Annotated in this window: 100 protein-coding genes and 1 tRNA gene (2 of these 101 cut by a window edge); 51 read left to right on the top strand and 50 right to left on the bottom strand. The window is 71.4% G+C overall.

Features of this window, described 5'->3' with window-relative positions:
• On the bottom strand, positions 1-524 hold the 5' portion of the coding sequence (locus B0I28_RS12675) for a GntR family transcriptional regulator (protein WP_181245770.1). The gene continues 217 nt to the left of window position 1, outside the view; 524 of the gene's 741 nt are visible here — the first part of the coding sequence; its start codon is at positions 522-524; its stop codon lies off the left edge, out of view.
• 346 nt (positions 525-870) lie between these two features.
• On the opposite strand from B0I28_RS12675, the gene B0I28_RS12670 reads away from it, so the two are divergent.
• Genes B0I28_RS12670 through B0I28_RS12660 form a run of 3 tightly spaced genes read left to right on the top strand, consistent with a single transcriptional unit; the run spans position 871 to position 1865 of the window.
• A complete protein-coding gene (locus tag B0I28_RS12670) occupies positions 871-1206 on the top strand; it encodes a hypothetical protein (RefSeq protein ID WP_106364188.1) in 336 nt (111 codons plus the stop codon).
• Complete coding sequence (locus B0I28_RS12665; protein WP_106364187.1) at positions 1203-1493, top strand: hypothetical protein; 291 nt, start codon at positions 1203-1205, stop codon at positions 1491-1493. The genes B0I28_RS12670 and B0I28_RS12665 overlap by 4 nt, the downstream gene beginning before the upstream one ends.
• A gap of 42 nt (positions 1494-1535) precedes the next feature.
• Complete coding sequence (locus B0I28_RS12660) at positions 1536-1865, top strand: nucleoside triphosphate pyrophosphohydrolase family protein (RefSeq protein ID WP_106364186.1); 330 nt, start codon at positions 1536-1538, stop codon at positions 1863-1865.
• Here B0I28_RS12660 and B0I28_RS12655 read toward each other — a convergent pair whose 3' ends face one another.
• Positions 1866-2651: a DeoR/GlpR family DNA-binding transcription regulator gene (locus B0I28_RS12655; RefSeq protein ID WP_106364185.1), complete on the bottom strand. Its 786-nt coding sequence runs from the start codon at positions 2649-2651 to the stop codon at positions 1866-1868.
• Positions 2652-2839: 188 nt separating this feature from the next.
• Between B0I28_RS12655 and B0I28_RS12650 the strand changes: the two genes are divergently transcribed.
• Positions 2840-3958, top strand: a complete 1119-nt coding sequence (locus B0I28_RS12650; RefSeq protein WP_106364376.1) for an amidohydrolase family protein — start codon at positions 2840-2842, stop codon at positions 3956-3958.
• A gap of 59 nt (positions 3959-4017) precedes the next feature.
• On the opposite strand, the gene B0I28_RS27255 is transcribed toward B0I28_RS12650, so the two are convergent.
• Entirely contained in the window at positions 4018-4644 is a 627-nt protein-coding gene (locus B0I28_RS27255; RefSeq protein ID WP_106364184.1) for a DUF4190 domain-containing protein, read from the bottom strand.
• 506 nt (positions 4645-5150) lie between these two features.
• Between B0I28_RS27255 and B0I28_RS12640 the strand changes: the two genes are divergently transcribed.
• The gene (locus tag B0I28_RS12640; protein WP_106364183.1) at positions 5151-6020 is read left to right on the top strand and encodes an RDD family protein; all 870 of its coding nucleotides are present in this window, start codon (positions 5151-5153) and stop codon (positions 6018-6020) included.
• Positions 6017-7072, top strand: coding sequence for a histidinol-phosphate transaminase (locus tag B0I28_RS12635; RefSeq protein ID WP_106364182.1), 1056 nt, complete (start codon positions 6017-6019; stop codon positions 7070-7072). The genes B0I28_RS12640 and B0I28_RS12635 overlap by 4 nt, the downstream gene beginning before the upstream one ends.
• A 42-nt stretch (positions 7073-7114) precedes the next feature.
• Here the strand turns inward: B0I28_RS12635 and B0I28_RS12630 are convergent, their stop codons facing one another.
• A complete protein-coding gene (locus B0I28_RS12630) occupies positions 7115-7456 on the bottom strand; it encodes a helix-turn-helix domain-containing protein (RefSeq protein ID WP_219926732.1) in 342 nt (113 codons plus the stop codon).
• A 217-nt stretch (positions 7457-7673) separates the two neighbouring features.
• On the opposite strand from B0I28_RS12630, the gene B0I28_RS12625 reads away from it, so the two are divergent.
• From B0I28_RS12625 to pknB, 7 genes are all read left to right on the top strand, one after another.
• On the top strand, positions 7674-8408 hold the full coding sequence (locus B0I28_RS12625; protein WP_106364180.1) for an FhaA domain-containing protein: 735 nt from the start codon (positions 7674-7676) through the stop codon (positions 8406-8408).
• 187 nt (positions 8409-8595) lie between these two features.
• Entirely contained in the window at positions 8596-9078 is a 483-nt protein-coding gene (locus B0I28_RS12620; RefSeq protein ID WP_106364179.1) for an FHA domain-containing protein FhaB/FipA, read from the top strand.
• A gap of 70 nt (positions 9079-9148) precedes the next feature.
• A complete protein-coding gene (locus B0I28_RS12615; protein ID WP_106364178.1) occupies positions 9149-10429 on the top strand; it encodes a PP2C family protein-serine/threonine phosphatase in 1281 nt (426 codons plus the stop codon).
• 78 nt (positions 10430-10507) lie between these two features.
• Positions 10508-12430: an FtsW/RodA/SpoVE family cell cycle protein gene (locus B0I28_RS28280; protein ID WP_106364177.1), complete on the top strand. Its 1923-nt coding sequence runs from the start codon at positions 10508-10510 to the stop codon at positions 12428-12430.
• On the top strand, positions 12427-13905 hold the full coding sequence (locus B0I28_RS12605; protein ID WP_106364176.1) for a penicillin-binding transpeptidase domain-containing protein: 1479 nt from the start codon (positions 12427-12429) through the stop codon (positions 13903-13905). The genes B0I28_RS28280 and B0I28_RS12605 overlap by 4 nt, the downstream gene beginning before the upstream one ends.
• A 192-nt stretch (positions 13906-14097) precedes the next feature.
• The gene (locus tag B0I28_RS12600; RefSeq protein WP_146148072.1) at positions 14098-15381 is read left to right on the top strand and encodes a serine/threonine-protein kinase; all 1284 of its coding nucleotides are present in this window, start codon (positions 14098-14100) and stop codon (positions 15379-15381) included.
• 70 nt (positions 15382-15451) lie between these two features.
• Positions 15452-17356: a Stk1 family PASTA domain-containing Ser/Thr kinase gene (gene pknB / locus B0I28_RS12595; protein ID WP_106364174.1), complete on the top strand. Its 1905-nt coding sequence runs from the start codon at positions 15452-15454 to the stop codon at positions 17354-17356.
• 237 nt (positions 17357-17593) lie between these two features.
• On the opposite strand, the gene B0I28_RS12590 is transcribed toward pknB, so the two are convergent.
• The 6 genes from B0I28_RS12590 to B0I28_RS12565 are packed head-to-tail and all read right to left on the bottom strand — an operon-like array spanning position 17594 to position 23691.
• Entirely contained in the window at positions 17594-19378 is a 1785-nt protein-coding gene (locus B0I28_RS12590; protein WP_106364173.1) for an ABC transporter substrate-binding protein, read from the bottom strand.
• Positions 19375-19563, bottom strand: coding sequence for a hypothetical protein (locus tag B0I28_RS12585; RefSeq protein ID WP_106364172.1), 189 nt, complete (start codon positions 19561-19563; stop codon positions 19375-19377). Before B0I28_RS12585 ends, B0I28_RS12590 begins: the two co-directional genes overlap by 4 nt.
• Positions 19551-20639 carry an ABC transporter ATP-binding protein gene (locus B0I28_RS12580; RefSeq protein WP_106364171.1) on the bottom strand — a complete coding sequence of 363 codons (1089 nt, stop codon included), beginning with the start codon at positions 20637-20639 and terminating at the stop codon, positions 19551-19553. Before B0I28_RS12580 ends, B0I28_RS12585 begins: the two co-directional genes overlap by 13 nt.
• Positions 20632-21681 carry an ABC transporter ATP-binding protein gene (locus B0I28_RS12575; RefSeq protein WP_106364170.1) on the bottom strand — a complete coding sequence of 350 codons (1050 nt, stop codon included), beginning with the start codon at positions 21679-21681 and terminating at the stop codon, positions 20632-20634. The genes B0I28_RS12580 and B0I28_RS12575 overlap by 8 nt, the downstream gene beginning before the upstream one ends.
• 4 nt (positions 21682-21685) lie before the next feature.
• Positions 21686-22564: an ABC transporter permease gene (locus B0I28_RS12570; RefSeq protein WP_106364375.1), complete on the bottom strand. Its 879-nt coding sequence runs from the start codon at positions 22562-22564 to the stop codon at positions 21686-21688.
• Positions 22565-22596: 32 nt separating this feature from the next.
• A complete protein-coding gene (locus B0I28_RS12565; RefSeq protein WP_106364169.1) occupies positions 22597-23691 on the bottom strand; it encodes an ABC transporter permease in 1095 nt (364 codons plus the stop codon).
• Positions 23692-23978: 287 nt separating this feature from the next.
• Here B0I28_RS12565 and B0I28_RS12560 point away from each other — a divergent pair, with 287 nt between their 5' ends.
• From B0I28_RS12560 to B0I28_RS12530, 7 genes are all read left to right on the top strand, one after another.
• Positions 23979-25202, top strand: coding sequence for an NADP-dependent isocitrate dehydrogenase (locus B0I28_RS12560; protein ID WP_106364168.1), 1224 nt, complete (start codon positions 23979-23981; stop codon positions 25200-25202).
• Between the two features lie 206 nt (positions 25203-25408).
• On the top strand, positions 25409-26170 hold the full coding sequence (locus B0I28_RS12555) for a phosphocholine cytidylyltransferase family protein (RefSeq protein ID WP_106364167.1): 762 nt from the start codon (positions 25409-25411) through the stop codon (positions 26168-26170).
• The gene (locus tag B0I28_RS12550; protein ID WP_106364166.1) at positions 26170-27225 is read left to right on the top strand and encodes an iron-containing alcohol dehydrogenase family protein; all 1056 of its coding nucleotides are present in this window, start codon (positions 26170-26172) and stop codon (positions 27223-27225) included. The genes B0I28_RS12555 and B0I28_RS12550 overlap by 1 nt, the downstream gene beginning before the upstream one ends.
• On the top strand, positions 27212-28870 hold the full coding sequence (locus B0I28_RS28275; protein ID WP_281260929.1) for an ABC transporter permease: 1659 nt from the start codon (positions 27212-27214) through the stop codon (positions 28868-28870). The genes B0I28_RS12550 and B0I28_RS28275 overlap by 14 nt, the downstream gene beginning before the upstream one ends.
• Positions 28871-28996: 126 nt before the next feature.
• The gene (locus B0I28_RS12540; RefSeq protein ID WP_146148071.1) at positions 28997-31114 is read left to right on the top strand and encodes an acyltransferase family protein; all 2118 of its coding nucleotides are present in this window, start codon (positions 28997-28999) and stop codon (positions 31112-31114) included.
• Between the two features lie 205 nt (positions 31115-31319).
• Positions 31320-33629 carry an acyltransferase family protein gene (locus B0I28_RS12535; RefSeq protein ID WP_106364164.1) on the top strand — a complete coding sequence of 770 codons (2310 nt, stop codon included), beginning with the start codon at positions 31320-31322 and terminating at the stop codon, positions 33627-33629.
• A gap of 121 nt (positions 33630-33750) precedes the next feature.
• Positions 33751-34356 carry a hypothetical protein gene (locus B0I28_RS12530; protein WP_106364163.1) on the top strand — a complete coding sequence of 202 codons (606 nt, stop codon included), beginning with the start codon at positions 33751-33753 and terminating at the stop codon, positions 34354-34356.
• Between the two features lie 21 nt (positions 34357-34377).
• Here B0I28_RS12530 and B0I28_RS27250 read toward each other — a convergent pair whose 3' ends face one another.
• The 10 genes from B0I28_RS27250 to glnII form a co-directional block, all read right to left on the bottom strand.
• Positions 34378-35859 carry a glycosyltransferase family protein gene (locus B0I28_RS27250; RefSeq protein WP_181245769.1) on the bottom strand — a complete coding sequence of 494 codons (1482 nt, stop codon included), beginning with the start codon at positions 35857-35859 and terminating at the stop codon, positions 34378-34380.
• 11 nt (positions 35860-35870) lie between these two features.
• Complete coding sequence (locus tag B0I28_RS28270) at positions 35871-37925, bottom strand: glycosyltransferase family 2 protein (protein WP_146148069.1); 2055 nt, start codon at positions 37923-37925, stop codon at positions 35871-35873.
• Positions 37926-38052: 127 nt separating this feature from the next.
• A complete protein-coding gene (locus B0I28_RS12515; RefSeq protein ID WP_106364160.1) occupies positions 38053-39597 on the bottom strand; it encodes a glycosyltransferase family protein in 1545 nt (514 codons plus the stop codon).
• Complete coding sequence (locus B0I28_RS27245) at positions 39594-41228, bottom strand: glycosyltransferase family protein (RefSeq protein ID WP_181245768.1); 1635 nt, start codon at positions 41226-41228, stop codon at positions 39594-39596. The genes B0I28_RS12515 and B0I28_RS27245 overlap by 4 nt, the downstream gene beginning before the upstream one ends.
• Complete coding sequence (locus B0I28_RS12505; RefSeq protein WP_106364159.1) at positions 41225-43159, bottom strand: glycosyltransferase family 2 protein; 1935 nt, start codon at positions 43157-43159, stop codon at positions 41225-41227. Before B0I28_RS12505 ends, B0I28_RS27245 begins: the two co-directional genes overlap by 4 nt.
• Positions 43160-43348: 189 nt before the next feature.
• Positions 43349-44434 carry a class I SAM-dependent methyltransferase gene (locus tag B0I28_RS12500; protein ID WP_106364158.1) on the bottom strand — a complete coding sequence of 362 codons (1086 nt, stop codon included), beginning with the start codon at positions 44432-44434 and terminating at the stop codon, positions 43349-43351.
• A 145-nt stretch (positions 44435-44579) separates the two neighbouring features.
• A complete protein-coding gene (locus B0I28_RS12495) occupies positions 44580-45326 on the bottom strand; it encodes a DUF6270 domain-containing protein (RefSeq protein WP_106364157.1) in 747 nt (248 codons plus the stop codon).
• 119 nt (positions 45327-45445) lie between these two features.
• The gene (locus tag B0I28_RS12490; RefSeq protein ID WP_106364156.1) at positions 45446-46183 is read right to left on the bottom strand and encodes a DUF6270 domain-containing protein; all 738 of its coding nucleotides are present in this window, start codon (positions 46181-46183) and stop codon (positions 45446-45448) included.
• Positions 46184-46350: 167 nt separating this feature from the next.
• On the bottom strand, positions 46351-48024 hold the full coding sequence (locus tag B0I28_RS12485; RefSeq protein ID WP_106364155.1) for an asparagine synthase-related protein: 1674 nt from the start codon (positions 48022-48024) through the stop codon (positions 46351-46353).
• A 140-nt stretch (positions 48025-48164) separates the two neighbouring features.
• Positions 48165-49178, bottom strand: coding sequence for a glutamine synthetase (glnII, locus tag B0I28_RS12480; protein ID WP_106364154.1), 1014 nt, complete (start codon positions 49176-49178; stop codon positions 48165-48167).
• A gap of 429 nt (positions 49179-49607) precedes the next feature.
• On the opposite strand from glnII, the gene B0I28_RS12475 reads away from it, so the two are divergent.
• The 5 genes from B0I28_RS12475 (at position 49608) to B0I28_RS12455 (ending at position 52642) form a co-directional block, all read left to right on the top strand.
• Positions 49608-50450 (top strand): hypothetical protein, encoded by an 843-nt coding sequence (locus B0I28_RS12475; RefSeq protein WP_146148068.1) that lies wholly within the window; start codon positions 49608-49610, stop codon positions 50448-50450.
• Positions 50451-50644: 194 nt separating this feature from the next.
• Positions 50645-51010 carry a hypothetical protein gene (locus tag B0I28_RS12470; protein ID WP_106364152.1) on the top strand — a complete coding sequence of 122 codons (366 nt, stop codon included), beginning with the start codon at positions 50645-50647 and terminating at the stop codon, positions 51008-51010.
• Positions 51011-51093: 83 nt separating this feature from the next.
• Positions 51094-51471, top strand: a complete 378-nt coding sequence (locus B0I28_RS12465) for a hypothetical protein (RefSeq protein WP_106364151.1) — start codon at positions 51094-51096, stop codon at positions 51469-51471.
• A gap of 68 nt (positions 51472-51539) precedes the next feature.
• Positions 51540-52094: a hypothetical protein gene (locus tag B0I28_RS12460; RefSeq protein ID WP_106364150.1), complete on the top strand. Its 555-nt coding sequence runs from the start codon at positions 51540-51542 to the stop codon at positions 52092-52094.
• A gap of 44 nt (positions 52095-52138) precedes the next feature.
• A complete protein-coding gene (locus B0I28_RS12455; RefSeq protein WP_146148067.1) occupies positions 52139-52642 on the top strand; it encodes a hypothetical protein in 504 nt (167 codons plus the stop codon).
• Positions 52643-52714: 72 nt separating this feature from the next.
• Here the strand turns inward: B0I28_RS12455 and B0I28_RS12450 are convergent, their stop codons facing one another.
• Positions 52715-54976: a glycosyl hydrolase family 95 catalytic domain-containing protein gene (locus B0I28_RS12450; RefSeq protein WP_106364148.1), complete on the bottom strand. Its 2262-nt coding sequence runs from the start codon at positions 54974-54976 to the stop codon at positions 52715-52717.
• Positions 54977-55154: 178 nt separating this feature from the next.
• Here B0I28_RS12450 and B0I28_RS12445 point away from each other — a divergent pair, with 178 nt between their 5' ends.
• The 3 genes from B0I28_RS12445 to B0I28_RS12435 all read left to right on the top strand — a co-directional run bounded on the left by B0I28_RS12445 (position 55155) and on the right by B0I28_RS12435 (position 58862).
• Positions 55155-55838 carry an LPXTG cell wall anchor domain-containing protein gene (locus tag B0I28_RS12445; RefSeq protein WP_106364147.1) on the top strand — a complete coding sequence of 228 codons (684 nt, stop codon included), beginning with the start codon at positions 55155-55157 and terminating at the stop codon, positions 55836-55838.
• A gap of 234 nt (positions 55839-56072) precedes the next feature.
• The gene (locus B0I28_RS12440; RefSeq protein WP_106364146.1) at positions 56073-57065 is read left to right on the top strand and encodes an LPXTG cell wall anchor domain-containing protein; all 993 of its coding nucleotides are present in this window, start codon (positions 56073-56075) and stop codon (positions 57063-57065) included.
• Between the two features lie 429 nt (positions 57066-57494).
• The gene (locus B0I28_RS12435) at positions 57495-58862 is read left to right on the top strand and encodes an NCS2 family permease (protein ID WP_106364145.1); all 1368 of its coding nucleotides are present in this window, start codon (positions 57495-57497) and stop codon (positions 58860-58862) included.
• A gap of 61 nt (positions 58863-58923) precedes the next feature.
• Here the strand turns inward: B0I28_RS12435 and B0I28_RS12430 are convergent, their stop codons facing one another.
• Together B0I28_RS12430 and B0I28_RS12425 are read right to left on the bottom strand one after the other, a co-directional pair.
• A complete protein-coding gene (locus B0I28_RS12430) occupies positions 58924-60105 on the bottom strand; it encodes an ABC transporter permease (protein WP_106364144.1) in 1182 nt (393 codons plus the stop codon).
• Positions 60102-60971, bottom strand: a complete 870-nt coding sequence (locus B0I28_RS12425) for an ABC transporter ATP-binding protein (RefSeq protein ID WP_106364143.1) — start codon at positions 60969-60971, stop codon at positions 60102-60104. The genes B0I28_RS12430 and B0I28_RS12425 overlap by 4 nt, the downstream gene beginning before the upstream one ends.
• Before the next feature lie 624 nt (positions 60972-61595).
• Between B0I28_RS12425 and B0I28_RS12415 the strand changes: the two genes are divergently transcribed.
• From B0I28_RS12415 to B0I28_RS12405, 3 genes are all read left to right on the top strand, one after another.
• On the top strand, positions 61596-62609 hold the full coding sequence (locus B0I28_RS12415; RefSeq protein WP_106364141.1) for a hypothetical protein: 1014 nt from the start codon (positions 61596-61598) through the stop codon (positions 62607-62609).
• On the top strand, positions 62606-62875 hold the full coding sequence (locus B0I28_RS12410; RefSeq protein ID WP_106364140.1) for a hypothetical protein: 270 nt from the start codon (positions 62606-62608) through the stop codon (positions 62873-62875). The genes B0I28_RS12415 and B0I28_RS12410 overlap by 4 nt, the downstream gene beginning before the upstream one ends.
• Positions 62876-62980: 105 nt before the next feature.
• Entirely contained in the window at positions 62981-66421 is a 3441-nt protein-coding gene (locus tag B0I28_RS12405; RefSeq protein WP_106364139.1) for a leucine-rich repeat domain-containing protein, read from the top strand.
• 2 nt (positions 66422-66423) lie between these two features.
• Here the strand turns inward: B0I28_RS12405 and B0I28_RS12400 are convergent, their stop codons facing one another.
• The 3 genes from B0I28_RS12400 to B0I28_RS12390 are packed head-to-tail and all read right to left on the bottom strand — an operon-like array spanning position 66424 to position 67918.
• Complete coding sequence (locus tag B0I28_RS12400) at positions 66424-67101, bottom strand: hypothetical protein (RefSeq protein WP_106364138.1); 678 nt, start codon at positions 67099-67101, stop codon at positions 66424-66426.
• Entirely contained in the window at positions 67091-67588 is a 498-nt protein-coding gene (locus tag B0I28_RS12395; RefSeq protein ID WP_106364137.1) for a WXG100-like domain-containing protein, read from the bottom strand. The genes B0I28_RS12400 and B0I28_RS12395 overlap by 11 nt, the downstream gene beginning before the upstream one ends.
• Before the next feature lie 15 nt (positions 67589-67603).
• Positions 67604-67918, bottom strand: a complete 315-nt coding sequence (locus B0I28_RS12390; protein ID WP_106364136.1) for a WXG100 family type VII secretion target — start codon at positions 67916-67918, stop codon at positions 67604-67606.
• A gap of 192 nt (positions 67919-68110) precedes the next feature.
• Between B0I28_RS12390 and B0I28_RS12385 the strand changes: the two genes are divergently transcribed.
• Positions 68111-69331 carry an NAD(P)/FAD-dependent oxidoreductase gene (locus B0I28_RS12385; RefSeq protein ID WP_106364135.1) on the top strand — a complete coding sequence of 407 codons (1221 nt, stop codon included), beginning with the start codon at positions 68111-68113 and terminating at the stop codon, positions 69329-69331.
• Here the strand turns inward: B0I28_RS12385 and B0I28_RS12380 are convergent.
• From B0I28_RS12380 to B0I28_RS12350, 7 genes are all read right to left on the bottom strand, one after another.
• A complete protein-coding gene (locus B0I28_RS12380) occupies positions 69320-70840 on the bottom strand; it encodes a PH domain-containing protein (protein ID WP_219926729.1) in 1521 nt (506 codons plus the stop codon). The two genes, B0I28_RS12385 and B0I28_RS12380, sit on opposite strands and share 12 nt — an antisense overlap.
• The gene (locus B0I28_RS12375; protein ID WP_106364134.1) at positions 70837-71334 is read right to left on the bottom strand and encodes a PH domain-containing protein; all 498 of its coding nucleotides are present in this window, start codon (positions 71332-71334) and stop codon (positions 70837-70839) included. Before B0I28_RS12375 ends, B0I28_RS12380 begins: the two co-directional genes overlap by 4 nt.
• A 135-nt stretch (positions 71335-71469) precedes the next feature.
• The gene (mgrA, locus tag B0I28_RS12370; RefSeq protein WP_106364133.1) at positions 71470-72462 is read right to left on the bottom strand and encodes an L-glyceraldehyde 3-phosphate reductase; all 993 of its coding nucleotides are present in this window, start codon (positions 72460-72462) and stop codon (positions 71470-71472) included.
• A gap of 103 nt (positions 72463-72565) precedes the next feature.
• Positions 72566-73252, bottom strand: a complete 687-nt coding sequence (locus tag B0I28_RS12365) for a response regulator transcription factor (protein ID WP_091048759.1) — start codon at positions 73250-73252, stop codon at positions 72566-72568.
• Between the two features lie 12 nt (positions 73253-73264).
• A complete protein-coding gene (locus tag B0I28_RS12360) occupies positions 73265-74506 on the bottom strand; it encodes a sensor histidine kinase (RefSeq protein WP_106364132.1) in 1242 nt (413 codons plus the stop codon).
• 89 nt (positions 74507-74595) lie between these two features.
• Positions 74596-75348, bottom strand: a complete 753-nt coding sequence (locus tag B0I28_RS12355; protein ID WP_106364131.1) for a phosphoglyceromutase — start codon at positions 75346-75348, stop codon at positions 74596-74598.
• A 120-nt stretch (positions 75349-75468) separates the two neighbouring features.
• Positions 75469-76041, bottom strand: coding sequence for a hypothetical protein (locus tag B0I28_RS12350; RefSeq protein ID WP_106364130.1), 573 nt, complete (start codon positions 76039-76041; stop codon positions 75469-75471).
• A 106-nt stretch (positions 76042-76147) separates the two neighbouring features.
• Between B0I28_RS12350 and B0I28_RS12345 the strand changes: the two genes are divergently transcribed.
• Together B0I28_RS12345 and B0I28_RS12340 are read left to right on the top strand one after the other, a co-directional pair.
• The gene (locus B0I28_RS12345; RefSeq protein ID WP_106364129.1) at positions 76148-76645 is read left to right on the top strand and encodes a TetR/AcrR family transcriptional regulator; all 498 of its coding nucleotides are present in this window, start codon (positions 76148-76150) and stop codon (positions 76643-76645) included.
• A gap of 230 nt (positions 76646-76875) precedes the next feature.
• Entirely contained in the window at positions 76876-77256 is a 381-nt protein-coding gene (locus B0I28_RS12340; protein WP_146148065.1) for a lactococcin 972 family bacteriocin, read from the top strand.
• A gap of 50 nt (positions 77257-77306) precedes the next feature.
• Here the strand turns inward: B0I28_RS12340 and B0I28_RS12335 are convergent, their stop codons facing one another.
• Together B0I28_RS12335 and mshA are read right to left on the bottom strand one after the other, a co-directional pair.
• The gene (locus B0I28_RS12335) at positions 77307-77780 is read right to left on the bottom strand and encodes a type III secretion system chaperone family protein (RefSeq protein WP_219926742.1); all 474 of its coding nucleotides are present in this window, start codon (positions 77778-77780) and stop codon (positions 77307-77309) included.
• Positions 77780-79015: a D-inositol-3-phosphate glycosyltransferase gene (mshA, locus tag B0I28_RS12330; RefSeq protein ID WP_342761209.1), complete on the bottom strand. Its 1236-nt coding sequence runs from the start codon at positions 79013-79015 to the stop codon at positions 77780-77782. The genes B0I28_RS12335 and mshA overlap by 1 nt, the downstream gene beginning before the upstream one ends.
• A 357-nt stretch (positions 79016-79372) precedes the next feature.
• Between mshA and B0I28_RS12325 the strand changes: the two genes are divergently transcribed.
• The 3 genes from B0I28_RS12325 to B0I28_RS12315 all read left to right on the top strand — a co-directional run bounded on the left by B0I28_RS12325 (position 79373) and on the right by B0I28_RS12315 (position 83441).
• Positions 79373-80044, top strand: coding sequence for a TetR/AcrR family transcriptional regulator (locus B0I28_RS12325; protein ID WP_219926728.1), 672 nt, complete (start codon positions 79373-79375; stop codon positions 80042-80044).
• Positions 80045-80151: 107 nt separating this feature from the next.
• Entirely contained in the window at positions 80152-82287 is a 2136-nt protein-coding gene (tmk, locus tag B0I28_RS12320) for a dTMP kinase (protein WP_219926727.1), read from the top strand.
• Positions 82284-83441 carry a DNA polymerase III subunit delta' gene (locus B0I28_RS12315; RefSeq protein ID WP_245888958.1) on the top strand — a complete coding sequence of 386 codons (1158 nt, stop codon included), beginning with the start codon at positions 82284-82286 and terminating at the stop codon, positions 83439-83441. The genes tmk and B0I28_RS12315 overlap by 4 nt, the downstream gene beginning before the upstream one ends.
• 3 nt (positions 83442-83444) lie before the next feature.
• Here B0I28_RS12315 and B0I28_RS12310 read toward each other — a convergent pair whose 3' ends face one another.
• On the bottom strand, positions 83445-84017 hold the full coding sequence (locus B0I28_RS12310; protein WP_106364125.1) for a hypothetical protein: 573 nt from the start codon (positions 84015-84017) through the stop codon (positions 83445-83447).
• Between the two features lie 157 nt (positions 84018-84174).
• On the opposite strand from B0I28_RS12310, the gene B0I28_RS12305 reads away from it, so the two are divergent.
• Positions 84175-84810, top strand: coding sequence for a hypothetical protein (locus tag B0I28_RS12305; protein ID WP_106364124.1), 636 nt, complete (start codon positions 84175-84177; stop codon positions 84808-84810).
• Between the two features lie 113 nt (positions 84811-84923).
• Here the strand turns inward: B0I28_RS12305 and folE are convergent, their stop codons facing one another.
• Positions 84924-85562 carry a GTP cyclohydrolase I FolE gene (gene folE / locus B0I28_RS12300; protein ID WP_106364123.1) on the bottom strand — a complete coding sequence of 213 codons (639 nt, stop codon included), beginning with the start codon at positions 85560-85562 and terminating at the stop codon, positions 84924-84926.
• 120 nt (positions 85563-85682) lie between these two features.
• Entirely contained in the window at positions 85683-87662 is a 1980-nt protein-coding gene (gene ftsH / locus B0I28_RS12295; protein ID WP_106364122.1) for an ATP-dependent zinc metalloprotease FtsH, read from the bottom strand.
• A gap of 291 nt (positions 87663-87953) precedes the next feature.
• Between ftsH and hpt the strand changes: the two genes are divergently transcribed.
• Positions 87954-88568, top strand: coding sequence for a hypoxanthine phosphoribosyltransferase (gene hpt, locus B0I28_RS12290; RefSeq protein WP_106364121.1), 615 nt, complete (start codon positions 87954-87956; stop codon positions 88566-88568).
• A gap of 429 nt (positions 88569-88997) precedes the next feature.
• Here the strand turns inward: hpt and tilS are convergent, their stop codons facing one another.
• Positions 88998-90056: a tRNA lysidine(34) synthetase TilS gene (gene tilS / locus B0I28_RS12285; protein ID WP_181245767.1), complete on the bottom strand. Its 1059-nt coding sequence runs from the start codon at positions 90054-90056 to the stop codon at positions 88998-89000.
• On the bottom strand, positions 90049-91116 hold the full coding sequence (locus tag B0I28_RS12280; RefSeq protein WP_219926726.1) for a zinc-dependent metalloprotease: 1068 nt from the start codon (positions 91114-91116) through the stop codon (positions 90049-90051). The genes tilS and B0I28_RS12280 overlap by 8 nt, the downstream gene beginning before the upstream one ends.
• A gap of 198 nt (positions 91117-91314) precedes the next feature.
• Here B0I28_RS12280 and B0I28_RS12275 point away from each other — a divergent pair, with 198 nt between their 5' ends.
• Positions 91315-93111 carry a carbohydrate-binding module family 20 domain-containing protein gene (locus B0I28_RS12275; RefSeq protein WP_106364119.1) on the top strand — a complete coding sequence of 599 codons (1797 nt, stop codon included), beginning with the start codon at positions 91315-91317 and terminating at the stop codon, positions 93109-93111.
• Between the two features lie 436 nt (positions 93112-93547).
• Here the strand turns inward: B0I28_RS12275 and dacB are convergent, their stop codons facing one another.
• Positions 93548-94999: a D-alanyl-D-alanine carboxypeptidase/D-alanyl-D-alanine endopeptidase gene (dacB, locus tag B0I28_RS12270; protein WP_106364118.1), complete on the bottom strand. Its 1452-nt coding sequence runs from the start codon at positions 94997-94999 to the stop codon at positions 93548-93550.
• Positions 95000-95054: 55 nt separating this feature from the next.
• Here dacB and B0I28_RS12265 point away from each other — a divergent pair, with 55 nt between their 5' ends.
• A complete protein-coding gene (locus B0I28_RS12265; protein WP_106364117.1) occupies positions 95055-95552 on the top strand; it encodes an inorganic diphosphatase in 498 nt (165 codons plus the stop codon).
• A 238-nt stretch (positions 95553-95790) separates the two neighbouring features.
• On the opposite strand, the gene B0I28_RS12260 is transcribed toward B0I28_RS12265, so the two are convergent.
• The gene (locus B0I28_RS12260) at positions 95791-96534 is read right to left on the bottom strand and encodes a YaaA family protein (RefSeq protein ID WP_106364116.1); all 744 of its coding nucleotides are present in this window, start codon (positions 96532-96534) and stop codon (positions 95791-95793) included.
• Positions 96535-96963: 429 nt separating this feature from the next.
• Between B0I28_RS12260 and B0I28_RS12255 the strand changes: the two genes are divergently transcribed.
• From B0I28_RS12255 to B0I28_RS12250, 3 genes are all read left to right on the top strand, one after another.
• A tRNA-Lys gene (locus B0I28_RS12255) sits at positions 96964-97038 on the top strand.
• A 236-nt stretch (positions 97039-97274) separates the two neighbouring features.
• Positions 97275-97439 (top strand): hypothetical protein, encoded by a 165-nt coding sequence (locus B0I28_RS27240; protein ID WP_181245766.1) that lies wholly within the window; start codon positions 97275-97277, stop codon positions 97437-97439.
• Positions 97440-97622: 183 nt separating this feature from the next.
• On the top strand, positions 97623-97838 hold the full coding sequence (locus B0I28_RS12250; RefSeq protein WP_106364115.1) for a hypothetical protein: 216 nt from the start codon (positions 97623-97625) through the stop codon (positions 97836-97838).
• Positions 97839-97895: 57 nt separating this feature from the next.
• Here the strand turns inward: B0I28_RS12250 and B0I28_RS12245 are convergent, their stop codons facing one another.
• The 3 genes from B0I28_RS12245 to acs form a co-directional block, all read right to left on the bottom strand.
• A complete protein-coding gene (locus tag B0I28_RS12245) occupies positions 97896-99038 on the bottom strand; it encodes an amidohydrolase (RefSeq protein WP_106364368.1) in 1143 nt (380 codons plus the stop codon).
• Between the two features lie 141 nt (positions 99039-99179).
• Positions 99180-100100 carry an alpha/beta fold hydrolase gene (locus B0I28_RS12240; RefSeq protein ID WP_106364114.1) on the bottom strand — a complete coding sequence of 307 codons (921 nt, stop codon included), beginning with the start codon at positions 100098-100100 and terminating at the stop codon, positions 99180-99182.
• Positions 100101-100211: 111 nt separating this feature from the next.
• Positions 100212-102170: an acetate--CoA ligase gene (gene acs, locus B0I28_RS12235; RefSeq protein ID WP_106364113.1), complete on the bottom strand. Its 1959-nt coding sequence runs from the start codon at positions 102168-102170 to the stop codon at positions 100212-100214.
• A 353-nt stretch (positions 102171-102523) separates the two neighbouring features.
• Between acs and B0I28_RS12230 the strand changes: the two genes are divergently transcribed.
• Positions 102524-103285: an oxidoreductase gene (locus B0I28_RS12230; RefSeq protein ID WP_106364112.1), complete on the top strand. Its 762-nt coding sequence runs from the start codon at positions 102524-102526 to the stop codon at positions 103283-103285.
• A gap of 81 nt (positions 103286-103366) precedes the next feature.
• On the opposite strand, the gene B0I28_RS12225 is transcribed toward B0I28_RS12230, so the two are convergent.
• From B0I28_RS12225 to mqnE, 3 genes are read right to left on the bottom strand one after another with little or no spacing between them, the layout of a single operon-like run.
• Entirely contained in the window at positions 103367-103606 is a 240-nt protein-coding gene (locus tag B0I28_RS12225) for a DUF4229 domain-containing protein (protein ID WP_106364111.1), read from the bottom strand.
• Positions 103603-104010 (bottom strand): hypothetical protein, encoded by a 408-nt coding sequence (locus B0I28_RS12220; RefSeq protein WP_106364110.1) that lies wholly within the window; start codon positions 104008-104010, stop codon positions 103603-103605. The genes B0I28_RS12225 and B0I28_RS12220 overlap by 4 nt, the downstream gene beginning before the upstream one ends.
• Positions 104011-104030: 20 nt before the next feature.
• Positions 104031-105206 carry an aminofutalosine synthase MqnE gene (gene mqnE, locus B0I28_RS12215; protein ID WP_106364109.1) on the bottom strand — a complete coding sequence of 392 codons (1176 nt, stop codon included), beginning with the start codon at positions 105204-105206 and terminating at the stop codon, positions 104031-104033.
• Between the two features lie 286 nt (positions 105207-105492).
• Here mqnE and B0I28_RS12210 point away from each other — a divergent pair, with 286 nt between their 5' ends.
• The 6 genes from B0I28_RS12210 to mqnC all read left to right on the top strand — a co-directional run bounded on the left by B0I28_RS12210 (position 105493) and on the right by mqnC (position 112614).
• On the top strand, positions 105493-106851 hold the full coding sequence (locus B0I28_RS12210; protein WP_146148064.1) for a C40 family peptidase: 1359 nt from the start codon (positions 105493-105495) through the stop codon (positions 106849-106851).
• Between the two features lie 108 nt (positions 106852-106959).
• On the top strand, positions 106960-109182 hold the full coding sequence (locus B0I28_RS12205) for a hypothetical protein (protein ID WP_106364107.1): 2223 nt from the start codon (positions 106960-106962) through the stop codon (positions 109180-109182).
• Between the two features lie 139 nt (positions 109183-109321).
• Positions 109322-109624, top strand: a complete 303-nt coding sequence (locus B0I28_RS12200; protein WP_106364106.1) for an HPr family phosphocarrier protein — start codon at positions 109322-109324, stop codon at positions 109622-109624.
• Between the two features lie 76 nt (positions 109625-109700).
• On the top strand, positions 109701-110552 hold the full coding sequence (locus B0I28_RS12195; protein WP_219926725.1) for a menaquinone biosynthetic enzyme MqnA/MqnD family protein: 852 nt from the start codon (positions 109701-109703) through the stop codon (positions 110550-110552).
• Between the two features lie 59 nt (positions 110553-110611).
• A complete protein-coding gene (locus tag B0I28_RS12190) occupies positions 110612-111382 on the top strand; it encodes an FAD-binding oxidoreductase (RefSeq protein ID WP_106364105.1) in 771 nt (256 codons plus the stop codon).
• An 80-nt stretch (positions 111383-111462) separates the two neighbouring features.
• The gene (gene mqnC, locus B0I28_RS12185; protein ID WP_106364104.1) at positions 111463-112614 is read left to right on the top strand and encodes a cyclic dehypoxanthinyl futalosine synthase; all 1152 of its coding nucleotides are present in this window, start codon (positions 111463-111465) and stop codon (positions 112612-112614) included.
• 51 nt (positions 112615-112665) lie between these two features.
• On the opposite strand, the gene B0I28_RS12180 is transcribed toward mqnC, so the two are convergent.
• Both B0I28_RS12180 and B0I28_RS12175 read right to left on the bottom strand, forming a co-directional pair.
• Positions 112666-113931, bottom strand: coding sequence for a trypsin-like serine peptidase (locus B0I28_RS12180; protein WP_106364103.1), 1266 nt, complete (start codon positions 113929-113931; stop codon positions 112666-112668).
• A gap of 195 nt (positions 113932-114126) precedes the next feature.
• A protein-coding gene (locus B0I28_RS12175) for a potassium channel family protein (protein ID WP_106364102.1) crosses the window boundary here: on the bottom strand, positions 114127-114838 show its 3' end. Its footprint extends 1100 nt past the window's final position; the window shows 712 of its 1812 coding nt (coding positions 1101-1812); its start codon lies beyond the right edge, outside the window — the gene reads right to left on this strand; it ends in the stop codon at positions 114127-114129.

Here is a 114838-nt window from a genome sequence, read left to right as displayed (position 1 = left end):
CGCGCGTAGACGCCGCCGGGACCGGTGTCGGTGTAGACGATCGGAGTCGAGCGGACCAGGTCGAGCAGGTAGAACGAGTCGGCCAGCTGCACCAGCCGCTCATCGACGGCGAACCGGCGGGAGCGGCGCAGCACCGGCGCATCGGTGTCGATCGCCAGTTCCGCCGCGACGGCTTCGCTCGCGAGCACTTCGCCGACGGCCACTTCCACCATCCGGGCCCGTTTGCCGGTGTCGGCATCCTGGATGGCTTGGCCTTCGCGCCATGCGGTCAACCGGGAGGGGAACGAGCGCCGGATCGGCTCGAAGGTGCGCACGAAGCTTCCCGAACCAGGCTTGGTGATGATGAAGCCGGTCTGCCGCAGCTGCGCGAGCACCCTGGCCGCAGTGCCGCGGTCGATACCGAATTCATTGCCGATCGCAGTGGCGCTCGGCAGGCGCTGACCAGGCGAGTAGGTGCCATCGAGGATTCGCTGGCGCAGCGCTTCAGCGGCGGTTGCCGCCGCAGAGCCCTGCTTGCCTTGCATGTCGATTGCTCCTCCTCGCCGATGACGCCTCAGCCTACCCAGTCGGGCGCTGATGGGTTCCAGGCGAGAGCATTTCATTTCGATGGCATCAATGATTGACTGATGCCATCGGTTGTGATTTACTTGTTCCAGCTTCACTCAGGGTCACTGATTCGCGGCGCTGACTCGCAGACCGCCTGTCTTGGTGGGGGCAGGCGGATGCCGCCGGTGATCGGCGTCCGCCCCGAAGCTCACGCCTCGGGGCGGGCGCAACTCGAACTCAATAGGGCCGCACACGGACTGCGGCCCGCCGGGAAAGCTTGGAACCTAGACCGGCGGGCCGCGCACTCCACGAGAACGGATTCTCATGGCGCTCGACAGCCTATCGCGCAGCACTGTGCCCGCTTGGGCGAAGATCGACTTGCAACTGCATCAGCCCTACCGGACCTGGCTCGGCTTCGGCCGCCTCCGCTGCGACTGGTGCGGCGAACGCTGGGGCAGGCACGGCTGCCACCCCCGCGAATCCGCCGCCCGCCACTTCCTGAACACCGCCTCGGCGGCCCAACAGGAAGCCGCTCTCCTGGCAGGCGACATCACCGCCGAGGATCTGCGCCTCAAGCGCCGATTCCGACCCAGCGGCGCACATCGCCGCAAGCCCAGTCCCTATCCGGTCCCCGCCATGAGATTCCAGGCGGCGCAATGAATCCCGGACCCGACCGGCATGACGACTGGTACCTGCTCGGCGAGTTCACTCGCGACATCGGCATGGGCGACACCATCCGATTCCTCGTGGAGCGGAACACTGAAGACCCTGCCGTGCACGGGATCAGCTGCGATGAGGGCACGGGCCTCGGTCCGCGCCCCGTCGCCGTCTTCACCGAGCCCCAGACTTGCAACACCGCATGGCGGCGCGCCTGGAACGGCGATCCCATGAGTCCCGGCATCGAGGCTGAAGCCCGCGACATCGCCCGCCGCGGCTGGCCGCTGTAGCGAAGTGCTCTTCGAATATGCGCGGCGCTTACGATCGCTCGCATGGACATGGACGAGTATCAGAAGGCGGCGCTGCGGACGGCTGCGACGAGGGACAAGCCGAATGAGGTGTTCCACCTGCTGCTCGGGCTGGTGGGGGAGACCGGGGAGATCGCGGAGAAGGCGAAGAAGGTCATCCGGGACGAGGGGAGCGACTTCTCGCGGTGGGACCGGGAGGACTTGAAGAAGGAGCTGGGGGACACGCTGTGGTACCTCGCGGTGCTCGCCGACCACTTCGGCCTGTCGCTGGGGGAGGTCGCCGAGCACAACATCGCGAAGCTCGCCGACCGGCAGCGGCGCGGGGTGCTCGGCGGGAGCGGGGACGACCGGTGATCAGACGACGATGACGCGGATGCCCGCCTCCTCGAAGCCGCGGAGCTGCTCGGGCGGGGCGTTGCCGTCGGTGACGAGGGTGTGGACGCGGTCGGTGGGGCAGATGCGGGCGAAGGCGTGGCCGCCGATCTTGGAGCCGTCGGCGATGACGACGACTTTGCGGGCGCGGGCGGCCATGAGGGCGTTGATCGCGGCCTCGCCCTCGTGGTGGCTGGTCGCGCCGAGCTTCATGTCGATGGCGTCGACGCCGAGGAACGCGATGTCGAGGGTGATCTCGCGCAGGATCGGGGCCGCGAGCGGGCCGATCAGCTCGTAGGACTGGGGCCGCACGACGCCGCCGACGACCACCACTTTGAGGTGCGGACGCACGATGAGCTCGTTGGCGATGTTGAGCGCGTTCGTGACGATCGTCAGCCCGGTCGAGCCGGGCGTGGCGACCAGGTCGGTGCGCATGGCGAGGGACCGGGCGACCTCGGTGATCGTGGTGCCGCCGTTGAGGGCGATGACCTGGCCGGGGCTGACCAGGCCCGCCGCGGCGGTGCCGATGCGGTGCTTCTCCTCCACGTGCCGGGCGGTCTTGTAGCGCAGCGGAAGGTCGTAGGAGATGCCGCCCGCGACGGCGCCCCCGCGCGTGCGGGTGATCATCTGCTGCTGCGAGAGCTGGTCGAAGTCGCGCCGGATCGTCGCCTGCGAGACGCCGAGCCGCTCGGCCGCCTCCTCCACGGTGATGCGTCCGGTCTCTGCGAGGATCTCCAGCAGGGTGTTCCACCGGGCGTAGCGGTCCACGTCGCTCCTTGGAAGTACTGGGCTGGGACAGCGGCGGGCCGCCGCTGCCTGCACGATAGTGTTCGAAGTATGCTCTGGGGCGCTCGGGCCGTGCTCATGCGGTGCTCGTGCGCTCACGATCATTGTGCCGCACCGGGGTGGGCCGACACACGCCGGATCGATTGGAAGGAGCGCCGGTGGACGGCGTCATGCTGCCGGCCGTGGGCCGGATCGTCACCCCCGACGGCGTGGTCAACGGGACCCTCGTCGTCGAAGGCGACCGCTTCGAAGGGATCCTGGAGCGGGACGGCGAGCCCACGGGCTGGGTCCTCCCCGGCTTCGTCGACGCCCACTGCCACGGCGGCGGCGGGTACTCGCTCGCGAACGGCGACGCCGACTCCGCGCGCGCCGCGGCCGCGTTCCACGCCTCCCGCGGCACCACGACCCTCGTCGCGTCCCTGGTCTCGCAGACCCACGGGTTCCTCCTGGACGCCACGAAGGCCCTGACCCCGCTCGTCGCCGAAGGCGTCCTCGCCGGGGTCCACTACGAGGGCCCCTACATCTCCGCCTCCAAGTGCGGCGCCCACGCCAAGGAGGTCCTGCGCGACCCCGACATCGCGGAGCTGACCGAGCTCATCGAGGCCGCGCGTCTCGACGACGGCGCCAGCGCCGTCAAGATGGTCACGATCGCGCCCGAGCTCGAAGGGGCCCTGGAGGCCATCGAGTTCCTCGACGGCCTCGGCGTCGTCCCCGCGATCGGCCACACCGACGCCTCCTACGAGGAGACCGTCGCCGGGATCGACGCGGGCGCGCAGGCCGCCACGCACCTGTTCAACGCCATGCGCGCGTTCAACCACCGCGACCCCGGCCCGATCCCAGCGCTCATGAACGACGAGCGGATCCTCTCAGAGGTCATCGCCGACCCCGTGCACCTGCACCCGGGGGCGATGCGGTTCGCGTTCGACCTGTCGCTGCCGGCGTGGACGCTCCTGGTGTCCGACGCGATGGACGCCGCCGGGCTCGCCGACGGCCACTACGTGCTCGGCCGCCACGAGGTCGAGGTCAAGGACGGCACGGCCACCGTCGCCGGGACCGACATCATCGCGGGCTCGACGATCACGCTCCTGGACGCGTTCCGCAACGCGGTCCGCCTGGGCGGGCAGTCCGTCGAGGCAGCCTCGCAGATGGCGTCGGCGACGCCCGCGGAGCTGCTGGGCCTGCGCGAGGTCGGCGCGATCGAGACCGGGAAGTACGCCGACGCGGTCGTCCTCGACGACGACCTGAACCTGGTGTCGGTCATGCGCCGCGGCGCCTGGCTCCAGGTCTGACGAAGACAGAGGAAAGGGCCGGGAGCGATCCGCTCCCGGCCCTTTCCTCTGCGCTGCAACTACATCGGCGCCGTGTTGTACATCGAGGTGCTGGCGCTGCCGAAGATCACGATCCAGATCAGGCAGAACGTGAAGAACGAGACGATGCCGAGCACGAGCCCCGCGATCGCGAACTTCTTGTTCGTCGCCTGCCCCTTGTTCGCCCGCGACCAGCCGATCGCCCCGAACACGATCGCCAGCACGCCCAGCGGCCACACGAACCAGTTGACGCCCGGCACGAACGACAGCACGACTGCGATGATCCCGCAGACCAGCGCCGCCTTCCCGAGCCCGTTGCGCGGCTGGCCGCCGATCGCGCCCTCCGCGTTGTAGGCGGGCGGAGGCGGTGGCGGCGGCGGGACCGAGCCGCCGCCGGAGTACGGCGTGTACCCGGCACCGGGCGGCGGCGGCGCGGGCGGGATCCCGGCGGGGCCGGGCGGCGGCGGGGCGGGCGGCAGGTTCGGGTCCGGAGCGGGCGGGACGCCGGACGGGTCCGAGCCGGGGGAGGGCGGCCGCGGGTCGCCGTCGGTGTTGCCGGTGAACGGCTCCTGGCCGGGCGAGCCCTCGGCGTTCGGGCTCCAGTACCCCCCGTCGTCCTTGGGCCGCTCGGGTTCGGGCGGGTCGGAGGCCGGCGGGTAGGTGGTCATGGTGCCCTCCTCGGCTCGGATGCGCGCGCGGCGCCGATGCCCCGCAAGGTAACGCAAACCTCACTCGTCGTGTGCCGAATCAGGGGAACCGGCCGGGGGCCTCGTCGATTCGAGAACTCCGTTCGGATTTTTTGGGGTTAGGGGTTTACTACCCGTCAGTAGACGAGTAGAAATGAGTTACGGATCCGGAAGGACTTCCCGGGGACACGGTCTCCAGAGATCGGAAGGATTCGTGCACCGCCGCCGAGCACCCACGTGCGACCTGAGCCGTCGGGAGGCACAGCGGGTCCAGCGCCTAGGAGCAGGACGCCGCTATAAAAGACTTCACGCTTGGTAACTCGGTCGGAAGTGCTGAAAGTTGCGTGCGGCCCAGTCGAGGCTATTGACCGACTGGGCCGTGTCGTTTGCCCGCCAAGCGGTCCCGCCCCTCTCCGGTGTCCCTTTCCCAGCGACCTGTGTCCGAACTGACTGGGAACCTTCAGCCGCGGCTGCAAGAATGGGCCACGATGACCACGATCGAACCCGGCTGGTACGCCGACCCCGCCGACCCGTCCACCCAGCGCTACTGGGACGGCTCCGCCTGGGTCGGGAAGCCGATCCCCGCGGGCGCAGAGCCGCCCGCCGAACCCGAACCGGTCGACCCCGAGCCGGAGCCCCTCCCACCGACGATCCACGATGGACCCCGCGAGCGCGGCGTCCAGGAGCTCCCGCCGGACCCGCGCTTCGGCTCGGGCCCGCCGCCGAAGGTGATCCAGCGGACGCCCGGCGCGGTCCAGCCGCCAGGGACGATCCCCATCCGGTCCCTCGGCGTCACCGTCGGCTGGATCTCCCGGATCGACGTCGACCGCATCCTCGAAGGCCGCGTGCTCGCCCACCCCGGGCAGCGGTTCGTCGCCCGCATCGTCGACACGATCGCCCTCATCGCGCTGAACGCGGTCGTCAACGGCTACTTCATCTACCAGTTCATGCAGACCGTCTGGCCGTACGTGCTGGAGATGGCCGCCGCCGACGACCCCAACGACGTGCAGCTGCCCGCCCGCGCCTCCGACCAGTGGTGGGTGGTCCTGCTCATCTCGCTCGGCCTGTGGTTCGCGTACGAGGTCCCCGCGACCCTCAACTCCGGGCAGACCCTCGGCAAGCGCCTCATGGGCATCAAGGTCGTCTCGCTCGCGCCCGCCGGGCTCGGCTGGGGGCGGCTGCTGCTGCGCTGGTCGTACGCGGCGCTGCCGCTGCTGTGCTTCCCGTTCGGCGCGATCCTCTGGATCATGGACGGGATATGGTGCATCCGAGACCAACCCTTCCGTCAATGCCTCCACGACAAGTCGCCGGGAACGGCCGTCGTCGAGGCGGGACCCCAAAAGGAGCCCGCAGCATGACCGAACCGATCCGCGACGACCTCGCGGCGATTCCCCGCTACGTCCCCGGCAAGGCGCTCCCCGACGCGCTCAAGCTCTCCAGCAACGAGGTCCCGTACGGGCCGCTCCCCGGGGTCGCCGACGCGATCGCGGACGCGGCCGCGGATGTGCACCGCTACCCCGACATGGGCGTGACGCTGCTGCGCGGCGAGCTGTCGAAGCGCCTCGGCGTCGACGCCGAGCGGATCGCCACCGGCACCGGATCGGTGGCCCTCATCGGCCACCTCCTCCAGTCGATCGCGAGCCCGGGGAGCGAGGTCGTCTACTCGTGGCGGTCCTTCGAGGCGTATCCCATCGCCGCGACTGTGGCGGGGCTGAAGTCCGTCCAGGTGCCGAACACCGCCGAGCACGGGCACGACGTGGACGCGATGATCGCGGCCGTCGGGCCGAACACGCGGGCGGTCATCCTGTGCACCCCGAACAACCCGACCGGGCCGGCGCTGAGCGCCGAGGAGATCGACCGGGTCTTCGCGGCGGTGCCGGAATCGGTGCTCGTCGTGCTCGACGAGGCGTACCGGGAGTTCGTGACCGACCCGTCGCTGCCGGACGGCATCGAGCGGTACGGGGACCGGCCGAACGCGGTCGTGTTCCGCACGTTCTCGAAGGCGTGGGGCCTCGCGGGCCTGCGCATCGGCTACATGATCGCGCGGCCCGACGTCGCGGACGCGGTGCGGCGGTGCGTGATCCCGTTCGCGGTCAACGGACCCGGCCAGGCGGCGGCGCTCGCGGCGTTGGCGGCCGAGGACGAGATGCGGCGCCGGGTCGCGCTGGTGACCTCCGAGCGCAAGCGGGTCGTCACGGCCGCAAGGGAACTGGTGCCCGACGTGCCGGAGACGCAGGCGAACTTCTTCTGGCTGCCGCTGGGGGAGCGCGCGGTCGAGTTCGCGGCGCACTGCGAGGCGCGCGGCATCCTGGTGCGGCCCTTCGCGGGCGACGGGGTGCGGGTGACCGTCGGCCTGCCCGAGGACAACGACGCGATCCTTGAGGCGCTGCGGTCGTTCGTCAAAGAGTGACGTGCGCTGATCCGGGCGCCCCACCGGCGCCCGGAGCCGGTCCTACTTGGCGGTGCGCTCGTTCTGGTCGCAGAAGGCCTCGTACATCTCGGTGAGGGTCTGCTTCTGGCGGGCGGTGAGCTCGCGGTCGGTGGCGATCGCCAGGGGCGTCGCGGAGCCGCCGTCCTCGCCGCTGCCGACGGAGGCGCGGAGGTACATGATCGGGGTGGTCATGCGCAGCGCCAGCGCGAGCTGGCGGAGGACCGCGCCGGAGGGGCGGCGGACGCCGCGCTCGCCCTGGAGGTAGGGGTTCGAGACCCCGGCGGAGTCGGAGAGCTCGCGGAACGAGACGTGGGCGCGTTTGCGCACGTCCCGGACGAATGAGCTGAAGTCGCGATCTGTCACCCGCGTCACCATACGCGCCTCGTCCCGCCGCCGCCACCGACCCCTGCCTGACCTTCCCGACATTCGGTACTACCGGCCGACACGGGCCTCACCCGATCAGACGATATGAAAGCGACTCGCGAGGCGGTTGCGTCTCAACCCCTCGCCGTCGCGTGAAGGCAGCCGATACCATCGGAAGTCGACGCGTAGTGCGTCCTCGCAACGCCATGACGAGGACATGACGAGGAGGGGAGAACCGGTGAGCGTTCTGCAACGCTTGGAAAAACAACTGGAGGGCCTGTTCGAGGGCACCTTCAACAAGATGTTCAAGGGCGTTGTGCACCCGGTCGAGATCGCCAGCGCCATGCAGCGCGAGGCGGAGACCCACAAGGCGGTCCTCGCCGGTGGCCGCGTGCTGGTGCCGAACCGATACGTCATCGACCTCTCGCCGCCGGACCACGACCGGCTCGCGCCGTACGCGGCCGCGCTGGCGCAGGAGCTCGCCCAGTCGCAGGCCGAGTTCATCGGCGAGAACGGCTGGACCGTCTACGGCGACGTGATCGTCGAGATCGAGCGCGGCGAGGGCCTGGACACGGGCATGTTCCGCGTGACCGCCGAGGTCGCGGCGCTGAACGAGGGCGTCGACCAGCCGGTGTCGGGCGGCGGCTACGGCCCCGCGCACCCGCAGGCCCCGACGGGCCCGGTGCTGGTGACCGCCGACGGCCGCCAGTTCACGGTCGCCCACGGCGCCACGGTGATCGGCCGCGGCGAGCAGGCGCAGATCCGCCTCCCCGACGTGGGGATCTCGCGGCGCCATGTCCGGGTGGACTTCGACGGCCGCCAGGTGTCGGTCACCGACCTCGGCTCGACGAACGGCACCCTGGTGAACGGCCAGCGGATCGCCACCGTCTCCATGCAGCCCGGCGACGTCATCCAGATCGGGACGACCTCCCTCACCCTCCAGGCGGGGTAGTCCGCGCACGAACGGCCCGCCCCGATCCGCATGGATCGGGGCGCCGTCGTTTCCGGATATCGAGAAGCCCACGGGCCCATATAGGTAGCGGTGGGATGACCGGGCGCCTTCGGCGGCTCGCCTGCTGGGGCGCGCGCCGGTGGGCTACCGTGTCTGAGACCGTTCGTTCATCCGCTGGGAGCACCGAATGCCTGAGATAGTCCAGACCGTCGCCCGGTTCGGTTTCCTGGTGCTGCTGTGGCTGTTCGTGTTCGCGGCGGCCCGGACGATCACGCGGGACCTCCTCGCCCAGCGCCGCCCGGCCGCGGCCGGGCCGGGCGCGGGCCCGGTGTCGGCGCCGCCGGCCCCGGGGCGCGGCGCGGCCCCGCAGCAGGCGCAGGCCGCCCAGTGGCTGGTGGTGACGACCGGGGAGCTCCAGGGCCGCCGGTTCGTGCTGTCGGGGCAGCCGATCTCGATCGGGCGGGCGGCCGACTCGACGATCGTCATCCGGGACGACTTCGCGTCGAACCGGCACGCGCGCGTGCGGCCCCTGGACGGCCAGTGGGTGGTCGAGGACATGGGCTCCACGAACGGCACCTACCTCGGCCGCGCTAGAGTCACTGCACCCACGCCGGTCCCGCTCGGGGTGCCCATCCGGATCGGGCGCTCCTCCTTCGAGCTGCGCCCCTGAGACCCGAGCGAATGACGCGGCGATGTCGGCATCGATCAGCGGGCGTGCCCCGCGCTACGGCGGTTGATACATGAGTTTGCACCTGCGATACGCGGCCGTCTCCGACCGCGGTGTGGTGAGGCAAGGCAACCAGGACTCGGTGTTCGCCGGGTCCCACTTCATCGCGGTGGCCGACGGCATGGGCGGCATGGCCGCCGGTGACCTCGCCTCCGCGATCGTCATCAACACCGTGGCCCGGCTGGACGTCCCTCCGCCGCCGGACTCGGTGGTCGACGAGCTCGCGGACGCCGTCGCGGACGCCAACCGCGCGATCCGCCGCTGCGTCGCCGACGACCCGCAGAAGGAGGGCATGGGCACCACGCTCACGGCCCTGTGGTTCGACGGCGAGTGGTTCAACCTGGTGCACATCGGCGACTCGCGGGCGTACCGGCTCCGCGAGGGCGGGTTCGAGCAGGTCACCGTCGACGACACGTACGTGCAGATGCTCGTCGACGAAGGCCGCATCACCGCCGAGGAGGCCGAGCGGCACCCGCAGCGCTCGCTGCTGCTGCGCGCGCTGGGCGCCTCCGAGGTCGAGCCCGCGTTCCAGACCATCAAGGGCGTCGCCGGGGACCGGCTGCTGCTGTGCTCGGACGGCCTCTCCGGGCCCGTCTCGGACGCGGACATCGCGCGGACCCTCCAGAGCGCGGCCACGCCGCAGGAGGCCGCCGAGACGCTCGTGCAGCAGGCCCTCGACGCGGGCGCCCCCGACAACGTCACGGTGCTCATCGCCGACGTCGTCGAGGAGGACCCGGGCGAGCAGCGCCAGATCATCGGCGGCGCGGCCGCCGACCAGCGCCTCGCCGAGTCCGACACCGCGGTGCTGCGGGCCGTCAAGGACGACGGCGACGCGGGCGGCGACGAGACCGTCAACCTGCGCGCCGACGGCGCCGAGCCGTCCGAGGACGGGAAGAAGGCGAAGAAGCGCGGCCGGGTGTGGCGGACGGTCCTGTCCTGCCTGATCGTGCTGGTCCTCGCGGCCGGCGCGGGCGCGTGGTGGGCGCGCACGCAGTACTTCATCGGGGTCTCGGACGCGGGCAACATAAGCGTCTACCGGGGCCTCCCTTTTGAGGTCGCCGGGCTGCGCGCGGCCTGGCTGGACATCGAGTCCGAGCGGCCCGCCTCCGAGGCGACCGACGCGGTCGAGGCGGACCTGGAGGACGGCATCCGCGTCGGCGACCAGGCCGCCGCGGAGGAGGAGCTCGCCGAGCTGACCGACCCGTCCGCGTCCAATGCGAACCTCGACCCGCTGTGCTCCGTTTCGGACACTGAGGCGGTGCCGACCGCTTCGAAGGACTGCCGCGACGACTGAGCGCCACCGTTGTACGCTCACAGCGCAGACGGACCGGCGCGGGGGCGCCCTGATCACTTCGAGACGCTAGGGGAACCGATGGCCCAGCCCATGTCGGCCACCGCCCGGCCGGTGGCGCCGTCGGAGACGCCGCTGACGCCGCTGTCGGGAATGCCCAAGCGCATCGGCCGCGAGATCGTCATGCTCCTCATGGGCGGCATCGGGATCTTCTGCTTCCAGCTCACGATCGACCTGGCGCTCAACGTCGGGGAGACCACCTCGGTCACGTTCACGCTGCCGCTGCTCATCTTCGCGGTGTCCATGTGCGCGTGGACGGCCGTGAAGTTCCTCGCCCCCTACGCCGACCCGCTGTTCGTGCCGGTCGCCGCGTTCCTCACCGGCATCGGCATCGTCTACATCCGCCGCATCGACCGCACCGCGATCACCGACAACGCGCTCCCGCAGGACGCGGGCGTGTTCGGCGGCCAGGGCGGGCGCCAGCTCATGTACTACATGGCCGCGGTCGTGCTCATGACCGTGCTGCTCGCGGTGGTCCGCAACCACCGGATGCTCCGCGGCTACGCGTACATCCTCCTGTTCGCGGGCATCGCGCTCGCGGCGCTGCCGGGCTTCCTGCCCGCGTCCATCTCGGAGTCGGGCGGCTCGAAGAACTGGATCCGCTTCGGGTCGTTCTCGGTGCAGCCCAGCGAGTTCGCGAAGCTGATGCTGCTGATCTTCTTCGCGGTGTACCTGGTGCGCAAGCGCGACATGCTGTCGGTGGCGGGGAAGAAGATCCTCGGCCTCCAGCTGCCGCGCATGAAGGACCTGGGCCCCATCGTGATCGTGTGGGCCGCGAGCCTCCTCATGCTCATCTTCGAACGCGACCTCGGCACCTCGCTGCTGCTGTTCGCGATCTTCCTCTCGATGCTGTACATGGCGACGCGGCGCGCGTCGTGGATCCTCATCGGCCTCACCATGTTCATCGGCGGCTGCATCGCGATCTACCCGTTCTTCTCGCACCTCCAAGTGCGCGTTGCCATCTGGCTCGACCCGTGGAAGTACGTCGACGACCCGGTCACCTCCTCGTACCAGCTCGTGCAGGGCCTGGTCGCCCTCAACTCGGGCGGGCTCCTCGGGAACGGGCCCGGCTCGGGCAACCCGAACCGCATCCCCGCCTCCGAGTCGGACTTCATCCTCGCCGCGATCGGCGAGGAGGTCGGCCTCATCGGGCTCGTCGCGATCCTCCTGCTGTACGCGGTGCTCGTGGAGCGCGGCTTCAAGACCGGCATCATGTCGCGGGACCTGTTCGGGAAGCTCCTCGCCGGGGGCCTGGCGTTCCTGGTGGCGTTCCAGCTGTTCGTCGTGTTCGGCGGCGTCACCGGGCTCATCCCCATGACCGGCCAGACCACCACGTTCCTCGCCGCGGGCGGCTCCTCGCTCGTCGGCTCCTGGCTGCTCGTGGGCCTGCTGCTGCGCGTCTCCGACGACGCGCGCAAGCCCTGGCAGGCGTCCTACGGCCTCATGAAGACCGAGGCCCCGCCGGAGTTCCTCGCCGAGCAGGCCGCCAAGCGCGCCGCCGAGGAGGCCGAGAAGGCGGCCGCCGCGGGCGTCATGGACTCCGGCCCGATCCCCGGCGGCGACCAGCCCACCGAGCTCATCATCCCCGGGCACCTCCCCGGCTCCGGCGGGCCCGGACCCGGCGGCACCGTGGAGGAGGACGTCGTCTCCCCGACCCGCCAGGGCCCGTCCTCGCCGCCGGGAGCGACCGGGCCGTACTCGCCGCCGCCCGGCCCCGGCAGCCCGACGGCCCCGTACTCGCCGCCCGCGGGCCCAGGCTCGCCGCAGGGGCCCGGCACGCAGCCGTACCGGCCGCAGACCCCGCCCCCGCCGCCCGGCTCCGCCTACGGCCCGCCCGGGAGCGACCCGCAGCGGCCCCCGACGCGCCCCGCCCCCCAGACCCCGCCCCCGCCGCCGCCTTCGGCGTTCGACCCGCGAACCGAGAACAAGGAGGGCGGCCGATGAACCCGGCCCTGCGCCGCACCGGCGTCCTCGCGCTCATCCTGCTGGGCGCCCTCATCGCCCAGGTCACCTGGGTGGGCTTCTTCCACCACGACGACTACCAGGGCCAGCTCGACGCCCGCGCGCTCGTCTCCGAGTACTCGGTGCCGCGCGGCCAGATCCTCGCGGGCGACACCGTCATCGCCCAGTCGGTCGAGACCGACGGCGACTTCTACGTCTACGAGCGCCAGTACCCCGAGGGCGACGCGTTCGCGAACATCACCGGCTACAAGTCGTTCATCTACGGCGCCACGAACCTCGAAGAGGCCGAGAACTCGATCCTCAACGGCTCCAGCTCGCTCCTCGCCTTCGACGACTTCTGGGCCACCGTGAAGAAGGACCAGAAGCCCGGCGGGAACGTCGTCACCACGATCGACCCGGCGCTCCAGCAGGCCGCGTACGACGCGCTCGCCGACTCCGGCGTCAAGGGCGGCGCCGTCGTGATCGACCCGCAGACCGGGCAGATCCTCGCGCAGGCGTCCTACCCCGGCTGGAACCCCACCGACGTGTCCTCCAACGACGGCGACACCGCCACCGCGGCCTGGGCCGACCTCATCGCCGAGGAGGGCGAAGGCGGGGACAACCCGGCGCTCGACCGCACCCGCTCGAACTTCTACCCGCCCGGGTCGACGTTCAAGACGATCGTGGCCGCGGCCCTCATCGAGGACATGGGCGCCGACGCCGACACGATGGTCCCCGCCGGCAACGAGTACACGGCCCCGAACACCGACCACACCATCACCAACTCCTCCGACCAGTGCCCGAACCAGGAGTACACGCTCGCGGAGGCGTTCGCGAAGTCGTGCAACACCACGTTCGCGCGGCTGTGCGTCGAGGAGCTCTCCTCCGACCAGATCGCCGACATGGCCGCGAACTTCGGGTTCGGCGAGGCGTTCCAGACGCCGCTGACCTCGGTCGCGTCGGAGACCGGCGACCTCTCCGAGGACGCGTTCCGCGCCCAGGCGTGCATCGGCCAGCAGGACGTGAAGGAGACGGTCCTCCAGAACGCGATCATCGCCGCCACGATCGCCAACGGCGGCGAGCGCATGGAGCCGCAGATCATCGCGGCCCTCACCGACTCCAAGGGCGAGACCGTCCAGAACGGCCCCGAGGACTCGGCCGGGCGCGCCATCGACGGCGACACCGCCGAGGAGCTCCAGAAGATCATGGAGGGCGTGGTCGACAACGGCACCGGCTCCAGCGCGGCGATCGACGGCTACACCGTCGGCGGGAAGACCGGCACCGCCGAGCAGTCCGCGTCGAGCGAGAACACCCTGCCCGACCACGGCTGGTTCCACGGCTGGGCGATGGACAAGGACGGCGAGCCCGCGGTGGCCGTCTGCGTGTTCCTCGACTCCTACGGCAGCGGCGCCTCCGCGAAGGCCGCCGAGATCTCCGGAAACCTGATGGAGCAAGTACTGGAAGGCAACGGAGAGTAGGGAATACGAGAAGGACACAGTTTCCTCAAGATCCCCGGAAACGGCAACCCCGCGGGCCGCCCGGACGTGGATTCTCGGAGACGGTTCGACGGCGACCGGATAACGAGCGCCCAGGTACCGGGCGACCTGCCAGTAGACTGAAGCGTCGATCCCCCCGGAGTCGATTCCGTTCCACAGAAATGAGGAGACGCCGTGTTGAGCCCCGAAATGCTCCTCGGGCAGCGCTATCGCCTGCGCGAACGCATTGCCGTGGGCGGCATGGGCGAGGTCTGGCGGGCCGAGGACACCGTCCTCGAACGCACCGTGGCCGTGAAGGCCATGCTGCCGTCCCTGCTCAGCGAGCCGGGCTTCACCCAGCGCTTCACCGCCGAGGCGAAGACCGTCGCGGCGCTCACCCACCCCCACATCGTCAACGTCCACGACTTCGGCAACGCCGACCTGCCCAGCGGCGAGACCACCGCCTACCTCGTCATGGAGTTCGTCGAGGGCAAGTCCCTCGCCGACCTCATCGCCGAGCGCGGCCGCATCGACGCCCGCGAGCTCATGCCGATCATCGCGGCCACCGCCGAAGCCCTCCACCACGCCCACGTCCACGGCGTCATCCACCGCGACATCAAGCCCGGGAACATCCTGGTGCGCGACCGCGACGGGCGCGCCGTCCTCACCGACTTCGGGATCGCCCGCTCCGGCGCCTCCGGGGACCTCACCCAGACCGGCGCGGTCATGGGCACCGCCTCCTACATCGCGCCCGAGCAGGCCGAAGGCACCGGCGTCCTGCCCGCCTCCGACATGTACTCGCTCGGCGTGGTCGCCTTCCACGGCCTCACCGGGCACCGGCCCTTCCAGGCCGAGAACCCGATCGAGCTGGCGCTGCACCACGTGCGCACCCCCGCGCCGCCGCTCCCGCAGGACATCCCGCCGGGCGTGCGCGCGTTCGTCGAGCGCTCCATGTCCAAGGACCCGCACCGGCGGTTCGCCACCGGCGACGAGATGGCCGCGTCCGCGCGCGTCGCGGTCGACGCGCCTCCGGCGACCTCCGTCATGCCTCCCGTCGGCCAGCTGCCCCGGCGCGCCGGCGTGGTCGCCATGGCCGGCCCGCCCGCGGGCGTCGCCGAGTCCGCCCCCCAGTTCCCGCCGCCCGGCCCCCCGACGACCCCTCCGGGGATCAACCTGGGAGCCCCGCAGCCCTCCGGGGCGTCCAATCCCGGACCGAACAAGACGCTGCTCGGCGTGATCGTGGGCCTGGTGGCCCTGGTCCTGGTGGGCGGTATGGTGTGGCTGGTGCTGTCCATGAACGACCAGAAGGACCCCGGCGGCGGCGAGGACCCGTCGACCAGCACCTCCTCCGACGCGGAGCAGTCCGACGACGAGTCGGACCAGAGCCCCGACGACGAGACCACCCCCGACGACGAGACGACCACCAAGGGCGGCGGCCTCGGCGACTGCCTCCCCGGGGCCAACTGCAACGACCGATAGCGGGCTTCCGGGCCTCTCGCTGCCACTAGAATCAATCCGCGATGAACGGAACACGAGGACGTAAAACGCGATGACGACAGAGCCCCGCCTGCTCGGCGGCAGATACGAGATCGGCGAGGTCATCGGCTACGGGGGGATGGCTGAAGTCCACCGTGGCCGCGACCTGCGACTCGGCCGCGACGTGGCGGTGAAGCTGCTCCGGGCCGACCTGTCGCGCGACGAGTCGTTCCTCATCCGGTTCCGCCGCGAAGCCCAGAACTCCGCGTCCCTGAACCACCCCAACATCGTCGCGGTCTTCGACACCGGCGAAGAGGCCGGCATCCCCTACATGGTGATGGAGTTCGTCAACGGCCGCACCCTGAAGGAGGTCCTCCTCGCGGAGGGCCGCTTCGACCCGGCCGCGGCCTGCGAGGTCGTCGCCGACATGTGCTCGGCCCTGGACTTCTCCCACAAGCACCACATCATCCACCGGGACGTCAAGCCCGGCAACGTGATGCTCTCCGAGACCAGCCAGGTCAAGGTCATGGACTTCGGCATCGCGCGGGCGCTCGCGTCCGGCCAGGCCACCATGACGCAGACCAGCGCCGTCATCGGCACCGCCCAGTACCTCTCGCCCGAGCAGGCGCGCGGCGAGACCGTCGACGCCCGCTCCGACGTGTACGCGGTCGGCTGCGTCCTCTACGAACTCCTCGTGGGTCACCCGCCGTTCACCGGCGACAACCCCGTGTCCGTGGCCTACCAGCACGTGCGCGAGGAGGCCCGCCCGCCCTCGGAGCTCAACCCCGCGATCCCGGCGTCCGTCGACGCCGTGATCATGAAGGCCCTCGCGAAGAACCCCGAGAACCGGTACCACTCCGCGGGCGAGATGCGCGAGGACCTCATCCGCGCCGCCCGCGGCCAGGAGGTCATGGCCCCCGCCGTGATGGCCGCCGCCGACCGCACCGCGATCATCGACCCCGACGCGACCGCCCCGATCCGCCAGCTCCCCACCTCCAAGAGCAAGCGCCGCCCGTGGCTCATCGCCCTCGGCGTGGTCCTCGCGCTCGTCGCGGTCACCGCCGCGGCCTGGGGGATCATGCAGGCGATGAACCAGGCGGCCATGGCGACCGTGCCGGAGGTGATAGGCCTGTCCGAGCAGGAGGCCTCGGACGCGATCACCGCCGAAGAGCTCGAAGTGAAGGTCGAGTACGACACGGCGACGGACCCGAACGACACGGCCATCGGCAAGGTGACCGACCAGTCGCCGTCCCCCAACGACGAGGTCGACCAGGGCACCACGGTCACCATCACGGTCCTCCAGGCGCCCGCGGACGTGGAGGTCGCCAACGTCGTCGGCGACCAGTTCGAGGACGCGAAGGCCGAGCTCGAAGGCGACAACCTCGTGGTCGAGAAGACCGAGATCGAGGACACCGCCCCCGCGGGCGAAGTCCTCAGCCAGGACCCCGCGGCCGGTGATGCGGTCCCGCCGGGCACCACTGTGACGCTCACCGTCTCGGCCGGCGGCCAGGCCACCGTTCCGGACGTGCGCGGCATGGTCGTCGACACCGCCATCGAGACGCTCCAGAACGCGGGCTTCGACTACGCGGTCGAGTACGGCACCGGCGGCACGACCGTCGGCGTCGTCTACCAGCAGGACCCGAGCAGCGGCTCCACCGAGTCCAGCGGCAAGACCATCACCATCACCGCCCAGGGCGTGGTGGTCACCTGGGACGCCACCACGACGCCTCAGGCGCTCATGGACACGCTCAACGGCCTCGGGCTCTCCGCGACCATCGAGGGCGACGCCACCCTGGAGACCATCGAGTCGGTCTCCGGCGAGGACGGCCAGCTCACCAGCGGCACCGCCGTCGCCCCCGGCTCCGCGATCACCATCGTCCCGGCCGCGGACGACGGCGGCGGAGGCGGCGACGACACCACGACCAGCGAGGGAGAGTGCCCGCCACTCGACCCGACCTGCAACGAAGGCGACGGCTAGACCAGAACACTGAGGGGCCCGGTGCGAACGCACCGGGCCCCTCGTGGTTTCGTGGGAGGACGAGACGGAAGGGCCCCGGCCTGTTCGACCGGGGCCCTTCGCTTCCCTCGTACGCCGCGCTGAACCCGCCTCGGTGCTGCGCGGCCCGCGGCGGGGTCCGGTGGGACCCCGCCGCCGAGTCCTGCCCCCGGGACGAGCAGCGTCCCCGGGGGCCGGTCTTATCTCCTGGACAGGGCCCTAGACGGGCTCGATGCCGCCTTCGAGGATGCGGACCATGATCGGGTTGTCGAAGTAGATGTCGTTGAGGGCGTAGTCGCCCGCGTCGATCTTCTTCACCCGCTCGCCCTCGATGGCGTACGAGACGCGCTGGTTCAGGAACAGCGGCAGGCGCGGCAGGGTCTCGTTGAAGACGATGCCGAGCGTCTTGTTCGCCTCGGCCTGCTCCTCCTCGGTGCCCTTCTGCGACGCCAGGTACAGGTCGTCCACGTTGACCGTGCCCAGGGAGGTCGTCGCGACCTCCGCGGTGTTCAGGCCCATGCCCGGCTGGTCCGCGGTCTGCGAGTTGTCCGTGAACCAGGTCATCTGCCACGAGCCGTAGACGTAGGGCACGAACGGGTTCGCCCACTGGCGCACCGCGATGTCGAAGTCGCCCGCGCCCCAGATGCCCCACGGGTTGTCCGCGGGCACGTTCTCGTAGGACACGGCCAGGCCGAACTCGGTCAGCTGCGACGCCGCCTGCTCGCCGGTGAGCGAGAAGTCGGTCCAGCCCTCGACGCCGATGATGGTGTACTCGGCGAGCGACCCGTCCGGCTTGTGCCAGCCGTCGGACTCCTTCGCCCAGCCCGCCTCGGTCAGCAGGGTCTCGGCCTTGGCGTGGTCGGTCGTGTAGTACTCCAGCTCGACGTCGTCGAACAGGCCCTCGGCGTGCGGGTCCGGAAGGCCCGAGTAGGTCGAGGGGATGTAGTAGCCGCCCGCGCCCTTCGCGATCTCGCCGATGACCTCGGTGTCGAACACGTACATGAGCGCCTTGCGCACCTTGGCGTCCGCGAACTCGGGGAACCGGCCCTCGTTGAGCATCAGGCCGATGCCGTCGTAGCCGGGGGTCGAGATCTCCTTGAGGCCCTCGACGCCCGCGATCGTGGAGCGGTCGGTCGCGCCGAGCACCTGCGTCGAGTAGTCCACCGCGGACGACAGCAGGAACTGCACCGAAGCGGCGTTGTCGCCCTTCTGGACCTCGATCGTGGAGAACTTCACCTGGTCGGCGAAGAGGCCGTCCTCGTGGACCGTGAGCGTGATGACGGTCTCGCCGATCTGGTCGAACTTGTAGGCGCCGCAGGAGATGAAGTCCTCGTCGAGGAAGTCCTCGGCCGCGATCTTCTCGGCCAGCGCGACCTGGCCCGGCCCGCCCTGGACCTCGCCGGCCTCGACCAGGCCCTGCGCCTCGTCCATCCACTCGCCGTAGCGCGCGTACGGCAGCACCTGCGCCTTGAGCGCGCCGTGCTCGACGCCGGTGAACGCCTCCGAGTACGTCACCGTGACGGTGGTGTCGTCGTCGGCGGTGGCCGACACGAGCTGGTCCCAGCCGATGGTGCCCTGCGCGGCGTTCAGCTTCTGGAGGTAGATGGTCCCGACGACGTCCTTCGCGGTCACGGCGTTGCCGTCGGTCCACTTGATCCCCGAGCGCAGCTTGATCGTCAAAGTGGTGGCGTCCAGGGTCACCGACTCGGCGAGCTGCGGGGTCCACTCCAGCGTGTCCCAGTTCAGGATCGCGCAGCGCGGGATGAACAGCTCCGCCACGGGGGCGGCGGTCAGCAGCACGCCGGTGTTCAGGGCCGCGTTGTAGTGCTCGACCGAGACGTCGAAGGGGTACACGTACACGAACTTGCCGCTCGCGCCGTCGCCGCCGTCGCCGCTGTCGGCCTGGCAGGCGCCGAGCACGGAAGTGGTCGCAACGGCGCCCGCGCCGAGGCCGACCGCCTGCATGAGGTTGCGTCGGCTGAGCTCGAATCGCTGAGAGGTCATCGCCGGTTCCTTTCAATGTAGAGGGCGATAGAAGTGATGAGGATGAGGAACAGACCGAGTCCGACGGTCAGCGCGCTGACGGAGGACTCCGCGGTTCCGCTTGGGGTGAGGAGCAGGAGGAGCAGGGCGGCCAGGGTCAGCAGGACCCCGAACGCCAGCCCCGCGCGGGCGATCAGGCCGACCATGCCGCTCCCGGTGACTTGTTTGGATCGAGGACGAGCGTCCGGTCGTCGCGGCTCTGCGCATGTTGGACGCTTTCCCGCCGCTGGTCCCGTGCCACGATGTGGCACGCGACCCGGCGGCGGCCGCCGGCCGCGCCCGTGCCTTCGAGCGCGGGCTCGGTGCTGTCGCACACGCCCGGTTCGAAAGCGGGGCACCGGGGGTGGAAGGCGCACCCGGCGGGGAGGTCGGTGAGGGACGGGATCTCCGCGGAGCGGAGCTGCTCGGAGGAGCGGTTGGCCCTGGCGAGGTCGGGGTCCGGCTCGCACACGGCGCCGATGAGCGCCTTCGTGTACGGGTGCTGCGGGTTCCCGATGACCTCCGGGGTCGGGCCGTGCTCGACGACCTTCCCCAGGTACATCACCGCGATCTCCCCGTCCCACGCGAAGTACTTCGCGACGGCGAGGTCGTGGGTGATGAACAGGAAGCCCACGTCGAGGTCGTCGCGGAGCCGCCCGAGGGTGTTCAGGAGGCTCACGCGGATCGAGACGTCCAGCATCGAGGTCGACTCGTCGCAGATGAGCAGCTCGGGGTTCATGGCGAGCGACCGCGCGACGTTGACGCGCTGGCGCTGGCCGCCGGAGAGCTGGTGCGGGTAGGAGTCGAGGTAGGACTCGGGCGGCGTCAGGTCGACGAGCGTGAGCAGCTCGGCGGCCTTCGCGCGGGCCTCGGTGCGGTTCTTCACCAGGCCGTGGCGCTTGAGCCCGGCGGTGAGGGTCGAGGCGACGGTGCGCGTGGGGTTGAGCGCCGCGTACGGGTCCTGGTGGATGTACTGGACGGCGCGGCGGTAGGCGGTCTTCTCGCCGGGGGTCATGTCGGTGAGGGACTTCCCGCGGAACTCGACGGCCCCGGCGGTGGGCCGGGTGATCCCGGCGGCCGCGCGGGCGGTCGTGGTCTTGCCGCAGCCGGACTCGCCGACCAGGCACAGGACCTTCCCGGCCTTCACTTCGAGGTCGACGCCGCCGACGGCGGCGACGGGGCCCTTCTTGGTGTCGAAGACCTGCTCCAGCGCGCGGAGCCTCAGCAGGGGAGCATCAGACATTGGCGTTCTCCTTCTGCTTGCGCTGGAGGCGGACCTGGTCGTGGTGGACACACGCGACGGAGTGGCCCATGGCGAGCGGCCGCTCGGCGAGGAGTTCGAGCGGGACGCGCTCGCGCTTGCACTCCTCGGTGGCGAAGGCGCAGCGCGGGTTGAACGCGCAGCCGTCGGGCATGGCCTTGAGGCTCGGCGGGTAGCCGGGGATGGACTCCAGGGCCGGGCGCTCGCCCTTGACGGGCATGACGGCGTTGATGAGCCCCGCGGTGTACGGGTGCTTCGGCGTGTAGAAGATGTCGCGGGCCGAGCCGGTCTCGATGATGCGGCCGGCGTACATGGTGGCGACGCGGTCGGCGAGCTCGGCGGCGAGGCCGAGGTCGTGGGTGATGAACACCATCGTGAACCCGAACTTCTTGCGCAGCTCGTGGAGCTGCTGCACGATCGAGCGCTGCGTGAGCAGGTCGAGCGCGGTGGTCGGCTCGTCGAGGACGAGGACCTGCGGGTCGAGGGCGATGGCGAGCGCGATGAGGGCGCGCTGCTTCATGCCGCCGGACAGCTCGTGCGGGTAGGACTGGAGGACCCGGTCGGGGTCGAGGCGCACGGTCTCCAGCAGCTCCCCGGCGCGGGCCTCGACGGCGGCCTTCGTCCAGCGCTTGCCGTTCTCGGCGTGGTCGCGGAGGGTGTCGGCGAAGTGGTCGCCGATCTTGATGACCGGGTTGAAGGCGTTCATGGCGCCCTGGAAGACCATCGCGGCCTCGCCCCAGCGGAAGCGGCGCAGCTGCTCCTTCTTCATCTTGAGGAGGTCGGCGCGGGTGCCGTCCTTGCGCCGGTAGGTGAGGGAGCCGGAGGTGATCTCGCCGAGGCCGGGGAGGAGCCGCAGCAGGCCCAGGCCGAGGGTGGTCTTGCCGCAGCCGGACTCGCCGACGAGCGCGAGGGACTGGCCCTCGTACAGGTCGAGGTCGACGCCGCTGACGGCGGTCACGGACTCCTTGCGGCCGGTCCGGTACGCGATCGCGAGGTCGCGGACGCTGAGGATCGGGTCGGTCATGGTCTCACCTTTCCCGGAGGCGCGGGTTGAGGGCCTGGTCCAGGCCGCGGCCCATCGTCACGAGCCCGATCGTGAAGAGCACGATCATGATGAGCGGGGTGACGACGAAGGGCAGGGCGACCGGGTTGAGGTAGAAGTTCTGGCTCCAGGACTGGTGGATCATCAGGCCCCAGTTCGGCGTGCCGGAGGGCATGAGGCCGAGGACGTAGAGGCCGACGATCGCGTAGATCGCCTGGTTCACCGAGATCACGAAGTTGACGAAGATGAACCCGGCCATGTTCGGGAGGATCTCGCGGAAGACGATCCGGGAGGCCCCGAGGTTCTGGAGCCTTGCGGCCTCGACGAACTCGCGCTCCTTGAGGGACATGACCTGCGCGCGGATGGACCGGAACAGGAACGCCCACATGGTGGAGCCGACGACGATCGAGATGCCCCACGGCGGGATGTCCTCGAAGAACGCGACGACCGCGAGCATGAGGAGGAACTGCGGGATCGTGACGGTGACGTCGGTGAGCTGGAGGAGCACCGCGTCGATGCGGCCGCGGAAGTACCCGGCGACCGACCCGAGGGTGACGGCGACGAACGTCGCCATGAGCGCCGCGAGCGTCCCGACCCAAATCGGCTGGGCGCCGGAGTTCACCAGGATCGTGAAGGTGTCCTTGCCCTCGTACTGCGTGCCGAGCCAGTGCTCGGCGGACGGCGAGGTCCAGATCTGGGTCGTGTCGGTGGGGTTGTGCTGGTCGATCACGAGCGGCCCGACGAAGGAGAACAGCACGATCGCGAGCACGAGGACGGTCCCGGCGAACCCGGCGGGGGAGCGGGTGAGCCCGGTCCACAGGCGCCCGAGGAACGACTCCCGGAAGTGCTTGCGGGGCTTGGTGATTGCGGCGTTCAGAGCGGGGTCGAGGGTGGTGGTCACGCGTCCTGCCCTTCGGTCTTGATGCGCGGGTCGATCCTGACGAGGAACAGGTCCACGATGAGGCTGGCGATGACCACGGAGGTCGCGAGGATGATGACGGAGGCCTGGACGACCGGGTAGTCGCGGTTCGAGATGGCCTGGATGAGCATCTGGCCCGCGCCGGGGTACTGGAGGATCTGCTCGATGACGATGGAGCCGCCGACGAGCGTGCCGAGCTGGAGCGCGACCTGCGGGATGATCGGCAGCATCGCGTTGCGGCCCACGTAGCTGCGGCTGATGCGGCCGGGCTTGAGGCCGCGGGCCTGCGCGACGGTCACGTAGTCCTCGGTGAGCACTTCGGTGGTGGCGGCCTTCATGTTGAGCATGAAGGAGCCGGTGGCGGTGAACGCGAACGCGATGATCGGCAGGATCGCGTGGAACAGCGCGTCGCCGAAGAACACCGGGTCGAACCCGGGCTCGACGCCCGCGGTGATGCGCCCGCGCATGTCGAGGAACGGCAGGACCCCGAGGACCGTGTAGCCGACGACGATGACCGCGGCGATGAGGATGTAGTTCGGGACGCCGGTGAGGAAGGACCCGACGGAGGTCATCGCGTGGTCGAACCAGGAGCCGCGGCGGTAGGCCATCGCCATGCCGACGCTGAGGCCGACGACGACCGCGAGGACCACGCCCGCGCCCACGGCGAACAGCGTCCACGGCAGGTACTCCATGACGTGCTCGAAGACGGTCTTGGAGGGGTTGGTGAGGGAGTTGCCGAGGTCGAAGGTGACCAGGCCCTTGAGGAAGTCGAGGTACTGGAGCCAGACGCTCGCGTCGGGGTCGTACGCGATGATGTTCGACGCCGTGGCGACGGCCTGCTCGTGGCTCATGCCGGCGCTGTTGAGGCGCCCCGCCATGATCTCGATGGGGTCGCCGGGCATGAAGTGCATGAGCAGGAACGTGATGGTCGCGACCAGCCAGATCACGAAGACGGACTGGCGGATGCGGCGGAACGCGTAGGAGGCCCAGATCCGGCGGAGCAGGCTGCCGGCGGTGCGGGGCGGACCGTCCGCAACGCGGGGCTGCGGCGGGGGTGCGGCGGGTGCGGTCACCTCGGCACTCCTTCGTGCACTAGTCGAGCGACGGCCCGCGTACCAGCGGTGGGACGGGGCCGAAACAAATTGGAAAGATTGTTTCTAGTTAGAGACGCTACCTGCCGTGACCCGGGGCACGCCAGTCTTGAGACGGAATCGTTATCGGAGGTTCCGGGGCTGTGACCACCGACTCGCCGGGCTGGGGTTCGGCCTTGGAAGCTTAGCCAGTACGCTCGTACTGTTAGGAGCTGCTGCTCCCCGTCCCGACCACGCGCGGCGAAGCGCAAGGAGAGGTGCCGAAACCCATGGCGAAGATCAAGGTCGCGAACCCCGTCGTCGAACTCGACGGCGACGAGATGACCCGCATCATCTGGAGCAAGATCAAGGACGAGCTGATCCACCCCTACCTGGACGTGGACCTGCGCTACTACGACCTCTCGATCGAGCACCGCGACGCCACCGACGACCAGGTGACCGTCGACGCCGCGAACGCGATCGCCGAGCACCACGTCGGCGTCAAGTGCGCGACGATCACCCCCGACGAGGCCCGCGTCGAGGAGTTCGGCCTCAAGAAGATGTGGCGCTCCCCGAACGGCACCATCCGCAACATCCTCGGCGGCACCATCTTCCGCGAGCCGATCATCATGAGCAACGTGCCGCGCCTGGTCCCGGGCTGGACCGAGCCGATCATCGTCGGCCGCCACGCCTTCGGCGACCAGTACCGCGCCACCGACTTCAAGGTCGACCGCCCCGGCACCCTCACCGTCTCGTTCACCCCCGACGACGGCACCGAGCCGATCGAGTTCGAGGTGGCCCGCTACCCGGAGGGCGGCGGCGTCGCCCTGAGCATGTACAACTTCAAGAAGTCCATCGAGGACTTCGCCCACGCCTCGTTCCGCTACGGCCTCGCCCGGAACTACCCGGTGTACATGTCCACCAAGAACACCATCCTGAAGGCCTACGACGGCATGTTCAAGGACACCTTCCAGGAGATCTTCGACAACGACTACAAGGCCGACTTCGAGGCCAAGGGCCTCACCTACGAGCACCGCCTCATCGACGACATGGTCGCCGCGGCGCTCAAGTGGGAGGGCGGCTACGTCTGGGCCTGCAAGAACTACGACGGCGACGTCCAGTCCGACATCGTCGCGCAGGGCTTCGGCTCGCTCGGCCTCATGACCTCGGTCCTCATGACCCCCGACGGGCAGACCGTCGAGGCCGAGGCCGCGCACGGCACCGTCACCCGCCACTACCGCGCCCACCAGCGCGGCGAGAAGACCTCGACCAACCCGATCGCCTCGATCTTCGCGTGGACCCGGGGCCTGGCCCACCGCGGCAAGCTCGACGGCACCCCCGAGGTCGAGGGCTTCGCGAACGCGCTGGAGCAGGTCATCATCGACACCGTCGAAGGCGGCAAGATGACCAAGGACCTGGCCCTGCTCATCGGCAAGGACGCCGAGTGGCAGACCACCGACGAGTTCCTCGACACCCTCTCGGAGAACCTGTCGAAGGCGATCGCCTCGAAATAGGGCGTAACCGGGCCCGCCCCGGACTCGTTGTAGAGGGAGCGGTCACCGTTCGCGGTGCCCGCCCCTTCCCAGTTGGAGGCCCCGGCCGACGTGTGCAGGCGCACACTCGGCAGGGGCCTCCCCCCTTTCGCGGCTTGTAAACTAGCCGGGTTGCACACCGGTTCGCGCAGATTGCGCCGCCGGTGCCCCCCGACCGAAAGGCAGACATGAGAGGCGTCATCCTCGCCGCCGGACAGGGGCAGCGCCTGCGCCCCGACACCGACCGCCTCCCGAAGACGCTCCTGCCGGTCACCGCGACCGAGACCATCCTCGACACCATCGTCCGCGGCCTCGCCGAGGTCGGCGTGACGGACATCGCGGTCACCGTCGGCCACGCCGCCGAGAAGATCCGCGAGCACGCCCCCGAGCTCGAATCGCGCTACGGCGTCACGGTCGCGATCGTCGACAACGACAGGCCGCACTGGAACAACGCCTACTCGCTGTGGACCGCCCGCGAGCGGTACGCCCAGGGCGCGATCCTCGTCAACGGCGACACCGTCCACCCCGCGAGCATCGAGCGGAACCTCCTCGCCGCCGCCGAGGACGACCCGCGCCTGCTCCTGGCCCTCGACGACCACAAGCGGCTCACCGACGAGGCGATGAAAGTGCGCATCGGCGAGCACGGCGTGGAGCTCATCCACAAGCAGCAGCCCATCGAGGCCGCCGCGGGCGAGTACATCGGCGTGAGCCTCATCCCCGCCGGGATCGCCGAGGAGCTGACCAAGGCCCTCGAAGCGACCTTCACCCGCGACTCGACCCTCTACTACGAGGACGCCTTCCAACTGCTGGCCGAAGCCGGGCGCATCGGCACGGTCTCGACCGGGCCCGTCGCCTGGACCGAGGTCGACGACCACGCCGACTGGGCCCTCGCCCGCGAGATCGCGGAGCTTGCGGAGCGATCCAGGCAGCAGAGCGCGGAGGCGCTGTAGTGCCGACGTTCGCCCGCACGGTGCTGGCCCCGATCACCGTCGAGGTCTCCGCGGGCGCCGTCGGGCGCCTCCCGGAGCTCCTCGCGGACTCCCGGATCTCCTCGGGCGGGCGCGTCGCCGTCGCGCTCGGGCCGGGCCTGGGCGAGACCATCGCCGACCAGCTCGACCACCTGCCCGACGCCACGGTCCACACCGTCGTCCCCGGCAGCCTCGACAGCGCCAAGGAGCTGACCAAGCGCCTGCGCGACGACCACCGCGTGGACGCCCTCGTCGGCATCGGCGGCGGGAAGCTCCTCGACACCGCCAAGTGGGCCGCCTCCGACCTGGGCCTGCCGATGGTCTCGGTCGCCACGAGCCTCGCCCACGACGGCCTCGCGTCCCCCACGGCCTCGCTCGAACGCGACGGCCACTCCGTCTCCTACGGGGTCCACCCGCCGCTCGCGGTCCTCGCCGACCTCGACTTCATCCGCAGGGCCCCGGCGCACCAGCTCCAGTCCGGGATCGGCGACGCCCTCACGAACCTGTCCGCGGTCGCCGACTGGCAGCTCTCGCACGAGGTGAACGGCGAGCCCGTCGACGGCCTCGCCGCCGCCATCGCGCGCACCGGCGCCGAAGCGGTGCTGCGCCACCCCGGGACGATCGCCGACGACGCGTTCCTGGCGACCCTCGCCGACGCGCTCATCCAAGGCGGCCTCGCCTCTTCGATGGCCGGATCGTCGCGGCCCTGCTCAGGCGGGTGCCACGAGATCGCGCACGCGATCGAGGAGCTGCACCCCGGCCTCGCGACGCACGGGGCCGAAGGGGCCCTCGGGGCGCTCGTGTGCACCTGGCTGCGGGGCGACGAGGCCCTGTTCGCCGAGCTCGCCGCGGCCATGAAGCGGCACGGGCTGCCGCGCACCGCGAGTGAACTCGGATTGACTTCGGCCCAGCTCGCCACAGCGGTGGCCTACGCGCCGAGGACCCGGCCAGGCCGTTATACGATTCTCGAACATCGTGAACTGGACTCGGTGGCGCTGGAGCGACACCTGACGGAGATGATGCATGAGCTCGATTAGCCCGCACCCCGACGGCGTCTCCGGCCCAGCCGGGAACCGCGACGGGAGCCCGGACTCCAACGACGCCGCAGCCCCCCAGGGCGGCCTCGGCGCCGGGCCGTCGGCCACTCCCGCGGGATACCCGCAGGGGGCCATGAGCTCCGGATCGGCAGCGTTCGCGAGCCCGCCTCCGTCGGCCGCTCCCGGCATCACCCCGCCGCCCCACCCGGGCCAGCCCGGGCAGCAGGGGCACGCCCCCGCCGCTCCGGGAGCGCCTGCGCCGCAAGGCTATGCGCCCCAGCCCGGCTTCAACCCCGCTGCGCCCCAGCACCCCGGCGCGCACCCGGCGCCCGGCCACCCGCAGGCCCCGCCGCCCGCCGCGTACGGCTCGCCGCAGCAGCCTTACGGGGCCCCGCAGGCGCCCTACCACCCGGGCCAGCCGCAGCAGTCCCCGCAGCCGCAGCACCCCGGGCAGCCCCAGCACCAGACGCCGCCCCCGCCCCACCCGGGACAGCAGCCGCCGCCCCCGCCGCCCGGTTACGGGCAGCAGCCGCCGCAGCCGTACGGCCAGCCCAACCACTTCCAGCCGCAGACGCCTCCGCCGCCCCCCGCGGTCGCGCCCCCGCCGCCGCACGTGGCCGCGGGCAGCCCGGGCCAGGTCCCGCAGGCGCCCTACGCGACCCGCGCCGAGCCGGGCCGCGACATGCCCATGGCCGGGCAGTCGCCGATCCGCCGGAACATCGACGACACCGCCGAGCTCCCCGCGTTCCTCGACTCCGCGCGCAGCGACGAGGGGCCGATCGACAACACCCGCGAGGCCGAGGCCAAGCCGCTCAAGCGGAAGTTCCCGCTGACGACCGGCTTCACCGCGCTCCTGCGCCACCGGTACGCGATGTCGGTCCTGGTCCGCCGCGACCTCGCCGTCAAGTACCAGTCCACCGTCATGGGCTACGTGTGGTCGCTCATCGAGCCGCTGGGCCTGACGCTCATCTACTGGTTCGTGTTCGACATCGTCTTCGGCGGCGGCCGCGACCTCCCGGGCAGCTCCGGGTACCTGCTGTTCATCGTCTCGGGCATCTTCGCCTACCAGTGGTTCAGCACCGCGGTCGGCCAGGGCCAGACTGCCCTCGGCGGCCAGGCCAGCCTCATCACGGTCATGAAGGTCCCCAGAGAGGTCTTCCCCGTCTCGAAGGTCTTCGCGCGCTTCGCCGAATACCTGGTCGGCTTCCCGATCCTCATCATCGTCGCGCTCCTCGACGGCGGCGTGTTCGGCCTCAACCTCCTCTGGCTCGTCCCGGCGATCCTGGTGCAGGCCATGCTGACCACGGGCATGGTGTTCGTGCTCTCGGCCGCGAACGTCCTCTTCAAGGACGTCTCCCGGTTCATGCCCCTGGTCATGCGGCTCCTGTTCTACGGCTCCGCGATCATCTACCCGGTCTCCAAGGTCGCCGAGGCCGACGCGATGAAGAACAACCCCTGGCTCTTCCAGGTGTTCTCCTCGAACCCGCTCGTCGGCATCTTCTCGATGCACCGCGGGGCGTTCAACCCCGAACTGGCGCCGAACATGTACCAGGTGGGGGTGGCCGTCGGCTTCTCCGTCTTCCTGCTGTTCTTCGGCCGCTGGATCTTCTACAAGCTCGAACCGCGCGTCCTCAAGGCGCTCTAAACGAGACGACGGCCCCGACCTCCCGGTCGGGGCCGTTTCGTTCCCCCGCCCGCCTCGCGATGTTCACTCCGGGTCCACCTGGCTCCGGGACACTGTCCCGATGCCTTCGACGTGGCGACCCGCCCGATGACGACCACCGCGGCGAGCCGCACCGACACGCTCCTGCTGCCCCGCATCGCCGCTGCACCCGACCGCTGGCCCGGCCTCGGGTTCCGCCCCGACATCCAGGGCCTGCGCGCGGTCGCGGTCGGCCTCGTCCTGCTCTCGCACGCCGGACTCCCGTGGGCCGCAGGCGGATACGTCGGCGTCGACGTGTTCTTCGTGCTCTCCGGCTTCCTCATCACCTCCCTGCTCGTCAAGGAGGTCTTCACCACCGGCCGCATCTCCATCGCCGGGTTCTACGCCCGCCGCGCCCGCCGCATCCTCCCCGCCGCCACCGCCGTCACGGCCGCGACCGCCTTGGGCGCGTGGCTGTTCTTCCCCGTGACGCGCCTCGACGCGGTGCTCCAGGACGCGCTCGCCGTCGTCGTCTACGTCGTGAACTACCGCTTCGTCGCCGAGCAGACCGAGTACCTCAACGCCGACCAGATGCCCTCGCCGTTCCAGCAGTTCTGGTCCCTCGCGGTCGAAGAGCAGTTCTACGTCGTGTGGCCGCTGCTCCTCCTGGTCCTGCTGCTGTGCACGGGAAGGCGCCCGCGCCGCCTCGTCACGGCCGCGATCATCGCCTCCGCGGTCATCTTCGCCGCGACCCTCGCGCTCTCAGTGACGGTCACGGCCGCCTCCCAACCGACCGCGTACTACGCCGCCCACACCCGCGCCTGGGAACTCGCCGCCGGAGCCCTCCTGGCCCTGACGCTCCCGTCCCTCAAGCGGACCCCGCGGGCCCTCGCCTGGGTCCTCGGCATCGGCGGCCTCGCCGCGATCCTGCTGTCGGGCTTCATGTTCACCGAGGCCACCCCCTTCCCCGGCCACGCCGCCCTCGCCCCAGTCCTCGGCACGGCCGCCGTCATCGCCGCCGGCTCGGCCTCCGGCCGCAACCCCGCCTCGGCCCTCCTGTCCACGGCCCCGTTCCAGTTCCTCGGCCGCATCTCCTACAGCCTCTACCTGTGGCACTGGCCGATCCTCATCCTCGCGCCCCTCGCCCTCGGCACCGACCCGACGCTGCGCCTCAACCTGATCCTCCTCGCCGCCACCGTCGCCGTCGCCCAGCTCTCCTACGCCTGCATCGAAGAGCCCGTCCGCAACTGGCGCCCCCTCAAACGAAACTGGGCGGGCCTCCTCATGGGCCTCACCGCCTCCGCCGCATGCGCGGCCGCGGTCCTCGCGCTCGTCCACGTCTTCCCCAAGACCCCCGACGGCGCCGAACCGGTCGACCTCGACGCGATCGAAGCGGTCGAAGACGTCTCCGCCCAGGAGCAGCGCCTCCGCGACGGCCTCGCCGTCACCGCCCTTCCCGCCGACCTCGTGCCGCCCCTCGCGGGCGCCGCGGGGGACCGGCCCGCCACCTACGACGACGGCTGCCACCTCGACTTCGAGGACGTCCGCCTTCCCGACGGCTGCTCCTACGGCGACACCGGCTCCGACACCGAAGTGATGCTCTTCGGCGACTCCCATGCGGCGCAGTGGTTCCCGGCCCTCGCCGCGCTCGCCGACCGCAACGGCTGGGAGCTGGTCTCCCGCACCAAGAGCGCCTGCACGCCCGTGTCCGTGCGCGTCGACAGCACCGTCCACGAGGGCGAGTACACCGAGTGCTGGGACTGGAAGCAGGAGGTCTTCGCGGAGATCGACGCACTGGAGCCGGAACTGGTCGTCATCGCCACCTCCGACAAGACCGGCGTCTCCGGCCTCGACGGCGAGGCGGCCGCCGAGGCGTGGAGCGCCGGGTGGACCGAGGCGCTCGCCGGGTCCGAGGCCGCGCGGCAGGTCGCCGTCCTCGCCGACACCCCCTGGGCCACCGTCGAAGCCGCCCCCGACTGCCTGGCGCTGCACCAGGGCGACGTGCAGACCTGCGTGGCCGAGAGCCCCTACGCGATCACGTACGCGGACCGCCGCGAAGCCGGGTTCGCGGCGCAGGAGGCGGCGGGCGCGACGACCGTCGACACCGAGCCGTGGTTCTGCGTCGACGGGCAGTGCCCGCTCGTGGTCGACGGCATCTCCGTCTACCGCGACGGCCACCACGTCTCCACCCCGTACGCCGCGTCCCTCGCGAACGTCCTGGGCGCGGCCCTGCCGTCGCTCCAATGAGGTTGCGGGAGCGACATTTCGGGCCGTCAGGGCCCGTGCGGCACCGCGCGGCGGGACCGCCCTCGGTACGATGTGAGCAAGGCCCGCAACCAGTTGCGTGTCCGGTTGGTCGGATTGGTCACCACCGAGTCCGCGGAAGGGCCGGATGCGCCTAGGATGGGGCGCGAACCAGCCCCGGCGATCCGCAGACGGAGACACTCGCACCATGACCTCGCCCCAGCCCCCGCAGTCCCGAGCCGCTACCGGGGGCGGCGTCAACGAGGAGACCCTCCACCTGCCCACGACCACGCCCGGCTCCGCCGCCCACCCCGCCGCGGCCACCCAGCGCACCGCCCCCAGCCCCTACCCGGTCCGGCCCCCGTTCCGCGCCCCCGCGCCGCCGCCCGCGGCCCCGGCCCCGCCGGGCATGCGCACCACCGGCGCGCACCCGCGGCCCGCGCCCGCCCCGGTCCGCCCGCCGCAGCGCTGGGAGGGCGTCGGCTTCCGCCCCGACATCCAGGGCCTGCGCGCCGTCGCCGTGGTCCTGGTGCTCCTGTCGCACGCCGGGTTCGCGTTCGCGCAGGGCGGGTACGTCGGCGTCGACGTGTTCTTCGTCGTCTCCGGCTTCCTCATCACCTCTCTGCTCGTCAAGGAGGTCTTCGACACCGGGAAGATCTCGATCGCCGGGTTCTACGCCCGCCGCGCCCGCCGCATCCTCCCCGCCGCCAGCGCCGTCACCATCGCCACGGCCCTCGGCGCGTGGCTGTGGTTCCCCGTGACCCGCCTCGAAGCGGTCATGCAGGACGCGTTCACCGTGATCGTCTACGCCGTGAACTACCGGTTCGTGGCGACCGAGACCGAGTACCTCAACGCCGACCAGATGCCCTCGCCGTTCCAGCAGTACTGGTCCCTGGCGGTCGAGGAGCAGTTCTACGTCATCTGGCCGCTGCTGCTCATCGGCCTGCTCGTGCTCGCCAAGCGCGCGCCCCGCAAGTTCGTGACCGCGGCGCTCGCCGCGTGCGCGGGGCTCTTCGCGCTCAGCCTGGTCCTGTCGGTGCTGACGACGCAGGTGTCGCAGCCGACCGCGTACTACGCGGCGCACACGCGGATCTGGGAGCTCGCCGCGGGCGCAGTCCTGGCGCTCATGCTGCCGACGCTCAAGCGCATCCCGGCGGCCCTCGCGTGGGTCCTCGGCATCGCCGGGCTCGCCGCGATCATCGCCTCGGGCGTCCTCTACGACTCGTCCACGCCGTTCCCGGGCTACACCGCGCTCCTGCCGGTCCTCGGTGCGGCGGCGCTCATCGCCGCGGGCACGGGCGCCAAGAACCCGTCCAGCTCGCTGCTGGGCACCGGCCCGTTCCAGTACGTCGGGAAGATCTCCTACAGCCTGTACCTGTGGCACTGGCCGATCCTCATCCTCATCCCGCTCGCGGTCGACGCCGAGCCGACCGTGAGCCTGAACGTGGTGCTGCTGCTCGCGACGGTGGCCGTCGCGCAGCTGTCGTTCCTGTACATCGAGGAGCCGCTGCGCCGCGCCCGGCCGCTGAAGACGAGCAACATGTGGGGCCTGGTCACCGGCGTCGCGTGCTCGCTGCTGGGCATCGGCATGGTCCTGGTCCTCACCCTCGGGTTCGGGAAGGTCCCGCCGCAGGAGGACGACGCGGTGGACCTGGAGGCCGTCGAGGAGGTCGAGGACGTCTCGCAGATCGAGGTGCGCCTCCAGGAGGGCATCGCGACCACGCAGGTCCCGGCCGACCTGGAGCCGTCGCTGACGGCCGTGGCGACCGACCAGCCGGAGATCTACGGGAACGGCTGCCACCTGGACGCGTGGACCGAGGACCTCCCCGGCGACTGCGTCTTCGGCGACACCGGCGGCGACAAGACCGTCATGCTCGTGGGCGACTCCCATGCGGCGCAGTGGTTCCCGGCGCTGGAGCCGATCGCGGAGGCGAACGGCTGGAAGCTGCTGACGCGCACCAAGAGCGCGTGCACCCCGGCGACGGTGACGGTCTCCAACAGCGACGTCGGCGGCGAGTACACCGGCTGCGCCGAGTGGCGCGACCGCGTCCTCGACGAGATCGACGAGCTCAAGCCCGCCATGGTGGTCCTCAGCGGCGAGGACGCGCCGCCGCTGGTCGACTGGGAGGACGACAGCCCCGAGCGGTGGGCGCAGGGCTGGACCGACACGCTCGCGCGGATCACCCCCTCGGCCGGGCAGACCGTGGTCCTCACCGACACCCCGCGCAGCCCGTACGGGCCGGTGCCCGACTGCGTCGCGCTGCACCAGGACGCGGTGGACGAGTGCGTCATGCAGCGCACCGAGGCCGTGGACGACTCGGGGAACCGCGAGGCCGCGTTCGCCGCCGAGCAGGAGGCGGGGGCGCAGGTCGTCGAGACCGTCGGCTGGTTCTGCTACGCGGGGGAGTGCCCGGTGGTCACCGGGAACCTGCTCGTGTACCGCGATTCGCACCACATGAGCACCCCGTACGCGCGGTCGCTGACCCAGCTGCTGGAGGAGCAGCTCCCGGCGCTGTGACCTGTGGCGCAGGCCGATCCGCGCCCTGCTCGCGGGCCTCGTCCGTGGAGGGCGCTTGGTACAGTGTGTATCGAGCCCTTCCCCGTCGGGAGCCCGAGATCCCCCTTGAGAGGAACGCCCCATGCGCAGGCTGACCGCACTCGCCGCACTCGTGCTGCTGTTCGCCGCCGGCTGCACCGGGTCGGACGACCCCGGCACCGGCGAGGACCCGGGCGGCGACGAGTCGACCGCCCCGCCCGCGCCCACCGCGCCCCTCGAACTGACGCTGGAGGCGCCGGCCGGGTTCACCGCGGCCGAGGGCGAGGACCGCGAGGTCCTCTTCGCGAACGACCACTTCACGTACACGTTCTACGTGGCGGGCGCCGAGGGCGGCTACGACCGCATCCAGGTCACCTCGTACCTGCTCAGCGAGGGCGCGGACACGTCCTCCTATGACGCGCAGGCGAACCTGGTGACCGACTACTTCGGGAAGCTGAACCAGGACATCTCCCTGGACAACTACTACCCGACCGTGGTGCACCGCCACGACGGCGTGTACCGGTTCGGCTCGGTCGACATCGACGGCGTCACCGTCAAGTGGCAGGACCACTTCGTGTTCGCGGGCCAGTACCTCATCGACATCACGTGCTCGTGGGACGCGGCCTTCGCGCAGGTCGACGCCGCGTGCGGCGAGATGACCTCGTCGTTCCCGTTCCCCGAGGACTTCACGGCCACCGCCGCCTCGTAAGGGGCCGTCGGAGGTCCGCTCCTACAGGTCGAGGCCGAGCGCGCGGAAGCGCGCCCGGTGCGCCTCGTGGCTGAACAGCCGCCGGGTGGTCTCGAAGCCCGCCTCGCGCTGCTCCAGCCACTTCGCATGGTCCCCGGTCAGCTCGGTGACGAGCGCGGCCACGTCGGCGGGCTCGGCGTAGAGGGCCCCGGATCCGAACGCGGGCTTGAACACCGGCGGCAGGACCACCGGGACGCCCGCGGCCATCGCCTCGACGGGCGCGCGCCCGAACGCCTCCAGCCACGACGAGCACGTGTAGTACACGTACACGTCGAGGCCGCGCAGGAACTCGCCCACGGCGACCTCGTCGAACCGGTGGCCCACCCAGTTGGACGGCAGCCGGCCGAGGGTCCGCCGCGGCACGTCGACGCCGCCGAGGACGCGGATCTCGAAGCCGGGACCGGCCGGGTAGCAGGCCCGCAGCTGCCCTGCGAGCTCCGGCCACTTCGACAGGTGGTCGCGGGAGTGGCGTCCGATGCGCACCACGTCCCCGACGGGCTCCTCGCCCCGGACCTCGGTGGCCTTCAGGTCGATCGAGGGGTACCAGTAGTCGGCCGAGAGGTCCACGCCGTCGAGCTCGTCGGCGTGGAAGTCGAGCAGCGCCTGGTGGACGAGCGGGCCGACGGTGACCCAGCGGTGCTCGCCGATCCAGCCGGTGAGCTTGCGGTGCACGCGGTCCACGTCCCATACGCGCTTGCGGCCCACGCCGCCCTCGTAATAGGTCATGGGCGCCTGGTTGACCACGAGCATCCGCTGTGCGGCCTCGATCTCGGGCAGGTCGTCGCGCAGCTGCGACGCGAACGGCGGGAACCGCATGAGCAGCAGGTCGGCCTTGACCTTCGCGCGGTCGCCGACGATCCGGACCCGGTCGCCGTCCACGGCGTCGAGGACCTTCCCGTTCAGCGGCCGCCCGGGGTGCATCTCGAACAGCGGGTTGTGGACCAGGCCCACGCGCATCCCCGCGGCTTTGAGCAGCGCGATCTCGTTCAGGTTCGAGGAGGTGGTGCCGCCGGGGAGGTTGAAGTTCGAGGCGATGACGACGTCGTACCGCTCCTCGGCGCCCGCACCGGTCGCGCGGGGCGTCGCGAGCGCGGCGGCCGCGGCCTTGCGGACGGTCCTCGTGTGGCCGCCGTCGGCGGCGATCGAGGCGAGCGCCGGCGACGCGGCGGACACGAAGCCCGCGTCGAGGCGCTCCTGCCACTTGCGCACGTTCGCGAGCGCGCGGGTCTCGCGCTGCGCGGCCCGCAGGCGCCGCCGCGACAGCAGTTGCAGCGGGCTCGCGACCCCGGAGTCGCGCATCCGGTTGCGCAGCAGGTAGACCACGAGCGCGGCCTCCCCGGCGAGGACCGCGGCCATCGCGGGCAGGTACACGACGGGCGGTGCGGCGAGGGCGAGCGCGGCGACCGCGAGCGTCACGGCCCCGAACACGGCCCCGGCGAGCGCGAGCCTCTTGGCGGTGCGCATGCGTGCTCCGATCATCGGCGGGCCGCCCGCCGCAGGAGGGCCTTGAACCGGGCGAACCCGGCCGAGGACAGCGCCGCGACGGCGGTGCCGCCCGACGCCGACAAGGCGATGAACGTCAGGGCTGCGGCGGCATCGGCGCCCGCGACGAACCACGAGGCGGCCGCTGCGGCCCACAGCAGGACCAGCACGGCGCCGAACGCCCCGGCGAGGACGCGGCGCGGGCCCTTCCCGTCGGGGCGGGACTCCTTGGACTCGCCGCTGCGCTTGGCGCCCTTCTGCTTCACGAGGGCCGTCTTCACGGCCGCGGTCGGCGTGATCGTCCGCTCCCACATCTCGACGCGGCCGGTCTCGGTGAACGCGAACTCGTCCGAGCGGCCCTCCCACAGGGACGGGTCGGTGACGACGAGCCGCACGGCCGCGACCTTGTCGACGGGTGCGACGAACTCGACCGGGTTCGGGCCGTGCGAGGACTCGTTGAGGAAGTCGAGGATCTCGGGGCGCAGGTGCCGCAGCTCGTCGCGCAGGCGCAGCAGCGACTCGACGTGCGCGATCCCGACGCGCTTCCCGGCGCCGGCGGCCTCGCGCACGAGATCGAGCGCCCTTTGCTGCCCGTCCTCCCAGAACCGGCAGTCGAGCACGTACAGCTCGTCGAACTCCCGCCCGTCGAGGCGGATGCCGCGGCTCAGGCTGGGCGCGTACAGCTCCCGCTCCACCTGGTCGGCCTCGATGAACCCGCTGGACTGGCCGCGGCGGATGCGCTCGCGCCAGTGCTGGTGCGCGGACTGGTACGCGGACCGGGACGGGTGCTGCCAGCCGTTGTCGATCTCGCGGGAGGTGAGCGTGTCGCCCGCGAGGCGCACGAGCGTGAACACCTCGCCCTGGAGCTTCCTGACCGCCCGGTTCCCAAACACGGCCTTGAACCGGAAGTGGAACTCGGTGTCGGCGCCCTTGCGCAGCGCGTCGAAGTAGCCCATGCGCTCGCGCACGGGCTCGGTCCGGAACATCACCGACGTCGACCGCGGCCCCTGCACCGGCCGTCCGGTGTGGACGGCCGTCAGGTCCTCGCGCACGCGGATGCAGTTCGCGAAGGTCATCACCAGCGCCGGGTCGGCGAGCATCGGCGCGACCTGCCGCTCCAGCCACCGCGGGTGCGCCCAGTCGTCGGAGTCCAGGCCCGTCGTGAAGACCCCCTTGGCCTCCATGAGCGCCCGGTTCCGCGCCTTGTACGTCCCGGAGTTCTCCGGCAGCCGGAACAGCCTGATCCGCTCGTCGAGCGCCGCCGCCCTGGCGAGGATCTCCCCGTACTCGGGCCCCGACGCGTCGTCGACGAGCAGCAGCTCCCAGTTCTGCCAGCTCTGCGCCACCACCGAGTTCACCGCCGTGAACAGCGTCTCGTCCGGCTTGAAGCACGTCATGACCACGCTGATCCGCCGCTGCGTCCGCACCGGCGCGGCCGGCCCGGCCCCGAGCCGGTCGAACCGCACCCCGTCGCCTTCGGCCACTTCCAGATCGGGCATCCCCGCGAGCACCCGGAACCGCTCCAGCCACGCCGCTTCGTCCCCGCCCCGGTCCGGATGCACCTCGTCGGCTTCGAACGCATGCCGCCACCTGGGCACCATCCCGTCGAACCGCTCCAGCACCCCCGCAGCCGACCCGGTCACCGCCAGCGCCGCCTCCGCGTACCGCACCTGGAACTCCGCGACGATCGCCCCCGGATCCAACCGCTCCGCAAGTCCGAACAGCGCATACGCGTCCCGGTACTCCCGCCGCCGCGACAGCGCGGCCGCATAACCGGCGAGCCGCGCGGCGTCGATCTCGGAGGTGTCGGCGGTCGGGTCGTCGGCGACGGCGAGGAGCGCCTCGCGGTCGTGCGCGGGGCTCACCAGGCGGGCGGCGATGCGCACGGCGAGGTCGGACCTGGTCCGGATCGTGGTCGCGTACAGCGCCTGGACCGACTGGCTCCGGGCCTCGCGGAGCAGCAGGGCCGCCGATTCCGGGTCGAGTCCGTCCAGCACGGGAACCGTGGCGGGCGCCGTGACGGGAGTGCGGGAAGCGGTGGAGGTCAAGGAATCAGCCAACCGTCGGGAAAAGGAAGCAAAGGGAGGCAGATCGGCGTTGAACCGGGCCGATCGTAACACGCACGGCGTTCGTGGAAGGTTCGCATTCCTGCCGGAGCAGTTGCGGCTGACCAGGTCACGAGGCGTCTCCTCCCGTCGGGCGCGCGCCGAGCCGGATAACGCGGCGGACGAGCGCGGCCGGTGAGAAGTCCTGCTCGACCTTCTCTTGGGCGCGCCGGACCTGCTCCTCGTACCGGCCGGGCTCGTCGACGAGCTTGCGGACCACGCTCTCGACTTCGTCGGGCTCGCAGTAGAGGGCGCCCTCGCCGAACAGCGCCTCGAATCGCGGGTCCATTATGCACGGCAGGCCGACGGCCATCGCCTCCATGGGCGAGCGGCCGAACGCCTCGACGTACTGGAGCGAGGTGAAGTAGACGTGGACGTCGAGGCCGTGCAGGAACTCCCGCACCGGCACCGAGCCGAAGGGATGGTCGATCCAGTTGTCCGGGACGGACCCGAGCATCTCGCGGGGGGTCTCGACGCCGCCGAGCGAGTGCACCTCGAACTCCGGGGAGGCCGGGTAGCAGCCGAGCACGGCCTCCGGGGTGTCCGGCCACTTCTGCGGCGCGTCGCGGGCGTGGCGGCCGATGCGGATCGGCCGGTCGCCGGGGCGCCGCTCGGGGCGGATCCAGTCGGCGACGTCGATGATCTCGTACCAGTACTCGTCGGCGATGTCGATGCCGTCGAGCTCGTGCCCGTGGTGGCGCTCAAGGGTCTCGCGCACGGCCGGGCCGATGGTGTACCAGGTGTGGTCGCCGAGCCAGCCCTGCACCGTCTCGAAGACGGTCCGCACGCTCCACTGCTCGCGCCGCCCGCCGTCCTCGTCGTAGAACGTGAACGGCGGCTGGTTCACCAGGAGCACGGTGCGGCCCGCCTCGATCTCGGGCAGCTCGTCCATGAGCCGGCCCATGATCGTGGGCAGCCGCACGATGGCGAGGTCGCAGCGGACGCTGTCCTGGGCGCTGACGAGCACCACGGCGTCGTCGTCGACGAGCTCGGCGATCTTCGGGTTGATCGGCGTCGCGACGTCCCACCGGTAGACCGGGTGGTGCAGCAGGCCGACGCGGAACCCCGCCCGGGTGAGCGCGGTGATGTCGGCGACGTTCGCCGAGGTGTTCCCGCCCGGCAGTCCGAAGTGGGACACGATCAGGACGTCCAGGGAGTGGTCGACGCGGGCGTCGTGGGCCCGCGCCTCGGCCTGGAGCCACGCGTCGAGCGTCCGCAGGGTCCGCAACCGGTGCTCGGGCCGGTTCGAGCGGTTGCGGGCGGTCCGCAGGAGCGGCTCGATCGCGGTGGCGGCGAAGCCGTTCTGGAGCCGCGCCGCCCACTTGTCGTGGTAAAGGTCCTTCTCGTCGACCGCGTCCTCCGGTGCCGCCGCGGGCGACTCGGCGGCCGCCGCGGCGGCCCGGTCGAGACTGCGGCGGACCTCGACGTTGCGGGCGCGACCCGCGACCTTCGCGAGCAGGGCCCCGATCACGGCGAGTTCGGCGAGGACGATCGCGGCGGTGACCGCGACGGCCGCGGCCAGGGGCAGCAGCAGGACCGCGGCAGCGGCGGCGACGGCCCCCGCGGCCGCGGCGGCGAGCCCCGTCCTGGAGTGGTGGTTCGTTCCGGCGCTCATCGCGTCCCGCCTTCCGAGGCAGTGGCGGCCAGGTCGGGGACGCGCACGCCGAGCGCGGCGACGCGGCGCAGCAGCGCCTCGTGGGAGAAGTGCTCGCGGACCGTCGCGAGCGACCGCTCCGACTGCTCGCGGTACCGGCCGGGCTCCATGAGCGCGCGCACGACGGCCTCGACCTCCTCGGGTTCGCAGTAGACGCCGCCGTCGCCGAACAGCGGCTCGAAGCGCGGCGGCATGACGCAGGGCAGCCCGGCGGCCATGGCCTCCATGGGGGAGCGGCCGAACGCCTCCACATAGTCCTCGGCCGTGAAGTACACCGCGACGTCGAGGCCGTGCAGGAACTCTTCGGGCGCAACGGAACCGAACGGGTGCCCGGTCCAGTTGCCGGGGAGCCGCCCCAGCACCCGCTCGGGGGCCGTGGTGCCTCCGAGGACGTGGATCTCGACGTCCTCCGCGTCCGGGTAGGTCGCGCGGAGGTCCTCGGCGATCGTCTGCCACTTGAGGGCGTGATCGCGGGAGTGGCGGCCGATGCGGATCGTCCCGTCCGCCTCGCGGGGGCCGTCGCGGCGCCACCGGTCGGGGTCGAGCGACCCGTACCAGTAGCCGTCGGCGAGGTCCACGCCCGCCATCTCGGCGCCGTGGTGGGCCTCCAGGGCCTCGCGCACCGACGGCCCGATCGCGTACCAGGTGCTGTCGCCGACCCAGGACTTCAGGTTGTCGCGGACGGTGGCGACGTCCCAGGAGAAGTGCCTGCCGACGCCGTCGGGCCCGTACGCCTCGAACGGGGTCTGGTTGATGAGCAGGACCGTCCGTGCCGGAGTGATCTCGGGGCGGTCGTCCATCAGGCGCGACAGCGACGGCGGGAACCGGACGATCATGAGGTCGCAGGTGACCTCGTCGCCCTTGCCGAGCAGGACCACGTCGCCGCCGACGAGCTCGGCGATCTTCGGGTTGATCTCGCGGCCGACGTTCCACTCGAAGACCGGCTGGTGGAGCAGGCCCACGGACAGGCCCGCGTCGCGGTACGCCTTGACCTCCTCCGCGTTCGACGCGGTGGTCCCGCCGAGGAGGTTCATGTTCGACACGAGCACGATGTCGAAGTGGCGCCGGACCGGCTCGCGCCGTTCGCGCCGCACCCGGTCCCTCCAGGAGACGATCGCGTCGAGCATCGCGAGCCGGAACGCGTACGTCCCCTTCTCGTTGTCCGCGTACTGGTACATGACCGGGAGCGCGGTCGCGGAGAAGCCCTGGTTCAGGCGGGCGGTCCAGCGCTTGAGCGGCCGCAGCTTCCGCGCGGGGAGCGGCGCGAGCACGGCGCCGGTGCGCTGCCGCGCCTTCGGCGCCTCGGCCGCCGGGGCCGGTGCCACCGACGCCTCCTTGAGCGCGGCGAGCAGCCGGGCGAGCATCACGGCCACGAGCCCGAATTCGAGCACCACGACCGCGGCGACGACCGCGAGCGCGACCGTCCGGTCGGGAACGAGGACGGCCGCGAGCACGGCCGCCGCGATGCCGGCCAGGGCCGCCGACGGTGCGGCGCCGAGTCTGCGGACGCGCCTGAGGAGGTGCTTGATCTGCTTCGCCATCTGCTTGTCCGGTCGTCGGTCGCGGGTCGTCGTTGCTCGGGGGGCGTTCATCGCCGCGCTCTTCGCATGGCGAGGGAGGCCAGCGCGACGGCGGCCGCCGCGGCAGCGGCGAGTCCGGTCGCCGCGGCGGTCAAGGCCGCTTCCGCGGAGTCCGCGGCGATCAGTGCGACCCCGGCGCCGGCGGTGAGCGCCAGGACCGCGGCGCCGACCAGGAGCGCGTCCTTGCGTCCGCGGCGGGACCCGCGACGCAGCCGCAGCGGTGCGGTCGCGACCGCCTCCTCGCGGACCGCTTCGGCTGCGGCGGTGCGCAGCTGCGGGTAGTCCGCTTGCAGGCACACCAGCAGCGGGGCCTCCGAGACGACGAGCCGGTCGGTGTGCAGCCGTTCGGGGTCGGCGAACTCGATTCCGAGTTCCGCCGCGGCGGCGAGCGCTTCCGCGGCGATGACCGTCGGCCCGACGCCTGCGTCCTCCCAGGCCGCGTAGTGGACGATCGCGACGGCGGCGCCTTCGGCGGCGGCAGCGGCCGCGCGTTCCAGCAGCGCCCGGCGGTCCTGGTCCAGGCGGCGCCAGTCCGCGGCGACGACGAGGTCGAACCGCTCCGCCTCGACACCCCGTTCGAGCAGACCGCGCGGCGCGGGGAACGGCCGCTCCGGCGGGGACGCGGGTAGGAGGGACTTGGCCTTGCTCTGCTGGATGCGCTTGTGCCACTGGCGGAATGCGCTGTTGTAGGCGAAGCGCTCGGGTGTCACCCAGGCGGCGGAGACGTCCCCGTCGGACAGCGACCCCTCGCGCTGGCGGACGATGGTGAGGAAGTCGCCGTACATGACGCGGACGCGGTGCTTGCCGAAGTGCCGCTGGATGCGGAGCTTGAACTCGGTGTCGCCGCTCTTCAGCACGGTGTCGTAGAAGCCGATGCGCTCGCGGATGAGCGCGGTGCGGTACATGATCGACGTCGACCGCGGCTCGGTCAGGCGCAGGACCGGCGAGACCGCCGGTTCGAGGTCCGCGGTGCAGCGGATGCCCTCGGCGACGGTCATGACCAGGTTCGGTTCGGCCAGGAGCGGGGCGATCTGCCGTTCGAGCCAGCGGGGGTGCGCCCAGTCGTCGGAGTCGAGGCCGGTGATGAACGCGCCCGCGGCGACGCCCATGGCGCGGTTGCGGGCCCGGTAGGTGCCGCCGTTGGTCCGCTGCCGCAGGAGCCGCACGCGCTCGTCGAGCCCGGCGGCCTCCAGCAGGACCGCGTCGTACTCCGGCTCGGAGGCGTCGTCGACCAGCAGCAGCTCGAACCGCCGCCAGGACTGGGCGAGCACGGACCGGACCGCGGTCAGCAGCTCCGGACCGGGCCGGAAGCAGGTCATGACGACCGAGACGAGCGGGCCGTCGCCGACCGCCCGGTCCTTCTTCGGCGCGAGCCGGGAGAGGAGGTTGTCCTCGGGTCCGGTGCCCGCGAGTTCGAGGTCGCGCCATCCGGCGAAGTCGAGGAACGCGGGGAGCCACCGGCCGGTGTCGGCGGGGGCGGCGGCGCGCAGGACGGCGTAGTCGACGGCCTTCCACCAGGTCGCGGGCACGCGGGCGTACGTGCCGCGGAGCCGCTCCAGTAGAGCGGTGTCGCCGTGGAGCGCGGCGAGGCGCACGTGCGCGACCTGGTCGCGCTCGGGCACGGCGTTCCCGAGCAGCTTCGCCGCCCGGCCGTACATGGCCAGCGCGGCCCGGTGGTCGCCGTCGCCGAGCGGCTGCGCCGCGAGCGCGTACGCGAGGTCGCAGTAGGCCGCGAGGTTGAGCTCAGTGGACGCCGCACGGGCGTCGAAGCCGGTGTAGTCGTCGGTGCCGCGCCGGCCCGGGCAGGCGAGCGCCGCGAGGAGCACGCGGCCGGTCCGCGAGCGGAACCGGAACGCGTTGTCGAGCACGGCGCCAGCGCCCGAACGGGCCGCGACGTGCGGCAGCGCCGACTCGACGTACTCGGCAAGGGTGGCGGAGGCCATGCTCGTCCTGATTCGATCGCAGGGGGTTCGCTTCCGACCCGGAGGCGGAGGGGCGCGGGCGGGCGGTCAGGTGAATTTTAGCGGTCCCGTTCCATCGGAGCGGTACTGGTGATGCACGGTGTGCGCTCCGCGACCACGGTATTCGCACGAAAACGCCGCACAGGTTCCAAGCGGCGCGGAACCGGGCCGTCAGAGGGCCGCTTCGCCTCCGCGCCTGAGCACGAGCGTGCCGTGGTCGTGGCCGAGCGATTCGAGCGCGAACCCCTCGAGCTCCGCCGCCCACCGCTCGCCGATGGCGCGCTCGTCGGGCCGCCGCGTGTCGTCGAGGACGACGAGGGCGTCCTTCGCGAGGCGGTCGAGGAGCAGCGGCACGGCGGGGTAGCGGGCCTCCGAACCGACCGACGCGGGCGGGCCGTCGACCAGCAGCAGGTCGAACGGCCCCTCCGGGACGGCGTCGAGGTCGTACCACGGCCAGACGGCGTCGCCGACGACGGCGTCGGCGAGGGGCGCGTCCACGACCTCGGCCCATTCGCCGAGGCCGCGCTCCTCGATCATCCGCCGAGTGGCCGCGGCGAAGCGCGGGTCGTGCTCCAGCGAGACGACGCGCCCGTGCCCGCGGGCGCGGAACGCGTACGCGAGGATCACCGTGGTCGTGCCCGAACCGCATTCGAGGACGCTGGAGCGCCCGGCCTCGGCGACCTCGCAGTAGAGGTAGCGGGCCAGGTCGGCGCCCGCGGACCAGCCGTGCATCTGGGGGAGGGCCCGGTCGGGCTCGATGTCGCGGTACAGGGCGGTGAGGTCCTCGACCTCGGCGTAGACGATCCGGTTCCACTCGCGCACGAGGCGGCGGGTCATGCGCGGGATCGACTCGACCTCCTCGCGCACGGCGCCGATCGCGTCGAGGACCCGCCCGGACCGGTCGTCCTCGCGGACGAGTCGACGCGTGTCGCCCGGGACCTGCCGGATCCGCGCGTACGTGGCGTCGATCCGGTCGGCGAGGTGCCGCCGCCCCTGCTCCTGGTCCTCCTGGAGCCGCTTGACGCGCCGCGAGAGCCCCGAGACCTTCTCGGTGAGCTGCCGGACCGCCGCCTGCTGGCGCCGCTGCTCGGCCTGGGCACGACGGGACTGCCGCCACAGCAGCGCCGCGGCCCCGCACAGGGCGGTGGAGAACAGGGCGTACCCGGCGAGCGCCGGGCCTCCGAGGAGGTACCCGGCCCCGCCCGCGGCGGCGAGCGCGACGGCTCCGGTGAGGGCGGCGCGGATCCGGAAGCTCATGTCGATGGCCTAACTCGTGCGAGAGGTGCGTGCGGGGATGTCTGCGTCCGCGGCGTCGCTTGACCGGCGTGGACGCGGGGCGCCGCCGCTCGCCGGCCGGGTGGGGTGCCGGCGTGCCGATCCTATCCAAGTCCTCGGGAGCGGCTCAGCGGTGCCGGAACGCCCTCGGGCCGTTCGGCTCCAGACAGGCGCGGACCTGCTGGGAGAGGTCGTCGTAGTAGTCGTCCACGTAATGGAACGGGGCGAGGCCCCAGCGGTGGGACGGCTCGGCGACGCGGAGCGCGGGATCGGGTTCGACCGGGACCGCGCGGTCGCCGAGTGCCGACTCCAGGACCGCGTAGGCCCGTTCGAGCCAGCGGTTCGCGGCCTTGGCGCGGGCGGCCTCCTCCAGGGTGCGGCCGCCGGTGTCGCGGAGCGCCCAGTAGGCCCGGTGGACCACGACCGGCTGCTGCGGGAGCAGCGCCGCGAGCCGGTCGCAGGCGGCGGCGAACGGGCCGGTCCCGGAGAGGTCGCGGTCCTCGGGCACCTGGACGACGCCTTTGCGCTTGGCGAGCCGGGTCCGCTTGAAGTACGAGGACGCGGTCACGATCCCCGAGCCGGTGTGGGCCAGCGGGGACCGCTCGTCGATGAGGTCGATGACCACGGGGTGGTCGAGCGCCGGCAGCGTCCGGGCCGCGGTCTTGCGGTGGTCCTCCTCGATGACCCGGCGCTGGAAGGACGAGTCCAGGGCCACGTCCCCCGGATCGATCGGGGAGGGCGCCGACACCAGGCTCTGGACCCTGGTGCGGGAGAAGAAGTGCACGGGCGGCGGCAGCGGTTCGCGGCCGAGGTCGGCCGCATCCCTCGTGACGCAGGAGCCGACCAGGGAGTAGGTCAGCGGGGTCCCCGTCATCGCGAACGGCTCCTGTCACGCATTGTCAGGCATTGCAACATTTGGGAGGAATCTACCTTCCGGTGTGCGGCAACGCGGGCACGGCTCCGCCGCGCGCCGGGCCCGCGCCTCGGCGGCGGTCAGACGCGCGCGTGCGCGGGAGCGGTGAGGAGCGCTCGGATCTGCGCGGCGAGGTAGTCGTGGTACTCGGTCACGAAGTGGAACGGCTCGTGCCCCCAGCGGTTGTACGGGTCCGGGACCCGCAGCTCCTCGGGCATGGAGACGACGGCCGCTCGCGGCCCGAGCGCGCGGATGAAGAGGTCGTACGCCGGGGCCAGCCAGGCGTTGTGGCGCTCGGACTCGGCGAGGCGCGCGACCGGGGAGCCGTCGGCCTCCCGCGTGGCCCAGAACGTGCGGTGGACGATGACCTTCTGGTCCGGCCGCAGGAGCGCCGCGAAGCGGTGGCAGGCCTCGGCGAACGGGCCGTCGGCGCGCAGCTCGGTGTCCTCCTGGACCTTGCGCTGGCCCGACCTGCCCAGGAAGTCCTTCTTGAACGCGCTGGTGGCGGTCACGATCCCGTGCCCGGTGTGGACCATCCGGAGCCGCTCGTCGCCCAGGTCCACCACGAGCGGGTGGTCGAGCCGGGGGAGCGTCTGCGCGGCGGTCTTGCGGTGCTCGTTGAGGATGACGCGCCGGTCGAAGGGGTTCTCGGTGGAGATCTCGGCGGGGTCGATCGGCGTCGGAGGCGAGACGATGCTCTGGATGCGCGTGCGCGAGAAGTACTTGACCGGCCTGCCCAGCGGGGCCCGGCCGACATCGGCGGCGTCCCGGGTGACGCAGGTGCCGAGGATCGAGTAGCGCAGTGGTTCGGGGGTCATGAGCGTATCGCTTCCTGCCACGGAAATATACGAGAGTCATTCATACAGGGCTCCGCCGACTATAACAGGCCCATCGCGCACCGACCGTGATGAACCCATCCGATCGGGCCCTATTGGTCAAAGTGGACAGATCCTGCGGTGCCGCTCGGCCCCGGTCCCCGGTCCGCTCAGTCGAAGGGCAGGTCCCCGGCCCCGTCCGCGAGGACCGCCCGGTACCGGTCGTGCCACTGCGCGAACAGGCTCGCCCAGTGGAGGACCCGCACGTGCGCCATCTTGACCCGCGACGGGTCGAGGGCCTCGGGTTCGAGCAGCCGCGCCGCCGCCTCGCGCGTGAACAGGGCCGCGGCGGCCTCCGAGGACCGGATGTGGTCGGTCGCCGCCTTGAGCGCGCTCGCCTGCGCCTGGCTGCGGCGCCGCCACCGGACTCCTTCCGGCAGCGGGTCGTTCGTCGACGGGAGCCCCGCCGAAGCGGGATGCGCGGCGGCGAGCATCCGCCGGTAGAAGCCGCCGCCCACCTTGGCCTCCAAGGGGACGCGCAGCGCCGCCTTGAGCACCTCGGGGTGCAGGAACGGGAATTCGAGCGCTACCTCGGGGCCCATGAGCCACAGCGGAGCGGGCGCGATCGACCGGGCGGTCCGGGTGCGCAGCGTCGCGAGGGTCGCCGCGGCGTGGTGCCCGGCGACTCCGGCGGCCGCGGCCGCGAGCGCCCGCTCGCTGCGCTCGGTGAAGGACCCGAGGACCTCCGGCCGCAGGAGCGCGTTGCCGCGCAGGCGGTTCCCTTCGAGCTCCTCCCAGATCAGCCGCAGGCGGCGCCCGGGGTCGCGCTCGTCGTCGATGCCGCCCGGAACGAGCAGCGCCTTGAAGAGCACGTCGCCCGCGAGCCCGTCGAGCACGGGCGAGCCGTCGCGGTGCAGCTCCCTCGCGAGCGGCATCATCCAGGTGTGCAGCGTGGTCTGGAACGCGGTGCGCTCGCGGACGGCGGTGTGGTCTTCGGCCCAGGCGTCCTCGCCGGGGATCAGCACCTGCCGCCGCACGCCGAGCGCCGCGGCGACCGGTCCCGCGTATTCGAGGTCGAGGTCGAGGCCGTCGTCGGGGCTGGTCGTCCACGCCCGCATGCGCCGTCTGCGGCGGGTCGCCAGTGCGCCGAGCAGGCGCGAGTCCCAGCCGCCGCTCAGCGCGATGACGGTCTTGCGCGTCGGGTCGACGGCCTGCGCCACGGCGTCGACCGCGTCGGCGGGCGTGAAGCCGGGGTCGGGTTCGACCCCGGTCCAGGACGGCTCGAACGATTCGAGGCGCAGGGTCCCTTCCTGCCAGGTCCACGCCTCGGCGGCGCGGAGCCGCCTGACCTCCGCGAACGGTGTGGCGTCGCCGGCGGGGCCGGTGAACGCGAGGATCGACGCCCATGCGTCCCAGTCGATGTGCAGCCCGGCCCCGCCGAGGCCGAGCAGCGGTTCGAGGCGCCCGGCGAAGTAGACGGCCCCGCCGATCCTGCGGAAGTAGACGTCCTGCATGCCGAGCGCGTCGGTGTGGACCGCGACGCGCCCGTCGTCCCCGGTCTCGACACCGGCGGACATCCGCGACTCGGAGGCCTCACGCCAGCCGCGCGGCGGCGGGCCGTCCGCGAGCGGGTTCCAGAGCAGCCCCTTGCGGCCGCCGGACCGCCACGGCCGGAGGCGGTGCGAGGCGAGCAGTGCCAGGCGGTCCCCGGCGATGGCGGTCTTCAGTGCCGACGGCGCGTCCGCGACGAGCGCGCCGAGGAGCGCGTCGTCGCGTTCGCCGAGCGCGCCGCACACGTACGGCCGGGAGCGGAATTCGAGGGCGGGGTCCGAGGAGCGGTGCATGAGGTGGTCCCGAAGAGGTGGGGCGGGCGCCGGAGTCGTTCAGGACGGGCGGGGTCGGCGGCGAATCTACCAGTCCGCGCACGGCGAAGGGCGGGGAGCCGGAGCTCCCCGCCCTTGCGAACGCCTGTTGCGGCCGGTTGCTAGACCAGGCCCTTCTTCTCCAGGGCCGAGCAGACCGTGTCGACGATCTTGCCGGTGACGAGGTAGGGGTCCATGTTCGCGTTGGGGCGGCGGTCTTCGAGGTAGCCCTTCTTGTCCTTCTCGACCTGCCAGGGGATGCGGATCGAGGCGCCGCGGTTGGAGACGCCGTAGGAGAACTGGGTGTAGTGGGCGGTCTCGTGGGCGCCGGTGAGGCGGTCGGCGATGCCGTCGCCGTAGACGGCGATGTGCTCGGCGGCCTTCTCGCCCAGGGCCTCGCACGCGGCGATGATGGGCTCGTAGTCCTCGCGCATCGCCTTGGTGGAGAAGTTGGTGTGGCAGCCCGCGCCGTTCCAGTCGCCCTTGGCGGGCTTGGGGTCGATCGTGGCGGAGACGTTCCACTCCTCGGCGGTGCGGTAGAGCAGCCAGCGGGCGAGCCACAGCGAGTCGGAGACTTCGAGGGCGGAGGCGGGGCCGACCTGGAACTCCCACTGGCCGGGCATGACCTCGGCGTTGATGCCGGAGATCGGCAGGCCCGCGGCGAGGCAGTTGTCGAGGTGCTTCTCGACGATCTCGCGGCCGAAGATCTCGTCGGCGCCGACGCCGCAGTAGTAGCCGCCCTGCGGCGCGGGGAAGCCGCCCTCGGGGAAGCCGAGCGGGCGGTCGCCCACCATGAAGGTGTACTCCTGCTCGATGCCGAACCAGGACTCCTGCGAGGCGTACTTCTCGGCGATCTCGGCGGTCGCGGCGCGGGTGTTGGAGGGGTGGGGGGTGAAGTCGATGTCGAGGACCTCGCACAGGACCAGGAGGTGGTCGCCGCCGCGGATGGGGTCCGGGACGGACTTCACCGGGCGCAGCACGCAGTCGGAGGTGTGGCCCTCCGCCTGGTTGGTGCTGGAGCCGTCGAAGCCCCAGATCCCCGGCTCTTCACCGGCTCCGAGGATCTTGGTCTTGGAACGCAGCTTGGCCGTCGGCTCGGTGCCGTCGATCCAGATGTACTCGGCTTTGATCGCCATCGGTGGGAGCCCTTCTTCATACGCGGTCCAGCCGTGAAGCTGTGCTGCCACGCTCCCAAAGGGCAATTTCCCCCTCGTTGATCACATGTAAACAGTCTGTTAAGCGGTGCTGCGGGTGAGCAAGCAGGGACTGTGAGTCCTTCTCGCCCTATTTTGGCTAGAAAATCTGATTCACCCCGTATCCACCGTTGGTCCGGTCTCGTTCTTTAGGTGCGAGCGGCCAGACCGCTCGCGCTCAGGTTCAGGACGACGGGGGAGACGATGGGACGCATCGCCGGAGGCAGCGGGGACACCCGCCGCGCCAGCGTGCTCCGGCTCCTCCTCGGCGCCGCGCTCACAGCATTCGGGTCCCTGCTTCTAGGGGCCTTCGCGATGGCGGCGTCCGCTTGGGCATCAGACGATTCCGCGTCATCACAGGGCCTAGCCGCGATGACCGACCCCCTCTCCGCAGAGGTGTCCGACATGTCGCGCCTGGCCGCGCGACTGGTCCCGCAGAACCAGCAGGGACATCGGCCGCCGGCGGTGCAGGGGGAGGTCACGGGGCTGGTGTCGGGCCTTGCCGACTCGACGGGAACGCTGGTGGACGAGACGGACGGCACCGTGCGCACGATGCTGCCGGGCGACCCCGGCTTGCTCGACCTGGACGACAAGTCCGTCGGAGACGGCACCGCCGAAGTAGTGACACCGCTGGTGGGAACCCTCGTGCAGGGAACGGCGTCCATTGCGGACCGCCCCGCCCCCGCGGTGTCCGGTGTCTATGAGACTGTCGCGCCCCCGACCGATCCGGTCGGCGACCTGGCGCGACTGGTGACCGATGGCCTGCGGTTCGGCGACGCGACGACGCCCGGGAGCGTCCTCGCCGCTGCCGCAGGACAGCCGAGCTTCACCACACTTGCGGCGAATGCAGACTCCAGCGAGGTGGCGGCGGCGCTCCAAGGAGCGCCCAGCGGCCGGCCGGCCGCCGCCTTCGAGTGCTCCGCGGCCGATGACGGCGCGCGGGGGACGGACCGGTCCGAGGTCGAAGAGGTGCACGGCACGCCGCGCACCGCCGCGAAGCCGTGGGGGTACCACGGCGCCGCGCTTCCGGACCTGAAGATCATCCCCGGTGGAGCCACTGGCTCGACCGCCGGTATCAGCGTCGACAGCGGCCACAACGCTGTCTGCGTCTCCCCGTCCGCCGGGGGGGAAGAGGTGTCACTCTCCCGCACGGTGATCGGGGAATTGGGGCGGCCGCTGGACCGCGCCGCCGAGCTGTCCGTCGCCCCAGACTAGCGCCGCCGCGCGTCGACGCGCGGGAACCGAAGTCCGCCTTCGAAACTCCCAACGGAACCCGGGACGAGATCCCGGAAACTCCGGCGCGCCGACGCGCGGCAGGCCGTCAGTCACCGCCGCCTCCTCTGAGGCGGGGAAACCACATGAAGACGCCCGAACGAACGGGCGCGCAACCCAGAAGGAAACCGCACATCATGCGCAAGGTTCTTTACGTCGCCGCCGCGGCCGCCGCCGCCACCGCCGGCATCGCCTCCCCCGCCATGGCCGGCACCAGCTCCGGTGTCGCCGCCGGCCCGGTCAGCCTCGTCAACATCGACGCCTCCTCCGCGGCGCACTGGCAGATCTGCGGCCAGAACGTCCTGACCCAGTCCTTCGGCCAGGTCTGCGACAACCGCGACCACATCGGCGAGGGCCCCCAGTCCGGCATCGACGCGGGTGACGTGTCGGTCGCCAACCTCGACGCCTCCTCCGCCGCCCACTGGCAGATCTGCGGCCAGAACGTCGGCGTCGCGCCGTCGCTCGACCAGCAGTGCCTGAACTACGACCACCTGAACGAGTAGGACTTCCCAGGCCGGGCCGCCCGGGAGGGCGGCCCGGACCCGAGGAGCACCAAGAAATCCGACAGAGAACGGGGAAAGAAACAATGCGCAAGGCTCTCACCGTCGTCGCCGCCGCCGCTGGTGCGGTCGCCGCTCTCGGCTCCGCCGGCACCGCCATGGCTCAGAGCTCGGGCGTCTGGGCGGGCCCGGTCAGCCTGGTGAACGTGGACGCGTCGAGCGCGGCCCACTGGCAGATCTGCGGGCAGAACGTGTTCGCCCAGTCGTTCGGCCAGGTCTGCGACAACCGCGACCACATCGGCTCCGGCCCCCAGTCCGGCATCCAGGCCGGCGACGTGTCGGTCGCCAACCTCGACGCTTCGGACGCGGCGCACTGGCAGATCTGCGGCCAGAACGTCGGCGTCGCGCCGTCGCTCGACCAGCAGTGCCTGAACTACGACCACATCACGCACGCGGCCGAGTAATTCGACCAATGGGGCGGGCTCCCGAGGGGGCCCGCCCCTCCGATCTCGAAACAGAAGGAAGCACATCAATGCGTAAGGTTCTCACCGCCGCAGCCGTCGGCGCCGGCGCGATCGCCGCGCTCGGCGCCGCCTCGCCCGTCATGGCCGCCGCCTCCGGCGTCATGGCCGGTCCGGTCTCGCTGGTCAACGTCGACGCCTCGGACGCCGCCCACTGGCAGATCTGCGGCCAGAACATCCTGACCACCTCGGTGGACCAGAACTGCGACAACCGCGACCACTTCGGCGACGACCAGGGCTCCGGCGTGCAGGCGGGCGACGTGTCCGCCGTGAACGTGGACGCCTCGGACGCGGCGCACTGGCAGATCTGCGGCCAGAACGTCCTGACCCAGTCGTTCGGCCAGGTCTGCGACAACCGCGACCACTTCGGCGACAACGCGGGCTCGGGCATCCAGGCCGGCGACGTCACGCTCGCCAACGCGGACGCCTCCAGCGCCGCCCACTGGCAGATCTGCGGCCAGAACGTCGGCGTCTCGCCGTCGCTCGACCAGCAGTGCCTGAACGCCGACCACGTGTCGGACAACGGCGACCACCCCGGTAAGGGCGCCGACCAGGGCGACTACTAGCCCGACCGTTTCCCCCGGTTTGGTCGAGAGACAAAGGTAGGAACATGCGTAACACCACCATGGTGGCGGTCTCGGCCGCCGCAGCCGCGGCCGCGGCCGCGTTCACGGGAGGGGCCGCACAGGCGTCCACTCCCGACTGGCTGACGCTCGCCGCCGTGGAGTCCGAGCACGACTCGGTGCTGCCCGGTGTCTGCGAGGCCGGAGAGCTCGGTCCGATCACCGGCGCGACCTGCGACACCGTTCTCGGCTCGCCTTCGGCGGACGAGATCGAGGCGACCGGCCAGTCCGTTCCGGAGCCCCCGGACACCGCGGGCATGCCGTCGGTCGCCAACATCGACCTGCGCAACTTCGCGAAGTGGCAGGTCTGCGGCGTCGCCGTCGCGGCCCCGAACCAGGGCTTCGACTGCGACAACTCGATCGACGGCCCGAAGGAGCCGGTGGGACCCGGCAGCGGGATCTCGCTGGTGAACGCCGACACGACCGGCGCGTTCCAGTGGTCGGTCTGCGGCGTGGCCGTGGGCCAGGCGAGCGTCGACACCACCTGCTAGCAGGTCAACCTTCATACCAAAGCGGCCGGAGTCCGATCGGACTCCGGCCGCTCCCCTTTGCGCTCGACAGTCCTAGACGTCGGCGGTCCACGGGACGCCGGCGTCGAGCTTCACGGCCCGGCCGAGCACGTGCACCCGGATATCCACTGAGGACACGAGCTCCACGGCGCTGGCACGGCCGCCCCGCCAGGCGAGGCGCTCGACGGTGACGCCGCCGCGGGCCCGCAGGCCCCGGACCTCCCCGTCGGGCCAGGCGGACGGCAGCGCCGGGAGCAGCTCGATCACCGGCTCGCCGTCGACGGTGCGGTGCGACTGGACGAGCATCTCCGCGATGGCCGCGGTCGTGCCGAAGTTCCCGTCGATCTGGAACGGCGGGTGCGCGCACAGGAGCGAGGAGTAGACGCCGCCGTCGGCGTACTCGACTCCCGCGCCGCGGAAGCCCACGGGCGTGAGGAACTCCCCGAGCAGGCGGTGCGCCCGGTCGCCGTCGCCGAGGCGCGCCCACAGCGCGGTCTTCCACGCGAGCGACCAGCCGGTTCCGGCGTCGCCGCGCGCTTCGAGGCTCTTGCGGGCCGCTTCCAGCAGCTCGGGGGAGTCGGCGAATGAGTCGCCGGGGAACACCCCGTACAGGTGGGAGACGTGCCGGTGGTGCGGCTCGGCCTCCTCGCGTTCGGCGGCCCATTCGAGGAGCCGCCCGTCGGCGCCGATCTTCGGGCCTGCCAAGCGCGGCAAGGCCTCCTGGATGTCCTTGACGAGCGTGAGGTCGTCGCCGTGGAGGGTCTCGGCGACGACGTCGGCGGCCTCCACGACGAACGCGAACAGCTCGCGCACGAGCGCCGCGTCCATCCCCGTGGACTCGTCGAGCGCGGAGTTTCCTGCGGGCGTGACGAACTCGTTCTCCGGGCTCGACGCCGGGTTCGTCACGAGCGTGCCGTCGCTGCCTTCGGAGAGCCGGTCGTACGCGAAGCGGGCCGCGCCCAGGACCGCGGGGAGCCGGTCGGCGAGGAACTCCTCGTCGCGGCCGAACCGCCAGTGCTCGGCGACGTGCATGGCGAGCCACAGCCCGCCCATCGGCCAGGCCTGCCAGCACGCGCGGCCGTCGACCGGGGTGGTCAGCCGCCAGTAGTCGGTGTTGTGGTGGCAGCACCAGCCGCCCGCGCCGTACAGCTTCCGCGCGGTCTCCGCGCCGGTCGCGGCGAGCCCGTCGACGAGGTCGAACAGCGGCCCGTGGAACTCCGGCAGGCCGCAGGTCTCGGCGGGCCAGTAGTTCATCTCGACGTTGATGTTCGTGGTGTAGTCGCTGTTCCACGGCGGCCTGACCTCGCTGTTCCAGATGCCCTGGAGGTTCGCGGCCTGCGTGCCGGGGCGCGAGGACCCGGCGAGGAGGTATCGGCCGAACTGGAACGCGAGCACTGCGAGTCCCTCGTCCGGCCCGCCGGAGGCCCGGCGGCGCAGCCGCTCCGCGGTGGAGGAGTGTTCCACAGGCCCCTGTGGAAGGTCGAGGGCGACGCGGTCCATGACGGCCCGGTGCGCCGCGACGTGGTCGGCGAGGAGCGCCTTCCAGCCGTTCGCGGCCGCGCGCCGCGCCTCGGACTGGGCCCGGTCCAGGGCCGCGGCCTCGTCGAAGTCGGAGTGCAGCGCGATGTAGACCTCGATCTCGCGGCAGTCGGCGAAGCGGTGCCCGGCGCTCCCGGGGACGATGCGGCCGTCGGCGCGCAGCTGCGCGTTCAGGCCGAGCCGCCGCACGCCTTCGGTGGAGGAGTAGTCGGGGCCGCCCGGCCCGTGGACCGTGGCGGGGGCGTGCCCGGTGACGCTCAGCTCGTCGTAGTCGGCGACGATGGACCCGCCCTCGTGCGGCCACTGGAAGCCCAGGTCGAGCGCGAACGGCTCGTCGGCGCTCCAGCGGATCGCGATGACGCCGTAGGCGACCGAGACGAACGCCTCCTGGCGGACGCGGCCGCGGACGGTGGTCGCGACGCCGTCGCGCAGGTCGAGCTCGCGGTGGAACGCGAGGTCGTCCTCGCCGTCGCCGGAGTGGACCGCGACGAGCGCGCCCGCGGGCTGGTACGCCTCGGTGCTCGGGCCCTGGAGCTTCGTGATGAGCTGGTCGGCGGCGTGGAACTCGCCGCGGCGCACCAGCTCGGCGGCCTCGGCGGCGATGCCCTCGACGCCGTCGGGCACGCCCTTGTTGCCCGCGCCCGACCAGAACCCGTCCTCGTTCAGCTCGATCCGGTCCCCGACGAGCATCGCCCCGACGCGGCCGTTCCCCAGAGGGAGCCCCTCGTGCCAGGCCTCCGCGGGAGTGTCATAGCTCAGCTTCAATGCTTGCGGCATGCCCTATATCCTATAGGATCCACGATCCGGGCCGGGCGCGGCGCTTGCGCCCCCGGCCGCACCCTCCGTCACCTGAACGTGATGCAACCTCGGCTCTTACATGAACGTGATTCATCTGCCCAACCCTGAATCCGGCACATTCGCTCCGATGGCAGAAGAAATTACGGAGAGCTCTACAGTGCAACTCAAGCGAACCCTTCAGACCGGCCTCGCGGCCGCCGCGGGCATCGCCGCGGCCCTCGCCTTGGCGACGCCCGCCCAGGCCGAAGAGGTCATCATCCTCATCAACCGCGGCAACATCCCGACGACCGCGGCGGACTTCGAGAACCAGTCCTGCGACAACCTGCCCGACCTGGCCCCGGACGAGGACGGCTGGGTCTTCGTGCTCCCCGCGTCCGCCGGCGCCGAAGGCAACTTCATCTCCGTCACCGCGACGTACGCCGACGAGACCGGCACCGAGCGGACCCGCACCACCGGGAACGACGGCGGCATCGTCGAAGGCAGCGGCGACAACAAGGCGTACATCATCACGCCCGCCGGCTGGACCCTCCTCGACGCCGACGCCCTGGTCAACGACCCCGACGAAGGCGCCTTCTTCAACCTCACGCACGCATGCGCCGGCACGCCCGGCGAGGAGCCGTCGAGCCCCGGTGAAGAGCCCTCGTCGCCGACCGAGGAGAGCTCCTCGCCCGGTGAGGAGTCCAGCGTCCCGGGCGAGGAGTCGACTTCCCCGACCGGCACCACCCTGCCGACCACCGGCACGCCGCTGACCATCGCGCTCGTCTCGGCCGCGGCCCTCGCCGCCGCCGGCGCCGCGCTGTTCCTGGTCCAGCGCCGCCGCCGCGAGGCCCAGGACTGGTAGGCGCGACCGCCCGTCGCGGCGTCCCCGGGGCCCGGCCCCGGGGACGCCGTCTTTTTTCGGCGATTTCGCGGTGAATTGGCAGGTCAGCCGTTCGGCCGATTTCTGAATCAGCCTCTCGAACCTGCAACGCGAGTGGCTGCGGTGACGTGGACAGTTCGCCGGCGCCTGGCCCAGGCGCACGTCGAACCCCGGCACGTTCGACACCTCCGACGACCCATCACGGAGTCCACTCCCTTGAAACTCACACGCCGCCAGAAGACCTTCGGCGCCGCGGCCGCCGCCGGTCTGGCAGGAGCCGTCGCGCTCGCCTTCGCCGTCCCCGCGCTCGCGGGCGGCACCGACTTCATCGAGATCAATCCCGGCAACGTGCCCACGACCGCCGAGGACTTCAAGTCGCAGAGCTGCGACCAGATCCCGGCCGACACCGCGGACTGGCTCGATGGCTGGGTGTTCGTGCTCCCCAACTCCGTCAACGCAGAGGGCAACTTCATCTCGATCACCGCGACGTTCGACGACGCCGACGGCGACGAGCACGTCTTCACCACGGACCACGACGGCGGGATCGTCTCCGGTTCGGGGAACAACAAGGCGTACATCATCACGCCCGCGGGCTGGACCCTCACCGCGGCCAAGGCCGAGATCAACCGCGACGGCGACGGCAAGGACTTCTTCAACCTGACCCACGCCTGCCCGGCGACCGAGGAGCCCCCGGGGGAGGAGACCCCGAGCGAGGAGCCTTCGACGGAGGCGCCGACCACGGAGGAGCCTTCGACGGAGGCGCCCACCACCGAGGAGCCCTCGACGGAGGCGCCGACCACCGACGAGCCTTCGAGCGAGGCGCCCACGACCGACGAGCCCTCGTCGGAAGTCCCCACCACCGATGAGCCGTCGAGTGAAGCGCCGACCACCGACGAACCGTCGTCGGAGGTCCCCACGACCGACGAGCCCTCGTCCGAAGCTCCCACGACCGACGAGCCGTCGAGCGAGAGCCCGACCACGGACGAGCCGTCCTCCGAGGCCCCGACCTCCGAGAGCCCGGCCGAGTCGAGCTCCGAGCCCGCCGCCACCAGCTCCGCGCCGGGCGGGGCCTCGACCACGCCGGTCTCGCAGCTCCCGACCACGGGTTCGTCGCTGACGTACTTCCTGGTCGGCGGCGGCATCGTGATCCTCGCGGGAATCGTGATCCTCGTTGTGCTGCGGCGGAAGTCCGAGCCGGACGCGGAATAGGCGCATGCGGGCGCGGTCGTGAAAAAAGCCGCGCCCGTTATCGAACCGTTATGCAACCGCACAAGACGCCGCCGCGTTTAGCAGTTGTCTCAGGGCAGGGAGCCCGGCGCGGTCGCGCCGGGGCGAGACCTCCGAACTACCGCCCGCTGCTTGACGGTGCGGTCCTTGTCGAGCCCCCGGAATCCTGCCACCGGGGGCTCGACCCTAAGTCGACGCCCCGGAGCCGTCCCCCCCTTGGCTCCGGGGCGTCGCCTTGTGCGCGGCGCGTGAAGACTGTGTAAAACTCACAACTTCGAGGCCAGCTCGCTTTTCTTTCCGTGGCGGACCCGGTACATTACCCGCAGGTTCAGCGCCTATCCATTTACCCTGGTCCCCGGGGTGCCAGCTGCCCGGCGCCCGACGACTCGCCTGCACAGGAGTGCCCGAGACATGGCAACTGAAGCCACAGAGAAGAAGGAGGCGCCCCAGCCCGGGCGCCTCGACAAGTACTTCGGGATGACCGAGAACAAGACCAACTGGAGGCGCGAGGTCCTGGCCGGGACCACGACGTTCCTGGCGATGGCCTACATTCTCGCGGTCAACCCCGGCATCCTCAGCTTCGGCCTGTCCGAAGCCGGGGTCGACGCGCCCAACCCGGGCGCCGTCTTCACCGCGACCGCGCTCGCCTCCGCGCTCGGCTGCCTCGTCATGGGCCTGTGGGCCCGCTACCCCATCGCCACCGCCCCCGGCATGGGCCTCAACGCGTTCTTCGCCTTCACCGTGGTGCTCACCCTCGGCATCCCGTGGCAGACCGCGCTCACGGGCACGCTCGTCTCGGGCGTGCTGTTCTTCATCCTCGCCGTCACCGGCGCGCGCGAGTCGATCATCAACGCGATCCCGCCGCAGCTCAAACTGGCGGTCGGCGCAGGCATCGGCCTGTTCATCGCGTTCATCGGCCTCAAGGGCGGCGGCATCGTCGTCGGCTCCGAGTCCACCCTCGTCACCATCGGCGACTTCACCTCCGGCACGGTCCTGCTCACCGTGTTCGGCCTGATCGTCACCGCCGTGTTCATGGTCCTGGGCTGGAAGGGCGGCGTGTTCTACGGGATGCTCGCCACGCTGGTCCTGGGCGTGCTCACCGGCGTCATCGACTTCAAGCTCGCCGAGGGCTTCACCCCGAACCTCGACTCGTTCGGCGCGGCCTTCACCGGCTTCGAGGACGCGTTCACCGTCCACATGATCGCGGTCATCCTGACCATGCTGTTCGTGGACTTCTTCGACACCGCCGGGACGCTGTTCGCCGTCGCCGGGCAGGCCGGGCTCGTCAAGGACGGCAAGCTGCCGCGCGCGGGCCGCGCCCTCGCCACCGACTCGATCGCGACCTCCGCGGGCGCCGTCCTCGGCACCTCGACCACGACCGCGTACATCGAGTCGACCGCGGGCGTCTCGGTCGGCGGCCGCACCGGCCTCACGGCCGTGACCACGGGCTTCTGGTTCATCGTGTCGCTCGTGGCGTTCCCGGTGTTCGGCCTGGTCGCGAACAACCCGGCGGTCACCGCGCCCGCGCTCATCGTCGTGGGCGTGCTCATGGCGAAGGCCCTCGGCGACATCGAGTGGGCGAAGCTGGAGTACGCGATCCCCGCGTTCCTCATCGTCGCCGCGATGCCGCTGACCTACTCGATCTCCAACGGCATCGCCCTGGGTCTGGTGTTCTTCCCGATCATGATGGCCGCCAAGGGCCGCTGGAAGGAAGTCCACCCGATCGCCTGGGTGCTCATGCTCGCCTCGATCGGCTACTTCCTCTTCTTGACGGAGTAGCAGCCACGCACGTCGAAGGGCCCGGGAGGAATGTCCTCCCGGGCCCTTTCCGCTGGTGCCGCTAGGCGGCGCGGCGCAGCGCCTCGCTGATCTTCATGCGCGAGCCCGTGTACAGGACGGACCGCTTGTACAGCTGCGAGCCGAGTGCGAGCGCCCCGGCCGCGGCGAGCGCGAGGAGGACGCCGGAGAGGCCGATCTGCCAGGCCGGGACGTCGGTGATCGCCATGCGGGTGGGCATCGCGATGCCGGAGAACGGCGGGACGATCGACAGGACCTCCGCGAACGTGCTCGTCGGGGCGTTGAGCAGGAAGATCGCACCCAGGTAGCTGAGCGTCAGCGACATGATGAGCGGGGTCAGGACCGACCCGGACTCCTCCTGGCGCGACACGAGCGAGCCGACGCCGCCCGCGAGCGTCCCGAACAGGGCGAACGCGATGAGCCACCAGCCGATCGTGGAGACCGCCGCGGAGGCGGTGCCCGCGGGCAGGTCGTCGAGCATCCCGGTGGCGGCCGAGACGCCGAGGCCCACGGCGACCATGGCGACGAGGTTGACGAGGGAGATGACGCCGAGGCCGATGACCTTGCCGCCGAGGAGCTGCCACGGCTTGAGGCTGGTCAGGAGGATCTCGACGATGCGGCTGGACTTCTCCTCGACGACGCCCATCGCGATGTACTGCACCGGGGTCATGAGCATCATGAACATGATGATGGAGATGATGAGGCCGGTGAAGTAGTCGAGGGTGCTGCCGACGCCGCCCTCCGACTCCAGGGTCACCCACTCCAGGGGCTGCACGGTGAGCGCGTCGGCGATCTGCTGGTCGCTGAGCCCGGCGTCGGCGAGGTTCGTCTGAACGCTCGCGGCCTGCCAGGCGGCGTCGATCTTCGCCTCGACCTCGTTGCCGACCCCGTCGCGGCTGTACAGCGACCCGTCGGCGACGGCCGCGTCGACGGTCTCGTCCTCGACGGCCTTCTCCGCCTCGTCGGCGCTGTCGTACATCGTGATGTCGAAGCCGCCCATGGCTTCGAGCTGCGCCTGCATGGCGGGGGCGGTGTCCCCGGCGAGGCCGATCTTCTCATCCTCGGAGTTCCCGCCAATGAGGGTCGGGAGCGCGGCGAGGACGCCGACGATGACGACGGTGACGATGAGGCTGATGACGTTGGACTTGGAGAGGCCGCGGACGCGGATCTCGCGTCCGGCGACGAGCAGGAGCCCGCGCAGTCGGGAGGGTTCGTTCTGCGTCATCGGGTCACGGCCTCTCGGAAGATCTCGGCGATGGTGGGCTGGTCGTAGGCGAAGCGGGTGACGCGCCCGGCGGCCGCGGCGATGCGCAGGGCCTCCTGGTCGTCGCCGTCCTCGATGAGGTAGTCGTCGCCGTCGCGGGTGACGGTGCCGGTGAACTTCGCGGTGAGGTCCTCGTCGGCGTCGACGCTGATGCGCAGCTGCTTGACCTCCTTGGCCTTCAGCTCGTCCACCGACCCGGAGGCGATGATGCGGCCGTTGCCGATGATGGAGACGGAGTCGCAGAGCCGCTCGATGAGGTCGAGCTGGTGGCTGGAGAAGATGACGGGCGCCCCGGCGGCGGCGCGGTCCCTGAGCGCGTTGCCCATGACGTCCACGGCGATCGGGTCGAGCCCGGAGAACGGCTCGTCGAGGATGAGCACCTCGGGGTCGTGGACGAGGGAGACGGCGAGCTGGACGCGCTGCTGGTTGCCCAGCGACAGGTCCTGCACGAAGTCGCCCATGCGGTCGGTGAGGTTGAGCTGCTCCAGCAGCTCGGCGGCGGAGCGCTTCGCCTCGGCCTTCGTCATCCCGTGCAGCTCGCCGAAGTAGGCGACCTGCTCGCCGGTCTTCATCTTGGGGTAGAGGCCGCGTTCGGAGGGCATGTAGCCGAAGCGGCGGCGCTGCTCGACGCCGAGGGGCGCGCCGTTGTAGACGATCTGGCCGGAGTCGGCCGCGAGGACGCCCATCGCGATGCGCATGGTGGTGGTCTTCCCGGCCCCGTTGGCGCCGACGAATCCGACGACTTCGCCCGGGGCTGCGGACAGCGACACCCCGTCGAGGGCAACGGTGTCGCCGAACCGCTTGTGCAGGTCCTTGATTTCCAACATGACTTCACCCTAGGCGCGGACGCGGGCGGGTTCCTCCTGCTTGAGAGGGATTCCGGCCCGGCCCGCTTCATTCCCGAGAAGTAATCACGTGAGCTTGGGCCGCGGCGCCGGCACCGGCCGGACGGCCAGTGGACAGTATGCCGATTCGTCCGCTTCACGGCGGCCGAAGACCCTAACCTGGGCAGCGGGCTCCTGCGTCGGTGCGGGGGCCGCACCGACGGGCCAGAGGGAGAGCAGCATGGCGCGAACCGACCGGCCTGCTCTGCCCTGCTCCTGCGCGCCGCCCTCCACGAAGGCGTCGGCCAGTACGCCGCTGTCGACGCCGTGGCCGCAGCCCTCCCGTCCCCCGACGAAACCCGCTGCGAGGCCGCCCGCCTCGCCGCCGGACCTCCCGCCGAGTACGTAGGGCTCGACGCCTGCGGGGCCGTGCGGCTCGGCGTGCCCGCGAGGGCCGGAAACGTGCCGATCTCGATCAATGCGGCCCCGCTGATCGCATCGCCCCACAAGAGGTTCCAAGCGCCGCATCCACGGACCCCACTGTGGATGAATCGTGCCTATATTCCGGGGATGTAGCCACCGCCGGGCCGAGCGCGACACTCGGCCTCCCAGCGGAACGGAGCAGCCATGACCCGCCACCACGGTTCGGACGCGCCCCGCACCGGCACGCCCGACACCGACTCCCCGAACACCCGCTCGGACGACGGCACCCCGAGCCGCTCGCGCAGCCCTCTTCCCGGCCGCAGCCACGCCGACGACTCCCGCGCGACCCGGGAGCGCCTCGCCGCCGCCCGCCCCTCGAACACCTCCAGCAGCCCGCAGCCGTCGGCGACGCCGTCGACCGCCGCGCCCGGCGGCCGGCCCGGAGCGACCGGCCCGACCCCGCCCCACCACACCGCGCCCTGGCCGGACCCTATGGACCTCCGGGTCGTCGACATCTCCCCGATGAACGCCAACGCCCACCTCAACGAGGCGCACGTCGTCACCTTCGAAGACGGCTCGCAGGGCCTCTACAAGCCCGTGACCGGCGAGGACACGACGACCGTGACCGGTGTCCCGCCCTCCGGGCTGGCCCCGCGCGAAGCGGGCGCCTCGGTCGTGGACCGGCACCTCGGCCTCGGCCTCACCCCCGCCACGACCATGTGGGACGGGCCGCAGGGCCCCGGCTCCTTGCAGCGCATGGCGGTGCCGAACACCGGGAGCATGGACCCCGGGGACTACACCTCCTCGGAGCAGCAGCGCATGGCCGTCCTCGACTACGTGATCGGCAACAGCGACCGGCACAACGGCAACTACCTGACCGACCAGAACGGCGGCGTCGTCCCCATCGACCACGGCTACAGCTTCCCCGTCGACCAGGACTCCTTCGACCGCGGACCCATCCGCGGCATCCGCTCCGACTTCGTCGCCAACGAGTACGGCAACTACCTGGACCAGGACATCATCGACGGTCTCAACCGGGTCGACGCCGACCAGCTCGGCGACGACCTGTCACGACTAGGCTTGGAGGACCGGGCGGTCGACGGCGCGATCAGCCGCCTCGACGAGATCCGCCAGAACGGCGGCATCACCGGCGCCAACTGGCCCGGCCGCATCACCGAGGCCCATCCGCTCTACGTGGCAAGGGAGACGAGACCGTGACCAGCGACGTTCCCAAGAAGATCGGCTTCTACTCCCTCCAGGCCGACGGCATGCGCAAGGTCGCCGTCTACTCCCGGACCGACGACGGCATCACCCTCGACATCCTCGACGACCGCTGGGAGCGCATGGCCCGCGACTACCTCACCGACGGCATCCTCCACCAACGCCTCGGCGCCGTGGTCACCGCCGACCACCCCGACCTCTTCATGGAAGCCCTCCTCGAACCCCGCAACATGACCTACTACGATTTCCGCCCCGAACCCTGACGGCGGGCCGGGCGCCGTCCCGAGTGCGATTCGGGGGATTCCCGCCGGGTGCGGGCTCAGTAGAATGGGAGTTTCCTTGTCTCCCCGCAGGAAGAGCCCCTTTCGATGCTCGACGAGGCCGTTCGCCGCATTCGTGAAGCCAAGCGCACCAAGCAGACCGTCCTCGACCTCTCCGATCTCGACCTGCGGGAGTTCCCGGAGGAGGTCTGCGAGCTGACCTGGCTCACCGAGCTGGACCTCAAGGACAACCGGATCACCTCCTTGCCTGATGCGATCGGGGGTCTCACCGAGCTCACCAGGCTCGACCTGTTCGACAACCTGGTGGCCGAGGTGCCGGAGTCGATCGGCCGCCTTCGAGCGCTCACCTCGCTCGACCTGGACAAGAACCGACTGACCCGGGTCCCGGAGTCGATCGGCGAGCTGACCGCACTGACCCAGCTGGACCTCGCGCGGAACGACATCGAGGAGATCCCGGCGTCGATCGGGAACCTCACGGCGCTCACCCATCTCAATCTCTACGGCAACGACCTGCGCGAACTGCCGGAGTCGATCGGGAACCTCACCGGGTTGACACTGCTGCATCTGAGCAACAACGACCTCAAAGCGCTCCCCGAGTCGCTGGGAAAGCTCACGGGCATCACCAACCTGACGTTGAACGCCAACCGCCTGGCATCGCTGCCGGAATCCATCGGGAACCTCACCGCGCTCACGAGCCTGAACCTGGAGGACAACCGGCTCACCGCATTGCCCGAGTCGATCCTGAACCTCACCGGGCTCACCAAGCTCGACCTCGACGACAACCGACTCACCGCGCTGCCGGACGGAATCGGGCGGTTGACCGCCCTCGCCAGCCTCACCTGCCGCGACAATGAATTGCGCTCCCTGCCCGACTCGATCGGCGACCTGACCGCACTTGAGCGCCTGAGCTTCTGGGACAACGACGTCGAAGCCCTTCCGGAGTCGATCGGCAATCTCACCGCGCTCACCGAGTTCGACCCGAGCATGAACCGGCTCGCCTCGGTCCCGGAGTCGATCGGGAACCTCACCGGCATCTCCCAACTCGACCTCTCGTACAACCGGCTGACCTCGCTGCCCGATTCCATCGGCGGCCTCTCCAGTCTCACCATGCTCCGCCTCTGCGACAACCGCCTCGGCTCGGTGCCCGACTCGATCGGCGACCTCGCCTCGCTGACCCTGCTCGACCTCCGCAACAACGCGCTGGCCGCGATTCCCGAGTCCGTCGGCAACCTGACCCGGCTCACGAGCCTCGACCTCAGCGACAACCGACTGCGCGCCCTCCCCGAGCAGATCGCCGGGTTCCCCGACCTGGAGCAGTTCTCCGCATCCGACAACCCGCTCCCTCCGGAGATGGCCGCCGCTGAAGCGAGCGGTGAAGACGGGCTGATGACCTTCCTGAAGGAGGTCGCCGCTGACGGCGTCGCAGTCCGTGAAGCGAAGCTCGTGCTCGTCGGCGAAGGCGCGGTCGGCAAGAGCACCTTGCTGTCCGCGATGCTGGGGGAGCCGTTCGAGGCCGACCGCTCCTCGACGCACGGCATCGAGGTCAGGGCGCTGACGCTCTCGCGCGAGACCGCCGACGAGTGCGTATTGAACACGTGGGACTTCGGCGGCCAGGAGACCTACCGGCCCACGCATCAGCTCTTCTTCACGGCTCCTGCCGTCTACCTCGTGGTCTGGAAGCCCCGGCACGGGCCGCGGCAGGACAACGTCGAAGAGTGGATCGAGCTGATCCGAAGGCGGGCCGGGGACGATGTCCGCGTGCATGTCGTCGCGACCCACGGGGGACCGAAGGACCGGTTCGCGCATATCGACGAGCACCGGCTCCGGCAGCTCCACGGCGATGTCATCGTGGGTTTCCACCACGTCGACAGCAGCACCGGCGCCGGGATCGAGGACCTGAAGTCCGCCGTGCAGCGCACCGCCTCCGAGCTTCCGTACTTCTCCCGGAAACTGCCCGCGAGCTGGCGCCGCTTCCAGGACGACCTGCATCGGGTTCCCGAGCCGTACCTCGAATACCCGGACTACCTTGCTCGGGCCGCCGCGCACGGACTTGCCGAGGCGTCAGCGAAGACCCTCGCGTCCGTGGCCACGGACCTCGGCCACTGGTGCCACTACCCGGACATTCCCGGCCTCGACCAGTTGGTGGTCCTCAAGGGCGACTGGCTCAGTACGGCGGTCAGCCTGGTCCTCGATGACGGACGGACCGTCTTGAACCACGGACTTGTTGAGCACACCCGCCTGAAGGAGATCTGGAACGACCCGACCAACCCGCCGCACCTGCGCTATCCGGAGAAGGTCCATCGGGTCCTGTTGCGGCTCATGGAGGAGTACGAAATCTCGTACCGCGTCGGCGGCGGGGGCCATGGCGGTCGGCCGCCGACGAGCCTCATCGCGCAACTGGTCGACCCCACCACGCCTTCACTGAAGGCATGGCACGACTACGGCGGCGACCTCGCCGTCCAGACCCGGATCTGCAAGTTCAGCGACGCCTCGGACAACTTCCACATCCCCGAGGGCCTGATCTACCGGCTCATCGTGCGGCTGCACTCCCTTTCGCTTGGGCGCGAACGGTACGAGGACAGCCTCCACTGGACCGGCGGCCTGGTGATCGACCACGGCCTCCACGGCCGGGCGCTCATCAAGCTCGACCGGAACCGGCTGATCGTCTCGGTCAAGGCCGTGGTCCCGGACTACCTCCTCACCTTGGTCATCGAGGAGATCAAGAGCCACGTCGCCGAATTCTGGCAGGGCGTGAAGGTCCGCACCTACGTCTCCTGCGGCGGCAACTGCAACGATCCCGAAGGGCGGCAGGCAGGACAGTGGGAAATCGAGCGGCTGTTCAACCGGCGGCTGAAGGGCAAGCGCGAGATCACCTGCGGCTCTTGCGATGAGGATGTCGCGATCCAGGACCTCCTGAGCGGCGTGGTCGCGCCGGTCGACCCCGACGAGCGCTTCGAGACGGCTGTCGGAACACTACTCAGCCCTGAGTTTGCGGCACAGACCGGCAAGCGGCTCATCACCCATGCGGAGACCTACCTCCAAGACCTCCTCCAGGCGTTCGAGAGTGAAGCCGCCAATGGGCCCCGCCTGGTCACGATCGCCGCAGACGGGAAGCCTAGAGAACTCGGCTCGGGCCACACGGTCGTGCCGCTGCGGGTGAAGTTCTTGTGCGAGCACTCACGGTCTCCGGCGCCGTACCAACAGGCAAGGATGGGCTACTTCGTCGAGGTTCCGGAAGTGTGGCTGCATGAGGCGCTGCCCTGGTGCAGCGCAATGGCTATTGCGCTCAGGGTCGCGCTTCCTGATGAATCCGTGCCGAGTCTGAACCACCGGGACCGGCTGGTCGCCGTGGGTGCCGAACAGGCGCGATCTCACCTCAGCTATCTCCAAGCCTGGGTCCGTGAACAGGACTCAACCTACGGCGGCCTCGTCCGCGTCCGCCACCGCGGCCGGTACATGTGGGTACATCCCCGCTTCGAGGCCGAGTTCAATCCCGGACTCCCGGACATGGGCGGCGCCGAGGAGTGAGGTCAGCGGGCGCGCAGGAGTTCGATGACGCCCGCAGGGGTCTGGAGGCCCGCGATGCCGTCGACTGAGATGGTGCCGTCGATGTAGATGAGGACCTGGTCGTCAGGGCGTCCGCCCGTCATATCGGTGAGCTCCTTGTGGAGGTCCTTCAACCCGACCTTCTCAAGGTCCCTGTCACGCTCGATCGGCCCGGTGCGGCGGCCGCCGTTGCGCATGTCGATCCCGGCGTCCTTCGCGGCGTCCACGAGCTTGTTGCTCTCGACGGTGAGGTCGTAGTCGCTCTTCTTGCCGCCGCCGTCGAACGGTCGGCTCCCCTTGGCCGGGTTGTGGCTCACGCCGTCGGTCGCGGAGCCCTGGAGCATGACCTTCGCGTCGTCGTACCCCGCGTCGTGCAGGCCCTGGTTCAGGCGGTCCCGGAACCGCTCGAAGTCGGCCTTGTCCTTGAAGCCCGCGGGCGGGTTCAGGATCGGGCGCTCGCCCGGGCCCGGAACGAAGTCGGGGCGGTCCGGCACCGGGTCCGGCCTGGGCTTCGGGGCGTCAGGCGCGTCCGGGGCCTTCCCACTGAAGTCGCCGCCTTTGGCGGGGCGCAGCGTGTCCCCGTCCTTGAGGATGTTCGAGACGACCGCGGCCCCCGGGACGTCCCGCTGCGGCTTCGGAGTCTTGCGCTTCCTACCGCCCATTCATCACCGCATTGATCGCCACGCCCATCAACTGGTCGAGGATGAGCCCCGTGATGGTCTTGAAAATAGGAATCTGGAGCAGGGACGCCCCGAACGTGATCGCGGCCGTCGCGATGGCCTGCGCGATCTGGAACGCCAGGATCGCCAGCTGCACGATCACCTGGATCTTCAGCGCCAGGACGATGCCCGCCGCGATCGTGAGGCCGATGTTGATGAGGTTCGCCGGGTCGCCGGCGTCGGCGATGTTCCGCACCGCCGACTCCTTGTCGTCCCACTCCTCTTTGAACGCGTCGATCTCGGCGCCGGAGTTGTTCTCCACCAGCGTTCTCGCCGCGTTGTTCAGCGACTCCACCCGGCCGGCGATCCGGTCGGCCATGCCGGTCCACTCCCCGGCGGTGTTGAAGATCTTCTCCTCATCGGACTCGGGCCATTCGTAGCCGAGCGCGCCCATGATGCTGATGAGTTCCGACGGCAGCTGCATGCCCATTGGTCGCCGCGTCTCCTACTTCGGTCCGGTCGCGGTGCCGCCGAGCTCGCCCGCGAGCTGCTTGAACGACTGGGCGGACTCGTCGTCGCCGGCCTCGTGGCCGTCGGCCATCTCCCGCAGCGCCACCGCGATCTGGCCGATCTCCTCGATGTTCGTCGTGAAGCACTCGTTGACCGCGTCGGTGCACGCCTGGTGCGCCATGCCCGCCAGGGACCCGATGGTGTCGCCGCCGAACCCGTCGGCGTACTGCTCCAGCGCCGCAGTGAACTCGTCGAGCAGGGCCTGCACTTCCTCTTTGCCGGCGTCGAGCTCGTCGGCCGACTTCCGCATGGTCTCTGGGTCGATGCTGAAACCAGCCACCGCCGCGCCCTCCGGTCCCCTAAATGATGCGAACCCGGCTCAATACGGTCCAGACGGTCAAGCGGGGGAACGCTCCCCGTATCCGCGCACCGGCTGCCGCGGTCACCCGTTCGGAGTAAGAATGGGAGGCGGATCAACCGCCTACGGGAGCCGGAGCCGCAAATGAGTGCACCGTACGTCATCGTCGGAGGCGGCCTCGCCGCCTCCAAGGCCGCGCAGACCCTCCGCGACGAGGGATACGAAGGCGATCTCGTGGTCGTCACCGGGGAGCCGCACCGCCCGTACGAGCGGCCGCCGCTGTCCAAGGACTACCTGCGCGGGGACGCCGGGCGCGGGGCCCTGTTCACCGTCGACGAGGAGTGGTACCGCCAGAACGCGGACCTGCGCGTGGGCACGCCCGCGACCGGGCTCGACACCGCCGCGCACCGGGTCGCGCTGGCCGACGGGAGCGGCCTCGACTACGCGAAGCTGATCCTCGCCACCGGGTCGAGCCCCCGGGCCCTGCCCGTGCCGGGCGCGGACCTGCGCGGCGTGCACCTGCTGCGCACCGTCGAGGACGCCGACCTCCTTGCGGCCGAACTGAAAGGCGGCGAGGGACGCGTCGTCATCGTCGGCGACGGCTGGATCGGCATGGAGGTCGCCGCGTCGGCCCGGCAGCTCGGCCGCGACGTGACGCTGTTCGGGATGGGCGCGCAGCCCCTCGAACGCGTCCTCGGCCCCGAGATGGGCCTGGTGTTCGCGCAGCTGCACCTCGACAAGGGCGTGGACCTGCACCGCCGCACCGAGATCGCGAAGATCCTCGGCGAGGACGGCCGCGCCGTGGGTGTCGAGACCACCGACGGGGAGCGCGTCGACGCGGACCTGGTGCTCGTCGCGGTCGGCGTCGTCCCCAACGCCGGGCTCGCCGCGGCCGCGGGCCTCGAACAGCGCGAGCGCGCGCTCGGCGGCGGCCTCGCCGTCGACGGGACCCTGCGCACCAGCGCCGAGGACGTGTGGGCCGCGGGCGACGTCGCGAGCGCCCCCTACCCGCACTACGGCCGCCCGATCCGGGTGGAGCACTGGCAGACCGCGATCGACACCGGCGAGCACGCCGCGAAGGCCGTGCTCGGCTCCGACGCGGCCTTCGACAAGCTGCCGTACTTCTTCACCGACCAGTACGACCTGGGCATGGAGTACCTCGGGTTCGTCGCCGGACCGGACGCCTACGATTCCGTCGTCGTCTCCGGCTCGGTCGAGTCGCTCGAATTCGTGGCGTTCTGGACCAGCTCCGGGCGCGTCCTCGCCGGGATGGCCGTCAACTCGTGGGACCGGATCGGCGAGATCGAGGCGCTCATCCGGGCCGAGGAGCCGCCCGGCGAGGACGCGCTCCGGTCATTCAGGTGACCTGACTACGAAGGGCCGCAGCAGGTCCGGCACGGCCTCGGCGGCGAAGTCGAGGATCTCGTGCTCGTCGGCGTCGATCACCGCGTAGTGGCCCTTTCCGGCCGCGGTGGTCGCGTCGAGCGTCATCAGGCCCATGCGCCGCTGGAACACCGACTGCGTGAGCCGCCAGCCGATGATCCCCGACCGGTCCAAGTGGACGGTGGCGCGCCGGGTGCTCCCGCGCCGCGACACGAGGTGCCGCTCCGTGAGCGCATGGCCCAGGGACGCATAGGAGTCGAACGCGGTCCACACCGCGAACACCGAGGCCAGCACCGCCGCGAGGACGATGGCGGCGCTCAGCAGCGCCGGAAGGTCCCACAGCAGGTGCGGCACGGTCGCCGCGGCGGCGAGCACGACGACGGCGACGGCGGCCCAGCGCAGGCGCCGCGCCCGCGCGGTCCGCGGGTGCGGCGTCAGCGCGCAGTCGACCGGGCCCACGACGGCTTCGGCCGCGTCGACGACGGCGGGCAGCGGCGCGGCCGGGACGAGCGTCGACAGGTCGGAGCCCTCCTGGTCGGTCTTGAGGCCGATGGCGACGACGTCGAGGCGTCCGGCGCCCGCGGAGCGCACGCCGAGCGGCTCGACGATCTCGACGCCGCGGATGCGCTCCTCCTCCAGGCTGAGCGAGCGCGACACGAAGAGGCCGCGGCGCACCCGCAGCGTCCCGCCCGGCTCGCGGTCGAGCCGGTGCCCCCACCATGCTTCGCCTTGCAGCGCAAGGCTGGCGATCGCGCCGAGCACCAGCAGCCCGACGAGGCCCAGTCCGAGCACGGTCCACGGCCCGTACTCGTCGACGAGGTCGCCGACGACCTGCACGGGCAGGCCGCCGCGCCCGAACCAGTCGGCGACCTGGAAGACCGCGCCGACGGCGGCGCCCGCGAGCATCGGCGTCAGGAACGACAGGGGCGCGTACTTGAGCCATCCGGGCCGCCAGGTGGCGAGGCGCTGCTCGCCGTCCTCGCCGGCTTCGACCGCGCTGCGGCGCAGCAGTTCCGCGCGGAGCCGGTCGGCCTCGGCGCGGGCGACCGAGTCGAGGGTGAGGGTCTGCTCGTTCGTCGATCCGGTGCCGCTGCCGGTCTCGCCGGTGCCCACTTTCACCTTCGCGAGGCCGAAGACGCGTTCGAGCGGGTTCGCGGTGAGGTCGACGGAGCGGATGCGTTCGCGCATGAGCGAGCGGCGGGTCTTGAACAGGACGCCGGTGTGCATCTCCACGCGCGCGTCGGTGACGCGGTATCTGGTGACGCGCAGGCGGATCGACTCGTAGCCGACGACGAGGCCGATGACGACCGCGGCGCCGGGCACGACGAACGCGAGCGCGATGAGCAGGCCCGGCCCGGAGCCGATGCCGATGGCGACGGGCACGCCCGCGCCGACGGCGACGCCGAGCATGTACAGGGCGGTGACCTTCAGGCCGTCGCGGTGGAGGCGGCGCCAGGGCTCGGCGCCTTCGGCGTGCTCGATGCCGTTCACGTCGCGTCCCCGGGGATCGCGTCGGTGAGTTCGGTGAGGCGCTCGGCGAGCGCCGACGCCTGGTCCTGGTCGAGCCCTTCGAGTTTCACCGCGCCCGCCGACGACGCGGTCGTGACGACCACCGTGGAGAGGCCGAAGGACCGCTGGAGCGGGCCCTGGGTGGTGTCGACGGTCTGGATGCGCGACATGGGCGCGATGCGCCAGGTCCGCCAGAAGTACCCGGTGAGCGTGTACACGGCGGTGTCGGTGACCTCCCAGCGGTGGACGCGGTGCCACCACACGGGCATCGCGAGGGACGCGGCGACGCCGAAGACGAGGATCGCGGCGGCGGGGAGGAGGAGCCAGGCGCGGGCCGGGGCGATGAGGAGGCCGAGGACGGCGAGCGGCACGACGGGCACGGCCGTGGCGATGAGGCACTGCACGCGCCACCAGGGCAGGACGCGCGGATCGAACTGGTGCTGGGGCGGGCGGAGGGCGGTCCGTGGAGCGGTCATGCCCGAATAGTAGGAAATGACCGCGCCCGCGGCTTCCGACTTGCGGTGGATTTCCGGGCGCGGCGCGTCATACCGAGGTATCGGTCGCGGGACCGCCGCACGCGCGACGGTCCCGCTGACGCTTTGGGGGCCTTGCTATCCGATGGACGCGGCGTCGATCGCGGCGAGCTCGTCGGCGGTGAACGCGAGGTTCGCGGTCGCGGCGACGTTGTCCTCCAGCTGCTTCACGGAGCTCGCGCCGATGATGACGCTGGTCATGCGTTCGTCGCGCAGGGCCCAGGCGAGCGCGGTCTGCGCGAGCGACTGGCCGCGGGCCGCGGCGATCTCGTTGAGGGCCTTCACCTTCGCCATGGTGGCGTCGTCGAGGCGGTCCTCGTTGAGGAAGTGGCTGGTGGCGACCCGGGAGTCGGACGGGATGCCCTTGAGGTACCGGTCGGTGAGCACGCCCTGCTCCAGCGGGCTGAAGACGATGCAGCCCGCGCCGACCTCTTCGAGGGCGTCCAGCAGGTCGTCGTCCTCGATGCGGCGGTCGAACATCGAGTAGCGCGGCTGGTCGATGAGCAGCGGCGTGCCGAGGTCGCGCAGGATCGCGGCGGCGGCCTTGACCTGCTCCGACGTGTAGTTCGAGACGCCCACGTAGAGGGCCTTGCCGGAGCGCACGATGGCGTCGAGCGCCCCCACGGTCTCTTCGAGGGGCGTGTCCGGGTCGGGCCGGTGGTGGTAGAACACGTCGACGTAGTCGAGGCCGAGCCGCTTGAGCGACTGGTCGGCGGAGGCGATGAGGTTCTTGCGCGAGCCCCATTCGCCGTACGGGCCGGGCCACATGTAGTACCCGGCCTTGGAGGACACGACGATCTCGTCCCGGTACGCCTTGAGATCGTCGGCCAGGAGGCGTCCGAAGTTCTCCTCGGCGCTGCCCCCGGGCGGCCCGTAGTTGTTCGCGAGGTCGAAGTGGGTCACACCGAGGTCGAAGGCGCGCCGCACGATCGCCCGCTGCGTCTCCAGCGGCCGGGTGTGGCCGAAGTTGTGCCACAGGCCGAGCGAGATCGCGGGGAGCTTGAGGCCGCTGCGTCCGGAGCGGCGGTAGGGCATGGACTCGTAGCGGTCGTCCGCGGGAAGGTAGGTCACGAAGGCAGCCTATCCGATGCGGCAAGCGTTATCCCTATATCCTATATCGTATAGGATATGCGATTTTCGGAAGTGAACGGCGGGCGAAGGCCCTGAGGGGCCCTTACGCGTGCGGGTCGAACTTGTAGCCGAGGCCGCGCACGGTGACGAGGTGGCGCGGCTTGCCCGGCTCGGGCTCGATCTTGGAGCGCAGGCGCTTGACGTGCACGTCGAGCGTCTTGGTGTCGCCCACGTAGTTCGCGCCCCAGACCCGGTCGATGAGCTGGCCGCGGGTGAGCACGCGCCCGGCGTTGCGCAGCAGCATCTCCAGCAGCTCGAACTCCTTGAGCGGGAGCTGCACGTCGCCGCCGCCGACGGTGACCGTGTGGCGGTCGACGTCCATGCGCACCGGCCCGGCCTCCAGGACCGTGACGATCGGGTCGTCGGGCTCGGCGGAGCGGCGCAGCACGGCCCGGATGCGGGCGACCAGCTCGCGCGAGGAGTACGGCTTGGTGATGTAGTCGTCGGCGCCCAGCTCCAGGCCCACCACCTTGTCGACCTCGGAGTCGCGGGCGGTGACCATGATGATCGGGACGTTCGAGTTCGCCCGCAGCTCCCGGCAGACCTCCGTGCCGGACTTCTCCGGCAGCATCAGGTCGAGCAGGACCACGTCGGCGCCGGCGCGCTCGTACTCCTTGATGGCGGCGTCGCCGTCCGCGGCGACGGCCACCTCGAAGCCCTCCTTGCGGAGCATGTAGGAGAGGGCATCGGAGAACGATTCCTCGTCTTCAACTACGAGCACGCGGGTCACGAGTGAACCTTCCTAACGGGCGGCTTGCTGGCTTGTTCCGATTTCAGCCGAGTCCGGTGCCGTGGCGTCGGACGGAAGGGAACGAGCAGGCAACATCAAGGTAAACACTGATCCGGCATCGGGCATACTGGACACTTCCACCCTACCCCCGTGATTGACCGCCACATGCTTGACGATCGCCAGGCCGAGGCCGGTGCCGCCGGTCTGGCGCGACCGCGCCGCGTCCACCCGGTAGAACCGCTCGAAGATCCGGTCCAGCTCCTCCGCGGGGATGCCGATCCCCTGGTCGCGCACCGCGATGCACACCATCTTGACACCGGCCAGATGCCCGGTGGGGGACGCCACCGAGGTCTCCACCTCAACGGTGGTGTTCTCAGGTGAATAGGAGATGGCGTTGCCCACGAGGTTCTTCACGGCGGTGACGAGCTGCGCCTCGTTCCCGAGCACCTCGGTGTCCTCGATGCCGGTGAGCCGGAGCTCGATGCCCTTCTCCTCGGCCGCTATCCGCGTCTGGTCGAACGCCTCCATGACGATCCGGTCGACCTCGACCGGCTCGGGGTCCGGCAGCTTCTCCGCGCCCTGGAGCCGCGACAGCTCCAGCAGGTCCGTGACCAGGTGGTTCATGCGCTTCGACTCGGAGCGGATGCGGTCGGCGAAGCGCGCGGCCGCGTCGGGGTCCTCCGCGGCGTCCTTGAGCGCTTCGGAGAGGATTTGCATCGCGCCCACGGGGGTCTTCAGCTCGTGGCTGATGTTCGCCACGAAGTCGCGCCGCACGCGCTCCACGCGGTGCAGCTCGGAGATGTCCTGGAACTCGGCCACCGACACGCCGTCGGGCAGCGGCGTGATGCGCACGCTCACCGCGCTCGGCTCGCCCATCACCTGCTTGGGGACCTCGATCTCGGCGTCCCGGTAGCGGCCCGAGCGCCGCGCCTGCGCGAGCAGCGCCCGCAGCGTCAGCGACACGATCTCGTGGTCGTCCACCAGCCCCAGGTCCCGGGCGGCGCGGTTGGTGTACAGGACGCGGTTGTGGTCGTCGACCAGGCACACGCCGGTCCGCAGCAGGCCGACGGCGGCCTCCCACGGGCGAGTGTCGGGGACGGGCGCGGTGCGCGGCTCGGGGTGGGGCGCCCCCCGGTGCCTGATCCGCATGAGGGCGGTCGCGGCGGCGCCGAAAGCGGCACCGGCGGCGAGACCGGTCAGGACGCGCCCGACGCCTCTCCCGAGGCTCTTGGGCTGCGGTTCGTTGTGGGCCACGACCCCAGATTAAGCAGGAAACGGCCCGGCGTCGAGCACCGGGCCGTTATCGACGTCACGCGCTGTTCACCCAGCGCGGCCGATTCCCTTTACTTCTTGCCCTGCGCGGCCACCGCGGCGGCGGCCTCGGCGGCGGCCTCGGGGTCGAGGTACTCGCCCCCGGCCACGACCGGCTTCAGGGTCTCCTCGTCGAGCTCGTACTTGAGCGGCATGCCCGTGGGGATGTTCAGGCCCACGATCGCCTCGTCGGAGACGCCGTCGAGGTGCTTCACCAGCGCGCGCAGCGAGTTGCCGTGCGCCGCGACGAGAACGGTCTTGCCCGCGCGCAGGTCGGGGACGATCCCGTCGTACCAGTAGGGGAGCATCCGCTCCAGGACGTCCTTGAGGCACTCGGTGCCCGGGCGCACCTCGGGGGCCAGGTCGGCGTAGCGGGCGTCGCCGTCCTGCGAGTACTCCGAGCCGGCCTCGATCACCGGCGGCGGCACGTCGTACGAGCGGCGCCACGTCATGAACTGCTCCTCGCCGAACTCGGCGAGCGTCTCGGCCTTGTTCTTGCCCTGGAGCGCGCCGTAGTGGCGCTCGTTCAGCCGCCACGACCGCTTCACGGGGATCCACGAGCGCCCGGCCTCGGCCAGCGCCAGCTCGGAGGTGTTGATGGCGCGGCGCAGCAGCGAAGTGTGCACCACGTCCGGCAGCAGGTCGGCCTCGGCGAGCAGCCGCCCGCCCCGCCGCGCCTCGTCCTCGCCCGACGCCGACAGTTTGACGTCGACCCAGCCGGTGAACAGGTTCTTGGCGTTCCATTCGCTTTCGCCGTGGCGAAGCAGCACGAGCGTGTAAGTCATACCCCTATCCTGCCGCGTCCCGCCCGCCCCGCCACCCCGCTCGCCGCAAAGGTGTGGCGGCCGTCGCCTCCTCACAGCAGGCGACGGCCGCCGGTGCGGACCGGGCGGTCCCGTCGCGGGTCAGCGGCGGGCGGCCGGGCCGCGCCAGAGGGACGCCGCGAGCCAGGCCAGCGCGACCGCGAGGACGAGCAGCGACACCTGGAGCGCGGCTTCGGGGACGAAGGCGCGCAGGCCGATCGGGACCGCGGCGAGGGCATACAGCGCCAAGGGGATGCGGGGCGCGCCGCCGCGCCACAGGCCCGCGGCGTACACGGCGGTGGCGAGGATGAACAGGAGCGACGCGGCGGTGAGGGCGGCGCCGAGCGGGCCGCCGCGCAGGTGGTCGACCTGGGCGGGTTCGAGGTAGGCGAAGACGAGGTTGATGCAGACCTCGGCGGCGGTGAGGCCCGCGACGGCCGCGAGGTTCGCGACGAGGCCCGCGGTGAGGAGCGGGCCGCGGCGGCGGGACGCCGCATAGAGGCCCAGGATCAGGCCGATCGCGAAGAGCTGCGCGAGCGGGGCGAGGAGCTGGGTCGCGGCCGAAGCCGGGAGGAGTTCGGCGCGTTTGGCGGTGTTGACCAGGACGATGGCGGCGCTGAGCCACCCGGCCACCGCCGCGAGTCGGAGCTGCACGGGTGCAAGGGATTCGGTCATCTCGACCTCCAGAGGGATGGAATAACGACTGTTATCGTGATAACGATTGTTATTGATCCGGCGGAAGCCGTCAAGCGCCGGGCCGAATCGTGATCAGGAGGACGCCGTGCCGTCACCGACCGTCGCCGAGCAGCTCGTGGCCGGCAGCCGCGACCTCATCGCCAGCGAAGGCACCGGCGACCTGTCCGTGCGCCGCCTCACCGAGGCCTCCGGCCGCTCCACCATGTGCGTCTACAGCCACTTCGGCAACCGCAAGCGGCTCCTCGCCGAGGTCTACCGCTCCTGCGCCGCCGACCTCACCGGCGCGCTCGCCGCCGCCGGACCCGGCTTCGCCCGCGCCTACGCCGCCTACGCCGAGACCGCGCCCCGCCACTTCCTCTTCCTCTTCGCCGCCGACCTCGACGGCCTCGGTGTCGACCCCGGCCTGCGCCTCGACCTCGCCGACGCCGTCACCGACCTGGCCGCCGCGAGCCTGGACGGCGCGGACCGCGATGCGGCGCTGGCGTTCTGGCTCCCGCTCCACGGCGCGGTCTGGCTCGACACCGTGCAGCGCCTCGCGGGCGAGCCCGGTCGGTTCCCGACCGCGGCGCTCATCGGACGCTGAAGCCGCCTCAGTCCTTCCGCTTCGCGCGGAACGCCCTCCGGTCGCCGCGGTGGCGTGGCGGGTGTCGCGTTCACGACACTCGGGCCCGGTCGTGAGCCGAATTCGGCGAACTCCCGATGACCCCTTGCGCCCTCCGGTAGCTTCGATCGGGCGCGACGTGCCGAAGGAATTTTCTTTCAGCAAGCGGCGCAAGGGAACAGAGCGACACGGACACCTAGGGGGACCCTGCGATGAAGCGGGTGGGACAGGCGGCCGCTGCGGCCGCCGCGGCGGCGTTCATGCTGTTCGGCGGCGCGGGCGCCGCACAGGCCGGGCCGATCGCCGCGCCGGATTCCGGGCCGGCCGCGCCGGCCTGGCTGACCGCGGTCGAGGAGGAGGGCTGCCAGGACGTCGACGGCGGCACCTGGTGCTACGGCAGCGGGTTCGACGGCTCGACGGGCCTGAAGGGCTGCTACTCCAATTACAAGCATCCGGACAACGTCCATACGGCGACGGCGATCATCGGCAACTCGGTCAACACCGTCACCGCGGGCCCCGGCGACTGGGCCCAGGCCTACGCGACCGCCGGGTGGGGGTTCACCTGCCACGCGAAGTACAACCCGAACCCCTGACCCGGGTCCGGTCCGAGGCGCGCTCCCGTGCGGGGGCGCGCCTCGCCGCGTCAGTCCGCCGGACGCAGGTGCTCGAAGGCTTCGAGGTTCCTCGTGGACTCGCCGCGGGAGAGGCGCCAGCGCCACTCCTCCTCGATGGAGGACTTGAAGCCGAGTTCGAGGATCGTGTTGAACGTGTCGTCGGCGGCTTCGAGGACCTGCCCGAGGACCCGGTCGAGCTCCTCGGCGGTGAGCGCGGTGAAGGGGAGGCGGCCGACGAGGTGGATGTCGTCGTTGGCGTCGGTCGCGAACGCGACGGCGTACAGCTTCCCGTTGCGGCGCAGCAGCTCCGCCCACACCGCTTCGCGGTTCTCCTCGGGTCGGCGGGCCACGAAGGCCTCGACGCGGAGGGCGTGGTCTTCGAGGATCAGGCCGCATTCGGTGGCGAGCTTGCGCCGTCCGGGGAGCGTGACGACCGCCGAGCGCGGCGTGTCCAGGCGGTAGTCGGCGCCGGTCCCGTCGAGGGCGGCCTTGAGTCGCTCGATCACCGGTTCAGGGTAATCGCCTGGGAGCGGCGCAGGACGGTGCGCCGGTAGGCGGCGCCGAGGCCCTCGGCGGTGGCCTGCCAGGAGAAGAGCGCGGCGTGGGTGCGGGTCCCGGCGGCGAGGCGCTCGCGCAGGGCGCCGTCGCCCATGAGGCGCCCGAGGGCCCCGGCCCAGTCGTCGGAGCGGTGGGAGTCGACGAGCATCCCCGAGACGCCGTCGGCGACGGCTGTAGGCAGGCCGCCGACTTTCGCGGCGAGCACGGGCGTGCCGGTGGCCTGCGCTTCGAGGGCGACGAGCCCGAACGACTCGTTGTAGCTGGGGACGGCGACGGCGTCGGCGGCCCGGTAGACCTGCGCGAGCGCCTCGCCCGAGCGCGGGGTGCGCCACTGGACGCGGTCGCCGAGGCCGAGCTCCCCGGCGAGCTTCGGCAGCCAGTACAGGTCGGTGTTCGAGGGCCCGCCGACGAACACGGGGACGATCCGCTCGGCCAGCTCCGGGTCGGTCTCCCTCAGGCGCGCAAGCCCTCTCAACAAGACGTCAGGCGCTTTGGCGGGCTGGATGCGGCCGACGAACGCGACGACGAGCGCGTCCTGGGGAAGCCCGAGTGCGGCGCGCGCGGCGTACCGGTCGCCGGGGCGGAAGACCCCCAGGTCGACGCCGGGGTGGACGACCTCGACGCGGCGGGCGTCGGCGGCGTAGTACCGCTGGAGCTCGTCGGCCTCGGCCGCAGTGTTCGCGATGAGCAGGTCGGCCTCGGTGGTGATCTGCTCCTCGCCGCAGACGCGGCCGATCGGCTCGGGCTTGTCGCCCTCCGCCAGCTGCGCGTTCTTCACCTTCGCGAGGGTGTGGAAGGTCTGCACGAGCGGGACGTTCCACCGCTCTGAGGCGACCTGCGCGGCCTGGCCGCTGAGCCAGTAGTGGGCGTGGATGAGGTCGTAGTGGCCGGGCCGGTTGTGGGCCTCGGCGCGCAGGAGGCCGCCGGTGAACGCGCACAGCTGCGTCGGGAGGTCGTTCTTGGAGAGGCCCTCGAAGGGCCCGGCGGGGAGGTGGTGGACGAGGACGCCGGGGGCGGCCTCGACCGTGGGGGGCTCCTCGGAGGAGGTGGCTCGGGTGAAGATCTCGACCTCGACGCCCGAACGGGCGAGTTCGCGGGCGGTGTTGAGGACGTACACGTTCATGCCCCCGGCGTCGCCGGTCCCGGGCTGCGCGAGCGGGGAGGTGTGGACCGAGACCATCGCCACGCGGTGGACCGCCTGCTTGCGGCATCGGGCCCGGAACGCCGGTGTGCGCCGTTGACTCACGTGTTCTTCCTCTCCCGCGGCTGCCATCCCCTAGAGCAACGCGCAAAACCCTCGCCATCCTTCCGTCTCGGCGTGCCCGGGCACAACCGCCGCACGCGCGGGAGTGACCAACTCCGCATTCCTGCAAGTCGATGGACGACATGGAGCTTTCGATCCGTTTCGTGTCTGATTGGTGACACTCGGTCGGGGGAAGCCGGAATTTCTCTCGCGACACGACCGGGAATGAGCCTCAAATCCGGGCAAGTCGTCCATGATGGGGTGACTTGTCATCACGAGGGGGGAGACAACACCATGAGCACTGCCACCGTGCCGGCCGCGAGGCAGCCCACGATGTCACCGGTGTCCAAGTTCGGCCAGACGCACTCGCTTCGCCGCCTGCCCGTCCAGGAGCGCTCGGCCGCCCGCGTCCGCCGGATGCTCGACGCCGCCGCCGACCTGATCGAGGAGGTCGGCTACGACCGGCTCTCGACCACCGCCATCGCGCAGCGCGCCGACGTCGCGATCGGCTCGGTCTACCAGTTCTTCGGGGACAAGCGCTCGCTCGCCGAGGCGCTCTCGCAGCGGTACATCGACCTGTACTTCGAGCGCCTGACCGCCCGTTTCGACGCCGAGCCCCCCGCCGACTGGCGGGCCGGGGTCGAGGCCGCGATCGCCGAGTACGTGCACATGTACCGCACGGCGCCCGGCTTCCGCGTCCTCCACCTGGCCGACGCGATCGACCCGGGCCGGGCCGACGCGGTCACCACCGGCGGCGACGTGATCGCCGACCAGATCCTCGCGGGGCTCGCGCAGCGCTTCGGCATCGGCGGGGACGACGAGCTGGGCAAGACCGTGACGGTGGCCGTCGAGACCGGGCAGGCCCTGGTCCGCCTGGCGTTCCGCCGCGACCCCGAGGGCTGCACGGCGTCGATCGCCGAGGCCAACGGCGTCGTCTGCGACTACCTCGCCCGCCGCCTTCCTTAGAACGACGTCCCAGGCCACTCTGAAGACCGCGCCGGGACGTGAGGCCGCATCGGGCCGACTAGTCTCGTAGTCGACCCGGTGCGGTCTTCTGACTTTCGAGGAGCAGCATGGCGAACACCCTTGCCGACATCCAGACGGTGCTGCGGATCAAGCCCTTCCGGCGGCTGTGGACCGTGCTCGGCCTGGCCTCCTTCGGCGACTGGCTCGCGATCTTCGCCACCGCGGGGTTCGCGCAGTCCCTGTTCGACGACCCCGCGGCCAAGGGCGCCGCGTTCTCCGCGACGATCGTGCTCCGGCTCCTGCCGTCCCTGGTGCTCGGGCCCGTCGCGGGCGTGTTCGCCGACCGGTTCGACCGGCGCAAGACCATGGCCGCGTGCGACACCGCCCGGTTCCTGCTCATCGCCTCGGTCCCCACGGTCTACCTCATCACGAACAACACGGCGTTCACCGTCGTGTGGCTCGCCGTCGCCCAGCTGTGCATCGAGGGCGCGGTCCTCATCTGGTCGCCCGCGAAGGAGGCCGCGGTCCCGAACCTCCTCCCGCAGGAGAAGTACGAGGCCGCGAACCAGCTCAGCCTCGCCACCACCTACGGCATCGCCCCGCCGCTGGCGTTCGCGGTCCTCGCGATCCTCGAACGCGGATCGAACGTCTGGTCCAACCTCGGCTCCTGGGCCGAGCCGATGGTCATCGCCCTGTACCTGACGGCGGCCATGTTCGCGATCCTCGCCGCCACCGTCTACTTCTTCATCCCGCAGATCTCCGGCCGCTACGGCCAGATCGCCGCGAAGACCACGAGCGTGTGGCACGACCTCGTCGAGGGCTGGGCCTACCTGCGCACGAACGAGCGCGTGCGCGGCCTCATCCTCGGGATGCTCGGCGCGTTCAGCGGCGCGGGCATCCTCATCGGCGTCGGCACCGTGTACGCGGCGACGCTCGGCGCCGGGGACGCCGCGTTCTACACCCTCGCCGTGTTCCTCTTCCTCGGCCTCGGCGCCGGGATCGCCTTCGGCCCCAAGCTCATCGGGGAGCTCTCCCGCCTGCGCTGGTTCGGCATGAGCATCGTCCTCGCCGGCGCCGGGCTCGCCATCGACGCGGTCGCCCCGCACATGGTCTTCTCCGTCATCGGCTCCGTCATCATCGGCCTCGGCGCCGGGATGGCGTTCCTCGCGGGGATCACGCTCCTCCAGCGGTCCACCGAGGACGAGATCCGCGGCCGCATGTTCGCGTTCATCGCCGTCTCCGCGCGCGTCATCCTCATGCTCTCCATGACGATCTCCGCGCCGCTCGCGGGCTGGCAGGCCGCCCGCCAGCTGGACCTCGGGTTCACCGAGGTCCAGGTGTCGATGAGCCGCATCCTCCTGTTCGTCGCCGCCGGGCTCGTCGTCTGGCTCGGCGTGACCGCGTTCCGGTCCATGGACGACAAGCCGGGCGTCCCGGTCTTCGCCGACCTGTGGTCCTCGCTGCGCGGGCGCCCGCTCTCGGCGGCCGTCCCGCTCGCCAGCGACGGCTTCTTCGTGGTCTTCGAAGGCGGCGAGGGCGCCGGGAAGTCCACGCAGTCCGTGAAGCTCGCCGCGTGGCTGAAGCTCCGCGGCTACGAGGCCGTGCTCACCCGCGAGCCGGGCGCCACCGACATCGGCATGCGCATCCGCTCCCTCGTCCTGGACTCCGGCGGCGACTCCGCGCCGTCGCCGCGCGCCGAGGCGCTCCTGTTCGCCGCCGACCGCGCCCAGCACGTCGAGAAGGTCATCCGCCCGGCCCTCGAACGCGGCGCCGTCGTCGTCTCCGACCGCTACATCGACTCCTCGATCGCCTACCAGGGCTCGGGCCGCGACCTCGGCAAGGACGAGGTCGCGTGGGTCTCCCAGTGGGCCACGGGCGGCCTCAAGCCCGACCTGACGGTCCTCCTCGACGTCGACCCCGCGCAGGGCCTGCACCGCGCCAAGGCCGGCGGCGAGGGCGACCGCCTGGAGCAGGAGCGCATCGAGTACCACGAGCGGGTCCGCGAGACGTTCCTCGGCCTCGCCGCCGCCGAACCCAAGCGCTACCTGGTGATCCCCGCGGGTGGCACGCCCGACGAGATCGCCGCCGCGGTCCGCGAGGCCGTCGCCGAGCGCCTCGACATCCGCACCCAGACCGCCCGCACCGACGCGGGCTGGCCCGGCCTCGACTCCGACAAGGAGCCCGAGCGCGGCCCCGACGAGTACGGCTGGGGCAACGTCGCCGAGGAGGCCGGTCGCGCGTGACCGTCTCCGGGGTGTTCGACGAGCTCGTGGGCCAGGACGAGGCCCGCCGGGTCCTCGCCGCGGCCGCCCGCGGCACCGGCATGACCCACGCGTGGCTGTTCACCGGCCCGCCCGGGTCCGGCCGCTCCACCGCGGCGGTCGCGTTCGCCGCGGCCCTCCAATGCCCCGACGACGGCTGCGGCGAATGCCACTCCTGCCGCACGGTCCTCGGCGGCACGCACCCGGACGTCACGCGCGTCATCCCCGAGGGACTGTCCCTCGGCGTCGACCAGGTGCGCGGCCTCATCCTCGACGCCTCCCGCGCCCCCACCTCCGGGCCCTGGCAGGTCCTCATCGTCGAGGATGCCGACCGCCTCACCGAGGCCGCCGCGAACGCCCTGCTCAAAGCCGTCGAGGAACCGCCCGAGCGCACGGTGTTCCTGCTGTGCGCGCCGTCGACGAACCCGGCCGAGATCTCCGTGACGATCCGCTCCCGCTGCCGCGTCATGGGCCTGCGCCAGCCCCCGCCCGGCGCGATCGCCGACCTCCTCGTCGCCCGCGACGGCCTCGACCGCCGCGAGGCCGAGCTGTTCGCCGCCGCCGCCCAGGGCCACGTCGGGCGCGCCCGGCGCCTCGCCACCGACGCGGAGGCCCGCGCGAAGCGCCACGACGTCCTCCAGATCCCGCGCCGCCTCACCGGCCTCGGCGCGTGCTTCACCGCCGCCGTCGAGCTCATCGAGGCCGCCGAAGCGGAGGCCTCCGGCACGTACACCGAGCGCTCCGCGGCCGAGCGCGAGGCGCTGGAGACCGCCCTCGGCAAGGGCGGCACCGGCAAGGGCGCGTCCAGGGCCGCCCGCGGCGCCTCCGCGGCGCTCAAGGAGCTGGAGAAGAAGCAGAAGACCCGCGACACCCGCGCCCAGCGCGACTCGCTCGACCGGGCCCTCGTCGACCTCGCCGCGTTCTACCGCGACGCCCTCGCCGCCGGCTTCGGCGCCCGCGTCGACCCCGTCCACCCGGACATGGCCGACACCACCCGCGCGGCCGCCGCCCGCCTCAGCGCCGAGTCCCTGCTGCGCCGCATCGACGCGATCCTCGCCTGCCGCAAGGCCATCGAAGCGAACGTCCGTCCCCGCATCGCGGTGGAGGCGATGATGCTCGCCCTCTGGCGGGCCTAGCGGTCACTGCGTCCACAGATGGTGGATGAACGCGTCCTGCGCCTTCGGGATCTGGCCGCTGCGCCGCCACCGGTACCAGGCGCGCTCCTCGACGACGCGCACGCAGAAGTCCCCGTCGGTCTCGAACGGCTCCGAGACGCACCGGAAGTCGTCGCGGAACACCCCGTCAGTCCAGTTCCACACCCGCCGCCCGATCAGGTTCGGCACGTCCGACGCCGGGTAGGGCCGGCGCACCGGCGGCGCGTCGGGGTCGGAGAGGCGCTCGATGAGGTACCCGGGCCGCGGGGCGCCCGTGCCCGGCTCGGGCCGCTGCACCCACACGTCCTCGGCGGGCACGAGGCTCGCGTACGCGTCCCCGTCGCCGTCGACGGCCCGGTAGTAGTCGGCCTCGGAGATCAGCGGCACCAGCAGCGCCCCGTCCCGCGTCACGGGGTCGTCGGCGCGGAGGTCGAACTGCCACCCGCACCCGGGCGCGCCGGTGACGACCCGCGAGGAGTGGAGGTCGAACGCCCGGCCCGCGGGCACCGGGACCAGGGCCGGAGGCGGATCCGGGACCGCGAAGGAGCTGTCCGACAAGCCCAAGGAACGCTCCTGACCTTCTGTGACAACTGCGCGCAAGGGGGACCGGAGAAAGCATAGGGGGTTGGCACACTCTGGGGATTCACGGCCCGGGGCCCGGCCGTAAAGTTCTTCTCACAAGCACCGAACACTTCAAGCCCTGAGGATGGAAGACATGAGCGAGTACGAAGAGCCCGCGGTCGAAGAAGACGTCACCGCCGAGGACTACACCGAGGAAGAGACCACCGCCGACTACAGCGACGACTACGGCTACGACACCGAGGTCTCCTCGGTCGACGAGTCCTTCGACGTGAACGGCGACGGCATCGAGGACACCACGATCACCGCCGACGGCGTGACCCTGATCGACGCGGACGGCGACGGCGACGCCGAGGGCGTGGCCACCGACTACGACGGCGACGGCATCAGCGACGAGCTGATCCTCGACACCGACGGCGACGGCTCGCTGGAGTCCTACGCTTCCGACTCCGACCAGGACGGCTACCTCGACACCTACGAGTCCGACACCGACGGCGACGGCCTCGTGGACCAGGTCTCCGTGGACTCCAACGCCGACGGCTACATCGACCAGGTCGCCACCGACACCAACGGCGACGGCTACACCGACATCGTGGTCTCGGACAACAACGCCGACGGCTTCGCCGACGACATCTCGATCGACTCGGACGGCGACGGCGTGGCCGACGCGGTCCTGACCGACGAGAACGAGGACGCGTTCCTCGACACCGTCTACACCGAGACCACCCCCGAGGGCGACTCGTTCCAGTCCCAGACGGGTCAGGTCATCTAACAACCGGGTGCTTGAGACCGGACACCCCTGGCCTCAGTCCTTCCATACGCGAGGGCCGGATGCGACGCATCCGGCCCTTCGTCGCGTCCCCGCGCGGGTGCTCGCGTCCCCGTTCAGGCGCCGCCGCGCAGGAGCGACATCGCCTCGGCGCGGGTGCGCGCGTCGGACTGGAGGCTCCCGCGGACCGCGGACGTGATGGTCTTCGAGCCCTGCTTCCTGATGCCGCGCATGGACATGCACGTGTGCTCGCATTCGACGACGACGATGACGCCGGTCGCCTCCAGCGACTCGTACAGCTGGTCGGCGATCTGGCTGGTGAGCCGCTCCTGCACCTGCGGGCGCCGCGAGTACACCTCGACGAGCCGTGCGAGCTTCGAGAGGCCGACGATCTGGCCGCTGACGCCGGGGATGTACCCGACGTGGGCGACGCCGGTGAACGGCAGCAGGTGGTGCTCGCAGAACGACTGCACGTCGATGTCGCGCACGAGCACGAGCTCGTTGTGGTTCTCGTCGAACGAGGTCTTGAGGACCTCGGCCGGGTCGACGCGGAGCCCCGCGAACAGCTCGGCGTAGGCGCGGGCGACGCGCCGGGGGGTCTCCTTGAGCCCGGGCCGGTCCGGGTCCTCGCCGATGGCGGCGAGGATCTCGCGCACGGCGCCCTCGATGCGCTCCAGATCCACCACGTTCTCGACGGGGCTCCCGTTGATCCTGCCGTCGATGAGGCGCGCGGCGAGGTTGTCGAGTTCAGCCATGGCGCCAAGCTTACGTTTCCGCCCCGACAATACGAGTGCGCTTCGTCACGCGCTGGAAACACTCGGGCCCGCCTACGCAGGTAGGCGGGCCCGAATCTACTTCGCTCAGTGTTACCGGTGTTACGGCAGGGGCGTCTGCCCCTCGGTGCCGGGGCCGACCTCGATGCCCTCGTCGGGGCCGTCGGCCGGGCGGGACCCGTTCGGCGTGGAGACCGGCGGCTGGCCGAGCTTGCGCTTGTCGGTGCCGTTGAACGGGGACATGGGCGGGCGCTTGACGACGCGCGAGGCGATCCGCTCCAGGTCCTCCTGGTTCAGGGTCTCCTTCTCCAGCAGCTCAGTGACCATCTGGTCGAGCACGTCCCGGTACTCGGTGACGATCGCGTACGCCTCGTCGTGGGCGATCTCGATGAGGGCCCTGACCTCGGCGTCCACGAGGGCCGCGATCTCGTCGGAGTAGTCCTTCTGGTGCCCGTACTCGCGGCCGAGGAACGGCTCGGAGCCGCTGGAGCCGTACTTGACGGCGCCGAGCTTGGAGGACATGCCGTACTCGGTGACCATGGCGCGGGCGACCTTGGTGGCCTTCGAGATGTCGTCGGAGGCGCCGGTCGTCGGGTCGTGGTACACGAGCTCCTCGGCGGCGCGGCCGCCGAGCGCGTACGCGAGCGTGTCGATCATCTCCGAGCGCGTCTGCGTGTACTTGTCCTCGGTCGGCAGCACGAGCGTGTGGCCGAGGCTGCGGCCGCGCGGCAGGATCGTGAGCTTGTGGACGGGCGCGGCGTGCGGCAGCGCGTGGGCGACGAGCGCGTGGCCCGACTCGTGGTAGGCGGTCATCTTCTTCTCGGCGTCGCCCATGACGCGGCCCTTGCGCTCGGGTCCGGCGATGACGCGGTCGATGGCCTCTTCGAGGGCGTCTGCGGAGATCGCCTTCTCGTTGTGGCGGGCGGTCAGCAGGGCCGCCTCGTTGATGACGTTCTCCAGGTCGGCGCCGGAGAAGCCCGGCGTGCGGCGCGCGATCGTCTCGAACTCGACGTTGGGGACGAACGGCTTGCCCTTGGCGTGGACAGCCAGGATCGCCTGGCGCCCTTCCTTGTCGGGGGCGTCGACGGGGATCTGGCGGTCGAAGCGGCCCGGCCGCAGGAGCGCCGGGTCGAGGATGTCGGGGCGGTTCGTGGCGGCGATGAGGATGACGCCGCCCCTCGTGTCGAACCCGTCCATCTCGACGAGCAGCTGGTTGAGCGTCTGCTCGCGCTCGTCGTGGCCGCCGCCCATGCCGGCGCCGCGGTGGCGGCCGACGGCGTCGATCTCGTCGACGAACACGATCGCGGGCGCGTTCTCCTTGGCCTGCGTGAACAGGTCCCGGACGCGGCTGGCGCCGACGCCGACGAACATCTCCACGAAGTCGGACCCGGAGATCGAGTAGAACGGCACCCCGGCCTCGCCGGCGACGGCGCGCGCGAGGAGCGTCTTGCCGGTGCCGGGCGGGCCGAACAGGAGGACGCCCTTCGGGATCTTCGCGCCGAGCTCCTGGTACTTCTTCGGGTCTTCGAGGAAGTCCTTGATCTCGCGGAGCTCCTCGACGGCCTCGTCGGCGCCGGCCACGTCGTCGAACGTGGTCTTCGGGGTGTCCTTGGACACCATCTTGGCCTTCGACTTGCCGAAGTTGAGGACGCGCGAGCCGCCGCCCTGCATCTGCGACATGAAGAACAGCAGCAGCAGGACGATGAGGACGATCGGCAGCAGGCTCAGCAGGAAGCTCACGAACACGGAGGTCTCGTTGACCTCGGTGTCGAACTTGACGCCCGCGTCTTCGAGCTCGGTGGCGACGGTCTCCATCATCCCCGCGGGGAGGTAGGCCTCGACCTGGTCGCCGCTGGTCAGCGTCAGCTGGACGAGCTGCTCCTTGTCGAGGAGGTTCGCCTCCTTGACGTTGCCGTCGTTGATGTCCTTGAGGACTTCGGAGGTGGTGGCCTCGTCGTAGTCGGAGCCGCCGGACCAGAAGCTGCCGATGAGGACCGCGATGAGGGCGATGAGCACGATCCAGACGAGCGGCCTGCGGAAGAACCGCTTCCGCTCAGGTGTGGGTCTCCCGGCGTCGACCACTCGTTTCCTCCTGCTGCGTTCGTCGCGTATTCGAGCGGGGCCGCGGTCGTGCACGGCGCGCGGGGCCTCGCTGCGGCCTTGCTGGGTTTCCTTGGCCGCAAGGCTTTGACACCTCGAACGTACACGGTGTGAAGGATCGGCGTCCTATAGCGTTCGCACCCGGAAGATGGCGCTTCGCGCCGGTCGCCGCCCTTTACCCGCCCCGCCGATAGTCCGTAATTAGTACCACGGGCGGCTTGACTTCGCCCACCCAAGCCTGCGGCGCGAGCGAACGGGTGGCACCCTTGTTCCATGACGTCGGAGTTGGTCAACGAGGTGCCGTCAGCCGCGGCGCAGAACGCGGTGTTCGATCCGGAGGCGTGGTACGCCGGGGAGATCGAGCGCACCATCATCACCGAGCAGGAGCTCCGCGCGAAGGTCGCCGAGCTGGGCGCGCGGGTCTCGGCGGATTACGCCGACACCGCCGACGAGCTGCTGCTCGTGGGCGTGTTCAAGGGCGCGGTCATGTTCATGGCCGACTTCGCGCGGGCGCTGACGGTGCCCGTGAAGATGGAGTTCATGGCGCTGTCGTCGTACGGCAGCTCCACGACGTCGTCGGGCACGGTCCGCATCCTCAAGGACATCGACTCCGACGTGACCGGGAAGCACATCCTGGTCGTCGAGGACATCATCGACTCAGGGCTCACGCTGTCGTGGCTGCTCAAGTACCTCGAAGGCCTGCGCCCGGCGTCGGTCTCGGTGGTCTCGATGCTCCGCAAGCCGGGCGTGCAGCGCGTCGACATCCCGGTCAAGTACGTCGGCTTCGACATCCCCAACGAGTTCGTGGTCGGCTACGGCCTCGACTACGCCGAGCGCTACCGCGAGCTCCCGTTCATCGGCGTGCTCAACCCCGAGGTGTACCAGTAGGGGAGCACCCCGTCCGAATCCGTCCGAGGGCCCGCGCGGAGCGCGGGCCCTTTTCCGCGCCCCGTTCCTGTTCCCGTGCCCGTGCCCGTGCCCGATTCCACTGTCGGCGTCTGGTTCCAGAACCCCGTTCGCTGCTTACTGGGAGTTCTCCCAGTTTCGCTATAAGCGGAAACCACTGGATCACATCCGGCCCGGGAGGGCCTCGGAACTGTCGGACCCCCGCCGGAGGATCGCACCTATATCTCCCCTGGGCGGGTGGGGGCTCAGGATGGTAATACGTCCACCCCACCCACCCGCCCTCCGGACGGCGCACGCCGCCGCCCCGCGCGAAGCGCGGCCCCGGCGCAGCCCGCGGGCGCAGTGCGCGGAATGAAGCGGCCGGGACCGGCGTCCGGAAGGCCGCGCTGACCGGGTGCGACGACGCTCTCCCTACGGGCGTAGCGCGCGAAGGCGCCCGTCCGCCCGGGTGACCTCGATGCCCCCGGGCATGAACGCGGGCCCTTGCCCGCGCCAGTCGGCGACCAGCGCGTCGACCGCCGCGAGGTGCCGGTGGTTCAGCTCCGCGCCGTCCACCCCCGACTCCAGGACCCACGCCCGCAGCGCCCGTGTCCGCACCGGTCCCGGCAGCGCCGCGAGCCGCTTCGCGTCCAGCTCGCCGCGGTCCGAAACCCCGCGGCTCGGATCGCCGCTCGCACCGCCGTCGGCACCCGGCCCGCCGATGCCCGATCCGCCGTCCCCCGCCGCACCAGCAACTCGACACTCATCGAGCGCGGCCAGCGCGACCGCGTCCAGGTAGTCGGTGTCCTCGCCGACGAGCGCCGCGGTCCGAGCGAGGTTCGCGACGAGGCCCTCCCCGAGCACGGCCACCAGCGAATCCAGCGCGGGCCGCAGTGCGGACCGCAGGAACCGCGGGTCCTCGTTGTGCGGGTCGGCCCAGGGCTTGAGCCCCCGCTCGGCGCACGCCGCATGCGTATCGGTCCGCGCGACGCCCAGCAGCGGCCGCCGATAACGGCCCCGCACGGCCCGCATCCCGGCGATGCCGCGCGGCCCGGCGCCGCGCACGAGCGCGAGCAGCACGGTCTCGGCCTGGTCGTCCCTGGTGTGCCCGAGCAGGACCGCGGCGGCGCCGTGGCGTTCGGCGGCCGCGTCGAGCGCCGCGTACCGGGCCGCGCGCGCGGCCCCTTCGGGCCCGCCGTCCACGCCGACCTCGACGCGCACGGCCTCGGCCGGGTCGAGCCCGGCCCCGAGCGCCCAGTCCGCGACTGCGGCGGCGCGTTCGGCCGAGCCGTCCTGGAGTCCGTGGTCGACGCTCACGAGCCCGGCCCGCAGCCCCGCGCGCGGGGCGCAGAACGCGACGGTGTCGGCGAGCGCGAGGGAATCCGGCCCGCCGGAGCAGGCGACGAGGACGAGCGATCCGGGCGGGAGGCCGTCGAGGCCCTCCCGGACGGCGGCGCGCAGGCGCGCCACCGCGGGCGGCAGCTTAGCCACGGGCTCCGAGGACGCGCGCGGTCCACAGCTCGGGCCGGTCGATCTCGGCCTCGGTGGGGAGGTTCGCGGGGGCGTCCCAGACGCGGTTGAACCCGTCGAGGCCCCGTTCGCTCATGACGTGGTCGACGAAGCGCCGCCCGGCCGCGTACTGGCGCATCTTCGCGTCGAGGCCGAGGAGCTGGCGCAGGAACCGCTGCAAGGTGGTCGGGTTGGTGCGGCGGCGGTCGAAGCGGCGGCGCAGGAGCGCGACGTGGTTGATGGAGGTGCGGCCGACGCCGTCCATGACGGACTCGGCGTGGCCCTCCAGGAGCGTCATGAGCGCCTGGATCTGCGAGATCGCCTGGCGCTGTTCGGGACTGGTGACGGCGGTCATGACGTCGGTGCCGGGGCCCTGCTGCGGCTCGTCGTCGCGGGCGGAGGCGAGGGCGCGGCGCACGGCGAGCGCGAGGCCGGCCGCGGAGGACCGGTCGGGTTCGGCGGCGTCGAAGAACGTCTGGATGAGGCCCTCGAAGTGGCCGCGCATCCACGGGACGGCGGTGAACTGGGTGAGGTGCGCGGCCTCGTGGACGGCGATCCACAGGCGGAACTCGCGCGAGGGCAGGCGCAGGCGCCGCTCGACCTCGACGATGTTGGGGGCGACGAACAGGAGCCGACCGGTGTCGGAGGAGAACGTCTCGAACTGGCCGAGGACCCGCGAGGACAGGAACGCGAGGACGGCGCCGGCCTGGACGCCGGTGAGCCGGGCGGCGGCGCTGGGGACGCCCGCTTCCTCGACGTCGGCGCCGAGGCCGGTGAGGAGGCGCCGGAACCCGGCGATGTTGATGCGGCTCCAGCGGATGCGGTCGACGACGTCGACGGGCGCGCTGGTCGCGGGGACGAGCCCGGTGTAGTCGGTGACCAGGCCGATCGCGGTCTGCGCGTGGCGGTGGAGGTCGGCGACGACGTCGAGGGCGCCTTCGCGGCTCATGCGCGGCCCGCCCTTGCTGAACGCCTGCGAGCAGGACGCGGCGGTCCGCCAGTCGACTGACGGCAGCATCGGGTTCCCTGCGGGCGGCGCCATCGTCCAAGCCTATCCAGAGCGCAGTCGTCTCGCCACTATCCCGCGCAAGCGGGTCGAACCCGCTCAGTCCCGGCGAAAGCCCGCGCTTACGAATTCAAATATCGAACGTCTTGAAAGTTTCGGACCGGAGATGCTACGCTCTCTCCAAGCTCGCAACATCTTGCAGGATTGCGGGCAGAAATTGCACAAGGAGCAACGATGCCTCACTCCATCGCCAGGCGGCTGCTCGCCGCCTCCGGCGGGGCCGCCCTCGCCGCGGCCGCCGTGCTCGCCGCCGCCTACCCGCAGACCGCCCCCGACGCCCCCGCGGCCACCGCCGACCTCGCCCCAGCCGCGGCCCTCGGCGGCGGCGACTCCATCCTCAACATGTTCGAGTGGACCTGGAACTCCATCGCCGCCGAATGCGACGGCGCCCTCGCCGACTCCGGCTACACCTACGTCCAGACCTCCCCGCCCCAGGAGCACATCCTCGGCACCGACGCCTCCTCCGGCGAACAGGACGCCTGGTACATCCACTACCAGCCCGTCAGCTACGAGATCGAGTCCCGCCTCGGCACCCGCGCCGAATACGCGAACATGATCGCCACCTGCGAGGCCAACGGCATCGGCGTCATCGCCGACGTCGTCATCAACCACATGGCCGCCGGGTCCGCCACCCAGACCCGCTACGGCTGGAACGGCAGCGAGTACCGCCAGTTCTACTACCCCGACGCCGGCTACGACGCCGACGACTTCCACAACACCGGCTCGAACTACTGCGAGATCGGCAACTACCAGAACCGCACCGAAGTCCAGGAGTGCCACCTCGTCGGCCTCAACGACCTGAACACCGGCTCCACCCACGTCCGCGAGACCATCGCCGCCTACCTCGACGACCTCATGAGCCTCGGCGTCGCCGGCTTCCGCGTCGACGCCGCCAAGCACATCTCCGCCACCGACCTCGACGCCATCATGGACCTCGTCGACGGCGACCCCTACATCGTCCAGGAGGTCATCGGCGCCGCGGGCGAACCCATCACCGAGGCCGAGTACACCGGCATCGGCGACGTCCAGGAGTTCTCCTACTCCTACGACCTCAAGAACCACATCAACGGCTCCTCCGAGGCCCGCTACCTCACCACCATGGGCACCTCCTGGGGCTACACCTCGCCCGCGGGCGTCTTCGTCGCCAACCACGACACCGAGCGCGGCTCGCTCACCATGAGCTACAAGAACGGCCAGGACTACCTCCTCGGCGAGGCCTTCATGCTCGCCTACCCGTTCGGCACCCCCGCCTCCTACACCGGATACTCCTTCTCCGCCAACCACTCCGGCCCGCCCCTGAACTCGGACGGCTCCGTCGCCGACGTCAACTGCGGCTCCGACGCCTTCACCTGCATCCACCGCTCCCCGTACATGAGCGGCATGGCCGGATTCCGCGCCGCCACCGCCGGGGACGCGGTCGTCAACACCTGGGGCTCCGGCGACGCCCTCGCCTTCGGCCGCGGCGACAGCGGCCACGTCGTCATCAACGCCGGGACCTCCTCGATCACCCAGACGTTCACGACCTCGCTCCCCAACGGGTCCTACACCGACGTCATCTCCGGCTCCACCGTCACCGTCTCCGGCGGGACCTTCACCGCGACGGTCGCCGCGAAGACCGCGCTGGCGATCTACGTCGGCAACGACTCCGGCGGCGGCAGCGGCGGGGACACCGGCGACTGCGTCGAGGTGAGCGCGTACGTGACCGGCACGAGCGTCGGCGACGAGGTCTACATCGTCGGCTCGATCCCGCAGCTCGGCAACTGGACCCCGATCGCCTCGGCGCACCTCTCGGGCACCGGCTACCCGTACTGGAAGGGCACGGTCTCGGTCCCGGCCGGGACGACGTTCCAGTACAAGTACGTCATCGTCCGCTCCAACGGCAGCCTCACCTGGGAGTCCATCGGCAACCGCACCGCCACCGTCCCCGCTGCCGGATGCCTGGCGCTGAACCAGACCTGGAACACGGCCTGACCGACCAGCCCGGCCCGGCCAGCGTGGCCGACCCGGCTGAATCGGCTGAACCGGCCCGCGAGGCGGGCGGCCTGGACCACTGGTCCTCCACGGCTGCAATGCATTCGGGCCCAGGGCGCGCAGCGCCCGGGGCCCTTCTCCGTAATACCTGCCCTGCTTCCTGAAGGCGCCTTCAGGCCGCTTCAGCGCAGCTTCAGGTCCGGCCAGCCACCATGGACGTGCCGCAGTAAGGAGGAGGCGAATGAACTAGACGAACCGGCGACCGCGGGCCGACGCTCCCGCCGACCGCCGACCGCCGACCGCCGACCGCCGACCGCCGACCGCCGACCGCCGACCGCCGACCGCCGACCGCCGACCGCCGACCGCCGACCGGCTGCCGCCGACCGCCGACCGGCTGCCGCGCAGGAGGCAGGCGTCCATCCGCCAGCGCCGCCGGTCAGCAGCCGCACAGTGCGACGGCCGTCGCGATCTCGTCCAGCGCCGCCTCGACCGCCGTCTCGCCGGAGGTCGCGCCGTTGCTGATGAGGGAGAAGATGAGCTGGCGTCCGTCGACGGTGGTCAGCGTCCCCGTCAGGGAGCTCACGCCGGTGAGCGTGCCGGTCTTGGCCCGCACGACGCCCTTGCCGTCCTCGGCGGTGCCGAAGCGGTCGTGGAGGGTCCCGGAGTACCCGGCGACCGGCAGGGACCCGAACACCGCCGACGACTTGGACCCGGCCGCGCCGAGCAGCAGCTGCGTGAACGCGTTCGCGGTCATGCGGTTGGTGGGGGACAGGCCCGAGCCGTCGTAGAACACCAGCCCGGTGTTGTCGACGCCCAGGCTCTCCAGGGTCGCCAGGTGCACCGATGACATGGCCGCCCACGTCATCTCGCCCTCGACGGCCAGCGCCGTCTGGAGCGACACCGCGTCGGCGAGCAGGTTGTCGGAGGTGAGGATGAGCTCGTCGATGAGCGCCGCGAGCGGCGCCGAGTACACCACGGCCAGCTCGGCCGCGCCCGCCTCGGCGGTCCCGTCGGCCACCGTGTCGGCGCCGAGGAGGTCCGCGAACTGCTCGGCCGCCACCTGCGCCGGGTCGGGGTAGTGCTGCGCGTACTTCTGGGTGTTGTCGACGCGGCCGCCGTCGACCATGAACGGCGCCATCGGCGCGGTCGCGGTCTCCAGGTCCGTGGCGGGCACGCCCTCGGCCTTCGGGTTGTCGGTGAACACGCTCGTGTCCAGGTAGACCGTGGTCGGCGCGGTGCCGCCGCGCGCCTCCAGCACCAGGTCGGCGAGCTCCTGAAGGCTCGCGCCGTCGGCGTACTCGGTGTAGTAGCCCTCGCCGTCGACCGTGAGCGTCACGTCGCCTCCCGCGACGAGCACGACGCTGTCCTCGGTGGGGCCCTCGACCACGGTGGTCGGGATCCGGTACTCCGCGCCGAGGTGCTCCAGGGCCGCGACGGCCGTGACCACCTTCATCGACGACGCGGGTGCGAGCGGCGTCGTGCCCTCCTGCTCGAACAGGACCTCGCCGGTGAGCGCGTCGGCGAACGACGCCGACAGGCTCCCGTTCAGGCGCGCGTCGGCGAGCAGCGCCGGGAGCACCGACTGGAGGTCGGGCACGGGCGCGCCGGCGTTCGACGAGGCCAGCACCGGCGCCGGGGCCGCCGGCGGGTACGCCTCGGGCGCGGTCAATGTGCCCGTCCGCGGGGCGGCGACCGCCGAGATCTGCCACACCAGGCCGCCTGCGGCGGCTACGGTGACCAGGACCGCCAGCGCCGCGAGCACGCCGGTCAGGACCCGGCGGCGCCGCCGCGGACCCTGCTTCTGGGGCCGCGCCGGAGCGGGCGCGGCGGGCCGGGCGTGTGGCGTACTACTCGCGACCTTGGGGTCGGCGTTGTCGCTGAGGGACATGCACAGAGACTAGGCCATTGAGAGCACTGCACAGGAGCCTGGAGGAGGTCGGCCGATGGAGTTCGACGTGACCGTCGAGATCCCCAAGGGGAGCGCCAACAAGTACGAGATCGACCACGAGACCGGTCGCATCCGCCTGGACCGGACGCTGTTCACCGCCACGGTGTACCCGGCCGACTACGGTTTCATCGACGACACCCTCGGTCAGGACGGCGACCCGCTGGACGCGCTGGTGCTCGTCGAGCCCACGTTCCCCGGCTGCGTGATCCGCGCCCGCGCGATCGGCATGTTCCGCATGCGCGACGAGAAGGGCGTGGACGACAAGGTCCTCTGCGTCCCCGCGGAGGACCCGCGCAAGGACCGCTTCAAGGACATCGCCGACGTCCCCGAGTTCGACCGCCTGGAGATCCAGCACTTCTTCACGGTCTACAAGGACCTCGAACCCGGCAAGAGCGTCGAGGGCGCGACCTGGACCGGCCGCGCCGAGGCCGAAGAAGAGGTCCGCCGCTCCTTCGACCGCGCGAAGGCCGCCGGCTACCACTCCAACCACTAGACGACGAACCGAAGGGGGCGGCCCGGGCGCAAGCCCGGACCGCCCCCTTCGCCGTCTCTTGCCGCGACCAGCGCCTTCAGCTCCCCTTCAGCAACCCCGAGGCACCATCGGCACCGGGGGCGCTGCTTACTACACGCGAGGGTAGGTCGCGTCGGTCTTCAGCTGGGCTTCAGCATTGCGCGGGCATCATCGGCACCGGGGGTGCTGGTTACTACACGCGAGGGTAGCTTTCGGGCGGTCAGGCGCCGACGATGTCGAGGAGCCAGGGCTTGGAGCGGGTGGCGGGCTCGGAGAGTTCGACCTTCCAGCCCTGACCCGCGAGGAAGTCGCCGAGTTCGGCCGCGGATTCGGGGCGGGCGCCGCCGGCGAGGAGGGCGCGCGCGACTTCGCCGCGGGTCGCCTTCGCCATGTGGGTGACGACGCTGCGCCGCCCGTCGGCGTCCTCTTTGAACACGCGCACCGACACGCCGCGGTCCTTGGGGCCCCACACCTGCGCGTACGCGCCGGAGCGGAGGTCGACCACGAGCTCGTCGCGGGCGCCGAGCACTTCGGCGACGGCCGGGCGCCACAGCTTCGCGAGGGTCTCGGTGCCGGGGAGCTTCGCGCTCATCGGCATCCGGTACGGCGGCACCCGGTCGGAGGGCCGCAGGAGCCCCCACAGCGGCGACGCGATGAGAACCTGCTCGCCGTCGGGCAGGTCGCCGAGGCCGAGCCGGTCGTAGAGGACGCCGTTGTAGAGCTCCCAGGCCGCGAGGGTCGGGGCGCTGCGCAGCGCCCGGTTCGCCTGGACGTAATGCCGCTGCGTCGCAGGGAGTTTCAGGGTCCGCACGGCCGCCTCCTCGTCGGCGCACAGCTCGACGAGCCGGTCGACCAGGAGTTCGCGGATGGGGTTCAGCGCCGGTGAGGAGAGTCGCCCGAGGTCGAGGGACGGACCGTCGCCTTGGACGGCCTTCCCCTCTGACGGCGGCAGCAGTATGAGCACAGCAGGCGAGTCTACCTGCCCGTCCGCCTGGTGCCGTCGGGGCCGCACCCGCGCGGCGGGCCTCCCGGGTTTTCACCCGACCGGGGGTGCACGGGCGGGCGGCGATCCGCTATAGTACATATGTTCGATTCCAGCGGGAGCGGGCCCGCCCCCACCGAGGGCCACGTGTGACGCCGGGTCGAATAGGCGCGGCGGCGGTTCTCCGCGACTGCCGCCGCGCCGTCCAGCGGCGGCGTCGAGCCCACACCGCCCGCCGCGGGTTCCACCGCCACCGGCCCGGCGGTGGAGCTTGCCCGGAGGCCGTCCGGACCCGGTCCGCGAGTCCCTCCGCCCATCCTGCCCGACCCCTCCGACATTCCGAGTGCCGCAGGCCATCCGGACCCCGCCACCTGCGCCCCGTCCGCCCGGATGCGGTAAGGTCCCCGGCAAGGGCCTCTAGCTCAATGGCAGAGCTGCGGACTTTTAATCCGTAGGTTCTCGGTTCGAGTCCGAGGGGGCCCACCATCTTGGACGGTGCAGGGCCGCGGTCCGCGCCGTTCTTTTTCGTTGTCAGGGCCGGATGCCGTTGAGCAGGAGGTCCAGGAATCCCGCGGCGCCGCCGGGGACGGGTTCGGGGATCAGCGAGCGGTACAGCATCGTCCCCAGGATCGCGTCGGTCGCCGCGAGTCGAGGGCGACGCGGCGGTCTCGCGTGAGTACCGAGGGGCTCGGGAGCGCGATCCGGGGAACCGGCGGCGCCAGGTGCTCGCGATCACTGCGGACGGGAGGGCGCTGCTCAAGTCCTGCAACGGGTTCGCCGCCGACATCGACGTCGACCTGACGTCCGATCTCGATCCGGCGGACGCCGAGGTCCTGCGGCGGGCTCTGGCGGTGATGAGCGGGTTCCCCGCGTCCGCGGAGCTGTGACGTGGGGCATGATCGGCACCTTGGTGTTCACGAGGCTTGCCCGAGGGTTTGCTGGGGCGTAATGAGCCGGTGACACCGGACGGGCAGAGTAGTCGGCGAGGCCCCGGGGGACCGCGATCCGGTCGGGCCTCATGCCGCACCGGCGCGGCACGCATCGTGCATCACCGCCCGGAAGGAAACACCATGGACCACTACGCCATGCTCGCGATCCAGATGCTCAAGACCGAGGCCGAGTCGGCCCTGCCGAACGCGCCCGTGGTCGAGGACCGGCCCACGCTCCTCGACCGCATCGTCGGCGGCTTCGCCGCCGCACGGCACGGCTTCATCGCTCGCGACCTGCGCGTCCGCGGCGAGCTCGCGGCCCTGCCGTCGCGCGCCGACGTCCGCCGCGCCGCATAGCGCGAACACGGCCAGGGCCCGGGAGGCGGAATGCCTCCCGGGCCCTTGTCGTGTCGTCTAGTCGACCTGCACGCCGTCGATGTACGCGCGCTCCACCGTCGAGTAGTAGTCGAGCGGGTCGCCCGACCACACGCAGAAGTCCGCGTCCTTGCCCGCTTCGAGCGAGCCGAGCCGGTCGGCCACGCCCAGGACCTCCGCGGGGTTGATCGTCACGGCCCGCAGCGCGGTCTCGCGGTCCAGGCCCGCCTTCACGCACTCCATGACCTGCACGATCAGGTACTGGATCGGCACGACCGGGTGGTCGGTCATGATGACGAGCTTGACGCCCGCCTCGGCCATCTTCACGGCGTTCGCGGGGAACCGCTTCGCGGTCTCGACCTTCGCGCGCGCGGTCAGCAAGGGCCCGAACAGGACCGGGATGCCCTTCTCGGCGATGACGTCGGCGAGCAGGTGCGCCTCGGTCCCGTGGTCGAGCACCAGCTCGTACCCGAACTCGTCGGCGACGCGGATCGCCGTGGCGATGTCGTCGGCGCGGTGGCAGTGCTGGCGCCAGGGGATCTCGCGGTCGAGGACCTTGACGAGGTTCTCCAGCTTCAGGTCCCGGTCGGGGTTCTCGGAGGCGCGGTGCCTCTCGGCGGCGATGAACGCCGACCGGAGCACGCCCGCGGTCCCCATGCGGGTCTTGGGGGTCTGGCCCTTCTCGCCGTACACGCGCTTCGGGTTCTCGCCGAGCGCCGACTTGATCCCGGCGGGGGAGCGGACCACGAGGTCGTCGACGCGCCGGCCCCCGGCGGTCTTGACGACGACGCACTCGCCGCCGATGACGTTCCCGGACCCGGGGTTGACGCACGCGGTGAGGACGCCGCCCGCGAGCGCGTCGGCGAAGCCGGGCTCGGTCGGGTTGATGCCGTCCAGGGCCCGCACGTGCGCGGTGTTCGGGTCGGTCATCTCGTTGGTGTCGTCGCCCGCCCAGCCCTCGCCGGTCTCGTGGACGCCGAGGTGCGTGTGGGCGTCGATGAGGCCCGGGACGATCCACTTGCCGGAAGCGTCGATGACTTCAGTGCCCGCGGGGACGGCGAGGTCGGGGCCGCCGACGGCGCTGATGCGGCCGTCCTCGACGATGATGACGCCCTGCTCGATCGGAGCCGACGTGATGGGGACGATCGTCGCGCCGGTGAGCGCGTACGCGGCATGGGACATGGACCCGCCTTCGGAATTCGACAGCAGCTTGCCGCCCAATCCTGCCGCATCAACTAGCCGAGCGGCTAATTGTTGACCGTATTGTGACCGGCCCTCACCCGAATCAGTGGCCGCGGTTCACGGCACTGCCCGCGGTGCGGCTCACGACGCCCACCGGATGATCTCCTTCGTCACCGTCTCCGGCGCCTCCTGCTGCGGGAAGTGCCCCACCCCGTCGAGGAGCTTCCACTCGTACCGCCCGTGCACGTACCGCCCCGACCCCTGCGCCGTCCGCGGCAGCACGCACGTGTCGAGCGCGCCGTGCAACTGGAGCACCGGCACCGGCGTCGGCCGCTGGAGCAGCTTCACGAACCGCCGCCCCGCCAGCCCCACCGACGTGCGGAACGGCCACCGGAACGCCTCCAGCGCGCAGAACGCCGCCTGCGGGATCTGGATGACGTCCCTGCACGCCCGCACGTACTCCTGGAAGTCCCGCGTCCCTCGCCAGCCCGGACCCGACCACGCGTACATCAGGTCCGCCACTTTCCTTGCGTCCCAAGCCGTCAGCTTGTGCTCGTAGCGGGGCATCTGGAACGCGAACAGGTGCCGGGACGCCGACAGCTGGCCCTTCGGGTCCACCGCGAGCGCCGCCCGCTGGCGCAGCGGGTGCGCCGCGCCGAGGACCACGAGGGACTTGAACTGCCTGGGGTGGAACGCCGCCGCCGCGAACGCGAGGATCCCGCCGAGGTCGTGCCCGACCACCGTCGCCTCGCGCTCGCCGAGGGCCCGCACGAGCCCGACGACGTCGGCGGCCATCGTGTACGCGTCGTAGCCCTTCGGCGGCTTGTCGGAGGCGCCGTAGCCGCGCAGGTCGGCGGCGACGACGCGGAAGCCCGCGTCGGCGAGCGCGGGCATCTGGTGGCGCCACGCCCACCAGAACTCGGGGAAGCCGTGCAGGAGCAGGATGAGCGGGCCTTCTCCGGCCTCGGCCACGTGGAAGCGCGAGCCGTTGGCGTCGACTTGCCGGTGCGTCCAGGGGCCCTGCTTCAGGGCGGCGCTGTCGGCGAAGGTCTTGCGGGTCACGCGGACAGCGTACGAGGTGACGGAAGGGTCACGGCGGGCCGCCGGGCGCGGCCGTGGCCCGGATCGTAGATCCTATTTCCTATAGGAAATAGGATCTACGATCAGGAGCCCTCAGTCCTCCTTGCCGCCTTGCAGCCCGGTCTTGATGCGGCTCATGACGGTGTTGTCGGCGAGGGTCGTGACGTCGCCGATCTCGCGGTCCTCGGCGATGTCGCGCAGCAGCCGCCGCATGATCTTGCCCGAGCGGGTCTTCGGCAGCTCCGCCACGATGATGACCTGGCGGGGCTTCGCGATGGCGCCCAGCGTCTTCGCGACGTGCGCGCGCAGCTCCGCGAGGTGCTCGGGGCTCGACTCCGACTGCCCGCGCAGGATCACGAACGCGACGATGCCCTGGCCCGTCACCGGGTCCGACGCCCCCACGACCGCCGCCTCCGCCACGGTCTCATGGCTCACCAGCGCCGACTCCACTTCGGTCGTGGAGATGTTGTGCCCCGACACCAGCATGATGTCGTCGACCCGGCCGAGGAGCCACAGGTCCCCGTCGTCGTCCTTCTTCGCGCCGTCCCCGGCGAAGTACATGCCGTCGAAGTGCGCCCAGTACGTGTCGAGGAACCGCTGGTCGTCGCCCCAGATCGTGCGGAGCATCGACGGCCACGGCTCGCGGATCACCAGGAACCCGCCGCCGCCGTCCGGCACCGCCTCGCCCTGCTCGTCGACGACGTCGACGCTGATCCCCGGCAGCGGCCGCTGCGCCGAACCCGGCTTCGTCGCCGTCACGCCCGGCAGCGGCGACACCATGATCGCGCCGGTCTCGGTCTGCCACCACGTGTCCACCACGGGCGTCGACCCGCCGCCGATGTGCTCGCGGTACCACACCCACGCCTCGGGGTTGATCGGCTCGCCGACCGACCCGAGGACCCGCAGGCTCGACAGGTCGAACTTGGCGGGCACGTCGTCGCCCCACTTCATGAACGTGCGGATCGCCGTCGGCGCCGTGTACAGGATCGTCACCCCGTACTTCTGCACGATCTCCCAGAACCGGCCCGTGTGCGGCGTGTCCGGGGTGCCCTCGTACATGACCTGCGTGGCGCCGTTCGACATGGGCCCGTAGACGATGTACGAGTGCCCGGTGACCCAGCCGATGTCGGCGGTGCACCAGTACACGTCCGTCTCCGGCTTCAGGTCGAACACGGCGTGGTGCGTGAACGACGCCTGCGTCAGGTACCCGCCCGACGTGTGCAGGATGCCCTTCGGCTTCCCCGTCGTCCCCGACGTGTACAGGATGAACAGCGGGTGCTCCGCGTCGAACGGCTGCGCCTCGTGCTCATTGGACGCGCCGCCGACGGCGTCCTCCCACTTGACGTCGCGGTCGTTCCACGCGACCTCCTGCCCCGTGCGGGTCACCACGAGGACCTGCTCCACCGACGGGCACGATTCGAGCGCCTCGTCCACGGTGGGCTTGAGCGCGAACGCCTTCCCCTTGCGGAAACCGCCGTCGGCGCAGATCACGAGCTTCGCGCCCGCGTCGTCGATGCGGCTCGACAGCGCCGCGGCGCTGAACCCGCCGAACACCACCGAGTGCGGGGCGCCGATGCGCGCGCACGCCAGCATCGCCACTGCGGCCTCGGGGATCATCGGCATGTAGATGACGACCCGGTCGCCCGCCTCCACACCCAGATCGGTGAGCGCGTTCGCGGCCCGCTTGACCTCGTCGAGCAGCTCCGCGTACGTGACCGCGCGCGTGTCGCCCGGCTCGCCCTCGAAGTGGATCGCCACCCGGTCGCCGAGGCCGTTCGCCACGTGCCGGTCGAGGCAGTTCGCGCTGACGTTCAGCTCGCCGCCGGTGAACCACTTCGCGAACGGCGGGTTGTCCCAGTCCAGGACCCGGTCCCAGTCCTTCGACCAGTCGAGCCGGCGGGCCTGGGCCTCCCAGAACGCGAGGCGGTCGGCGGCGGCTTCGTCGTAGGCGGCCGCCGTGACGTTCGCCGCCTGAGTGAACTCGGGGGACGGCGGGAAGGTCCGGTCCTCCGACAGGAGATTGGCAAGCGTCTCTTGCGGGGTATCTGCCACTGGTATTGGCTCCTTACAGATCTACGCGCCAATGCGCGACTGTGAGGCGGGTCTATGTCCGGTAACACTACCGCGCATTCGGCGACACGGAACGTGCCCCTGAGGCGGGCACCGGCATCTGGGACCTGCCATCGCCGAACGGCCCGTGGACGGGCGTCGGGCGGCCGCCGAGCGGCCCGCCCCGGCCGGGTCCGCCCGGCCTGGTTCGCTCTCCTCGGGGACCCTTGCACGCCGATTCGCCGGGTATCGTCGGAGCGGTGTCGACCCGCGAAGTCCGATACTGTTCTGTGACTGCCCTCTAGCCCGCCCGGTGCGCCGTTTGCGTGCTCCGCACTAAAGGTAAGGTTCCGCCCGTGGATCCTCTCGCGCCTCTCCTCGAACTCTCCGAGGTCGCCGACGCCCTGGAGAACGCCCGAGCCGGTGTCGACCGCATGCTCTGGCACGAGGCCCTGCGCGGCGGCGAAGCGGCCGAGGCCCTCGTCGGGACCGAGGTCGCACTGCACTCGGCCTCCGCGACCCTCGCCCTCGACGGGTACGACTGCGACGTGGAGCGCCTGCGCGCCGGGGACTTCGACGACCCGGTCGTCTCCGGCGTCCTCGCCGTCACCGACGCCCTCCCGTCCCTCGCGGGCGTCTGGCCCGTCTCCCCGCGGTACGTCCTCGCGAAGCTCCACCTCCTCGCCACCCGCGACCTCCCCGACGCCGGCGTCGACTTCGAGCCCGGCCGCATCGAGGTCGACGAGTCCGGGTCCGCGCGCATCAACGCCCTCTGCGCCCTGGTCACCAACCCCACCAAGGAGATCCCTGCCGCGATGGCCGCCGCCGTCGTCCACGGCGAGCTCCTGTCGGTGCGGCCGTTCCCCGTCGCCAACAACGTGGTCGCCCGCGCGGCGGCCCGGCTCGCGCTGGCCAGCAAGGGACTCGACCCGAAGCTGCTCATCACCGTCGACGCCGGGCACCTGGAGCGCCAGCCGGAGTACGTGGGCGCGCAGCGCGCCTGGTCGACCGGCACGCCCGACGGGGTCCGGTCCTGGCTCAAGCACTACGGCAAGGCCCTGGAGGCCGGGGCGGCCGAGACGCTCCAGATCTGCTCGGAGCTCATGAAGGACGCGTAAGACGCGGAAGGCGCCTCATGAGGTAAGACCCTTACCCCATAAGGCGCCCTTGGGTTCCTTAGTCCACTCAGCCCTTACGGCTTACTCGCCTGCGAGTTCGGCGCGCAGCTGCTCCTTCTCCTCGCGGCGGCGCTTCACTCCGGCGTCGATGTGCGCGATCATGGCCTCGCGCTGCTTGCGCAGCAGCACGAAGCCCAGGACCATCGACACGAGCAGGCCCGCGGCGAGCGCGAGCAGCGCGTTGATGAAGAACATCAAGGGGACGGCGACGACGGCGACGAGCGCCACGCGCGCGAGGTAGAACTTGGCGACCGGGTTCATGCGGGCCGCTCCTCTCCGAAGGTGCGGGCCCCTGCGTACCACAGGGGCGCGTAGACGAGTGCTGCGGTCAGTCCGGCGAGGCCGCCGGCGAGCATCGGCGGCCACGTCGGGGGCAGGAGCACCCCGACGGCGAGCCCGGCCCCGAGGCCGAGCACCACGCCGACGAGCATGACGCCCCAGCGGGCCGCGCCGCCGTAGCGCCGGAACTGCTCGGTGTACGCCCACACGGTCGGCAGCGCGGCGATCCACCCGGAGGTCTCGCCGAACGGCCGCCCGCTCGGGAACACGAACAGCAGGTCGATGACGACGAGGACGACCGCGCCCATCACGAAGTACGCGAGCGCGGTCCCCAGCAGCTGGCCGAGGGTCCCGGCCGCGGGCGTCTCCGGTTTCGACTGTGCCATGGCGGTTCCGACGGGCGCCGCTAGAACTTCACGGACTGCGGCTCGGCCCGGCGCTCGGCGATCGTCTGGGGCCCTTCGTACTCGCGCACCACGTCGTAGCGGGTGTTGCGCTCGACGGGCCGGAACCCGGCGTCGCGGATGAGCTCCAGGAGGTCGTCGCGGGTCATCTTGTCGGGCGTGCCGTACTCGTCGGCGTCGTGGGTGATCTTGTACTCCACGACCGAGCCGTCGAGGTCGTCGGCGCCGAACGAGAGGGACAGCTGCGCGACGTCGAGGCCGTGCATGACCCAGAAGCACTTGACGTGGTCGAAGTTGTCGAGCAGGAGCCGCGAGACCGCGAAGACCTTGAGGGACTCGGCCGGGCTCGCCATCGTGGTGCGCGCCTGGAGCTTGTTGCGGATCTTCCCGTCCCGGGAGTCGTGGAAGTCGTGCTGGTAGCGCAGCGGGATGAACACGGCGAAGCCGCCGGTCTCGTCCTGGAGCTCGCGCAGGCGCAGCACGTGGTCGACGCGGTGGCGGGGCTCCTCGATGTGGCCGTAGAGCATCGTGGCGGGGGTGCGCAGGCCCTTGGAGTGGGCGAGGCGGTGGATGCGCGACCAGTCCTCCCAGTGGCAGTCGTGGTCGACGATGTGCTGGCGGATCTCCCAGTCGAAGATCTCGGCGCCGCCGCCGGTGAGCGACTCCAGGCCGGCCTCGATGAGCTCGTCGAGGATCTCGTCGGCGCTCAGGCCGGAGATCTTCTCGAACCACTGGACCTCGGTGGCGGTGAACGCCTTCAGGTTCACCTCGGGGAGGGTCTCCTTGAGGGCCTTGAGGACCCGCGGGTAGTAGCGCCACGGGAGGGTCGGGTGGAGGCCGTTGACGATGTGCAGCTCGGTGGGGGCGTCGCCCTTCATCTGCTCGGCGAGGGCCACGGCCTGCTCGACGCGCATCGTGTACGCGTCGGCCTCGCCGGGCTTGCGCTGGAACGAGCAGTACGCGCAGGACGCGGAGCACACGTTGGTGAGGTTGAGGTGGCGGTTGACGTTGAACATGGTCCGGTCGCCGTTCTTGGCGGTGCGGACCCCGTGCGCGAGGCGGCCGAGCCAGGCGAGGTCGTCGACCTCGTACAGCCCGACGCCGTCCTCGAAGCTCAGCCGCTCGCCCGCGGCGAGCTTCTCCTCGATCCCGGCCTTGAACCTGGCGGTGTCGTCCATGGCGCTCCCAACGTTGTCGCGTTCGGTGCCAGCGTAGCGCCGCGGCCACGCCGCGGCCGCCGCGCACGATTCGCTTGTGAGGCCGTGGACGCGGTCGGCGGCGCTGCTGAACGTGAACGGAGGGTCCCGGCATATCGGACACCCGGGGACCCCCGTTTCAAATCTACGCGGGGGTCTGACACCGAGTGGCGGCCAACACGATCGGCGTGCCGGGGCAACCGTGGATGCGAGGGTGGCGTGTCTTCGGTACAGTATCCGTGGCTCCCCCCACAGAAGGACACCTCACATGCGCGTTTCACGGTTCGGTGCCCGCATGATCGCCGCTGCGAGTGCCGCGGCCGTCGTCTTCGGCGGGGCGCTGCCCGCGTTCGCCGAGCCCGGTGTGACGGTCCCCGACGACGGCTCCAGGCCCCTCGGCGGGGCGGGCGACGACACGCCCGTCACCAACCCCGAGACCGCCGACGGCCCGCTCGGCGACGAGATCACCGCCGCGTCGATCGACCTCGCGCAGCTCGCCGAGGAGACCACCGACGCGCAGCAGGAGTGGACCGCCCGCGAGACCCGCCTCGCCACCGCGCAGACCGAGTGGACGGCGACGACCGCCGAGCTCGCGGCCGCGCAGGAGGCCCTCGACTACGCCGCGGGCGAGGCCTACGCCGACACCGCGGGCGTCCCCGACACCGAGCTGCCCGACCTGTCCGGGCTCGCGCCCCTCGGCGGCGAGTGGGACCTGCCCGCGCTCTCCTCCGACCTCGACGAGGCCGCCACCGCCGAGCAGGTCGCCCGCGCCGCCTATGACGCCGCCGTCCTCTCCGCCGACCGCGCCGAGACCCGCTACCTCGCCCTCGACACCGAGTTCGACGCCGCGCAGGCCGCGCTCGACGCGCTCGTCGAGGAGAACCGCGAGGCCCTGGAGCAGCTCGAACGCGAACGCGAGGCCGCCGCCGCCCAGTACTCCGACGACTTCTCGTCCGAAGTCGACGGCTGGGACGCCGCCCCCGAGGCGAAGAAGGCCGTCGAGTACGCGCTCGCGCAGCTCGGCGACCCGTACGTGTGGGGCGCCGAAGGGCCCGACTCGTTCGACTGCTCCGGACTCGTCCAGTCCGCGTACGCCTATGCGGGCGTGAGCCTCCCGCGCGTCGCCGCCGACCAGTACAACGCGACCCGCGACAAGCCCGTCGACGTCGAGAAGCTCCTCCCCGGCGACCTCCTCTACTGGTGGGACGACCCCGGGAACTGGCAGTCCGTCTACCACACCGGCATGTACCTCGGCGACGGCAAGATGATCCAGGCCCCGCGCACCGGCGACGTCGTGAAGATCTCCTCGATCTGGTTCACGAACTTCGCGGGCGCCCACCGGGTCGTCGACGCGATCCAGACCGACCCCGACGCGGGCGACCCGACGCAGACCCCCGGCGAGCCCAGCTCGCCCGACGACGACCCGACCACGCGCGACCCCCGGCCCACGCCCAGCGAGACCGAGTCGCCCGACCCGGAGCCCACCGACAGCGAGACGCCGTCCGAGTCGCCCTCGCCGAGCCCCAGCGACGACCCGCAGACGCCCACCGAGGACGAGGGCGAGACGCCCACCCCGACGCTGGCCGACACCGTCGCGGGGGCGCTCACGCGCGAGACCGAGTCCTGAGAGGCGTCCCCGGGTAGTGGGAAGGCGTGCACGCGACGCGACCGGATGATGGCACGATGGTGATCTGAAGTGCCCGATTGACGACGCTCCAGCCCCGAGGAGGCTTCCGTGGACGGAAACAGCTGTAGCTCCTGCGGCCAGCGGCTCACGTCCGGGCAGCGCCGCTGCCCCCAGTGCGGCGCCCCCCTGCCGCCCCCGCTCGGCGGCTTCCCGGCGGAGCCGAACTACCCGCCGCCCGCCGGGTACGGCGCGCCGTCCTACGCGCCTCCCGGTGCGCCCCAGGCGTACGGCGCGGCCGCGGTCCCCCAGTACGCCCCGCCCGGCGAACCCCAGGGCTACGCCGCCCCGCCCGAACCCCAGTACGCGCCGCCAGGCGCCTACCAGCCCACCGCACAGCCGCAAGGGGCACCGCCCCAAGGCGTCGCACAGCCTCCGCAGCCCGCACCGCCCCAGCCGCCCCCGAACCAGCCGTACGGCGCCCCGCAGCAGCAGTGGGGCCCGCCGCCCGCCCAGGGCTCGGCCGCCGTCCCGCAGCCCGTCCCCCCGCAGGGCCAGGCCGCCGTGCCCCAGTACGGCTCCGCCCCCGTGCCGCCCCCTGCGCCCGCCTACGGCGCCGCGCAGGTCCCCGCGTACCCGCCGCCGCACCCGCAGGGCCAGTACCCGCCCTACCAGCCGCCGCAGCCGCCCGGCCAGCCCTACCAGTCGGCCCCGCCGCCGTACCAGTCCTCGCAGTCGCTGCCGCCCGTCGCGGCCGCCCCGGCGACGGTCCCGCCGGTCTCCCCGCCGCCCCCGGCCTTCCCGCCGCCGAGCGCGAACCCGGCGTTCACCGACCCGCCCTCGGCGTCCTCCCCGGTCACCGGCGCGCCCTACGCGCCCCCCGCGGGCAGCGGCTTCAGCCTGCCCTCGGCCGAATCCGGCATGTTCGCGCCCCCCGGCGCCCCGCCCGCGCCGGACTTCCCGGCCCCGGCTCCGGACGGCACGCAGATCCTGCGCCGCACGCCCCCGCCCGTCGACGCGCCCTTCGCCGACCCGGGCCCGACCGCGCCCGCCGTCCCCGAAGCCGCCCCGCCCGGATTCAGCGTGCCCTCCTCCGAGAGCAGCCCCGGCGCCGCCTACGCGCCCGGCTTCACCGTCCCCGCGGCCGAACCCGCCGAGCCGGCCGTCAGCTTCAGCAGCCCCGCCTCCGCGAGCCCCGCCCCCGAGCCCGAACCGGCGCCGCCCGCCGCGCCCCCGGCCCCCGAGCCGCTCGCCGAAGACGACGACGAGGACGCCGCCTGGGACACCCTCCCCGACCCCGAGGACCCCGACGACGACGCCGAGCTCACCGAGGACGACGAGTCCGCGCTGGCGGGCCTCGGCGACGACGTGCCCGGCGAGTCCCTGCCGCCCGCGCCCGACGACGCGCCCGGCCTGGGAGACGACCCGGAATCCGTCGTGGAGCCCGAGCTGGAGGAGGCCCTCGCGGTCGCCGCGGTCGTGGACGCCCCGAGCCCCGGCGCCGACCTGGTCGAGACCGCGGACGCCGCGGCCGACCTCGCCGGCTCTCCCGTGGAGGACGTCCCCGAACCGGTGATCGGCCTTGGCGCCAAGGCGTTCAGCGACGCCGTGCTCGGCGGTGCCGTCGAGAAGGCCTCTGCGGACCTCGAATCCGGGGTCACCGTCAACGAGCGCACCGGCAACGAGCGCACCGACGGTCCCGGCGCGACCGGCCCGGCCGCGTCCGCCGCGGTCGATCCGACCCCCGAGCCGACGCCGCCCCCGGAGCCGACCCCGCCGGCCCCCACGCCGCCGGTGCCCGGCCCGGTCCCCGACCCGCTGCCGGAGCCGACGCCGGTCCCGGAGCCGGAACCGGTCCCGCACCCCGAGCCGACGCCGCCGCAGCCGCCCGCGCCGGACCCCGAGCCCGTGCCGCGCCCGGAGCCCACACCGCCGCCGTCGTACCTGTACGCCGACGACAGCCCGTTCTCCGACGCCGCCCCGTACGAGGAGCCGCTCCCCGCGCCGACGCCCGCCGCGCAGGAGGACGCCCCGGTCGAGGCCGACACGCCCCCGTCAGCGGCCCCCGAGGAGGGCCCGCAGACCGAGGTCGAGTCGTCGCGCAAGAGAATCGTGAACGCGCCCGACATCAGCCTGTTCGAGGAGCCGAGCACCAAGACCGGCGCGCACAAGCTGCCGCCCGCGTCCTGGCCGCCCGCCGACGAGGACGGCTACCGGCGCGGCCTCGCCCGCGTCAAGAACCACCTCGACCGCTCCGAGCTGCCCGAGCACATCCCGCTCCCGCGGCCCACCGTCTACGGCGCCAAGCCCGAGGACGGCGACGCCGACGCCTGACCCGCCCCGCGCCGCGGCCTGACCACTCTGTGCCCCGTCCTGCTGCAATAGCCCGAAAACGCGTCCGCCGTCCCCGCGCCCGGTCCATCCTGGTCCTGACGGGCCGCCCGGCGGCCCTGCGAACGGGGAGGGGAGCAGCATGGCCGAGCGCCGTGTGAAAGTGAGCACAGAGGTCGGGATTCAGGCGCGGCCCGCGACGGTCTTCGTGGAGACCGCCGCCTCGACGCCCGGCGAGGTGACCATCGCGAAGACCGGTGAGGGCCAGACGCACGATGCGAAGTCGATCCTCCAGGTTCTCGTCCTCGACGTGCGTCCCGGCGACGAGATCGTCCTGACCGGCGACGACGAGGAGGTCCTCGACCGGCTCGTCGCGCTCGTCACCGACGACGAGACCGCGGGCGCCGACGGCGGGAAGGACCTCGCGGACATCGACGAACGCTGAAGCCTCCGTGACGCCGGCGACGCCGCCGCCCTCTCGGGACGGTCCTAGGACCCGGGAGGGGGCTACCGTCGGAAGCGTGAACAACGCGCGACGCCCGAGGGTCGGCCACATCGCCTTCCTCAACTGCATGCCCATCTACTGGGGACTGGCCCGCACGGGCGCGCTGCTCGAATTCGAGCTGCGCCGCGACGCGCCCGACGAACTCAGCCGCCTCCTCGTCGAAGGCGACCTCGACATCGGCCCGATCACCCTGGTCGAGTACCTGAAGCACAGCGACGACCTGCTGCTCATCCCCGACCCGGCGGTCGCCGCCGACGGCCCGGTCCTCAGCGTCAACCTCGTGTCGAAGGTCCCGCTCGCCGACCTGCCCGCCGAGCCGCGCGTCTCGCTCGCGTCGTTCTCGCGCACCGGGGTCCTCCTCGGCAAGATGCTCCTGGAGGACCGCTACGGCCGCAGGCCCGAGTACCGCGTCACCGCGCCCGACGTCGAGTCCGCGCTCGACGGCGCCGACGCCGCCGTCCTCATCGGCGACGAAGCCCTCCGCGTCCACCACGACCCGCAGGGCGCGCACGTGCTCGACCTCGCCGCGGAGTGGAAGGACTGGACCGGCCTGCCGATGGTCTTCGCCGTGTGGGCCGTGCGCCGCGACTACGCCGAGGCCCATCCCGGGCTCGTCAAGGACGTGCACCTCGCGTTCCGCGACTCCGTGCGCCTCAGCCGCGCCGAGATCGACGCGGTCGTCGCCTCCGCGGCCCGCTGGGAGCCCTTCGCGCCCGCCGCGCTCGCCGAGTACTTCGACCGGCTCCAGTTCGGGCTCAGTGAGCGGCACCTCGCGGGCCTGCGGGAATTCGCCTCGCGTGCCGCCCGTTACACGGAAGTGAAGGACCTTTCGCCCGAAGGGCCCGAATTCTTCGACAGCGATATCTGAACGACAGCGATATCTGAACGACCCCGACCGACACCCCGGGAAGACGAGAGGACCGCCCCGTGGCCATCGAGCTGAAGCAGCCCCGCAAGCACCGCCCCGCGTGGCACAAGCTCACCGTCAGCGCCGTCCGGGCCCTCACCGGCGACGCCGTCGAAGTCACCCTCGCCGTCCCCGAGCACCTGCGGCCCGCGTTCGACTTCAAGCCCGGCCAGCACCTCACGTTCCAGCGCGTCGAGCCCGACGGCTCCGAAGTCCGCCGCTCCTACTCCCTGGCGTCGACGCCGCGCGAGCTCGCCGAGCGCGGCACGCTGCGCCTGGGCATCCGCTCGATCCCCAAGGGCTCCTTCTCCGGGTACGCGAACCGGAGCCTCCAGCCCGGCGACGTCCTCGAAGTGCTCCCGCCGCTGGGGCACTTCTGCACCGACATCCGATCCGACCGCCACTACGGCTCCGTCGTCGCCGGGTCCGGGATCACGCCGATCATCGCGATCGCCACCGCCGCGCTCGAATCCGGTGCGACCGTGACCCTCCTGTACTCCAACCGGACCGAGGACACCACGATGTTCCTGCCCGAGCTGCGGGAGCTCGAACGCGTCCACGGCGACCGCCTGCGCCTCCACCACGTGCGCACCCGCACCGAGGGGCCCACGCCGCTGCTCACGGGCCGCCTCACGCCCGAGCGGCTCCGCGAGGTCCTCGCCACCGTGGTCGACGCGGGCGAGGTCGACGAGTGGTTCCTGTGCGGGCCGTACGAGATGGTCCTCGGCGTCAAGGAGGTCCTCGAAGAGGCCGGGACCGGGGAGATCCACACCGAGCTGTACACGGTGTAGCGCGAACCCGCGAGTAACCCACGAGTCAATCCGTTCGGGCGCACTGTCCCGGAGGGCCCCTGGGCGGATACGCTTCGTGCATGGCCGAGATTGACGACGTCCTCGCCCGCGCCGCCGACGGCGGCGCCATCAGCGCCGAGGAAGCCCTGCTGCTCTACACCGAAGCGCCCTTCCACCCGCTGGCGGAGGCCGCGGACGCGGCCCGGCGGCGCGTCGTCGGCGACAACATCGTCACGTACATCATCGACCGCAACATCAACTACACGAACGTGTGCGTCACGGCGTGCAAGTTCTGCGCGTTCTACCGCGCCCCCAAGCACGACGAGGGCTGGGCCCACCCGATGGAGGAGGTCCTGCGCCGCTGCGGGGAGGCCGTGAGCCTCGGCGCCACGCAGGTCATGCTCCAGGGCGGGCACCACCCCGACTTCGGCGTCGAGTACTACGAGGAGCTGTTCTCCTCCGTCAAGCGCGAGTACCCGCAGCTGATGATCCACTCCATCGGGCCGTCGGAGATCGCCCACATGTCGAAGGTCTCCGGCGTGGAGATCGACGAGTCGATCCGCCGCATCAAGGCCGCCGGGCTCGACTCCATCGCCGGTGCGGGCGCCGAGATGCTCCCGGCGCGGCCGCGGACCGCGCTCGCGCCGCTCAAGGAGTCGGGCGAGCGGTGGCTGGAGATCATGGAGGCCGCGCACGGGCAGGGCCTCGAATCGACCGCGACGATGATGATGGGCACGGGCGAGACCGCGGCCGAGCGGATCGAGCACCTGCGGATGATCCGCGACGTGCAGGACCGCACGGGCGGGTTCCGCTCGTTCATCCCGTGGACGTACCAGCCGGAGAACAACCACCTGAAGGGCCGCACGCAGGCGACGACCCTGGAGTACCTGCGGCTGTTGGCGACCGCGCGGCTGTTCTTCCACAACGTGAAGCACCTCCAGTCGTCGTGGCTGACGACCGGGAAGGCCTCCGGGCAGCTCAGCCTCCACCTCGGCGTCGACGACCTCGGATCGATCATGCTGGAGGAGAACGTGATCTCCTCGGCGGGCGCCCGCCACCAGTCGCGCCTCTCGGAGCTCATCGGCCTCATCCGCTCCGCCGACCGCATTCCGGCGCAGCGCAACACGCTGTACGAGCGCATGGCGATCCACTGGACCCCGGAGGACGACCCGACCGACGACCGCATCCGCTCCCACTACTCGACGATCGTCGCCGAGTTGCAGGTGAAGTGACCTGAAACGCGAAACGCCCCGGGCATCGCCCGGGGCGTTTCGCTTGCGCCGCTAGAGCAGGCGGCCTATCTCGGCCTTGATGAGCTGGGCGTTGACGCCGGAGTTGGGGCAGCCGCCGAAGTGGTGGAGGGCGACGACCTCGTGGGTGTCGCGGGAGATGACCGGGGAGCCGGAGGAGCCGAACTCGGTGTCGCAGTAGTAGGAGACGTCGCTCCCGGCGATGTAGCCGTCGTAGACGGCGTTCTTCACGACGCAGTTGCCGCCGTCCACCGAGGACTCCATGGCGATCTCCGTCGGCCGCCCGGCCGGGTGCTGCGGAATGTAGATCGCCTCGCCCGCCTTCGCGGGCTCGTCGGCGAGCTCCAGGTAGCCGAACTGGTCGATCCGCTTGAAGTCGTCCACGGTGAACAGGGTGTAGTCCAGGGGCTTCGAGGTCTTCAGGACCTGCTGGCCGCCGACCTTCACCGGGATGTTCGCCGCGTCCGCCCCGCATGCGACGCAGTCGTACCCGAACCAGACCTCCGTCTGCTGGGCCTCCCACGTCTCGGTGAAGCAGTGGTGGTTCGTGAGCATCCGGTTGTCCTCGCCGACCCGGAACGCCGTGCACAGCACCGTCCCGTCGATGAGCAGCCGCGCCACCGGCTCCGCGTGCTCCACGACCTCCGGGTACGAGGACCGGTAGCACGCCGAGGACTTCTTCTCGTCGCCCGAGCAGACGCTCTCCTCCGGGCGGGCCGCGTCGGCCTGCTCGGCCACGAGCGCGTCGACCACGTCGGAGGCGAACCCGTACGCGGCCCGGTCGATGAGGACCCCGAGCGCGTCAGAGGCCGGGCCCGACTCGGCCCGGTGCAGCTCCACGATCGCGGTGTCGCCGGTGATCGAGGTCGCCCACTGGTCGACCATGGACTCCTCGTACCGGTACGACTCGGCGCCGTCGGGGCTCGACACCGTCACGTAGTCGCCCTCGTTCAGCAGCAGCCGCTCGAAGTGGACCTTCACGTACCCGGCGTCGGGCCCGGAGACCGTGACCGCGTCCTGGGAGTCCGCGTACGTCAGCGACTCGGTCAGCTCCTCGACCTCGCCGACGTCGACCAGGCCCAGCAGCGAGTCGTCCACCGGGAGGATCTCCGCAGCGCCCGCGAGGGCCTCCGACACCGGGTCGTCGGCGAACGCCGTGGGGACCACGACCGCCGCGCCGCCCAGCGCCAACGCGCCCGCGGTCGCCGCCAGGACGACCTTGCGGCGCTTGCGCTTCCCGCTCCCGACGCCTCCGGCGCCGTCCCGATCCGCCCGCGGTCTCCGCTCGCTCGCCGCCACTGCCGGCCCCTTCCGTGAGAGATGTTTCCACGGTTGAAACGAGCGAGCGGCCCGGAAGTTGCGCGTACTCACGCGAACCAGTGAGCGTCACAGGCAGCGGAAGCGGCCCGGTCCCGCCGCCGGGGCAGGGTGCGCGCTCGCGCGGACCGGTGAGCGTCACAGGCGGAGCGTCGCAGAAGGAGAGAGCGCGGCGGGTCAGGCCTCGAACCGGTGGCGCCCCGCGGCCGCCTCCGGCGGCCTGCACGCGCCGTGGACCTCGTTGAGGCCCCTGCGGGTCACCAGGACCAGGAGCTTGTCGCCGTGGGCGATCTGGAAGCCCGCGTCGGGGTTCCAGCGGATGTTCCCGGTCGGGCGGCGCACCGCCAGGAGCCGGTGCGAGCCGGGCACGGTCGCCTTGTGCGCGGGCACGTCGTCGAGCCACGCGCCCTCCTCCACGGTGACCTCGGCGATGTACGCGATCTGGCCGCGCACCGGGATGGTCTCCAGGATCTCGTCCTCGGTCAGCTCGCGCGCGAACGACCCGGCCGCGACCTGCGGTGCGCTGTAAGAGGAGTGCTGCGACGCCTCGTGCAGGGACCGGTTCTTGTTCAGGTTGCGGCGGATGAGCGCCGCGAACTCGGGGTCGTAGATGCGCATGACCGTGCGCAGGTCCGGCTTGCACTCCAGGCCCGACAGGGCGGTCTCCAGGTTCGCGGAGTCCTGCTTCGCCATCGCCACCAGCGACCGCGAGTACTTGACCTCGGCCTCCTGGAGCGTCGCGGGACGGCTCGCGTCCCCCAGGAGCACCTGCGCGCCCGCGGCCCGCGCCGCCCGCACCCCGATCGCGTCGCGGTCCTTCTCGATGGCCACCACCGGAATCCGCCGCTCCCGCAGCGTCTCCACGACCCGGGTCCCCATGTTGCCCAGG

Origin of the sequence: Glycomyces artemisiae, from assembly GCF_003002955.1 — a bacterium.
Lineage (GTDB): Bacteria > Actinomycetota > Actinomycetes > Mycobacteriales > Micromonosporaceae > Glycomyces > Glycomyces artemisiae.
Note: the sequence above shows the minus strand (reverse complement) of the source record. Positions and strands in the feature narration are given on the sequence as shown.

Bases quoted from the DNA above. Each gene is read 5' to 3' on its own strand.
- B0I28_RS12670 (WP_106364188.1), top strand. From the start codon at position 871: ATGGCGCTCGACAGCCTATCGCGCAGCACTGTGCCCGCTTGGGCGAAG.
- B0I28_RS12665 (WP_106364187.1), top strand. From the start codon at position 1,203: ATGAATCCCGGACCCGACCGGCATGACGACTGGTACCTGCTCGGCGAG.
- B0I28_RS12660 (WP_106364186.1), top strand. From the start codon at position 1,536: ATGGACATGGACGAGTATCAGAAGGCGGCGCTGCGGACGGCTGCGACG.
- B0I28_RS12650 (WP_106364376.1), top strand. From the start codon at position 2,840: ATGCTGCCGGCCGTGGGCCGGATCGTCACCCCCGACGGCGTGGTCAAC.
- B0I28_RS27255 (WP_106364184.1), bottom strand. From the start codon at position 4,644: ATGACCACCTACCCGCCGGCCTCCGACCCGCCCGAACCCGAGCGGCCC.
- B0I28_RS12640 (WP_106364183.1), top strand. From the start codon at position 5,151: ATGACCACGATCGAACCCGGCTGGTACGCCGACCCCGCCGACCCGTCC.
- B0I28_RS12635 (WP_106364182.1), top strand. From the start codon at position 6,017: ATGACCGAACCGATCCGCGACGACCTCGCGGCGATTCCCCGCTACGTC.
- B0I28_RS12625 (WP_106364180.1), top strand. From the start codon at position 7,674: ATGACGAGGAGGGGAGAACCGGTGAGCGTTCTGCAACGCTTGGAAAAA.
- B0I28_RS12620 (WP_106364179.1), top strand. From the start codon at position 8,596: ATGCCTGAGATAGTCCAGACCGTCGCCCGGTTCGGTTTCCTGGTGCTG.
- B0I28_RS12615 (WP_106364178.1), top strand. From the start codon at position 9,149: ATGAGTTTGCACCTGCGATACGCGGCCGTCTCCGACCGCGGTGTGGTG.
- B0I28_RS28280 (WP_106364177.1), top strand. From the start codon at position 10,508: ATGGCCCAGCCCATGTCGGCCACCGCCCGGCCGGTGGCGCCGTCGGAG.
- B0I28_RS12605 (WP_106364176.1), top strand. From the start codon at position 12,427: ATGAACCCGGCCCTGCGCCGCACCGGCGTCCTCGCGCTCATCCTGCTG.
- pknB (WP_106364174.1), top strand. From the start codon at position 15,452: ATGACGACAGAGCCCCGCCTGCTCGGCGGCAGATACGAGATCGGCGAG.
- B0I28_RS12590 (WP_106364173.1), bottom strand. From the start codon at position 19,378: ATGACCTCTCAGCGATTCGAGCTCAGCCGACGCAACCTCATGCAGGCG.
- B0I28_RS12585 (WP_106364172.1), bottom strand. From the start codon at position 19,563: ATGGTCGGCCTGATCGCCCGCGCGGGGCTGGCGTTCGGGGTCCTGCTG.
- B0I28_RS12580 (WP_106364171.1), bottom strand. From the start codon at position 20,639: ATGTCTGATGCTCCCCTGCTGAGGCTCCGCGCGCTGGAGCAGGTCTTC.
- B0I28_RS12575 (WP_106364170.1), bottom strand. From the start codon at position 21,681: ATGACCGACCCGATCCTCAGCGTCCGCGACCTCGCGATCGCGTACCGG.
- B0I28_RS12560 (WP_106364168.1), top strand. From the start codon at position 23,979: ATGGCGAAGATCAAGGTCGCGAACCCCGTCGTCGAACTCGACGGCGAC.
- B0I28_RS12555 (WP_106364167.1), top strand. From the start codon at position 25,409: ATGAGAGGCGTCATCCTCGCCGCCGGACAGGGGCAGCGCCTGCGCCCC.
- B0I28_RS28275 (WP_281260929.1), top strand. From the start codon at position 27,212: ATGAGCTCGATTAGCCCGCACCCCGACGGCGTCTCCGGCCCAGCCGGG.
- B0I28_RS12540 (WP_146148071.1), top strand. From the start codon at position 28,997: ATGACGACCACCGCGGCGAGCCGCACCGACACGCTCCTGCTGCCCCGC.
- B0I28_RS12535 (WP_106364164.1), top strand. From the start codon at position 31,320: ATGACCTCGCCCCAGCCCCCGCAGTCCCGAGCCGCTACCGGGGGCGGC.
- B0I28_RS12530 (WP_106364163.1), top strand. From the start codon at position 33,751: ATGCGCAGGCTGACCGCACTCGCCGCACTCGTGCTGCTGTTCGCCGCC.
- B0I28_RS27250 (WP_181245769.1), bottom strand. From the start codon at position 35,859: ATGCGCACCGCCAAGAGGCTCGCGCTCGCCGGGGCCGTGTTCGGGGCC.
- B0I28_RS12515 (WP_106364160.1), bottom strand. From the start codon at position 39,597: ATGAGCGCCGGAACGAACCACCACTCCAGGACGGGGCTCGCCGCCGCG.
- B0I28_RS27245 (WP_181245768.1), bottom strand. From the start codon at position 41,228: ATGAACGCCCCCCGAGCAACGACGACCCGCGACCGACGACCGGACAAG.
- B0I28_RS12505 (WP_106364159.1), bottom strand. From the start codon at position 43,159: ATGGCCTCCGCCACCCTTGCCGAGTACGTCGAGTCGGCGCTGCCGCAC.
- B0I28_RS12500 (WP_106364158.1), bottom strand. From the start codon at position 44,434: ATGAGCTTCCGGATCCGCGCCGCCCTCACCGGAGCCGTCGCGCTCGCC.
- B0I28_RS12495 (WP_106364157.1), bottom strand. From the start codon at position 45,326: ATGACGGGGACCCCGCTGACCTACTCCCTGGTCGGCTCCTGCGTCACG.
- B0I28_RS12490 (WP_106364156.1), bottom strand. From the start codon at position 46,183: ATGACCCCCGAACCACTGCGCTACTCGATCCTCGGCACCTGCGTCACC.
- B0I28_RS12485 (WP_106364155.1), bottom strand. From the start codon at position 48,024: ATGCACCGCTCCTCGGACCCCGCCCTCGAATTCCGCTCCCGGCCGTAC.
- glnII (WP_106364154.1), bottom strand. From the start codon at position 49,178: ATGGCGATCAAAGCCGAGTACATCTGGATCGACGGCACCGAGCCGACG.
- B0I28_RS12475 (WP_146148068.1), top strand. From the start codon at position 49,608: ATGACCGACCCCCTCTCCGCAGAGGTGTCCGACATGTCGCGCCTGGCC.
- B0I28_RS12470 (WP_106364152.1), top strand. From the start codon at position 50,645: ATGCGCAAGGTTCTTTACGTCGCCGCCGCGGCCGCCGCCGCCACCGCC.
- B0I28_RS12465 (WP_106364151.1), top strand. From the start codon at position 51,094: ATGCGCAAGGCTCTCACCGTCGTCGCCGCCGCCGCTGGTGCGGTCGCC.
- B0I28_RS12460 (WP_106364150.1), top strand. From the start codon at position 51,540: ATGCGTAAGGTTCTCACCGCCGCAGCCGTCGGCGCCGGCGCGATCGCC.
- B0I28_RS12455 (WP_146148067.1), top strand. From the start codon at position 52,139: ATGCGTAACACCACCATGGTGGCGGTCTCGGCCGCCGCAGCCGCGGCC.
- B0I28_RS12450 (WP_106364148.1), bottom strand. From the start codon at position 54,976: ATGCCGCAAGCATTGAAGCTGAGCTATGACACTCCCGCGGAGGCCTGG.
- B0I28_RS12435 (WP_106364145.1), top strand. From the start codon at position 57,495: ATGGCAACTGAAGCCACAGAGAAGAAGGAGGCGCCCCAGCCCGGGCGC.
- B0I28_RS12430 (WP_106364144.1), bottom strand. From the start codon at position 60,105: ATGACGCAGAACGAACCCTCCCGACTGCGCGGGCTCCTGCTCGTCGCC.
- B0I28_RS12425 (WP_106364143.1), bottom strand. From the start codon at position 60,971: ATGTTGGAAATCAAGGACCTGCACAAGCGGTTCGGCGACACCGTTGCC.
- B0I28_RS12415 (WP_106364141.1), top strand. From the start codon at position 61,596: ATGACCCGCCACCACGGTTCGGACGCGCCCCGCACCGGCACGCCCGAC.
- B0I28_RS12405 (WP_106364139.1), top strand. From the start codon at position 62,981: ATGCTCGACGAGGCCGTTCGCCGCATTCGTGAAGCCAAGCGCACCAAG.
- B0I28_RS12400 (WP_106364138.1), bottom strand. From the start codon at position 67,101: ATGGGCGGTAGGAAGCGCAAGACTCCGAAGCCGCAGCGGGACGTCCCG.
- B0I28_RS12395 (WP_106364137.1), bottom strand. From the start codon at position 67,588: ATGGGCATGCAGCTGCCGTCGGAACTCATCAGCATCATGGGCGCGCTC.
- B0I28_RS12390 (WP_106364136.1), bottom strand. From the start codon at position 67,918: ATGCGGAAGTCGGCCGACGAGCTCGACGCCGGCAAAGAGGAAGTGCAG.
- B0I28_RS12385 (WP_106364135.1), top strand. From the start codon at position 68,111: ATGAGTGCACCGTACGTCATCGTCGGAGGCGGCCTCGCCGCCTCCAAG.
- B0I28_RS12375 (WP_106364134.1), bottom strand. From the start codon at position 71,334: ATGACCGCTCCACGGACCGCCCTCCGCCCGCCCCAGCACCAGTTCGAT.
- B0I28_RS12355 (WP_106364131.1), bottom strand. From the start codon at position 75,348: ATGACTTACACGCTCGTGCTGCTTCGCCACGGCGAAAGCGAATGGAAC.
- B0I28_RS12350 (WP_106364130.1), bottom strand. From the start codon at position 76,041: ATGACCGAATCCCTTGCACCCGTGCAGCTCCGACTCGCGGCGGTGGCC.
- B0I28_RS12340 (WP_146148065.1), top strand. From the start codon at position 76,876: ATGAAGCGGGTGGGACAGGCGGCCGCTGCGGCCGCCGCGGCGGCGTTC.
- mshA (WP_342761209.1), bottom strand. From the start codon at position 79,015: ATGGTCTCGGTCCACACCTCCCCGCTCGCGCAGCCCGGGACCGGCGAC.
- B0I28_RS12325 (WP_219926728.1), top strand. From the start codon at position 79,373: ATGAGCACTGCCACCGTGCCGGCCGCGAGGCAGCCCACGATGTCACCG.
- tmk (WP_219926727.1), top strand. From the start codon at position 80,152: ATGGCGAACACCCTTGCCGACATCCAGACGGTGCTGCGGATCAAGCCC.
- B0I28_RS12305 (WP_106364124.1), top strand. From the start codon at position 84,175: ATGAGCGAGTACGAAGAGCCCGCGGTCGAAGAAGACGTCACCGCCGAG.
- folE (WP_106364123.1), bottom strand. From the start codon at position 85,562: ATGGCTGAACTCGACAACCTCGCCGCGCGCCTCATCGACGGCAGGATC.
- hpt (WP_106364121.1), top strand. From the start codon at position 87,954: ATGACGTCGGAGTTGGTCAACGAGGTGCCGTCAGCCGCGGCGCAGAAC.
- B0I28_RS12280 (WP_219926726.1), bottom strand. From the start codon at position 91,116: ATGGCGCCGCCCGCAGGGAACCCGATGCTGCCGTCAGTCGACTGGCGG.
- B0I28_RS12275 (WP_106364119.1), top strand. From the start codon at position 91,315: ATGCCTCACTCCATCGCCAGGCGGCTGCTCGCCGCCTCCGGCGGGGCC.
- dacB (WP_106364118.1), bottom strand. From the start codon at position 94,999: ATGTCCCTCAGCGACAACGCCGACCCCAAGGTCGCGAGTAGTACGCCA.
- B0I28_RS12265 (WP_106364117.1), top strand. From the start codon at position 95,055: ATGGAGTTCGACGTGACCGTCGAGATCCCCAAGGGGAGCGCCAACAAG.
- B0I28_RS12250 (WP_106364115.1), top strand. From the start codon at position 97,623: ATGGACCACTACGCCATGCTCGCGATCCAGATGCTCAAGACCGAGGCC.
- B0I28_RS12245 (WP_106364368.1), bottom strand. From the start codon at position 99,038: ATGTCCCATGCCGCGTACGCGCTCACCGGCGCGACGATCGTCCCCATC.
- B0I28_RS12225 (WP_106364111.1), bottom strand. From the start codon at position 103,606: ATGAACCCGGTCGCCAAGTTCTACCTCGCGCGCGTGGCGCTCGTCGCC.
- B0I28_RS12220 (WP_106364110.1), bottom strand. From the start codon at position 104,010: ATGGCACAGTCGAAACCGGAGACGCCCGCGGCCGGGACCCTCGGCCAG.
- mqnE (WP_106364109.1), bottom strand. From the start codon at position 105,206: ATGGACGACACCGCCAGGTTCAAGGCCGGGATCGAGGAGAAGCTCGCC.
- B0I28_RS12210 (WP_146148064.1), top strand. From the start codon at position 105,493: ATGCGCGTTTCACGGTTCGGTGCCCGCATGATCGCCGCTGCGAGTGCC.
- B0I28_RS12200 (WP_106364106.1), top strand. From the start codon at position 109,322: ATGGCCGAGCGCCGTGTGAAAGTGAGCACAGAGGTCGGGATTCAGGCG.
- mqnC (WP_106364104.1), top strand. From the start codon at position 111,463: ATGGCCGAGATTGACGACGTCCTCGCCCGCGCCGCCGACGGCGGCGCC.